Raw genomic sequence first — 115,343 nt, 5'->3', positions numbered from 1 at the left:
TCTGCAAATTTTGCATTTTCAGAAAGAAAGCCATAACCTGGATGAACAGCATCCGCTCCTGTAATTTCACAAGCAGCAATAATTTGCTGAATACTCAAATAGGAATCACGAGCGGGAGGAGGGCCAATACAAACACTTTCGTCAGCAAGACGAACATGCATTGCATCTGCATCAGCGGTAGAGTGAACAGCCACGGTTTTTATGCCAAGTTCTTTACATGCACGTAAAACGCGAAGAGCAATTTCTCCTCGATTAGCAATGAGGATTTTTCGAATCATGGTTGCCCCTCGCTTTATTCAACAATAATAAGTGGTTCACCAAATTCAACAGGTTGACCATCTTTGACAAGAACAGTGGTTACCGTACCTGAGCGCGGTGATGAAATTTGATTCATTGTTTTCATGGCTTCAATAATAAGTAATGTCTCCCCTTCAGAAACATTTTGCCCTACTTCTACAAAAGGTTGCGCGCCTGGTGAAGGTGCAAGATAAGCTGTTCCAACCATTGGAGAGGTTATTGTGTTTTTTGATCTATCTTCTTGGATAGATTGTATAGGAGATTCAGCTGTTGGAACTGGAGAAGATGTTACAGAAAAAGTAGGAGTAGAAACAGGAGCATAGATTGCTTGCTCAGAAGAAGTTAAGGTATTTTGGCGTGAGACACAAATACGAAGCTCCCCTTGTTCAACTTCAATGTTCGTTAAATTTGTATCATTCAAAATTTCAGCAAGATCACGAATAATTTTCGTATCAATTGCGTTTTTTGCCGAATCCATTTTTTTTGTTGCCATTTTATTTCTAACTCCTTGATCAATGAAGATCGTCATTATCTCATTTTATGACCGAATATCTCTAGATTAGGGATGACATCTTTTGAGGCTTTAAAGATTTTTATTTCCTTTAAATCATTATACTTTGCAATTTAAAACTCGTATCTGCTTTACGCAAAATTGCACTTATAAGCCTGTTATCAAAAAAGAGAAAGCATAAAATTACCTCATTTACAGTATTCTTCCTAAAACGGATCAGGTATTCACTGTGTATTATCTATCGCTTGTTTTAGAATATCCTGTTTGGCAGCGCCGATGAATATTTTATCACCAATGATGTAAGAAGGTGTTCCCGTAATATGAAGTGCAGAGGCAATTTGAATGTTTTCTTTAAAAGCGTTTTGCAGAGTGGGATCTTGTATTGCATTATGTAGTTTTTTTTCATCTGCTCCTAATGAAACAGCTACTTTAATAGCTTTAGCTTCATTTGCACGACCCTGATACATTAAAAGCGTTTTGTGAAACTGAGGATATTTCTCTGGAAATTGTTTTCGAAATGCGTAGGCAACAGTATGGGCTGCCATAGAATCAGAGCTTAAAATTGGTAAGTCCTTGATAATAACCTTTAAATCTGGATATTCTTTTATCAAGTCTTCTATATTTGAATAGGAAATTTTACAATATCCACAGTTGTAATCAAAAAAATTGACAAGCACTCTTTTACCATTTGGGTTTCCCAAAACAGCGTCATGAGGAGAATGAAAAATCTCTTTTTCTAATGAATGAATGACTGAAGTTTGTTTTTGGTTTTCGTATTCATTCTGTTTTTCCAGCTTATCTTGAAGAATAAGCTGCATTTCAATCATAATTTCTGGATGAGTAAGAAGATACTCTCTGACGATTTGTTGAATATGATGAGAATCAGTATGTGGTATCATTTTTTCTTTAAGCTTAGATAAAAAGCTAGAATCTTCTAAAAGTTGTGATTTAAGCTTTTCTAAGCTTAAATCATTTGCTGTTTTTGAGCGTGACGTTGCGTTTGATAAAGAAGGTAAAAAGATTAAAATACTCGACATAACTATGACTAAAATTTTTGAAAGAAGTGTTATTTTCGAGTTTTGAGAGTGATAATTCATTTGGATACCTTCACATTTTCTAGGGTGTCATTGAGTGAACTATATGAAAAGTGCTATCTATGTGCAATGAAGCATTTAGTTATAGTGTATCTTTAAGAATGAGAAAAAACATCAATTTTTCTCTAAAAAGATTTCATATGATGAACCTTGGCTTGGCAAGGATTATGTTTTGTAAAAGATAAAAAAATTCTCTTTAATTTGTCAAATGTTGTTTTGATGTATAAGGATATCAAAAGCTTTTTGTGCGTGTTTATTTTAAGAAAAAGTACGTTGATAATACAATGAAGAACACTTGTATTATTTTTTCCTGTTGCTTTATTGAATACTGAGAAACAAAATTAAATAATGAAAAGTGAAATTATGAAAACTACAACACATTATGAGCTGTTTATCATTGGAGGAGGGATAAACGGCTGTGGATTGGCAAGAGATGCAGCAGGACGCGGATTTAAAGTGGGATTGGCTGAAATGAACGATCTTGCATCTGGGACCTCAAGTGCGTCAACAAAGCTTATTCATGGTGGGCTTCGTTATCTTGAACACTATGAGTTCAAACTTGTTCGTGAAGCATTGAAAGAACGCGAGATCATTTTACGTATGGCTCCACATATTGTGCGTCCTTTGCGTTTTCTCCTTCCTTATCATAAAGAATTGCGCCCTGCTTGGATGTTGCGTTTTGGACTTTTTATTTATGATTATTTAGGGAATTGGAATCAGAAATTGTGGCGCAGTAAAACGATTAATTTTTCACAAAAATTTTGCTCTACACTGAAGAAAGAATATCAGAGAGGTTTTGAATATTCTGATGCAAGAGTAGATGATGCGCGTTTAGTTATTGGCAATGCTCGTGATGCAGAAAAGTGGGGAGCTGATATAAAAGTACGAACAGAAGTTCTCTCTTTAAAAAAAGAAGACAATAAATGGCATATATTTCTTCAAGACAAGTTAAGTAGCAAAGAATATAGTGTCACAGCTTCTTATATCGCGAATATGACAGGACCTTGGATTGATCATGTTTTGGCAAGCATATTAGATTGTAAAGAACATCCACCAGTACGGCTTGTTAGAGGTTCTCATATTTTGGTTCCCAAGCTTTATACTCATGATCGTGCTTATATTTTTCAAAATGGTGATGGGCGTATTATATTTGCTATTCCGTATCAAGAAGAGTTTACCTTACTTGGAACAACAGATTGTAATTATCAAGGAGATCCGGCTGACGTTCATATTACTGATACAGAAATTGATTATATTTGTGCAGCAGCCAGTGAATATTTCATACAACCAGTGTTGCCTGAAACGATTGTCTGGTCTTACTCTGGAGTTCGTCCACTCTATGATGATGGAGCTTCAAAAGCACAAAAAATTACGCGCGATTATGTTTTAAAAGAAATGGGAACAGGAACGACACCAAAGATACTTAATCTTTATGGTGGAAAGATTACAACTTATCGTAAGTTGGCTGAAGATGCGATGAAATTTGTTGAAAAAGAGCTTGGTAAAAAGGGAGCATCATGGACGGCTAAGGCAGTACTTCCAGGGGGTGATTTTCCCTATAACAAATTAGATACAATCGAAAATAGGATTGCTCTTTTAATGCCAGATTTAGATGCTTTTACACATCGCAGGCTTGCACGCTCCTACGGTACGGAAGCATTGGTGATCTTTGCACATGGTAAGGCAAATAAAGGAAAAAATTTTGGACATGGGCTTTATGAAGTAGAAGTAAAATGGTTGATGGAAAAAGAATGGGCTAAAGTATGTGAAGATGTGTTATGGCGTCGTTCAAAACTGGGGCTCCTATTTAATGAACAAGAGGTTGATACTCTTTCTTCCTATATGCAAAGCCAACAAGAGATTGAACAACGTTTATGATCATTTCATTTTACAAATTGTATCTGCAATATTGTAAAATATTTTCCTTCGAGAGATACTGATATTAGTTATAGATATTAAAAAGGCAATGGTTGTCTATACCCTGATTTTAGTTTTTTTTTGAAAGAATCACAAAATGGCAAAATTAGATAGAATATTTAAGATGAAATTTGTCTATCTTATAAAGTGAAATCTAAGAATATCACCAAAAAGAACTCATTGATAAAAAATAATTTATAATTAGATTCGTGTGAAATAAGGTTTTTTTCTTCTTTAGGAGAAGATAAAGCTACTTTCTGTATCGTTTATTTGCACAATGAGTTAAAAAAATCTAAAGAAAATTAAATCGATCATGAAAAATTGTATAATGTGTTAGTTTAGCATTTATTATCTTAAACGCTGTACTAAATCATGTAAGGGGAGAGGCTTGAAGAGCGTAAGAAGAACTTATAAATGAGATTTTTATATTATAGTAAAAATCTTCTTTTTTCATGTTTATATACCTGAACACTAATCTATGAGAAATGCGATATTGTGTTTTGGCATGATTGATTGTAGTAAACCTTGATATCAATTGGAAATAATGAGCTGTTATTATACTCATGATAGTATAAGAGAATAAAATTTTCCGTAAACTAAAAGTAAGTATTTTTTTATGTATAAAGAGAGAGCTATAGGGACATGAGAGTAATACCCTCATGATATTTTACAACCTTCCATCGCCTATAAAATTTGCAGTAGCACCAATGTTGGACTGGACAGACCGACATTGCAGGTTTTTTTATCGTCTTTTAACGAAAAAAGCTCTCCTTTATACGGAAATGATGGTAGCAGATGCTGTCATTCATGGTGTTCGTGAACAATTGTTGGCTTTTAGCGACAAAGAACGTCCAGTTGCATTACAATTAGGGGGGGCAGATCCGAAAAAGTTAGCAGAAGCTGCACGAATTGCTGAGGATTTTGGCTACAACGAAATAAATCTCAATGTTGGTTGCCCATCAAATCGTGTTCAAGCAGGGGTCTTTGGAGCTTGTTTGATGCTACATCCAGACATTGTGGCAAATGCAGTAGAAGCAATGAAACGAGAGGTTACTATACCTGTAACTGTCAAATGTCGGATTGGAGTGGACGAACAAGATGAAGAGTTAGCGTTAGATCTTTTGGCTAATCAGGTTTGGAATGCTGGATGTGATGCGCTCTGGATACATGCACGCAAGGCATGGCTACAAGGATTGAGTCCGAAAGAAAATCGCAATATTCCGCCCCTTAATTATGAAAGGGTTTACAAATTAAAAGGTCAATATCCTCATAAATTCATTGGGATAAATGGTGGAATTAAATCGATTGATGAGATCAAAGAACACTTAACTTTCTGTGATGCTGTCATGGTTGGTCGCCAAGTTTATCATGATCCAACTTTGTTAAAACATATTGATTTTGAACTCTATGGTGAGTCGCAGAATAGTCTAAGTGAGAGTGATCTTATTGAGGTTATGTGTGATTATGCGGCTCGACATATTGCATCGGGGGGACGGCTTTCTCATGTGACGCGTCACATGATTGGTTTATTTCATGGGCGGGGTGGTGCACGTCGATGGCGGCAAATACTATCAAATGATGCGACAAAACCAAACGCAGATATATGTACTTTAAAAGAAGCTTTTTATGCTCTCATTTAATAACAGTCAGACAATTAACATATATTAAAGTTGAGATCCTTTGCGTTTTGATTTCTTTGCGATAATTTTGATCCCTTCAATTTTATAAGTTTTTGAAAGTTTATAACTTTTATTATGAATAAGAATGTTAGAATTTATATATTAAACGGCATGCTGATTATGCCTATTAAATAAAAAATAGCTTAAGGGTATCACTGTAAAGTAGTCATAAGATATTAATAACATTTTGAATCTTGCACGTTTGTTATTGGGGTAGAAAATAGAATGTAGAAATTATTGCTTTCATAGTATTTAACATTTTTAAAGCACTGTTAAAAAAACAATAAATTATTCATATCCTGTATATATGACGTGATTTTCATAAACATTGTAGATTTTAAAAGGTATCCTTATGATCGCTAGTCCATTTGATGATTTTCGTGCTTTGCTTACAAATTTACCTGTTGCTGATGAGTTTTCTATAATTTTGGCAAAAAAATGGCAAAAAAACTTAACAAAAGAGCAAGGAACATTGGGAAAACTAGGAGATATTGCTGTTTGGTATGCGGGGTGGAGGGGTACAGAAAAACCTATCGTAACGCGACCTTTGGTTGCTATTTTTTCTGGAAACCATGGTATTGTAGAGGAGAATATTACACCATTTCCACAATCTATGACACAAAAAATGGTAGAAAATTTTGCCTCTGGTGGAGCTGCTATCAATCAAATTTGTATTGCTTATGATCTTGGATTAAAAATTTTTGATTTAGCATTGGAATATCCAACAATGAATATTACGAAGGATGCCGCAATGGATGAGCGGAGTGCGGCTGCTACAATGGCATTTGGAATGGAATCCATTGCGGGTGGGACAGATCTTTTATGTATTGGAGAAATGGGAATTGGAAACACAACAATAGCTTCAGCTTTATGCTTAGCATTGTTTGGAGGGGAAGTGGAAGAATGGACAGGAAATGGTATGGAATCAGAAGGTGATTTTTATCAGCGTAAAATTGCAGCGGTTAAGACAGCCATTTCTTTGCATAAGGATTATTTTAATGATCCTTTTGAGATAATGCGTCGCTTAGGAGGACGTGAGATTGCTGCTATGGTTGGTGCTATTTTAGCAGCAAGAATAGAAAAAATACCCGTTATTTTAGATGGTTTTGTGGCAACAGCAGCAGCAGCGGTTCTTTATAAAATGCATCCAAAAGCTCTTGATCATACCCTTGTTGGACATGTTTCTTCTGAGACAGCTCATCGTAAACTTTTAAAAAAAATTGGCAAAGAACCACTTCTAGATTTGGGGATGCGTCTTGGTGAAGGGACAGGAGCAGCTATAGCAGCTGGTATTGTCAAAGCTGCTGTTTTAACACATGCACAAATGGTGGTTTTTTAACAAGAAAGTTTGAATGCCTAAAAGATCATAAGACGGATATAAAAAATCTTAAGAGCTTTGTTCATGCGTCTTGTCGTGTAATTTAATATAATTAAGTGGAAGTTCTGTTGTATATTTAATCTGTTCCATTGCGAAAGAAGAAGAGACATCACGGATGTCAATTTTAGAAATTAATTTTTTATAAAAAAGATCATAAGCTTCAATGTTGGGCACAACAACACGCAATAAATAGTCAATATCTCCACTCATTCGATAAAATTCAATGACTTCACGGAATTCTTGCACAATTTTTGAAAAACGCTTAAACCATTCATGACTATGTGTATTTGTGCGAATAGACACAAAAACAGTGACGTGTGCGTTTACTTTTTCTGGAGAAAGAACAGCAACACGACGTTGAATGACGCCATCTTCTTCAAGTTTTTGAATTCTACGCCAGCAAGGAGTGGTAGAAAGCCCCACTTTTTTAGCAATATCAGCAACAGAAAGTGTCGCATTTTCTTGCAAAAGATGTAAAATTTTTCGGTCAAGACGATCCATATTTTTTCTCAATATTTTAATTTATAAAAATTTACGCACTAAACGACGCAGATATACAATAAGCTCATCGTTAAACCATGGTTTTTTCTGTAACCAAGAAGTATTTCGCCATGACGGATGAGGCAAAGGCATAACATTATAGCCTCGAGGTTGAGGAATGGAAAGAATATTTCTCCAATCACCAACAGTTGCAGAAACGGTTTTATGTTTTAATTCTGTAATGTGCCACTTTTGCGCATAACTGCCAATAGCAAGAACAAGCTTTATTTGAGGCATTGCCTGAAATATCTTTTCATGCCATATTTCTCGACATTCCCGTCTTGGTGGTAAATCAGCTTTATTTTTGTCATAACCTGGAAAACAAAATCCCATAGGAACAATAGCAAAAAGAGATTTATTATAAAATTCTTCTTTCGTGACACCCAGCCAATTACGCAATTTTTCACCAGAGCGATCATTAAAAGGGATAGAAGTTTCATGGACACGCAACCCTGGTGCTTGGCCTGCAATTGCAATCGAAGCAGTATCGGATAAATAAACGACAGGGTTTGGTTCATGAGGAAGAGGAGGAAAATAATGGGGTTGTTGGACGCAAACACGACAGGAATAGATCTCTTTTTCAAGTTTGATAATTGGGCTACATTGTTTCATTAGTAAATAAAATTAAAAAATATTTTTCTTATTCTGTGCGAGGATTTGCTTTGCGCCATTCTTTTGGTCGTTGAAAACTTGATACCCATATTCCTTTCTTTTTCTTCCTAGCTTCTTGCTCTTCTTTGGGGTATTCATAATAATTTACAGCCCAACCATTATGTACAAGTGTTGCGTTGATATTGCTAACTTGTTTTGTTTTACATGTTGCAAGAATACGGCGATATTTATCTGTTTTTTGCCAGTGACATGTAACAATTTGATTTTTTAATAATAGTTCTAAATATTTCTTTGCTTCAAGCCCACAAGGGTAGCGTGCTTCCTTTTTTCCACAAAATTGGTGGAGTTCAGGAGCATCAATTCCAGCTAGTCGAATCTTAATTGAAGAAATCATAATGGTATCGCCATCAATGATTAAAGCATTTCCTTTAACAGAGTTTTGAGAAGAAAAATTTTCTTTTTGAGGCAACCGTTGAGTCTGCTTAAAATAAGTTGACATAATGATAAGAATGCTAGCAGCGACAAAAATACTGAAACCGATAACTTTTAGATTAAAGATTCTTAGATCAAAATGAGAAAAAGATTTTTTCATGAAATAAAGAAACTGCTAACATTACTATAACTCTATTTTAGTATTGTTTATAATTCATCCGAGAAGCTTTATTCATATGACGAAACAATGTCTCGTTTTAATGACAAAATTTTCGTTAGATATCACAATAATCAAATACTCATGCAAAATATATGTAAGCAACTTAAATAATAAATCAACTTATCCAAATCCGTACAAAACATACAAAGTTTAAAGTAAACTTTTTAAACTTAAGGAAATAAAAAAAACACCCCTCAAAAAATAACTTTGAAGAGCAATACTCCCACATTTCTTTTGGAGTATAAAATCTATCAATTTAATAATAATTTTATTTATTTAATTTTTGTTTCTTTAAATTCAACGTGCTTTTTTACAACTGGATCATATTTACGCTTGCTCATTTTATCTGTCATTGTACGGCTGTTTTTCTTTGTTACATAGAAAAAACCAGTATCTGCAGTTGATAAAAGCTTGATCTTAATGGTTGCTGCTTTAGCCATAATGTAAATACCCTATTTATACTGAAAAAATATTATTTCTGTCAAAATTTATTTCCGACATCATCAGATTTTCCGGCAACACTACGGATGTTCTCAAAAAAGTCAAGAGCTGATTAATTTTCTCATAAGTTGGACAAACACCAAAATGACATATAAACCGAAAAAAACAGCCATGGCTATTGAAAAACCAAAGGGTTTAAAGATATCCATGGATTTTCCGATAAAGGTCGGTCCGATGAGCATACCAATTCCATAACAAAAAATAAAAGCAGAATTAGCAGCAGCAAGTTCTTGCCCCTTGAGACGGGCTCCTAAATGTGCAAGACTAATTGTATAAAGGCTCGCTGATACACCACCCAGAAAAAACAAATCAAGCATCAGAATCCATGGATATTGAAGAATCCATGGTACTATAAAAGTTCCTATAAAACCTAGAATAGCGCAACTCATCAGTGGGTAGCGTCGATCTTTGGCGTAGTCGCTTATAATGCTGATAGGAATTAAGAGGAAAATATTCCCAAGTGCAAGGGTTGCCATAAAATGTGCTGCTTCATTCTCATTATAACCAATGGATAAACTAAAGGGTATTATAAGAGTTAATACGCCCATTTGAATGGCCCCGTAAACAAGGACCGCCATCATTGCACTTGGAACGTGAAAAAGATAACGAAAAAATGGCATATATTGATTTTTTTGAAATTCTGGACTTAATTTCCAAGCGGTAAGAATTGGTATAGTAGCAAGCATAATAAGGCTATATCCAACAGCAAAAGGAATAAATCCTTGTGTTCCCACTTTTGCTAGCAGCGTTAGACCTATTATAAACCCTAATCCTAAGACAATAGCATAAATAGAAAGGATCAAACCGCGTTTTTTGGGGGGAGCATAACTGTTGATCCAAAACTCTGACAGGATAAACATAACTGTCATGCTGAAATGTAATATAAACTTTAAAATAAACCAAACCCATATGGGATCAAAAAAATAGAATCCTAAAAAACTTAAAGATCCTATCGCCATCATAAACAATATTGTTTGAGCGATTCCTAAGCATAAGGCGATTCGAGACGTAAAAATAGCTGCAATAATTGTGGCGATTCCACCAACTGTTCCACTATAGCCGATTGTACTGTTGGAAAGTCCTTTCTCTGCCATAAGAAGAGAAACAAGTTGTGTTCCCATTGCCAATGCTGTTCCAACAGTGCCAATGGTTGCAATAGCGGCAATAATTGCACGCAAAGAATTATTTTGAGAGTCAAAAGGTTTTTTTTTCATGAGAATGGCTTAAGGTACTCTTGTTTATTTAAACAATGAAAAGATGAGCTGAAATGAAAGGAAGCCAAAACTATCCTTTGCAGTTTCTCTCATTTTCTAAGTATAAAAAACTGCAAGATTTTTATATGGTTATTATAGACTTAATAATAAAATTTATCCTCTTGTATACTAGAGAAAGAATATTGTATATATATTATATAATATAAGTCATTTCTTAAATTGAATTTATTATTCATATTCTATTTAATTGAGGGCAAGAAGCTTAATTTTTTCTTTTCCCATAAAGAGTATACTTTTGTTTTTTTAATTTGTTTTTATGGTAGGATGTCGGTGAAAATTTTATTGGACGAGGTTTTGTTAACAGTTCAAAGCATAAAGCGCCAGCAAAAGGTTGTACCGTTATAAGTTTTACTTCTACAACATCACTGAGCTGATAGCCTTTATGGCTACGCTGTCCTACAAGAACATGTTGTGCTTCATCAAAATGATAATAATCATTTTTAAGTGTAGAAATATGGACAAAACCATCTGTATTGAGTTTATCAAGTGAGATAAAAAGACCTGCTTTTGTAACTCCGGAAATGCGGCCTGTAAAAATACGACCGATTTTATTCGTTAAATAGTGAGCAACAAGCCGATCTATCGTTTCTCTTTCAGCCATCATTGCACGGCGTTCGTATAAAGAAACTTGCGTAGCAATTTCTGCAAGATTTTTTTCTTGTGTATCTGTTAATTGATCATTTCCTAATTTGAGAGCTTTAATGAGTGCTCGATGAATAATGAGATCAGCATAACGACGGATTGGTGATGTAAAATGTGTATAGTTCTGCAAATTCAAACCAAAATGGCCACTATTTTTAGGGTTGTACTCTGCTTGTGATTGTGAACGCAAAATAACTTGATTGACTAGTTCTTGTTGTTGAGTATGAGCGACCTTTTCTAAAATTCTATTAAGGCGCGCTGAGGTAAGTTCGCTTCCGCGGGAGAGTGGTATCCCCAAACTTTGAAGAAAGCTCCGAAGTATTTCTTGCTTAGCAAGAGAAGGTTTTTCATGAATACGATAAATGAGCGGCTGGTGATGTTGTTTTAATGTTTCAGAAGCTGCAATATTGGCTTGTATCATAAACTCTTCAATTAAACGATGCGCTTCTAATTGTGTTTCACTCACAACATCTTTTATGCATCCATTTTGATCAAGAATAATCTTTTTTTCTGCAATTTCTAATTCTAGTGGTTGGCGACGATTTCGCGCAGCTTTAAGGCATGCATAGGCTTCCCATAAGGGGTGCAAAATGCTCTCAAAAAGAGGGGCTATTTTTTCATTTATATTACCTTCAATTGCCAATTGTACTTCTTGATAAGAAAGTTTGGCTCTTACACGAATCATAGTACGATGAAAACTATGTTTTCGTTTATTACCGTTTGCATCAAAAATCATACGAACGGCTAAAGCTGGTCTTTCTTTTCCTTCACGCAGAGAACATAAATCATGAGAAAGGCGTTCAGGTAACATTGGCACAACGGTATCGGGAAAATAAACAGAATTTCCACGTTTCAATGCTTCTTTATCTAAAGCGCTTCCTGTTTTGATATAATAAGAAACATCTGCAATGGCTACAATAATAATCCAACCATCATTATTTGCTGGATCCTTATCCTTGGTTGCATAAACTGCATCATCATGGTCTTTTGCATCTGGTGGATCAATTGTAATAAAGGGTAATTGTTGCCAATCTTCACGATTATCCATATTGGCAGCTTTGATATGTTTGGCTTGCTCAAGAACACTTTCAGGAAAAATATAAGGAATTCCTTTCGAAAGAAGCGCTATCATTGAGAGTGTTTTCTCACTCTTAATGTGCCCTAAAACATTCTTTATTTTTGCGCTCTTTAATCCGTAACCAGTATTTTTTTTTATTTCGACTTCAACGAGATCACCAATTTGAATCTTCATTTCTGGAGACATTTCAACAATGAGTTCATTGGTTTTGCGGTCTATAGGATCAAGGCGCCATTGATTATTTTCCAATTTTCGTACAATAGCAAATGCGCTTTTGGGAGATACGTCAATTTTACGAATAATTCGTCCCGTATAAGGATGACTTGAGCTTTCAGAATTTTTATTTCGAAAAACTTTTACAAGAATATGATCTCCAACACCAATATTACTTCCTTTTATGTGATGAAAAGAGTGTATTTCAATATTGGGCTTTGGAGAATCTTCCCATTCAAGAGGTTTTGCAATAAAACTTCCATCTTTATCACGTCCACTAATTTTCACTAAAGTAACAGGGGGTAATTTTCCTTTGTTTATTGCTCTTTTGTGGTGTTTAGATATGAGATTTTGATCCTTTAACTCACGTAACATATCTCTAAGCCAGATACGAGAATCGCCTTTTAAGTTAAAAGCTTTAGCGATTTCTCGTTTACTTGAGTGGTTAGGATTCTCAATTATAAAGGAAAGGATTGCTTCCTTATTGGGAAAAGTTTTCCCCTTGAATGAAGAGAGATATTTTATGTTTTTTTCACCTTTAGCCAAAATTTATGTCTCTTTTATTTTTGCTTTTGTTTTAGAAGAAGCTCTTTTTGAAGTTGTTTTTTTACTCGATGCTTTAGCCGATATAAGTTCTAGTGCCTCTGGAAGAGTTACACTAATGGGATCTTTATCTTTTGGCAATGTTGCATTAATTTTACCCCAATTGACATAAGGACCATAACGCCCGTTGCGCACGGTAATGGTTCCTCCTTCGGGATGCTCTCCTAATGTTGCCAATGCTTCAGGTGTTGTTCTGCTTTGCCTGGTTTTGTTTTCTTGTTGTTCTGCTAATACTGTAACAGCGCGATTGATACCAATATCAAAAACTTCATCTGCATGAAGAAGGCGCGCAGATTTTCCGTTATGGCTAAGATAGGGACCATATCGTCCAATCGTAGCCGTGATTGTTTTTCCAGTTTCAGGATGAATGCCAATTTCACGGGGAAGGGATAGTAAAGCCAAGGCTTTATCAAGGGTTACATTTTCTGCCTGCCATTCTTTTGGTAATCCTGCACGCTTAACTTCTTTGCTTTCACCAAGTTGAATATAGGGACCAAACCGGCCATTACGAAGAGAGATCTCTTTTCCTGTTTCAGGGGCAATACCAAGTATAACAGGTTCATCATTGCGTACAGCTTCATTCTCTTCTCCAGTATCTGTACCAAGTTGGCGTGTGTATTTACATTCGGGATAATTGGAACAGCCAACAAAAGCACCATAACGCCCAAGTTTTAATGATAATTGACCATTTTTACAAAGAGGACAGGAACGTACATCACTTCCATCTTCGCGTTCAGGAAAGGCGAGAGGTGCTAATGTTACATTTAAAGCATCAAGAACATTAGTTATACGGAGTTCTTGGATATTGATAATAGATGCATTAAATCCATCCCAAAAATCTCGCAATACGTCTTTCCAAGAAAGTTTGCCATCAGAGATAAGATCCAGCTTTTCTTCAAGATCTGCTGTGAAACCATATTCTACATAGCGATTAAAAAAATTTTCAAGAAAGGCTGTAACAATACGTCCCTTGGCATCGGGAATAAGCTTTCGTTTATCAATGACAATATATCCACGGTCACACAATGTCGCCAATGTGGATGCATAAGTTGAAGGACGACCAATTCCTAACTCCTCAAGCTTTTTAATTAATGAAGCTTCAGAATAACGAGCAGGGGGCTCTGTGGTATGTTGTACAGATTCAACTTTTTCTTTTGTAAGTGCTTCACCAGTGTTTATTTGTGGTAAACGTGTTGTTTCATTTTCTTCATTATTTTCTTCGTCTCGTTGATCCGTGTAGACGGAAATAAAGCCATCAAAGCGAATAACAGATCCTGTTGCCCGTAGATTTGCACAGTTTTCTCCTGTCTGTGCTTCAATTTCAACAGTTGTACGTTCAATTTCAGCAGAGCGCATTTGGCTGGCAATAGCACGCTTCCATATCAGCTCATAGAGCTTTGCTTGATCGCTATCGAGAAAATTACGGACTTGACTAGGATTGCGTTGAAAATCTGTTGGACGGATCGCTTCGTGTGCTTCCTGTGCATTTTTTGCCTTTGTTGAATAAAAACGTGGCTTTTCAGGAATATAGTCTTTTCCGAAAGTTTCATGAATAACTTTTCTTGCTGAATCAATAGCCTCAGGTGCTATCTGCACACCATCGGTACGCATATAAGTAATAAGCCCTGCCGTTTCACCATTAATTTCAATGCCTTCATAAAGTTTTTGGGCAATTTGCATAGTGCGAGAAGCTGAAAATCCTAATTTTGAAGAAGCTGCTTGTTGTAGTGTGGAGGTTGTAAATGGAGGAAAAGGATTTCTCTTTGTAGGTTTTGCTTCAACACTGAGTGTATGGTATTGGGCTTGCTCCAACATAAAGCGAATTTGGTCTGCTTGTTCTTGAGATTGAATATCAAGCTTGCCTATTTTTCTTTGATTAAACATTGTCAATCTTGCTTGGAAACTATCATTTCGGATGGTTTTTAACTGTGTTGTAATGGACCAATAATCTTCTTTGATAAAATGTTCTATTTCTGATTCACGATCACAAATAATACGCAAAGCAACCGATTGAACGCGTCCTGCTGAACGCGCACCAGGGAGTTTACGCCATAAAACAGGTGAAAGTGTAAAACCAACGAGATAATCAAGAGCGCGACGTGCAAGATAAGCATCTACAAGTGATGTATCAATATCACGTGGATTGTTCATAGCATCAAGCACAGACTTTTTGGTGATGGCATTGAAGACAACTCTTTTAATAGGTTTATCTTTTAAAACTTTTTTTTGACGGAGAACATCCAGAATATGCCATGAAATAGCTTCCCCTTCACGATCAGGGTCTGTTGCTAATATAAGGCTATCAGCTTCTTTAACGGCTTTTGCTATTTCATTTAAACGTTTAGCGGCAGCAGAATCTATATCCCATTTCATAGAAAAATCTTGATCCGGTAAAACAGAACCATCTTTTGCAGGCAAATCACGAACATGTCCAAATGATGCGACAACTTTGTATTGAGACCCAAGATATTTATTAATTGTTTTTGCTTTTGCTGGAGATTCAACGATAACGATATTCATAATTTTACCCAAATATTGAAATAAAAATTTTTTTATAAACGCCTTTTACGCGAATAGCTAATGCCAATTGCTTAAGAGCACATAAAAAAATATTAGCCATATAAAAAACATGAATATTGTACAACTTATGATTGTCATTATTAGAGTACACCCTATATAGAATTACACGATTTATTTTCCACTGTTATTACAAAAACATACGGCGAAATACTAAGATAACGTCTATTGAGAGGTAGGAGGGGAAATGCTCAAGGATAGAGGATTATGTTTATAAATCATTTAAAAGTTATCCAATATATTACAGACATGTCAAAGCAAATGAATCAGATGGCGCGTCAGGCGCACAGTCCGCTTTTAGCATTGCTTTTGGATATGGTTGCCAAAGAAGGGCAAAGCATTATTAATAGTGCTGAGGCTCTTGGGGAAGATCAAGATTCGACAATGACACACAACCACCAGAGTGTCGAATAAGCTTTCCAGCAAGCTCGAGTTCTACCAACAAGAGGTAGAGAGTTGGGAGTGAAACACCGGAGTGGATACTGAGTGTGTCTAAGTCGATTGGCGTTGTTGAAAGAGCGGAGAAAACTGCTGCACGTGCTGTATCATCATCATCTGCTAAAGAGAGGCTGCTGTTTTTTTCATCTGCTAAATTAAAATTCTCCTTTTCAAGTTGTAAAGAGGATGGTTCCTCAAAAAAATTGAGTTGCGAATTTGGAAGCGGTAAAATTAATGGCGTAAGTGTTTCTATAATGTCAGAAGGATGTGTGGTGAGTAGAGCACCGTCTTTGATAAGATTGTTTGTACCAACAGATCTTGGATCAAGTGGAGAACCGGGAATGGCAAAAATTAACCGTCCCATTTCAGCTGCTTGACGTGCGGTAATTAAGGACCCTGAGCGCAGGGCTGCTTCTACAACCAAGAGACCAAGTGATAGAGCTGCAATAATACGGTTTCTTCTTGGAAAATCGATAGCACGCGGCTTCCAAGAAATGGGCATTTCGCTGATGATGGCTCCACCGTTGGCAATAATATCTTCATGCAACTTTTTATTTTCAGGAGGATAGATATGATCAATTCCTCCAGCCATGACTGCAACAGTTCCTGTTTTTAAACTTGCTTGATGCGCAACGCTATCAATTCCACGAGCGAGCCCAGAAATTGTTACAAAGTCTGCTTCTCCGAGAAAACGTGCAAATTGAGCCGTAAGCTTTTTTCCAGCAGCTGAAGCATTTCGAGAACCTATAATTCCAATAGAAGTTTTTTGAAAAATTGAAACATTACCTTTGATAGCAATAAGCGGCGGAGGGGCTTCTGTAACCTTAAGAAAAGCTGGATAATCTGGTTCTCCCATACCGATAAACCGGACACCTAATTTTTTAGCTTTTTGTATTTCTTTTTCTGCATCTTCTAAGCTTGCTATTTTAATAGATGCAGAACCACCACCTTTTCTACTAAGCTCTGGCAGTGCTGCCAGAGCTTTTTCTGCTGTTTTATAATGATCAATGAGATTGCGAAAACTAACAGCTCCAATATTTTCACTACGCAATAACCGTAACCAGCTTAGACGTTGACGATCAGTAAGCAGGATTCCTTTATTTATCTCCGTGTTGCGTGCCAATCTTACTTTCTTCCCCAATTAATAATCTACCGATATTTGCAGAATGTTTTATAAACACAAATACGCTCATCACAATCAGCATACAATAGAAATAAGAAGCGGAAAAATAAAAAACAAATATCGGTGTGATCGTAACAGCAATAAGCGCAGATAATGAAGAATAACGCATGAGGAGAAAAATCGTTATCCATACAATAATAAAAATAATTGCTGCAGGCCAATAGATTCCTAAGCAGACTCCTAGATAGGTAGCAACACCTTTGCCACCTTTAAATTTAAGCCATACGGGGAAAAGATGTCCTAAGAAAACAAAAAAGCCTGCTAGAGAAACAAGGATACTATTGTCTAGCGGATCACTAAAAAACTTTATAACGAAAACAACGATAGTTCCTTTCAACATATCACAAAGAAGTGTTAGAGCAGCAAGCTTTTTATTTCCTGTTCGTAAAACATTTGTTGCTCCAATATTGCCGGAACCGATTGTTCTTATATCACCAATTTTGAACAATTTCGTTAAAAGAAGACCAAATGGAATCGAGCCAATGAGATAAGATATGAGGAAAATAAACCATGGAGTGGATTGAAAAAATATTTCTGCTTCATTCATTAAGAATCTCATTAAATTTGTTGATCAAGTTTAAAAACGTTTTTCCCTTTCACAAAGGTCTGGAGCACGCGTCCTTGAAAACGTGCATTCTCAAAAGGGGTATTTTTTGAACGTGAATAGAGCTTCTCTTTCGAAACAACCCATGGTTCTTCAAGATCAACCACAATAAGGTTTGCATGAGCCCCTTTTTTGAGTGTTCCTGCATTGAGTCCAAAGAGCTTTGCAGGCGCCGTTGACAAAAGTTCCGTTATCCGTAGAAGAGATAGGCTCTCATTATGATAAAGGCGTAAGGCTGCGCTCAATAAGGTCTCCATACCAATAGCGCCAACTGCCGCGTCATTAAATGGTAAATGTTTTGTGTCGATACTCTGAGGATCATGAGAAGAGACAATAACATCTATAATCCCATCCTTTATTGCTTCAATCATTGCTATACGGTCTTCTTCTGTACGCAATGGGGGCATTAAGCGAAAAGAGGTGCGATATTCACCAATGTCATTTTCATTGAAAGATAAATGATTAATAGATACACCCGCTGAAATTTTCTCACTGCGTTTTTTACCTAAACGAAGTGCATCAGCAGAGAGTGCTGTCGATATTTGAGCAGCATGATAGCGTGTTTGCGTTAATACTGCTAATCGCAGATCTCTTTCAAGAGGGATAACTTCTGCTTCGCGAGGGATGCCAGAAAGACCAAGCCAACTGGCAAGCAGTCCTTCATTCATCACACCTTGCCCTGTAAGATCTTTATCTTGCGTTTCATGTATCAATGGAACATCAAAATCACGTGCATAAGTCATTGCACGCCGCATAACAGATGAATTTTGAAGTGTTTTTTTTCCCTCACTAAAAGCAACGGCTCCTGCATCTTTGAGCAAACCAAATTCGGTTATTTCTTGTCCGTTGAAACCTTGTGTGATTGAAGCAACGGGATAAATATTGACCAATGACATTTCCTGTGCTGTATGCGTAATAAATTTAACGAGTGCTACATTATCAATAACTGGATGCGTGTTTGGCATCATAAGAAAGGAAGTAATACCACCTGCTGCGGCCGCGTAACTTGCTGATGTAATTGTTTCACAATGTTCATTCCCTAATTCTTCAACAAAAACGCGCGCATCAACAAGTCCAGGGAGAATTGCTTTGTTTTGTGCGTTAATAACTTCTGCTTCTTCAGGGAATCCCTGATTCAGAGCTTCTTTTCCAGCGGCTATAATTCGTCCATTTTTAACAATAACTGTACCAATTTCATCGATTGCGCGCGAAGGATCAATAATACGAGCATTCTGAAAAACAATTGGTTTTATCATTTTTTTTCTCCACTGATCTTTGCGCGTGAATCTAATAAAGCCTCCATGACAGCCATACGCACTGCAATTCCCATTTCTACTTGTGTCTGAATCATACTTTGTGGTCCATCTGCTATATCGGATGCAATCTCTACACCACGGTTTATTGGTCCAGGGTGCAGAATAATAGAATCATTTTTGGCATAGGCTAAATTTTCTTTATGTAAGCCAAAATAATGGAAATATTCACGCGTAGAAGGAATGAAAGAGCCTGTCATCCGTTCATGCTGTAAGCGCAACATCATGATAACGTCAGCATTTTTAAGACCTTCTTTCATCGTGTTAAAAACCTCAACACTCATATGAGCAATTTCTGCGGGTAAAAGTGTTGAGGGAGCAACAGCACGAACACGAGCACCCAAAGCATTGAGACACAGGATATTGGAACGGGCAACACGTGAGTGTAAGATATCTCCGCAAATCGCAACAGTTAATCCTTCAATACGACCTTTTGCCCTTTTAATGGTTAGAGCATCTAATAAAGCTTGGGTTGGATGTTCGTGGGCACCATCACCTGCATTAATAACACAACAATCAACTTTTTGCGCTAATAAAGCTGCCGCTCCTGCACTGTTATGGCGAAAAACAAGTATATCTGGCTTCATCGCATTGAGAGTTGTAGCAGTATCAAGTAATGTTTCTCCCTTTTTTACAGATGAGTTGCTGATCGCAAGACTCATCACGTGTGCACCTAGCCTTTTACCCGCTAATTCAAAAGAAGATTGTGTTCGCGTAGAGGCTTCAAAAAAGAGATTAATTTGAGTCCGTCCATGCAAAGTAGATTTTATTTTATCAATTTTGTTAGAAAGGATAACATTTGCTTCTGCACGATCAAGCAATGTATTAAGATCTTGTACACTCAGATCTTTAATAGCTAAAAGATGTTGATGAGGGAAAAGTGGAAAAAAATTATTTTGCATCATAGCATTCTTCTTTATCTCTCTCTAAACAGGTTAAACAAGCATTTGTTTGAATATGATAAATGTTTCTTAACTCTAAAAAGACAAATAGTCTATGATATGAATGATTTGAATGTAGGAATATACCTATGAGTGCTGTATCTGTGCAAAATACTCGTCGAAAAAATACATTTCTTAGCGATACGCTTATGTTTCGTATTGCTTCTACTTTGCCTAAGTTTTTGTTAGCAAGTTTTGAAGAAATAGGGGATTTTGCCGCGAGTCGAGAAGCATGGAAACTTTCTTACTTAGCGAATCATTATAAGCCTTTACTATGCTATAATGATGAATGGGGGCAACCAACAGAAAGATTAGAGATCCATTCTTCCTATCAAGCTCTTCAACAATATTCTAGACAAGCAGGTTTGGTTACCTCGCTTTGGGAAAATACGAGCTCAGAAAATGGAGTACGCTATCAAGCGCGTGCGATTCGTTTAGCTTTATCTGCTGGTTTAGAAACAGGACATTTGAATGAAGTTATCATAACGAGTGCAGCTATTGCTGTTTTAATTAGTGATATTGAGCTCTTCAAAAAATGGCAAAATGTACTTTTATCACGCCAATATGATTCCTCATCAAAGCCTATTCATCATAAAAAGGCTGCTTCTCTAACTTGTGCATTTGACGATATTGAAAAATACGCTTTCAATTTTCCAAGTGTTAAGAAAATTTCTTTCGATGAAAGTATGGAACGTGATCTATATCGTTTAAATGTTGTAAAAACCAACGTTATTAATCCTGCCGCTGACGGATATCTTGTTAGTGCAGATTTAGATGGTCATTTAAGTTGTTTTTTTATTCCACGCATACAAGAAAATGGCGCATTAAATGGATCTATATCGATTCGTCATTTAATTCAGCGTTCTGGAGAACTTTTAACACCAGAGGGGGTTGTCGATTTCCAAGGCAGTTATGGCTGGCTTTTGGGAAATGCTGGAGAAGGGCTTAAAGTTATTAAAGATATCGAGACGATGATGCGTTTCGATCAATCTGTCATATCGGCAGGTGTTTTACGAGCGGCTCTTCAATTTGGTATGGATTTTTTCCGGAAAAAAATGCCCAATCAGCCTTTACCTCCACTGACAGAACGTATTTTTGCAGATATTGCATTAGATATAGCTGCCTCACAAGCATTGGTTTTGCGTTTAGCGAGAGCATTTGACAATGCAGCAAATGACCGTTCTGAAGCAGCTTTTGCCCGCATTATGACACCTATTATTGCTTATCATGTAAGTCAATTGGTTGTGCCTATTATTGGTGAAATTATTGCACAACTTGGTATTGAAAGTTTTATAGAGAATAATCCATTATCACAAATGTTGCATAATGGGCCTGCGCGAATTGTGAGAAATAGTTCTGCTAATCAATTGGTAAAGGATGCCATTCTTATTGCTGAAAAAGCACCGGGATTGTTTCAGAAATTGTTAGAAAAAATTGCTCTTGATATTGGACCAGCGGGACCACGAGCAATTGAAATTATTAAGTCAGCAGGTGATATGGCATCAGCAAATGAAGGTGCAGGAAGATTTTTTGTTGAACAAGTAGCTTATGCAGCAGCAGCAGCAGCATTACGTTCTACAGACATAGAACATGTTGCGAATGCCTATATGGAAAGCCGCCTTGGAGGACAATGGAGATCTTCTTACGGGATGCTCATTGCACGATATAATGCAGGGCATTTGCTCAATGTCCTCTATCCTTCCATATGATGAAAGTTTTGAATTCTATTAAGAGCACCTTGCAATATAAAAGCGGCGGCTGCCGAATCAATACGGCTTGCTCGTTTAGCGCGCGATACATTCATTTCTAAAAGGGACCGTTCCGCAGCAATTGTTGATAAACGTTCGTCCCAAAAAACAAATGGAATTTTTGTATAAGCTTTCATATTGCTCACAAAAGCTCTGGTTGCTTGAACACGAGAGCCACTGCTTCCATTCATGTTAAGAGGTAAGCCAATGATAATAACGCCTACATTTTCACGGTCAAAAATTTTAATAAGTGTGTAAGCATCTTCTGTAAATTTTTTTCGCTGTAGTACAGGACGCGGATTTGAGACAATCAGCCCCCTATCAGAAATCGCAATTCCGATAGTTTTTGTCCCTAAATCTAAGCCTGCTATTGTTTGTCTAGGCAAAAGATGTGTTATAACTTCATCTATATTAATAACAGTCATAAAGGTATAATACGTTTTTTAATGTTTCAGATCTATAGTTATATTCTTTATTCATGTTATCTAATATTCTTGCACTTACAAGTGCAGCCTTGTATAGCCAGAATAAAGATCAATAAATAAACAAAAAAGCAGAAAGGCGTAAAGAGTATGTCTGTTGATCAAGAGACAGTCAAGCGGATAGCACATTTAGCAAGGATTGCCCTCCACGATGATGAGATAGAACCTGTGACAAAAAAAATCAATGCTATTTTAGGTTTTGTAGAGCAATTGAATGAAGTTGATGTCAGTGGAGTTGAGCCATTAACATCTGTGATGCCGATGACACTACGAATGCGTGAAGATAGTGTTACAGATGGCGATAAAGCAGCAGATATTGTAGCCAATGCCCCTGTTACAGAAGAAAATTTTTTTCTTGTCTCAAAAATTGTTGAGTAACTTTTTATATTTTTGAAATTTGAGAACCAATATGACTGATTTAACAACTCTCACAATTGCGCAAGCTCGTGATGCTCTAACAAAGAAAAATCTCAAAGCAACAGAATTAACGGAAGCTTATTTACAAGCAATAGAGTTGGCAAATCCAACTTTGAATGCTTATGTAACAATAACAGCAGAACAGGCAATGAAAATGGCTGCTGAATCAGACAGTCGCTTAGCGAAAGAACAGGGAGGGCTTTTGGAAGGAATTCCCTTGGGGATTAAAGATCTTTTTGCAACCTATGGTGTTCATACTCAAGCCTGTTCAAATATCCTTGATGGTTTTAAACCGCACTATGAATCAACTGTCACGGCTAATTTATGGCAAGATGGTGCTGTGATGTTAGGAAAACTTAATATGGATGAGTTTGCTATGGGCTCATCCAACGAAACATCATATTATGGTCCCGTTATTAGTCCATGGAGAAAAAAAGGCTCAAATGAAAAACTCGTACCCGGTGGTTCTTCGGGGGGATCCGCAGCCGCTGTTGCTGCACAAATTTGTGCTGGTGCAACTGCAACCGATACAGGTGGCTCAATACGTCAACCAGCAGCTTTTACTGGAACTGTAGGAATAAAGCCAACTTATGGACGTTGTTCGCGATGGGGCGTTGTCGCGTTTGCTTCATCTCTTGATCAAGCTGGACCTGTTGCTAGAGATGTTCGTGATTGTGCTATCTTACTCAGATCAATGGCCTCTTTTGATGAAAAAGATTCTACTTCCGTCAATTTACCAGTTCCTGATTATGAAAGTTATCTTGGTCAATCAATCAAAGGAATGAAAATCGGTATTCCAAAAGAATATCATGTGGATGGAATGTCTTCAGAAATTATTGAGCTTTGGCAAAAAGGAATAAATTGGTTAAAAGAAGCAGGTGCTGAGATTAAAGATATTTCTTTGCCCCATACAAAATATGCTCTACCTTCTTATTACATTATAGCTCCTGCAGAAGCCTCTTCTAATTTAGCGCGTTATGATGGTGTGCGTTTTGGTTTGCGCATGCCTGGAAAAGACATCATTGAGATGTATGAAAATACGCGTTCTGTTGGTTTTGGTGATGAAGTCAAACGGCGCATTCTGGTTGGGACTTATGTTCTTTCATCAGGTTATTATGATGCCTGTTATTTAAGAGCTCAAAAAGTAAGAACACTCGTAAAACGTGATTTTGATCAATGTTTTGCTTCAGGCATTGATGCTATTTTGACACCAGCAACACCAACACCTGCTTTTGGTATTGCTGATGAAAAAATAAAAAATGATGCTGTAGCAATGTATCTTAATGATATTTTTACGGTACCAGTTAATATGGCTGGTTTACCAGGAATTTCTGTTCCTGCTGGTCTGTCATCAAATGGTTTACCTCTAGGATTGCAATTGATTGGTAAACCTTTTTCTGAAGAAGTCATTTTTCAGATAGCGCACATTATTGAACAAGAAGCAGGAATATTCAGTGCAGAAAAATGGTGGATGTAATAGTCAAAATTCACAAAGGAGCATTTCTCATCCTTAATGAGAAATGCTTTTTTAAAAGGTGGAGGGATGAGCTCTATTTCCTTAATTCGTAGTCTTACCCACCAAGATAGGCTTCTTTAACACGCGAATCAGAGAGCATAGTTTTTCCTTCACCGTGAAATAAAATATGTCCTACCTCTAAAATATAAGCATAGTCAGCTATGGAAAGTGCAGCAAATGCATTTTGTTCAATAAGAAGAACAGTTTTTCCCATATCATTAATTTTTCGAATAATCGAAAAAATTTCTCGAACGAGAAGTGGTGCTAACCCCAACGAGGGTTCATCTAATATGACCATATCAGGATTGCTCATAAGTGCACGGCCCACAGCAACCATCTGTTGTTCACCACCTGACATTGTTCCTCCCAACTGTTTTGCTCTTTCACGTAGGCGCGGAAAAAGGTCAAATATCCATTCAATATCACGGGAAATTCCCTGCTTATCGTGACGAATATAAGCGCCTAGATGAAGATTCTCTAAAACAGTGAGATGGGGCATGATACGTCGTCCTTCAGGGCTTAGAGCAATCCCTAATCGCAAAATCTCTTCTGGTGATTTTTTAATAATAGATTTGCCATTATAGGTAATTTCTCCATAAACAGAGCGATTAAGCCCTGTAATAGAACGTACAATACTGCTTTTTCCTGCACCATTGGCTCCAATTAAAGTGACAATACTGCCCCGCTTTATGGACATAGAAAGATTTTGGACAGCTTTAATGGCGCCATAATGAACGTAAAGATTTTTTATTTTAAGAATATCCATAAACATCTCCGCCAAGATAAGCTTCAATAACTTTAGGGTTATTACGAATTTCATCTGGTGTACCACTGGCAATGCAACAGCCATATTCCATAACCAAAATATGTTGGCAAAGTCCCATAACCACTTTCATATCGTGCTCAATAAGAAGAATTGTAAGATCAAAGTCTTTTTGCACTTTTGCTATGAATTTTCTAAGATCTTCACTTTCTTGTGGATTCATGCCAGCAACAGGTTCATCAAGAAGAAGCAATTTGGGCTTTGTGGCTAACGCACGTGCAATTTCTAGACGTCGTTGCACACCATAAGGTAAAGCTGTTGCCGATTGATTGGCAAGGTGATCAAGTTGTAGCTGTTCAAGGAGCTCCAAGGAATTTTTATAAACTTCCTTCTTTTCTTTTATTGCTTTTGAAAAAAAGAGAGCTGAAGAAAACCAAGGATATTTTTGTCGAACATGCGCTCCTACCATAACATTCTGCAAAACCGTTAACCCTGAGAAAAGACGAATATTTTGAAATGTTCTGGCAATATGGCTTCTACAGATAATATAAGGAGACGCTCCAGAAATTTTTTTCTCATCAAAAAGAATGATGCCGCTTGTAGGAGCATAAAATCCAGAAATCATATTGAAAACTGTTGTTTTTCCAGCACCATTGGGACCAATTAATCCAGTAATACTTCCTCGTTTAATTGCCATATTAACATTATTTACAGCAACTAATCCGCCAAAACGCATTACAATATTATTGAGTGAAAGGATATTGTCGTTCATAGCTTTCCCTCAGTATTAGAAAGCTTTTTGCGTGTCAAAAAGCTATAAATTCCATTCCATGAAAATTCTCGTTGTCCCATTAACCCTTTTCTCCAAAACAAGATAATTACCAGCAATAAAAGGGAAAAAACAACCATACGAAGCCCTGGGGTTTCTGGAATATGTATAAAACCTAAGTCAAATGGACTTTCAATAATACGAAGCCATTCAAGCATGACTGTAATAATAATGCTGCCAATAATGCTCCCTGTAATTGAACCGAGACCACCAGCAACAACAATCATTAAAATATTAAAAGTCAGAAGAAAATTAAACATTTTTGGATCAATGGTTGAAATAAGAGCCGCCATTAATGCGCCACCTATACCTGCAAAAAACGCTCCAACAGTAAAGGAAAAACTACGGTAGAAAAAAGCATTAATTCCCATAGTTTTCGCAGCTATTTCATCATCACGAATAGCACGTAATACGTTACCAGTATTACTTTGCAGTAAGAGGACAATAAAGAGAACTGTAAATGCTAGCCAACCATAGTTCCACCATAATGTTGCATTTTGAGGTATTCCTTTGATTCCCAAAGAGCCATTTGTGAGCGATGTTGCGTTCGTAATGACAATGCGAATAATTTCCGCAAAACCTAATGTTGCAATTCCAAGATAATCGCCACCAAGACGCAATATTGGTAAAGCAATTAATAAACCTACAACAGCAGCACACAAACCACTTACAACAACAGCGATAAAAAAAGGTAACTGCAAATGATATAATGGTTCAGCAATAGGCTCAAGAATCCACATCATTTCTTTTTGTTCAGGGGAAAGAAGTAAAATTGCGCAAACATAAGCACCAATAGCCATAAATCCAGCATGTCCAAGAGAAAACATACCTGTGAAACCGTAAATCAAATTAAGCGAAATTGCCAATATCGCATTAATAGCAATCAGATTGATGATACGAAGCGTATAGTCATTAAAATGGCTATCAGCATAAAATAAAAAACCTATGAGAACTAAAACACTTATACACGATAAAACAGTTGTCGCTGACTTTGCCATTAGATTTTCTCCTGATTTCTTTTACCCATTAATCCTGTGGGCAATATCAATAGAATCAGAATCAATAAAATGAAAGCGAAGGCATCTCGATATCCAGATAGCGCAGGGAAAAATGCGATAATCATAATTTCAATAAACCCTAATAATAATCCTCCCAACATTGCACCTGGTATCGAACCAATACCTCCAATAACAGCAGCGATAAATGCTTTGAGACCAGGAAGAACACCCATATAAGGCTGAATTTGAGGATAACGTAAAGACCACATAATACCAGCTATGGCGGCAAGAGCTGAGCCTATTCCAAATGTAAACGCAATAACTTTATTGACAGACACACCCATCAAACGTGTTGTTTCAATATCATGGGAGATTGCGCGCATAGCAAGACCCGGTTTTGTTTTATGGATAATCCATAATAGTAATAAAATAAGAATTAATGACACAAAGGGAACGATCAGAGACATGGGAGCAATTCTGATGATACCATCTGCTCCTGATCCTAGATGCCATAAAAATGGTGTTACAAGAAAATCTGGCTGTTGTACACCTTTCGGAACACCACTAAAGAGTACAGTAGCAAGATTTTCAATAAAAAAAGAAACACCAATTGCACCGATAAGTGCCGAAATACGCGGAGCATGGCGTAGAGGTTTATAAGCAAATTGATCAACAGCAACACCCACAGCACTTGTAATAAAAATGGAAAAACAAAGAGCTAAAACCCAAATCGGTGTAAAATCTTGCGGGGAAATTTTAAAATAATAAACAAATCCTAGCGCAAGAATTAAAAAAGCAGCAATCCAATAAATTGGAGGACGCCTTTTAAAGCCTATAAAGACCGAATAATAAACAAGAGCAGCAAAAAACAAAAGAAGAAAAGCTACCCAAGCAGGCATAAAGCCAATTGTGGAAAAGAAAACAAAATATGCTCCCAGCATAAAGATATCACCGTGAGCAAAATTAATGAGTCTCAGTATACCGTAGACCATGGTGTAGCCAATAGCAATAAGCCCATAAAGAGATCCCAATGCCAGTGCATTAAAAAAGTACTGGATGAACATTTCAGTGCTCATCTCTCATCCTTCCACATTTGTTAATTTACATAGGATAATAAGAAATTTCTAAGTTTTTGGTTGAGAAAAAAATCCTCAACCAATTCTTGCATTTTAGTAAATAAAACTTTTTAATTAAAAAGCAGGTTTAACTTCTTCTAAATAAACACGTTTTCCATCCTGTATTTTAATGATACCAATAGGAATTTTAGGGTTATGATTTTCATCCATTGACATATCCCCAAAGGGGGTAGGAAAATCTTTTAATTTGCTAAGTGCGATAGTAATTTTTTCACGATCAGTGCTACCAGCATTTTCAATAGCCTTCATAAACATCATATAACTCGTGTATCCCAAAACAGAATTGATATTTGGCTCTTTGTCCGGGTAAGCTTTTTTCCATTCTTTTGTGAATTCTTGCGCAGCTACTGACATATTTGGCATATACTCACTATAGGGAAGTGTCGTATGTAAGAAACCTTCTGCAGCTTTTCCTGCAATCGTAATGGTTTCTGGATTATCCATAGCATCTCCACCCATAATTTGAAACTTCGCCCCTAATTCTCGTGCTTGTTTCATGATGATAGCACCTTCAGAAAAGTAAGATGGAATGAATAAGATATCAGGTTTCTGGGCGATAATTTGCGTGAGAACAGCTGAAAAGTCCTGATCTCCAGAATTATAATTTAAATTTGAGATAACTTCACCACCTAATTTTTTGAAAGCACGCGTAAAATAACTTGCAAGACCAATAGCATAATCGCTTGAAATATCTTTAAGGATAGCAGCCTTTTTTGCGTGTAAAGTTTGGCTTACATAAGTTGCGATTCCTACTCCTTGATAGGAATCAATAAAGCAAGCACGAAAGTAATATTTTTTACCCTGTGTAACAAGGGGACTTGTTGAGGACGTTGCAATGGTTGGAGTTTTTGCCTTTTCAGATATTTCACCACCTGCTAACGAGAGTGAAGAACCATAGCTACCAATGATTCCACTCACTTTTTCACTTGCTGTTAAACGCATAACAGCATTAGCCGCTTCTACTTTATCAGATTTGTTATCAATAATAACAAGTTCCACTTTACGTCCTAAAATTTCTGGAACTTTTTTATGGGCTAATTCTATACCTCTAATTTCAAGCTGACCTCCAAATGCATTTTGACCACTTAATGGAAGATAAACACCAATCTTAATAGGTTCACTCGCATAAACATTTGCTGTAAATGCCATAAATGCTGCGATTATCGTAAGGATTTTCTTCAATTGCATTGCGCATTTTCCTTAATTGAATTGTCGTTTTTTCACCTTATATTGAACTTCTTCATCATGCAAGTTACACATTAATCAAAATATCATTATGTAAAAAAACTTTTATATGACCTCTTTTGTAGGGCACCCCTTGTAAGGTATGTAAAGTGTACAATCAAATAGTTTTATAAATATTCATGTTGATATTCTCTGACATTAACATAGAAGATACGACAATGTGGGGAAATCTTATCTTGGGGCTTGCGTGTTGATACAAGAGCAATGTTTACTTAAACTTAGAGAATCAATATCGTACAATTTATAAGCTACAGGATCACGTTATTATGACGAGTAAGGATGCATTAAAGGGTTGTTCCCCATCTGAGGATAGTATAGGTGCTTGTGGGGAGATTATCGAAATCAGTGGTGTCATTAAGTGGTTTGATGGTAGTAAGGGGTATGGATTTATTGTACCTGATTTACCTCATTTTCCCGATATATTATTGCATGTTACGGTAATGCGAAGGGATGGTTTTCAAACAGCTTTAGAGGGAGCTAAAGTCATTTGTGCTGTGGAAAAAACTGAACGAGGGTTAAAGTGTGTTCAGGTGAAATCCATAGATTGTTCTTCAGCAATTCATCCATCAGAAGTTCCTGCCCGTACCCATGTTGTTGTTACTCCAGAAAGTGGACTAGAACGAGCAATTGTTAAATGGTTTAATCGTGACAAAGGATACGGTTTTCTTAGCCGTGGGCAAGGAACAGAAGATATTTTTATTCATATGGAAACATTGCGCCGTTTTGGTTTAGCAGAGCTTCGTTCTGGCCAAGTTGTTCTTGTACGTTTTGGTAAAGGAGAAAAAGGTTTAATGACAGCAGAGATTTATCCGGACATAGGCATTCCTTTAGCTACGCATTGAATTTCACGAGTGAAATCAGTATGTTTTCTATATTTTTAAAGATTGTTGTTCCGTAAATTGCTATAGAGGTAGATTTTTAAAGAAAATATGGCTCTCGTGAATCCATAAACCAAATGAAGAAAATTTCGCATATTACGTTGAAAGAAACTAGAAAATAACAAGGAAGCAATCCTCTTTTTTTGACTTTTAAACTCTGGTACCTTTTATTTAGAAACAAAATTTAAAATTTTTCTGTGGTGGAGACAAGAATGTTAAAGCCTTTTAAAAAGGGGCATATTGTTTTATTGGTGATGCTTTTTATGTTAGATATGCGTGTTGTTGTAGCAAAGGAGCCCATAGAGATTCCTGTGCATCCAATTCCTTTAGAAATACATACAAAGCAAGGTTCGGTTTTTTATAAGGTAGAGATTGCTTTTACGCCATCTCAAGCAGCAGCTGGTTTAATGTATCGAACTGATTTTCCACGCGATCGTGCAATGCTCTTTAAGCAGCTAAAAAGTTCTCGATCGGGAGATGAGCAGAAAATTTTTATGTGGATGGCAAATACGCCTTTACCTTTAGATATGATTTTCTTAAACTCTGAGGGAATTATTGTATCGATTATTGAAAATACTTCTCCACTTTCAACAAATACCATTTCATCAGAAGTTCCTGCAGCTTTTGCACTTGAAATTAACGCTGGTGAAGTTTCTAAAAAAAAGATACAAAAAGGACAACGTGTTATTCATCCTGTACTTTGTGGAAAGTGCAATAAAAAATGACCGCTGAAGATATTCGTTTTTTTGAATATAATGGTTTGCGATTTGCTTATCGAGAAGAAGGGCAGGGCGCGCCTATTTTGTTGATCCATGGTTTTGGATCTTCTGCACGGGTGAATTGGTATGCAACGGGTTGGTTTCGTATTCTCACTGAAGCAGGATATCGTGTTATTGCTCTTGATAATCGCGGTCACGGAGATTCAGTTAAAAGTTATGATCCTGTCTTTTATACACCTCAAGCTATGGCTGGCGACGCAGTAAAGTTACTGCAGCATTTAGAGTTATCTAAAGCCCATGTTATGGGATATTCTATGGGGGCTCGTATTAGTGCTTTCATGGCTCTTTTGCATCCAACATATGTACACAGTGTTATTTTTGGTGGTTTAGGTATTGGTATGGTGACGGGAGCAGGAAATTGGGAGCCTGTTGCTGAGGCCCTTTTAACAGAAGATATTTCCACTATTACCAATACGCGCGGTTTAATGTTCCGTAAATTTGCAGATCAAACGAAAAGCGATAGGCGTGCTCTTGCTGCTTGTATCATTACATCAAAACAGGAGTTAACGGTGTCTGAAGTTTACAAAATCAAACAACCAGCACTTGTTGCCGTTGGTTCATTAGATGAAATTGGCGGTGATGCAGAGCCATTGGCAGCCTTGTTGCCTTGTGGTAAAGCTTTATCAATTCCTGATCGAGATCATATGTTTGCTGTAGGCGATAAAGTTTATAAAAAAGGCGTTATCGATTTTCTTTCTCGTTATCCTATAAAATAAGAACTCTTCATAGCTTTTAGAATTTACAGAAATACCCAATATTTTTATTTCGTATAAATTGAAAAAAGCTTATTAAAAAATCTTTCTGTTGTGACATAAGTTTTTATAAAAAATGAAAAGAAAAATAAACTCTTATTAGCTTATTTTGTATATTTTCCAGAGACGTAATTCTTCTAAGATTAGATAATTATAATTTAAAGGTTATTAAAAAGAATTATTTTCGAATGATGTAATAAATATTTTTTGCTAAAAAATGTAGTTTTAAATAAAAAAATATTTTTATTTGTATTTTTTATAAAATAAACAAAATTATAAATTATTGATCAATTTATTTTTACGAATATGCGTTTTAAATACAGATGCTAAAATTGGAGATAAAGTAAAATTATTAAAAATATACAGTTTTTTTTGCCATTTTTTAATCTATACGGGTATATTTAATAATGATAGACTCCTTTTGTAAACGTTCTTTATGAATGCATAAAGAACGTTGTGAATATATGTAATATTAAGTAAATATTCAGATTATGCTTTTTTACTGACGTTACAGAATCATAAGAGTGTCTTATTTGCACGACACGCAATTATTTTAATCGTTTCAAAAAACAGGAGAGCATAGTGAATGCTGATGAAATAAAAAAACTTGATAATTATTTTAAAAATATATTCCAAAACTCAGCATTGCAAGTCAGAGCACGGCCTAAAAAGAGTGATTCTTGTGAGGTTTATATGGGAGATGAGTTTTTAGGCATTATCTATCGAGATGAAGATGAAGATGAGCTCTCCTATAATTTCTCAATGGCTATATTAGATATTGATTTAGAAAATTGATTCGTTATTCATAGTTGAATGAAGTCTTTTTTATCCCATAAGATTTATATAAGTTTTAACGCTTTAAAACTCGTATGGTTATTTCGTGCAATAATAAGATGGTCATGGATAATAATTCCTAATGCATTTGCTGCATCTTTTAATCTATATGTCATTGTTATATCTGCATTAGAGGGGGTGGAATCGCCAGAAGGGTGATTGTGGACTAAGATAAGTCCTGATGCGGATAACTCTAAAGCTCGAGAAATAACTTCACGAGGATAAACAGGGGTATGATCAATGGTTCCAGTTTGTTGTACCTCATCAGCAAGTAAGCCGTTTTTCTTATCAAGAAACAAAATACGAAATTGTTCACGTGTTTCGTGAGCCATAACAGCTTTACAATACGCTAACACTTTATCCCATGATGAAAAAATATCGCGCTTAAACAATTGCGCACGAGCAAGACGTCCAGCAACATCTGAAATAATTTTTAAATCAACTGCAGTGGCGGGACCACATCCTGGAATTTCTTGAAGTCGGTGAATATCCGCTCCCAACACATCAGCTAATGAACCAAAACGTGCTATCAAATTTTTAGCTATGGGTTTTGTGTTTGCACGGGGTATTGTGCGAAAAAGCAATAATTCAAGATATTCATAATCTTCAATTGCATTTCCTTTTGACTTTAAATAGCGCTTCCGAAGACGTTCACGATGGCCTTGATAATGTTTATGAAGCTGTGCGTTTTTCTGAGGCTCTTCACTTTTTCTTTCTGATACTGGGGTGAGTGGAGAACTCGATGTTAATGCAAAGTGATTACTTTGAGTATCTTCCTTTTGATTTAATTTTTTAGCCATAACATCTCTACATTGCGTTAGGTATGCGAATTTGGAATATAAAAAATATTTTTAGGAGATTGTGTAAATATTTCATACCCTTCATTTGTAACACCAATTGTATGTTCATATTGTGCTGTCAGAGAGCGGTCACGGGTAACAGCAGTCCAACCGTCAGATAAAATCTTAACTTGTGGTTTACCAAGGTTAATCATAGGCTCAATTGTAAACATCATACCTTGTTTTAATTCAACTCCTTCTCCAGGGGTTCCATAATGGAGGATATTGGGAGCATCATGAAAAAGCTGGCCGATACCATGTCCGCAAAAATCTCTCACAATTGAACAGCGTTCAGATTCAGCATACTGTTGAATGGCTGCCCCAATATCACCTGTCGTTGCTCCAGGCTTAACGACAGCGATTCCTTGCATAAGACTTTCATAGGTTATTTTTAGCAAGCGTTCTGCTGCACGCCTAATTTTTCCAACAGGATACATTCGGCTTGAATCCCCATGCCAACCATCAAGGATAAAGGTTACATCAACATTTACAATATCACCTTCTTGCAAAGGTCTTTTATTGGGAATGCCATGGCAGACAACGTGATTGATAGATGTACAGCATGAATGGCTGTATCCATGATAATTTAGATCAGCAGGAAGTGCTCCTCGCTTAGCTCCAAAAATAAATACAAAATCATCTATTTCTTGCGTAGTAACGCCCGGCTTAATAATATCTGTAAGCGCATCAAGGCATTCTGCAGCAATACGACCAACTTCACGCATTTTAGCAAAAGCATAATCATCGAAAATGCGGATTTTTCCATTAAATTTTAAAGGGATTTTATTATATTCGATATACTCAGTCATTGTTTCTTCTATTTTCTATTTTTACTCTCTGAATCGGAAAAATGCCTTCTACACTTACATGACACTTTACAGCATAACATTCTACTCCTGATTTTAATGCTAAATCAAACTTACGTCCATAGAGTGGATCAAGATCATGACAAATTGTAAAAGCTGAGCAATCTTCTCGTTGAATAATATAAAGCATAGCAGCTCGTTTTCCTTGTTGTACAACTCCTACGAGCTCATCAAGGTGACGTGCACCACGTTTTGTTTCGCTATCAGGAAATTCTGCTAATCCTTTCTGACGAATAAAATGAACATTTTTGACTTCTAGGTAACAATCAGGAAGAATGTCATCACGTAAAAGAAAGTCAATTCGTGATTGTGTCCCATAGCGTTGTTCTTTTAAAATTGTTTTATATCCACTTAATTCTGGTAGTAATCCGTTTTGAATTGCTTCTAACGCAAGTTTATTGGGTAAAGAAGTATTAATGCCAACCAAAGTATTATCGGCTTCAATAATTTCTAATTGATAGGCATATTTTCGTTTGATGTTGTTATGATAAGAAAGCCAAATATTGGTGTTGAAAGCTGTTAATTCAAGCATTGATCCTGTATTAGGTACAGACACGGTGAGGACATGCTGATCATCTTGTTGAACATCCGCAAGAAAACGTTTATAACGACGGATAAGCTTTGTAGGAAAAAGTTTGGGAATAAAGTGCATATCCCTTTTTTAGGATTTATGATTTCATAATTCAACTGAGATTATGATTTACAGGGGCTGTTCCCTATTAAAAAAAGATAAAATTGATGTAAAAAACGCTACGATATCTTATATAAATTGTTATAAATTCCATCGTTCACTTTAATGGCTTTTAAAATTTATTATTAGGTTTAGAAACTATTATCTTTGAATGAAAAGATAGATTATCTATAATTTATTATTAAACAGCATTAGAGTATTGTGAAAAAGGTTTCGTAAAAACAGTGGAGAGGGAGATAGTTTAAGTGAAACTAGGTAAAATTGATGGCAGGAACGAATAGGAATCGTGAAAATTTAACAAATGGTCCCATTATTATTTTAGTTGAACCGCAGCTTCCTGAAAACATTGGTATGGTCGCAAGGGCAATGGCAAATTTTGGGCTTTCTAAGCTTCGATTAGTCAAACCTCGAGAAATGTTTCCAAATGAAAAAGCTAGAGCTGCTGCAAGTAAAGCTGATCATGTCATTAACAATGCTGTAATTTTTAACACATTGCGTGATTCAATTGCAGATTTACACTATGTTTTTGCCACAACAGCACGTGAAAGATGTGGATTTAAAACTGTAAAAAGTGCTGTCGAAGCAGCAAGCGTATTACGTCAGCGTGAAAGTATCGGACATAAGACCGGGATTGTCTTTGGAAGAGAGAGATGGGGACTAGAAAATGATGAAATCAGCCTTGTTGATGAAATTATTACTTTTCCAGTTAATCCTGCTTTTGCGTCACTTAATATTGCGCAAGCGGTTCTTTTAATGTCTTACGAATGGATGAAAACTGGTTTAGAGAATGTCAGCGATACGGCATTTCGTGCAGCAGAGATGGAACCTGCAAATAAAACAATATTCCATGGTTTTTTATCTCAGTTAGAAGAGGCTTTGAATATCCGTGGGTATTTTAGACCACCAGAACGTAAAGAAGTAATGCTTGCAAATTTGCGCTCTGTTTTTACGCGCGCTAACTTTAGTGAACCTGAGGTTCGTTTATTGCGAGGCATTATATCTTCTTTGGATCATTTTTCGCCACAATATCCACGGGGGAGTAGAGCACCGGAAGAGCGTGATCGTAAAAAAATTAAAAATAAGTGTGAAAACTAATGGATGAACGACCTGTTCTTTTTTTTGATAGCGGTATTGGTGGTTTAACAGTGTTCAGGGAAGCGCGTGTTCTTATCCCTGACATGCAATTTATCTATGTTGCTGATGATGCAGGATTTCCTTATGGAAATTGGAAAGAAAATATTTTGAAAGAGCGTATTTTGAAGATTTTTACAAATCTTTTAACACGTTACAATCCAGCTTTATGTGTGATTGCTTGCAACACTGTTTCTACACTGATGATAGCAGATTTACGACAGAATTTTCCTCATATCCCTTTTGTAGGAACGGTTCCTGCAATTAAATCAGCTGCTGAACAAACAAAATCTGGTTTTATTTCCGTATTAGCGACTCCTGGAACAGTTAAACGTGCTTATACAAATGAATTAATTAACTCTTTTGCTAGACAGTGTCATGTTCAGCTTGTGGGAAGTAAAAAGCTGGCTGGACTTGCTGAAGATTATTTACGGGGAAAATCTATCGATTCAGAAGAGTTAAGAAAAGAAATCCTGCCATGTTTTGTGGAAAAAAATGGACAATATACGGATGTTATTGTTTTAGCCTGCACACATTATCCTTTTTTGATTAATTTCTTTCGTGAACATGCTTTATGGTCCGTTGAGTGGATTGATCCGGCGAAAGCGATCGCCAAACATATCAGATCTTTATTACCATTGTCGGGAAAGATACACCATCAATATATAAAGAAATATCAAGATTTTGCGTTGTTGACATCGAAAAATATCACTTCTTTAATGGAGAATTTGTTTAAAGGATTTGGCTTAAAACTCATGAAAGGAGTTGACTTTGGGTTACGAGACCAATAATGATGATCTAGCTATTTTTTCAAGAAAATAGCATTAATTGACGTGTCCCGTGGATAACTTTGCATATTGATATGTTAAGGTATTCTGTCAGTCTTTAGTATTTAAAGGCAGAGGAGGGCGCGTTTCCTTGGGGTCTTAAGATCTCGTGTTTTATTTTATAAGGAAATGCGATGAGTAAACGCGAAACAACAAAGTATAAAATTGACCGTCGTATGGGAGAAAATATTTGGGGGCGTCCAAAATCTCCTGTCAATCGTCGTGATTATGGTCCAGGTCAGCATGGACAGCGTCGTAAAGGAAAACTTTCTGACTATGGGGTTCAGTTGCGCGCTAAACAGAAATTGAAAGGGTTTTATGGAGATATTTCAGAAAAACAATTTCATAAAACCTATGAAGAGGCAGCTCGTCGACGGGGCGATACTGGCGAAAATCTTATCGGTCTGTTAGAATCACGTTTGGATGCTGTTGTTTATCGTGCAAAATTCGTACCTACGATTTTTGCTTCTCGCCAATTTATCAATCACGGTCATGTTAATGTCAATGGGCGGCGCACAAACATTCAATCTTATCGTTGTAAACCAGGTGATGTTATTGAGGTTCGGGAAAAATCGAAACAACTTGTTTTAGTGTTAGAATCAGTGCAATTGGCAGAACGTGATGTCCCTGATTATATTGAAGCAGATCATAAACAGATGAAAGCAACCTTTACACGTATTCCTGCTTTTGCAGATGTTCCTTATGCTGTGCAAATGGAACCTAATTTGGTTGTTGAATTTTATTCTCGATAATTTTTCTGTAAGAGAAATTATTTCTCTCTTCTATTATGATAACTTCAAAATATTGTGTTATTCTTACAATATTTGAAGTTAATAAGTTCTTTTTGTAAATGGTTCTATATTAAGTTTATTGCTATGTTTTTATAGTCATAAATTTGTATAGTTCCATTTCTTTTTTATGTATCTAATTTATAAATTCAAAAAACATAAATGTAAGCTTGCTTTAATATTTGTTTTTATCTTTGCAAAACGAGCCGTTTATTGTTCAGGATATGGTATTATGAATGATGTTTCAGTTGAATATCAGGCAATAGAAGAAAACAAAGGGAGAGATGATCCTTTAATAAGCGAAGCAGATAATTGTCATCCAATGTTTCGTGTTGCTCCTTCAAGCGTAGAATTTAATAAATTGCGCAAACGACTTTTACGTCATATGCGACAAGCTTTGGATGATTTTTCTATGCTCTCTACAGGGAAAAAATGGCTTGTTGCTTTATCGGGTGGAAAAGACTCTTATGGTTTATTAGCGCTTCTTTTAGACTTAAAGTGGCGAGGTCTTTTATCCGTTGAAATTCTTGCCTGTAATCTTGATCAAGGGCAACCAGGATTTCCTAAGCATATTCTTCCAGATTTTTTAAGTTCTTATAAAATTCCATATCGTATTGAATATCAGGATACTTATTCCATTGTTACAGATAAATTGGCAGAGTCGCAGACATATTGTTCACTTTGTTCTCGATTACGACGTGGTAATCTCTATCGTATTGCACGTGAAGAGGGATGTTCTGCATTAGTTTTAGGTCATCATCGTGATGATGTTTTAGAAACATTTTTTATGAATTTGTTTCATGGTGGTCGATTAGCTGCTATGCCTGGAAAACTTAAAAATGATGAAGGAGATCTTTTTGTGTTACGTCCTCTTGTTTATGCTGCTGAGGAAGATATGGAAAAATTTTCTCAAGAAATGCAATTTCCAATTATTCCTTGTAATCTTTGCGGTAGTCAAGATGGATTACAACGTAATGCAATGAAAGAAATGCTGAAAAATATAGAAAGACAAATGCCAGGACGTAAAGATACGATGATTCGCGCTTTAACAAATGTACGCCCAAGTCATTTGCTTGATAAGAAATTCTTTGATTTTAAAACGTGTTAATAAAAATTAGATATTAAAAAAATAAGTTCAAAGAATTTACGATAAGATACTTATTTATAATGATAATTTATTGTTTTTTAATTTAAATACCGTCAGATTGTTTTGTTTCAAATTCTCTTATATTGCATCTATAAAAAACATCTGCCTGCATATCACAAAGGAAATTCTTGTGTGCATAAAACACTCTTGAAAAAAGTTTCCTTTCACTAACCAATGACTGTCGTAATATGAAAAATGGGAAAATAGTACGGTTGTCGATTTGCTCTTTTGTTAATTAAAAATGGTGAACCTTGTGGATTTTATTCTTTTGCGCCGCTGTCACCGCCATTTAAAGCTCATTTAAGGCATTAAATTAAGAGAATATATAACTGCTTTGTATTTTGGGAGTGTATAGCAAACATTCAGAGCAAGGATTGCTCGTAAATTCTCATGAAGTGAGCTATATAAGTGATCAAGTTCGATTGTGAGTAGCTGATCTTTTTATAAACCGATGCTAATAGAAATCTTCATCATTGAGGACAGGGAAGGAGTTAAATTTTTAAACTGCTATACCATAAAGGTCATAGGCATCCGATTGTTCGATTTTAACGGTGACAAATTCACCAACACGCAGTGGGCGTCGTGATGATATATGGACAACACCATCTATTTCTGGAGCATCGTACTGACTACGTCCTTTGGCAACTTTTCCTTGACTTTCATCGATAAGCACTCGGAGTCTTTTTCCAATTTTTTTCTTTAAAAGATGTGTAGAAATTTGTTGTTGTCTTGCCATAAAACGATGCCAGCGGTTTTCTTTCACCTCTTCAGGAATATTTTCTAATCCCAAATCATTTGCGGCAACTCCTTTTACTTCTTCATATTTAAAGCACCCCGCGCGTTCAATTTTTGCTTCTTCTAGCCATTCTAGAAGTATATTAAAATCTTCATTCGTTTCACCAGGAAAACCAACGATAAATGTTGATCGCAAAGTAAGATCTGGACATATTTTCCGCCATTTTTCAATTCTACGATTTGTTTTTTCCATAAGTGCGGGACGCTTCATGTGATGCAAAACAGTCGGTGATGCATGCTGAAAAGGTATATCCAGATAAGGAAGAATTTTTTTTGCAGCCATAAGTTCGATAACTTCATCAACATGGGGATAAGGATAAACGTAATGCATACGTATCCAAATACCCATATCGCCTAGTTCACGACAAAGATCAAAGAATTTCGTTTTGATTGTACGATCTTTCCAAGAATTTTCGAGATATTTAAGATCAATACCATAAGCACTCGTATCTTGTGAAATAACCAAAAGTTCTTTTACACCCGCTTGCACGAGTTTTTCAGCTTCACGAAGAACATCGCTGATGGGACGTGAAGTGAGATCACCACGCAAAGTAGGGATGATACAAAAACTACACCGATTAGAGCATCCTTCAGAAATCTTTAAGTAGGCGTAATGGCGAGGTGTTAAACGAATACCTTGGGGAGGAACTAAATCAAGAAAAGGATCATGAACAGGAGGAATTGCTATATGAACAGCTTCTATAACGCTTTCATAAGCTTGCGGTTTTGTAATAGCCAATACATTAGGATATGTTTGGCGAATAGCATCAGGATCAGCACCAAGACACCCTGTTACAATAACTTTTCCATTTTTTTTAAGAGCTTCATCAATATTGGCTAATGATTCTCTCCTTGCCGAGTCAAGAAAACCACAGGTATTCACAATAACGACATCAGCTCCTTGATGTTGACGTGAAATATCATACCCTTCAGAGCGAAGGCGTGTAATAATTCGCTCAGAATCTACGAGTGCTTTTGGGCATCCGAGGGAGACAAAACTAATACGAGGTGCTACCATAATGATCCTACAATTACTATGAATGATTGAGTTACGCTTTTATTAACTTAAAAATAATGTTCTTTATTTTTATACCTATGCAATACAATCTGTTACAAAGTTATTTGATTTTTTTCTACAAAATTTTATATGTTTTTATGCATGCATACAATTTTGTCTTATTATATCGTAAAATTCCGTCATTGAGGATGATGATATAAGGCTGCTTCCTTCAAAGCATTTAAGTTCTTTTCAAAGTACGTGGTGAATATTTTAAAACTTACTTGTCAAGCCTTGCGTAAGAGAAGGACATGGAGGGGAAGGGGAAAGTGAAACCCGCTCGATAAGGATCTGGATTGTTTATAAACCTAATTGGGGGCATCCTTTGGCTGTGGAGAAGAAGTCAATTGCGTGTGGCACAATAAAAAAATGCTCAACAGTTTCTTACTGCGATATCTATCGCGTACTATAAGGTTTATTTTTTAATATTTTCGAATAAGACCGGTAAGTTTGCCTTGTATTTCTACACGCTCGGATTCGTATGTCCGTACTTCATAATGAGGATTTGCAGCTTCTAATGCAATAGAAGCTCCTTTGCGTCGATAACGTTTTAATGTGGCTTCTTTTTTATCAATAAACGCAACAATAATTTCACCTGTTATTGCTGTATTTTGACGTTTCACAATGATCGTATCTTTATCAAGGATACCAGCCTCCATCATAGAATCATCTTTAACTTCTAATGCGTAGTGCTCACCTGTATTAACCATATCGAGTGGAAGAGAAAGGCTGTTTATTTGTTGCAGTATAGCAGAGGCGGGTACGCTTGCAGAAATACGTCCCATAATAGGAATGGTGATATTTTTTTTTTCTTCTTCATCAAAGGGACTCAAACTTTTTGATATTTCTCTTTTCTTTCTTTCTATCATACTGGGAGAAATTTTACGTGCTAAAGAAAGGTTAAATGTTATTTTTTCAGGGAGTCGAATCACCTCCACAGCACGAGCACGATTGGGCAAGCGACGTATAAAACCTCGTTGTTCTAAGGCTATAATGAGCTTATGAATACCAGACTTTGAAGAAAGTTCTAATGCATTTTTCATTTCTTCAAAAGAAGGAGGAACACCAGTTTCTTTTATATGGTTATGAATAAACAAGAGTAGCTCATATTGTTTACATGTTAACATTCAATATTCCAATCAAAATAATAAAAATTAGTAAAGTAAAAATACATTTATATATAGCACTTTTACAATTTTTATCGCCAAATCAAAATTATTTTCTTTGTTTTTGATCTTATCAATTTAATAAATTAATATTTTTATTTATAGATATATTTAAATTGTTATTTATATACTGTATATATACATTAATATTAAATAATGTATAAATATACTTTATAGTTCTGACTGAATTATCCAATACTAAATTTTGTGACTAGTATTATCCTTTTCTTCTAAAAATATATCTACGTATTTTGTAAATTTTAATATAAAAAAGTTAACTAGAAGGCATTCTATATATTCAGAACACTTAAAATCATTTTGCATACTGCATATTATTTCTGCTTTTTTATTCTTAGTAAAATTATCTACAGCTCTAATAGTGAGCATAATTTATAGTCATTCGGGATATTTTCAATGAGACTAAATTTTGCTTCATATCTACTTTATTCTATAGGATAAATTGGCTTTCGTTATTATTCATTATACATGAACAAAAATCATACTCTCAAAGCTATTGTTGCTCATTGTTCCATTTTCAAGTCTAACGTGTCAACCGCTATATACTATTTTCATGACCCCTAATGTTGCGATAATTTTTGGTTATTAAAAGGAGGCATAAAAGGTATTTTCATTTCTTTTTTATAGTTTTATTCTCTCACTTATATCGGTCAAGAAAATGCTTTTTATTGTTTCAATATAAAAAAGATTTGAAATGAGAAAAACTTACATTATTTGAGACTTTTCACTCAAGTGAAAAATGATAAATTATTATAAATCAATATATTATCTTATAAAGCTGTATTCATATTTGAAAATTGAACACTAAGATATAAAAATAATATTATAATAAAAGGTATTTTTTCTTCTCTACCCATTATGCTCAACAACCCATGTGAGGGGAAGGGGGTATTTCTCATAATTTTAACGCTTTGAATCTATGCAATATTTTGCAGTGAAATTTTTCCTTTATTGAAACTTCAAAAAGAAGATTAAAGAGTACTTATACAATGATGAAGTAAAGGGGCGAAAACGGAAAATTATTGATAACTGAAGAAAATAATAATATTTTTTTTCAAAAGGTGTTGACCAAATGGAAAGTCAACCGTATGTTCCCTTCACTTTCTGCAAACTAGATAGTATGCAAACTAGATAGCTTGTGTGAGAGCGCGTAGCTCAGCTGGTAGAGCAACTGACTTTTAATCAGTAGGTCCAGGGTTCGAATCCCTGCGCGCTCACCAAATTTAAGTAATATCAATAGGCTATAAAAAATTTAAGAATCTTTTTTTGATTCTTTTTGAAGTTTTTATTGATTCTATTTTTATCAGCTGTTTTGGAATAGAGCGATGTTATGCTGTCTCCTTTCCAACAAAAAAGAGCTTTAAGCTTATGGATAGGGTTGTACCTGCGTTGGCAGCACATGTGGTTTCTAATTTTCTCAATCCATAGGTGTTTTTTTTAATATCCACTGCATTACATGATTCGCAAAACAGTTGCTAAAATCACCACTTATTCACACTTATATTATGAAATGAATTTTCTATAAGATGTTGATTTGTTTAACTTTTAATCTTTTTAATATCTACTAGACTACATTTATTTCGTATGAAAACCATAAAAAGATTAACAATACGTTAATTCCTTGGTAAAAGGGGCCAATTCAAGAGTGGTATATACGCGAGGGGAATCATTTAAAAACGTAAATTCTTCCGTTGCGTACAAAAGCGTGACGTGGTTTTTACAGTAGTACTTAACAGAAATAAGTGGACTGAATAGATGCCTTCAAATAGAAAAAAGAAAATTACTTTTATGATTAAACCAACACTTCAATTGTTTTCTATGATTGTCATTTCTCAGTCACTGGTATCTTGTTGCGCAAGCCAAACTATGAATTTTTCAATAAAAGATTCCTATCATAATAAACCAATTAACGTAAACACTTCTGTACTACCTCAACAAGTATCCAATAAGAAGAATCAATCAGAAGAAAAAAAGCGTGGACGAGTGATTGTTGGTAAACCTTATCAAATAAAAGGAAAGTGGTATTATCCTCAAAGTGATCCAACTTATAAACGTGTTGGCGAAGCATCTTGGTATGGTTCAGATTTTCATGGACGTTTAACTGCCAATGGTGAAATTTATGACATGAATCTTTTGACTGCTGCTCATCCTACAATGCCTTTACCTAGCTATGCTCGTGTTACTAATTTAAAAAATGGATCTTCAATCGTTGTTAGAGTGAATGATCGCGGACCTTTTATGAAAGACAGAATCATTGATTTATCAAGGCAAGCTGCGACAATACTGGGGTATGTAGATAGGGGGGTCGCAGATGTTAAAGTAGAATATATTGCTGAAGCACCTGTTGGCTATTATGATGCTGCATATTTAATGTCCTCTTATACTCCTGGAAATGCTGCCCCATATTCATTAGCGTCGGAAAATGTTGCGAAAAAAAGAGAAACTGTTTTGTTAAAAGAGCAGCGCAATACAGGGAACAAAAAAGAATTAGCTAAAGCAGCTGCTGTTGAACAAGAACAACGTAATAAAACTGTTGCAGTTAAATTGCCAGAAATTGGTCCTATCATGGTTGATAAGCCGATACCATTCGATCAAGTTGCTTCTATAAATAAGCTAAACAAAAAAACAAAGGTTAATTGGCTACAACTATTTTAAGAAAAAATGCATTGATTTTTTATCTATATAATTTTTTAGTAAAAAAGGTAAGAAATTACGGATTTAGTGTAGGATTTTTATCTTAAAGCGCGTTGTCCTTTTCAAAAAGCGTGGTTGGGTTCTATCATTATAAGTTTAGTACGGACTTTCCACTCCATTGCTGGCCTATTCGTCGTTTTATGATATTGCTTGCTTAATAAAGCGTGTACTTTTCTTGCTGTAATAGCTTTTGCTGGACGAAGGTAGATTATTGTATAAGTCTGTTTTTGTAATCTCTAAAACAACTTGTACAATCGATTTGAGAGGAATAAAAAGCTTAACAAGTAAAAAAATATTTTCTTTTGATTCGTCCTTGTATCTTTCTAAAGTATCTACGGTAATATCTTATGAAAAGATTATGCATTATCTCATGCTTTTGTTTATCATGTTCTTTAATGGAGTAAGTTCCCTCACGAAAAACAGAGCGTCTCAAACAAAATACACTTACATTGCCAATTCATGGACTTATTTAAAAGAGACATACTTTAACACGCTACAAGCCTATTTTACGACAGCGCCTGTGAATGGTATAACTGTTAACGCCTTTAGATATCAGCATCTTTACACTTATGAAGATATAAATCGACACCATCATACACTTTGCAAGTCCCCAATGTTTTGTGCGATAATTCTTAACACTTGAGAGGTTGATAAGAAGTATTTTTACTCTCTTTTTTAATAATTTTTATCCATATACGAACCCTACTTATGACCCGTAAGTAAGCGATTTTTAATGAATTAAATATGAGAAGAGGGGATGAGAGAATCTTACAGTATCTTTGAGTTAGCTTCAATTTTAAAATGATAATTTATCATAACAAATCAAAATACTATCAATAAAAATATGAAAAAATCTTTTGTCTCTCATACATTTAAAATGTTAAACTGAACCTATATAGAAGATAAAAAACGTGTCATATTATTTTTTCTAAAGCTAAATGAAAATAAAATCTTTTTATGAGTTGTAAATAATTCCTCAATTTTCAGAAATCAAAAAGTTTTTTCCTATATAAGATTCTTTATGTTGATCTTTGGGATGGGAGGAGCAGCTATGTATACAGCATTAAGGATCTTATTGATATTATGGGGAGTATTGGCATTTGATACGTGGGGGAGAGCACAAGATTTTCAAACTCCCGCATACCAATTGTTATTACTCGATGATGATACAGAGACAGTACTCTATGAAAAACAAAGTGCTATTCCTTTTTTTCCTGCTTCATTAGTAAAATTGATGACAGCAGAAGTTGTATTTCATCAATTAAAAAAAGGATTATTAAAAAGTACGCAGAAATTTAAGGTCAGTGAAAATGCTTGGCGCAAGGGTGGAGCACCTTCTGGTACAACCACTATGTTTGCAAAGATAAAAACAGAAATCAGTGTTTCTGATCTGTTGCGTGGTTTAATTATTGTCAATGGAAATGATGCTGCTATTATTCTTGCTGAAGGAATATCAGGACATGAAGATCATTTTGTAAAACTGATGAATCAGCGCGCAAAAATGATTGGATTATCTCAGAGTCATTTTGTTAATGCAACAGGGCTACCCGAAGAGGGACAATTTGTAACTGTGCGTGATATGATTATATTAGCACGTCATATTGTTCAGGAATATCCGGATTATTATGCACTTTATTGTGAGTCTCATTTTACATGGAATAATATTTTTCAACGTAACAAAAACCCTCTTATTTCTAAGGAAATTGGTGTAGAAGGATTTGGTTTTGGTTACAGTGAAAAAGAAGGTTTTTCAATGGTTGCCACTATTTCTAAAAATCATCGACGTCTTTTTTTAGCAATCAATGGTTTGCAAGATGGTAAAAAATATACAAAAGAAATAGAACGCATTCTTCAATGGGGAATGACGGCTTTTGATCTCAAAACGATTTTCAGAAAAGGAGAAATAGTTGGTCGTGCTGCTGTTTATGGTGGTAAGAAAAATTTTGTTCCACTCATTGTTAAAACACCAATAAGTTTTATGCTTTCGAATGAAAAAAAAGTAAATGTTAAAGCAAAAATTAAATATCATGGTCCATTGAAAGCTCCCATCGTTTCTGGGCAATCAGTTGGCGTTATTCAAATTTTAGAAGATAAAAAGGTTCTTCTGGAAAAACCAGTTTTTGCCGGAATGAATGTTTGGGAAGGAAGTTTCTTTGCAAAAGTAAAAAGTGCATTCTATGAAATAACAATTGGATGGTTACGGAAATATTTATAGTTACGCGCTAATAAGGTTAAGATCATACGTGTCAGGTTATTTTATTACATTCGAAGGAGGGGACGGGGTAGGGAAAACGGTGCAGATTTCTTTACTTGCTGAGTCTCTCTCTCACCAAGGTTATGATGTTGTCACAACACGAGAACCAGGAGGAACGCCAGGAGCAGAAGCAATCCGGCATATTTTGTTGTCGGGGCAGGCGCGACAGTATGGACCGTTGATTGAAGCTGTTTTGTTTACAGCTGCACGTGTCGACCATGTTACTGAGGTTATCGCACCTTCTTTGCAAAAAGGTAAAATCGTTTTATGTGACCGCTTTATTGATTCTACACGCGTTTATCAAGGACTCAATAATAGAGTCAGTTCTTCTTTTCTTTCTGTTTTAGAGTGTATTGCGCTCAATGGTATTTTGCCTCATTTAACATTTTTATTAGATATGCCAGCAATGTGTGGTATGAAGCGTGCAAATTTGCGAAGAAAAAAAACAGAAGAAATTGATTATTTTGAAAAAGATCAGTTGGAAATTCAAGAACAAAGGCGTCAGGCTTTTCTTCAATTGGCCAAACAAGAACCCCATAGATTTCGAGTCATTGATGCCACTGGCTCAGTAGAAGCTATTGCTCATCAAATAAAAAATATTTGTCATCAGGTATTGTTGGATCAGCTTTCATGAGTAATTTAAATACCTTACGCCAATATGATGATATTGATACAATTTTATCACCATCCCAGAACAATGTTATCTTTGGTCATGAGGATGTGCGTCATTTTTTGACACAAATGCTTAAAGAAGAGCGTTTGCATCATGCATTATTATTTGAAGGAGAATATGGGATTGGAAAGGCTACATTAGCCTTTCATCTTGCTTGGAACATTTTAAGTTTTCAACAGAGTGCTTTCTTGAAACCCGATCCTTATTCTACCCCATGGCGCCAAATTACACAAGGAAGTCACCCTGGTCTTTTGTATATTTCACGTCGATTTGATGTGAAAACGCAAAAGTTTAAAACAGGAATACTCGTTGATGATATCCGTGATATTATGCATTTTTTAAGCCGAACATCACAAGATAATGGATGGCGTATTGTTATTATTGATTCTGCAGATGATATGAATAGAAATGCAGCGAATGCAATTCTCAAAATACTTGAAGAACCACCTACAAAAACGTTATTTGTTATTATCGCACATTCTTCAGGAAAATTGCTTCCAACAATCCATTCACGGTGTCAAAAAATTTCTTTTCGTCCGTTGAATAACGATGAAATGAAAAAAGTTATTATACATATTTTCGCCGATCAGGATTTACCTGATGAAAAAACAATTGAAATGATTATTAAAAAATCTAAAGGAAGCCCTCGAAAAGCCGCTTTACTTATTTGCCATGGCGGTCTTGAAATTATTAAAACAATTGATGCTCTCCTAGAGAAACCTGTTTGTAACGCAACAATTGTACATACTCTTGCACAAACATTTTCATCTACTTCTTCTACATTCCAATTTCAACAATTTTGTGATGAAATTCTTAATAAAATTCAAAAAAAAGCTATCATGCTCGTTGAAAAGGGAGACTTATTTCTCTCAAAAAAATATGCGGAAAAATGGCAGGAGATTCATCAAGAAATAGAGGAAATACAACTGTTTAATCTCGATAAAAAGCAGTTTGTTATTAACTTACTTTTTAAAGTTCATAAGATCATTCATGAGAATTAGTTTTTCCGTGACAATGCGATGAACAAGCGTTATGTCATTATATCTTCTATTTATAGCGTTTTACAACGAGTATGACATGCGTGACACATATTACATAACAACTCCCATTTTTTATCCTAATGGTGCTCCACATATTGGACATGCTTATAGTGCCATTGCAAGCGATGTTTTAGCCCGCTTTCAACGGTTAAACGGAAAAAATGTATTTTTTCTTTCTGGTACAGATGAGCATGGTCTCAAGATGCAACAAACAGCAGCTGCATTAGGCATGACACCTCAGCAACTTGCAGATCGTAATAGTGCGGTGTTTCAAAAAATGCTTGCAGTATTAAATTGTTCTAACGATGATTTTATCCGTACGACAGAAGAACGCCATTATCAAGCTTGTCAAGAAATTTGGAAAAAGATGGAAGCAAATGGCGATATTTATCTCGGTCGTTATACGGGGTGGTATTCGGTTCGCCAAGAAGCCTATTATGAAGAAAAAGATACGGAAATTGGAGCAGACAACATCCGTCGTGAGAAAGAATTAGGCTCTCCAGTTGAATGGAATGAAGAAGAAAGTTATTTTTTTAGACTTTCTCATTATGAAAAGGCTCTTCTTGAATATTATGAAAAACATCCTGATTTTATTGCTCCATTTGAGCGGCGTAATGAAATTATAAGTTTTATCAAATCAGGTTTAAAAGATATCTCTATTTCACGCGCAAGTTTTAACTGGGGAATTGCTGTTCCTGAGAATCCAAAGCACGTGATGTATGTCTGGGTTGATGCGCTTACAAATTATCTATCAGCAATAGGTTTTTTCAATGAAAATTCAAAAAAACGTGATTTTTGGCCTGCAAATACGCATATTATTGGTAAGGATATTATTCGTTTTCATGCAGTCTATTGGCCGGCATTTTTAATGTCTGCTGGAATTGAATTGCCTAAAAATATTTTTGCACATGGTTTTTTACTTAATCGTGGTGCAAAAATGTCAAAATCTATTGGAAATGTCGTTGATCCTTTTGAAATGGTTGATCATTATGGTCTTGATCAGGTCCGTTATTTCCTTCTCCGTGAAGTGCCATTCGGACAAGATGGTAGTTATAGTCATGAAAGCCTTGTGAACCGTATTAATGCTGATCTTGCTAACGATCTTGGTAATTTAGCACAGCGCTGTTTGTCTATGATTGCCAAAAATTGTAATGCACAAGTCCCGAAACCAGCTTCATTTTTAGCTCAAGATAAACAGCTTTTAGAACAATCTCTTCAAGTACTTGAAACTGTACACCAAACTATGTGTTCTTATAGTATGCATTTAGCACTTTCAGCTATTTTTTCAATTGTAGCAGATGCCAATCGTTATTTTGCCAACGAACAACCTTGGAGTTTACGTAAAAATGATCGAGAGCGATTTTCTACAGTTCTTTATATAACTGTAGAAATCTTGCGGAGAATAGGAATTATGCTTTTGCCTTTCATCCCCCAATCAGCTGCGAAACTTCTTGATAGCCTTGCGGTTGCTGAAGATGATCGGTTATTGTATCATATAAGTCATTCAAAAATTCAAGAAGGGCTTAATCTTCCACCACCAGAACCAATTTTTCCTCGTTATATCTTGAAGAAAGAAGACACTCATCATGTTGATTGATACACATTGTCATCTTGATTTTGAAGACTTTTCACAAGATTTGGATAATGTTATCCAACGGGCTTTAGATGCTGACGTTAAACGTATGATAACAATTTCAACCCATGTTCATAAGTTAGATAAACTGTTAGCCATTGCGCAAAGCTATGATCAAGTCTTTTGTTCCGTTGGAACACACCCCAATCACGCGCATGAAGAACAAAATATTACAGCGGAAAAGCTTATACAGCTCTCGAATCACCCTAAAATTGTTGCGTTTGGGGAAGGGGGCCTTGATTATCATTATGATTACTCTACACCAGAAGAGCAAAAGAAAGTTTTTCAAGAACATATCATTGCTTCTCGAGAAACACAGATTCCTCTTGTTATACATTCACGCAATGCCGATATCGATATGGAGAAAATATTACGTGAACAGATAAAAGAAGGAGCTTTTCCCTTTATCCTTCATTGTTATTCGTCTGGAATGCAACTTGCTCGTGCTGGAATTGAACTTGGTGGTTATATTTCTTTTTCGGGTATTCTTACTTTTAAAAACGCACTTGAAATCCGTGAAATAGCAAAAATTGTGTCCCATGAGCATTTGTTAGTGGAAACAGATGCTCCATTCTTAGCACCTAATCCCCATCGGGGCAAAACAAATGAACCATCTTTTGTATGTTATACAGCAGCTGTTTTGGCTGAAACAATTGGCTTAAGCATTGAAGAAATAGCTCAAATAACAACGCGTAATGCTTTTCGTTTATTTAGCAAAATGAAATAAGGCAAAAGATATGTGTGATCAATACCGATTTACAATATTAGGTTGTGGTCCTTCTCCAGGAGTGCCAAGACCTAATGGTGATTGGGGAACATGTGATCCGAATAACCCTAAAAATAAACGCTACAGAAGTTCTTTATTAGTTGAACGTATTAAACCTTCTGGAGACAAAACAACGATCGTTATTGATACAGGTCCAGATTTTCGCTCACAAATGATCGATGCGCGTGTAAGCCATCTTGATGCTGCTCTTTACACGCATTCTCATGCAGACCATATCCACGGTATTGATGATTTACGCAGCTATGCACTTGCACAAAAACGTTTAATAGATATCTATGCCGACAGATTTACACTAGAGCATCTCAAAAGTGCTTTTGGATATTGTTTTCAAACTCTAAAAGATTCATCTTATTCTCCCATTTTAAAAGAACATCTTATCAATGAAGATAGCCAATTTATTATTCAGGGGCAGGGCGGAGAAATAAGTGTCAATACACATTTACAACACCACGGAAACATTCATTCCTTAGGTTTTCGGATTGGGAATGTTGCCTATTGTACGGATGTTAGTAAATTTCCTGAAAAAACTTTATCCAAATTAATGGATTTAGATGTTCTCATCATTGAAGCTCTTCAATTTAAATCCCATCCGAGTCATTTTTCTGTTGATCAAGCATTACAGTGGATAGAATATTTAAAGCCAAAACAAGCAATACTCACACATATGGACAGATCGCTGGATTACAATAAGGTAATAAATTACGTTCCATCCTATGTAAAACCTGCATATCAAGGTCTTACTTTTGAAACAGATGCGTAAGCTTATTATGCGCAATATTTTAAGTTAAATAAAACACTTTTAAATTTATCCTTTATTTTATTTCATTTTTGACATATTTAGTGTTTTTATGTCAAAAATGAGGCTTTTATGTATAAGAATTTTAAGCGGGGTGTATGTATTGTGGTTTTAGCGGTTTCCTTGACAGCATGTGGGGGGCGTTTAGAAAAAAAATATTGCAACGACAACATTACATGACGGATCAATGAATTGTGCCGATATTCAACGGGAGTTTTTTGCTAATAAACGTCAGATTAATGATACAATTACAGAGCGTTCTAAAGCAAGAAATAAAAACGTGGCTTTAGCAGCGGTAAGTGTTGTATTTGTACCTGCTTTGTTTTTAATGAAATTTCGGCTTTAAATAATCGTAATGCTGTTTTAAGTGATCTTGCACGTATGAAGCGTTGTAAAATAGTACAGTAATTTTTCTTAATTTTTGGTCTTTAAGGTATATACCTTAAAGACCAAATTTTATTTTATATGATGATGTTTTAAAGTAGGGTTTTCTTTATCATATTATCGCATAATATATATTATGGAACTTTATGGGGAAGTATAGCTAGTATCAGCGTTTTGAGGAACGAAGCTTTAAAATGAGCTACTTAAGTTAACTAAGATCGAAAATCGAGCCTGTTATTCTGGCTCGAAAATTTTAATCACAATGTTTTTTTATTTTTTACTCTTTTAAAAAAAATAATCACAATTTGTAGTACTATAAAAGCTAAAAACAATATTCCATGAAATAATGGTACAAATGGCTGATAAATAAAATCGGAATAATATATTGTTATTGCTTCAATCAACGCTGCAATACACCACACAATGATACCCCATAGTGAATACATCCAAAGTCCAACTAAGGCAATAGGATAGAGAATAGCCAATATAGCTGATGTAAATTGCCACTGCCAAGGCATAAGATCAAAACGCCATAGAATACCTGGAAAAACACCAACAAGGCGTATCCAATAACAAATACCTAGAACTAAGCAAATAAGTGCCAAAAACCGTAAGTAACAGTTATAGATTAAATTGATTTTTGAAATCTGTTTGTGAGAATTATTTTTCACAATAATAACTCTTGTTCAACAGGTTGGAAGTAAGAATCTACCATTTCATCTGTCACATTTGAAAGTTTATCTGGTTGCCATTGAGGTCTTTTATCCTTATCGATTAACATAGCACGTATACCTTCATAAAAATCATGTGAATGAAGCATATGATACGCTATGCGGTTTTCAATTTTCATACAATCTTCCAACGTTTGAGATGAATTTTGTTTCATTTGTTTCCAGATAACTTTTAAACTTGTCGGAGAACGTGACTGCAAAATATCATAACATTCTTTAGCAAATAAAACATCTTCATTGCTTTTTTTATGTAGCAACTCAAGACATTCTTCTAAGGTATGGGCACTAAAACAAGTGTTAATAATACAACGTATTTCATGACTTGTTTCATAGTCTTTTGTAATTGCTCGCTCGTTTAAAGCTAAAGTAGGATCTCCTTGCTCAATAACAGCTTTTCTAATCATATCGAATTCAGTTTCAGCAACGGCGTGTGTTGCTAATCCTAAATTTAAGCAATCTCCCCACTTTATACATGCGCCCGTTAATGCAAGATAGATACCAAAATGATTGGGAAGAGATGGTAAGAAAAAACTTGCACCTACATCTGGAAAAAATCCAATCGCACCTTCTGGCATAGCAAAAACTGTATTTTCTGTAACAATTCGATGCGAGCCATAGAGAGAAATACCTACCCCACCTCCCATCCAAATACCGTTTAAGAAAGAAATGTAGGGCTTTGAAAAATGTTTGATATAAGCATTTAAACTATATTCATTCCTAAAGTATTGACAAGAAGCAGTACTTTTCCCCATATGATAGATTTCTACAACATCTCCACCAGCACAAAAAGCACGCCCCTCCCCTTCAATTAAGACACAAAAAACATTATCATCTATTTCCCATGTTCTGAGAGCTTTTTTTAAAGCTGAAATCATTCGTTGATTAAGAGCGTTTAATGCTGAAGGACGTGTGAGCTTTATAATACCAGCACGCCCTTCTTTCGTAAAAGAAATATCATCATCTGCTCCAAAATTAATTTGCATCTCACACCCTTCTTAAAACAATTATTTCATTGTTTTTTTTATACTTTTTTCCCCAAGTTTAGGAAATGTTTGCATGATTGCGCCAATACAATATATATAAATTCCTGTTACCGAAATTCCTATTTTAACCCAATAGGGAGCCTCTAGTTGATAAAAGAAGGCAGAAACACCAAAAAAACACCATAAGAGAAAAATGGGAAAATTAATTCTACGTAAACGAAGGACTCTTACTGGATGAATAAAATAAATTGGCAAAAAAGATATAATCGCCGATAAAACAATAATGATAAAAGTAATCCACTCTCCTGGTCTGACGACAAAAAGCGTAAAAATCATCATATTCCAAACAACAGGAAATCCTTTAAAAAAGTTTTCTTTGGTTTTCATACTAGTATCTGCATAATAAATAGCAGATGAAATAACAATAATTGCACTCAATGAAAATGATAACCCTACCCCCATGAAACCACTTTGATAGAGTGCAAAGGCAGGAATTAGGACATAAGTCACGTAATCAATAATATTATCTAACAGCTCTCCAGACCATGTTGGAAGAACGTATTTAACATCAAGTTTGCGTGCAATTGGTCCATCTATACCATCAACGAGAAGAGCAAGCCCAAGCCAACAGAACATAGCTGTCCATTCTTTTTGAGAGGCTGATATAAGAGAAAGAAACGCTAAAAATGATCCCGAAGCTGTTAGTAAATGAACGGAAAAGGCCTTTGCTTGTGGCATTGTTACTTTTTTATGGCGTAATAATTTAGCATTTGTTTTGATTTTCTTTGTTAATTTACGTTTCAAGGTTTTCTTATCCTCGTTTTTAAAGTCTTCAACCATCTATCAATACGCCATTTTTTAACGATGATATAACTCAGCATTTAAAAAAATCATAAAAAGGTTACTTTTTTATATCGCATTATTTATTACATACTATAATAATAGAAGAGCTTCATATAATAAAAAGAGAGAGATCATTTGGAAATGTTAAAATATTTTCTCAATGAATAAAGGTTCAAATCGTTGTGATATTTGAAAAGGAAGAGCATAAAGATATTGCTGTTATTGGTGCAGGTCCTGTCGGAATGTTAGCCGCGCTGAGTCTTGCACAGAAGGGGCTTTCTGTTTTTCTTGTTGGGCCCCCTGCTCATACAGATGAGTTACGGACAACGGCTCTTATGATGCCTGCAATACGCATGCTTCAAAAACTCAATATTTGGGATAATCTTCAAAAACATGCAGCTGCTTTATCGTCCATGAGAATTATAGATATAACTTCTAGAATTGTGCATGCTCCTACGGTGCATTTTTCTTCTACTGAAATTGGCGAAAAAGCTTTTGGCTATAATATACCTAATGTAAAATTGAACAGTGCTTTAGTCGACGCTGTAACACATACGCCCAATATTACAAGATTTGTTTCTGCAGCCAAATCTGTTCATCACACAAAAAAACATGTATGCATTACTCTTGCTGATCATGGAATTATTCAAGCACCACTTGTTGTTGCAGCTGATGGACGTCACTCTCTTACACGTGCCGCAGCAGGGATAAGTGTCAAACAGTGGAATTATCCACAAAAAGCACTTGTTCTCAACTTTTCTCATGAGTTTTCTCATCAAAATACATCAACTGAATTTCATACAGAACACGGTCCATTTACACAGGTTCCACTACCAGGACGAAGATCTAGTCTTGTATGGGTTGTTCATCCTTCCCGCGCTGAGGAATTATTAAATATAGAACCAAAAACAATTGCAAAAATGATCGAAAACCAAATGCAATCAATGCTTGGAAAGCTAAGCTTAGAAACATCAATTCAAGCATGGCCGCTTTTCGGACTTCTTTCTCATCATTTTGCTGCTAATCGAACAATTTTAGTGGGTGAAGCCGCTCATGTTTTTCCCCCTATTGGGGCACAGGGATTGAATTTAGGATTCCGTGATGTCCAAACTTTAATTGATATTTTACCCAATAAAATATCCAATTCTAACTCTGAAATGATTGTTGCACATTATAACAAATGCCGCAAACCAGATATATTAATCCGAAGTGGAGCTGTTCATACACTGAACTCTGCTCTACTTTCTCATATGTTGCCTGTTCATATCATACGAAGCATTGGGCTTGGTTTGTTGCATAGTTTCCCACCATTACGTAATTTATTTATGCGCGAAGGAATGTATCCCGGTTATGGATTCAAGGAAATTATGCAAATATTTCCAACAAAATCATCAAAACAGCTCTACTAAGCAATAATGAATAATAACGTAAGATAAAAAATAATAAATTGTATTTTGAATCATATCTATTACTGATGTAAAAAAATATTTTTGTTCTTTCTAAGAAGTAACAAATTATATTAAAATAATTAATTATATTTATTGATTTATTTATAATAATAACGTATTTAATTAATATAACTGTAAATTATTTTTTATTAAAAATTATTATATTATTTAGTATGTTGATATGAAATAAGAGAAAACTGAATTATAGACTACAAATTAAATTATAAAGATATCTTGCTAAATCATAGCTGTTAAATTTAGCACTATAAAGAAAATGAAAAATAATACCGTTTTGAAAAAGTTATTTTATAAAATTAATTTTAATAAGAAAATAAATAAAAAAAACGGTTTTATTTAATCAATATATTTTCAAAAATTTTTATTGTTAAGTATAATATTAAAAATAAAATCATCTTTGGAACCTGTTAGTAACACAGAGGTTAATGAAGTGTTGTTTCAACAAATGGTAACAAGATGACACTAAATAATTTTTTGAAATTAAGTACTTTTTTTATAATGATTGCATGTGTCTCGTTGATAGTCACGACTTCAATAAGTGAAGTTTTTCACCTTCCTTATTGTCAAACCTTTACCTATAGCTCTACTCAAAAGGTCACTAAAATAGGTCAGAACTCATTTACTGCTTCACAAGTTAAAAATTGTCTTATGCAAAATGGTTTTGAGAATATTAAACGATTGCGCTTAGATGACAATGGTATCTGGCGTGCTTTAGTAAAATTTAAAAAGTCCCATTTTTTCGTATCCGTTGACTATTCAGGAACAGTTAGCATTCAAAATGAAAGAAAAGAATATGATTGATTTAAAAACTTACAGCAACGTTTCTTTTCACAGCTGTAAGAAAAAAAAATTAAAAAAGTACTGCCATTCTATTAAAGAATTTTCTTTCATTGGCGGTTTAAATGGTAGCATATCAGGAGCTATCGCGGCAACTCTTGCAGCTTATGGTTATATTGCTCTTCCAGGATTTGGTCCAGTTATCGCAATGGGTATAGGAGTAGCACTTTCTTCCGGAATAATAATAGGAGCACTGATAGGATCAGGAATGGGAGGGAGTGTCGGTATATGCTGTATTTTATTGGGAAATTTATATGAATCATAATAATTTTTTCTCTTATAAATTTCATAATGAATAGAAATTTCTCGTCATTTTTTCTATGAAAAACAATTAAATCATCAACAAATTATATGTTCTTTTTTTGATGAAACGATCATCATATTGTAAATGAAATAATAGCTAACTTACTAAAATTCCTTATTTAATTTCTTATTATACCTCAAAAAGTAGATTTTTTAAAAGCATCTCTTGAAGAAATGTAAGTGAGATATAATTATCCATCCATAAAAGCTGTATTTTTTATAGATCAAAAAATAAAAGTTATGTTCAGAAATATATATAAACACACTTTAATTTATTTGCTCTTTATAAAAACTAATATTTCTATGTAAATTATTTTTCTTAAAGTTCAATTTAAGACACTTATATAACATATAATTAGTATAGATTATTATTTATAGATAATAATCTATTTAAAGATAAGTATAAAGGTACTTCATGAAAAAAATATTATTATCATTATTGTTTTTTATGGCATTTTTAATTCATAAAAATTCTGCATTAGCACTATCAAAACAAGTAAATATTTATAAATTAGAATATAACAATTCCAAAAAGGCTATTGGTAGCATTAAAATTGAAGAAACCACATACGGTTTGATTTTCATCCCTAATTTATCTACTTTATCAGAAGGAATGCATGGTTTTCATGTACATGTAAATCCTTCATGTGATACAAAAGATGGCATAATTGGTGGAAGCGCAGGTGGACATTATGATCCGGAACATACCGGAAAACATTTAGGACCTTATAATGTCAATGGTCATCTTGGTGATTTACCAGCACTTTATGTTGATAAGCAGGGATATGCCATAATGAGCGTTCTTGCTCCACGATTAAAAAAAATCTCTGAAATTAAAGGGCGCTCTTTAGTCATTCATTTAGGGGCTGATAATCAATCAGATAAACCATTACCGCTTGGCGGAGGTGGTGCACGTTTAGCGTGCGGTATTATTGAAAAATAAAGAGTGTATTGTGGCAGACTGCGACAGTACACACTCCCTTTACCATAAGGTGTGAGAGAAATTTATTTTTTAAATCTATTTCAAGAAATTGAGTAAACTGTGTGAATATTTTATAAAATTAATGTTTTTTTGAATGTTTACTTCGGATAACAAAAAGCTTAGTAATCATCAAAACGAACAGCAATGGAAATTAAAGAAATAGTAGTGTAAATTCTCCGTAAGAAGACTTCAATATGAGGAAGTAATATTTTCCATGCTTGATGTAAACAAAGCAAAAAAGTCGAATTTCACCCTCTATAATAGCAAATTTATAATAAATTATAATCATTAAGTCTAGTATCTAATGGAATCACGCTCAATGCACAAAATAGAACAGGACTAAAACAGAATTTTTACTCTTCCCCTACTCAACCCTACTCATGAGGTACGTGAGAAAAATTTTAATTGATACAATATCAATATAATAAGTCAAACAAAATAGTTAGAGTAATTTTTCATCACTCTGAAAAAAGGCTTTTAAACAATAGAGTCTTTTTAAAAATACCCCTCATAGATACATATGATCCCAATCTAGAGGACGCATCTCACCAGTTTGATAAAATTGACGAATGAGCTTAATATAATCAAGAAAATCTTCGTTTTCCTCCACTAATCTATTAGCAGTATCCCAATCAATATCACTACGTTCTTTGGCAGGAATTAAGATCTCACTCTCGGAAGAGTTTTCCTTATTAAGTCTTATAAATCCAATTCCATGCAAACTTGAAAGCATCCGAAGCTCTTTTAATGTATCAACTCCTTCAATTTCACTAGCAACTAAATAACTCAAATTAGCCCATGAAGAATTACTAACTGTTTGAAAAAATGCTTTTCGTAAATTTGAACGATTGATGAGAATTTTTACTTCAAAAGACCAAAGCTTTGTCTTTTTATCAAAATATTGCAAAATACAGGCTTTGATTTCACGATTCCATTCCTTGCTTAAATCTTGCATCCCTACGAGATCTGGATAAAGCCATTTATTTCCGCCTGCACCATGTTTATTACGAGAACATTTCTCATTAATGCGCTTGCCTATAAACTGCAAGCTCTGACCATAAAAATTTAGATAATAATGGATAAAGATCATGCTCTTTAACAGAGCCATCTTCTGTTCTACTCTTTGCATTGTCCTCTATTGCATCAATTTCAGCACTATCTGTTTGTTCAGTAAAATAATATTGTCTCGGTCGTCCTTCAGTGGTTTTAATTCTGAATAACGCTTTTGTAACTGAGGGCGTTTTGCCCCTATTTCAGCAACAATTTGCTGAATAAGAGCCGCATCACTATTAAGGGGAGTGATTATTGCCGTTGAATTCTTTTGTTTTTGACGGCATTTTTCTGGGTAATTTTCAAATATCCATTGAGCAATTTCTCGAGCTGTAAACTTTTTTGTCGGGTTTTTCTTTAAAAAATTAAAAACAGTGTTTGTTAAATTTAAAGTCATATGAAAAACTCCCCCTTTTATCCTCTGGGTATTTCATTATATTCAGGCGTTTTAAATGAAAGAACAATAAACTGTTTAAGTTTTTTAAAAAAAGAACATTTATCAAATTACTCAATAAAATTAAAATATTTTTTTTAATTTATGACTATAAACTCAAAGATTTTTTTACATAATGAAAATAAGATTGTACTTTTATAAAAAAGTGTAAATGTGCTACAAATCCCCATACAAAAGCATAATCTTGTATAACTTTTCTATACATTTTTCTTTTTATTTTAACGTCGTTAGAAAAAAGTTAAGAGCTCTCAAGTATAGATTCTGAAATGGTAAACTCTGCACACAAACCTTCAAAACTACTATTTGCTTTAATAGCATCATGGGGAATAAGAACATAATACCATTTTTTATCGCCATAAGTCGCCGCATAGCGCGTTGCATGACAACACCATTGAACTGCAGCTTCTCTCTTTTTTAAAACAATAGGATTTTGCATTTCAGAGGCTTTTTTAGGCTCACAAAGATATTTGGCATCCTTCGTTTCTACAACAAAGTCTGGTTCATAGATTGATCTTTTATCATATTCTATTCTGAAAAAACCTCGAGCGGGTTTCATCCATTTCAAGACTTGTGCATCATCCTCTAATATTTGAGCAAATCGTAATTCCCCTTCTACTGAATCAAACTTTTGTAAAGGATAACAGCATTTTCTAAAGCCGCTGAATACAAGTTTTTTAATATCGCTTTTAATGGCAGGAATATTACGAAAATCAAGAGGAGACGTCCCTTGCGGCAACACATAATGGATAGGTTGTAAAATTGTAAAACCTCGTGTAACTTTAACCGCATAATCTTTTTGCGTTTCCCATTGATGTTCTCTTAATTGCGCAACAATAAAACTAGTAAGCTTGTGCTGATAGTGAATTAATACGTTCTCAACAGCTGTATCATTGGGTAAATAAGATCGGAAATGTTCTACTATCTGACTAGCTAATTTTCGTAATAAGAGCGTATGGTTATCATAATCGACAAAGTCATTATCAATCAAACCACGAATGATGTAGTTTTCAAGATAAGGCTCTTTGACATATTCATTCTTAGATGTGAGAAAAATGCTTTTATGGGTACGCAATTCTCGAATTAAAAGTTCTTTACTAACAGGTTGAAAATTTAAGTTTTCTAAATTTTCCAAATCAAAATCATAAAAACCATAAGTAACATCACGCGAAGGAATGAGTATAATATTTGGAATATCTATTATTAGTTCTATTAATTGTTTTGTCAGAATTGTCACCACTTTTGATACAAGAGACTTTTGTGATGAAGGCTTAATATTCATAACTTTATTAGCAATTTTTTCTTGTATCTGTGCAGAACAAAGCATTTGAGAACTTGGCAATTTATCATTCTCTTTGATAAGATCCCACGCGATCGCTGCAATATCTTGCTCTTCAGGCGTTAATGTAGGGGAATCTGTATGACGTAATATGATACCTTGTAAATCAGAAGATGCTCCATTTATATCGGAATTACGTATTACCATCGTTTGCATCAATAAAGCTTCTACTTGACTTGGAACTGTCACTATATCGGTCTTTTCAAAGGGGATATTCCCTCCTGTTCCAATCTCAATATGCTTTTTTATAATTGAGTTTGGATCGTTTGCACGATCAATAATATCTTGAAAACGATCATGCGCAATAATTGTTAAACGATCAATAGCTTCCACGCCTGTTCTATACCCATAAGGCAAACGCAATCCACGCCCAATTGTTTGCTCTGTTAAAATTTCTGAAGCCGATGCACGCAACGGTACAATAGTATAGAGATTCGTAACATCCCACCCCTCCTTTAATTTATTAACGTGAATAACAATTTCTGTTGGGTCATGAGAATCTTCAATTGCAATCAGCTTTTGAATATTTTGATCTTCTTCTATATTCGACTGTTTTGTATGAATCTCTATAACTTTTCCCTTATAAGATCCTGTAAAAAAATCATCTGTTTCCAATAAATCACGCAATTTCTGTGCATGATTTGTATCTTGAGCGACAACTAAAATAAAAGGCTTAACAAACTTTTTGTTATAATCTTTGGCATAGGCAATTAAATCTGCTTTCACGTTTTCATGGGCATGAATTGCATCTTGTAATTTGATATGTTCTAATTGTTCAGATGTATAATTTTGAGGTTGAAAATCTTTACGTGTAGCAATAGCAGGCTCTTTTACAAAACCATCTCTCATAGCCTCTGCAAGTGAACAACTATAGACAACATTTTTAAAATCTACGGGTTTTGCACCTATTGTTTTTGGTGTCGCTGTAAGCTCTATTCCTCAAACAGGTTTTAACTCATTAATTGCTGCCGCACCAGCAGAAGCTCGATAACGATGTGCTTCATCCATTAACAAAACTAAATCAGGAAGATTTGCGAGATAATCAAAATAACTTTCACCAATCGTTTCTTGTAAGCGTTTAATTCGCGGAATACTAGATTTTAGTGCGCCTTTTTTATTATCCGTTGTATTAATTTTAGAAATATTAAAAATATTGATAAAGGCCGTATCTCTATTCTCAAACAAACGCTTTTGTCCTTGAATATGGTGTTCATCAACGCGAATACCTTTACCACTTTCATAATCTTCACCTGTAATAATAACGGGTCTATTGGCAATAAATTCACTCATTCCACTGAAAACATACTTCGGACTTTGGGGACTAAAATCCTGTTTTAACTTTTCATAAATAGTCAAATTTGGCGCTAAAACAAAAAAATGGCGACTACGACCTGTTAAATAAAGATAGCTGATAAAAGCCCCCATAAGTCGCGTTTTCCCAACACCCGTTGCTAAGGCAAAACAAAAAGAGGGAAAATTTCGTTCAAAATCTTGTACAGAAGGATAAAGATTTTTTATCACTTCTAACTCTGCAACCAAATCAGCATTTTTAGAAAGCTCTATATTTTCTAAGATTTTTACCAAAATATTTAAAGATTCACGTTGAGGATCACGTAACGATAAGCGAGCAGAAATCCTTTTTTCAACAGTGTTCATGAAAAACTCCGCTTTTTATATACTATTCAAATAAATCTAATTCTGCTTGCGTAATATCTTTATTTTTGTTGTTTTCTTTTACCACAATCACTGGTTCAAGATTGGCTACATTTAAACTGTAATCGTCCCTTCCCCATTCGCATTTTTCTAATATTGCACGGGGGATTTTAGTGAGTGTCAGATTTTCAAAGGATGCTGATTTTGTATCAAAGGCTGTACCACAAATCAGCAACGTGCGATGAGAGCCTACCTCTTCACTCATTATACAGAGTTGTTCATGGGTCATGGCACTCGTTGTGACATAAATATAATCTGTTTCGGTTGAATACCCTTGCATCCAATAATGATTTTCATCCGGTGCATAGGTAAATCCCATATGTTTGCACATGGCTTCTGATAGCATGGCAGCATTATATTCGCGACTAATAATCCATTGTCCCCATGGATCTTTTTGCAACAGGGAAGGTGCAAGGCGATAATAACGGAATCCACCGCCACCTTGCCAATTGACACTTTTGGAAATTCCCCCTTGATCAGTTCCATCAATGACTTGTTTTAAACGAGGGATAATGTGGGTGTGACAATGCTCACCAAGTTCAATCATAATCCACTTCCTTCCCATTTTATGGGCAACAGCACCGGTTGTGCCAGAACCAGCAAAAGAATCCAGTACAAGATCACCGGGATTAGTGGCAAGTTGAATAATGCGTTCCATTAAACGTTCCGGTTTAGGAGTTGTAAAGACACTATCAGAATTGAAGACTTTGGCTTCTTTTTTTGCATCTTGATTATGGCCAACTTCCTGATAAGGCCAAATGGTCATTGAAACCATACCATTTTTTACCTCTGATAAAAAACGTTTCATAGAAGGAACATTACTTCCTGTTGGACCAAACCAAACACGATTATCTTCTAATAGCTTAGCAAATTTTTGTTTACTAACGCGCCAACTCGTTCCAGCAGGAGGCATCACACTGCGCCCAGAAGGCGTAATAATTTCATAAACATCTTTTAAATTCATAGTCTTAACTGAAAGATTATCTGATTTCCAAGGACCGCGAGGATCATTATCAGGATTTTTATAGCGCGCATCCATATCGCTTGAACGAGGAAGCAATTGAGGGCGCCAAATCGTTTTATCTTTAGCATAAACCATTATAAAATCATGATTATCAGAAAGCCATTTTGTATCATTTTGTGGAGCATATTTCTTTTGCCAAATAATATTGTTGATGAAATTTTGGCGACCAAAAATTTCATCCATCATCACTTTAAGATAGGCTTGTTCATCATCATCAATTGATATCCAGATACTTCCATCATCCGCCAGTAAATGATGTAACAATTCTAGCCTGTCTCTCATAAGGCTGAGCCATATGGAATGCTCTAAACCATCTTCATAATGTTCAAAGGCATTGCCTGTATTATAAGGCGGATCGATATAGATACATTTTACCTTCCCCATATATTCTTGTTCAAGCGCTTTGAGTGCGAGTAAATTATCACCAAAAATGAGTTTATTATCAAAAATATCTTGGGTAGATACTTGGTGCGGAGCGTGATAAGATTTTTCAAGATCTTCTAATAAGATACGAGGTTCTAGTTTTGGGCGTTTTTCTTTTCCAATCCAAGTGAGTTCTAGTTTTTGTTTATTATAACTCATGCGATCGTCCTTAAATTCAAATGCTTGTGAAAAGTAAACAGCTTATTCATGAATGGCTAAATTAGAGTCTCTTAACAATACTTTTAGTACCATCCGACAGCAATTTGAGCTTCTTCTGACATACAATCAGGTGTCCATGGTGGATCAAAAGTCATAGTGACTTCAACATACGAAACCCCTTCAACTGCACTGACTGCATTTTCTACCCACCCTAGCATTTCACCCGCAACAGGACATCCCGGTGCTGTAAGAGTCATTTCAATTTTTACTGAACGATCATCTTCAATATCAATACGATAAATCAGTCCTAGCTCATAAATATCAGCAGGAATCTCTGGGTCATAAACTGTTTTGAGAGCAGAAATAATATCATTTGTCATACGATCAATTTCGTCTGCTGGAATTGCTGATATGTAAGATTTTTTATTTTCGCTTACAGTTTCAACGGATTCTGTAGAATGACGCTCTTCAATTGATTCAGCCATTAAAAAATGTCCTTGTTTCTTGCAATGCTTCTACTAATTGATCTATATCCTCTTGAGTGTTATACATGGCTAACGATGCGCGGCAAATAGATGTTAGACCAAAGCGCTGTAATAAAGGCTGTGCACAATGAGTTCCCGCACGTATCGCAACCCCTTTTCTATCAATAAACATAGCGATATCATGGGCGTGAATCCCTTCAATTGTAAATGATATAATAGCTCCTTTATTGGGAGAATGACCATAAATACGCAATGACTCAACCATTTTAAGTTTTTCCTGTGCATAAGCTAAAAGGGACCTCTCATGGGCATGAATTGTGCTACGACCTTTCTCTTGTATATAATCAATAGCCGCAGTTAATCCAATAGCTTCAACGATAGGAGGAGTGCCTGCTTCAAAACGGTAAGGAGGAGCATTATAAAAAACCTTATCGGTTGTTACCTCCTCGATCATTTCCCCTCCCCCTTGAAAAGGACGCATTTCTTCTAATCTATCTTCTTTACCATACAAAACACCAATACCAGTGGGACCATAAAGCTTATGACCTGTAAAGACATACCAATCACAATCGAGATCTTGTACATCAACGGTTAAATGTACTGCTCCTTGAGAACCATCAACAAGAACAGGAATAGAATTTTGATGTGCTAGCTTAATAATCTCTTTAACAGGAGGCACAGTTCCTAATATATTGGACATATGCGTTATAGCAACAAGCCGCGTTTTTTCGCTTAAAGCCTTTTGGAAATCTTCAATGTGCAGAACACCATTTTCATCGACAGGAACAAAAATAAGTTTAACACCTTTTTGTTCACGGAGAAAATGCCAAGGAATAATATTTGAATGATGTTCCATGATCGTTAGAACAATCTCATCACCTTCTTTGAGTTTTGGCATCGCCCAACCATAAGCAACAGTATTAATAGCTTCTGTTGCATTTTTCGTAAAAACAATTTCTTCAGCTTTTTGAGCATTTAGAAAAACACGAACGGTTTCACGAGAATTTTCATAGGATTGTGTTGCTATATTGGCTAAAAAATACATTCCCCTATGCACATTAGCATAACTATAGTGATAATAATTATTCATTGCATTGAGTACTGACATTGGTTTTTGGGCAGAAGCACTACTATCAAGATATGCTAATCGCTTTCCATAAACTTGATGGTGCAAAATAGGAAAATCACGCCGAATTTCTTCGACATTATAAGTAAATGTTTGTACGTTATTTTCCATTTTTTCTACTTTAAACATTTTTTTCAAGCCATTTACTAATGATATTCTCTAAAACGATTTGAATATTATCTTGCTTGATGTCATCAATGAGCTCAGAGATAAATCCTTTAATCAAAAGCGCACGAGCCGTTTTAAAAGGGATACCACGTGTCATAAGATAAAAAAGATAATCATGATTAATATTAGCAACTGTTGCACCATGACCACATGCAACATCATCAGCAAAAATCTCCAGTTCAGGCTTTGCATTAAATTCTGCATCATCTGAAAGAATAAGGCTATTACAAGCCATGCGTGCATCTGTTTTTTGCGCTTTTTGAGAAACACGTATTATTCCTTGGAAAACACCAACAGCCTTATCTGTAACCACATTGCGTATAATTTCGGTTGATGTTGATTTTTCTTCCACGTGACGAACAGTCATTGTAAGATCACTATGTGTTTGTCCTGATAATAAATTTATGACGCGTAATTGAAAATCAGATTCTTCTCCCTGTAATTCAATATTGATTTCTTGGCGATTTAATTGGCTCCCTATATTAATGACATAAAGTGATAACTTCGCTCTTTGATCAAGAACAGCACAAAATCGACCAAATTGTGTAGAATTAAAATCACGATTGCGAATGAGAATCCACGTAACATCACTATCAGCAGCAACATTTAATGAAAATATTGAACTGACAAAGGTATCTTTATCATTGCCAACCTGATGTTCAATAAACATAACTTGACTATTTTTATCAACTTTTATATCCGAAAAAATATGAGATTGTCCCCCCATTTGTATATTTTGTAATTCAATGGGGATATTTAACTTTGTATTTTCAGGGATGTGAAAAAGCCAACCATCTGTAACAAAAGCTGTATTTAACTGTCCAATAAAATCTTCATCAGAAATGTTTTGATTTATCTGTACAGAATTATCTTCTAATGCGTCTGAAAGGCGTTTTACTGCAATGTTGTCTACCTTTGACTCTATCGATGTTTTTCCATTGTTTATGGAGAAAACAGCACTTTCTGAAAGCAATGCATCAACCAATTGATTGTCTTGAACTTTTGAAAAATTGCTAATAGACTTCAGTAAGGTACGCAGATTGGTATAATGCCAACTTTCTATTTTACGGGAAGGAAGCCGTGTCGTTTGAAACTGCTCAATAGTTTTCTTGCGGATTTCCTGTACAGCTTTATCACCAGGTAAGTGGTTTACATACTGATTAAAATTACTGAGTATATTTTCTTCAACCGTTAACAAGTTTTGCTGTGCATTCATATTTAATAACCTCAAACCGCTTCTCTAATAAGATCAGCATACCCATTTTGCTCTAAATAAAGCGCTAAGGATTTATCACCGCTTTTGATAATTTGTCCTTTATAAAGAACATGTACCGTATCAGGAATAATATAATTAAGCAGCCGTTGATAATGGGTAATCACCAAAAATGAACGTTTTGAATCCCGAAGCTTATTAACACCATCTGCAACAATTTTTAGTGCATCAATATCTAAACCAGAATCCGTTTCATCTAAAATGCAAAGTGTAGGTTCAAGAAGTGCCATTTGTAAAATTTCAGCGCGTTTTTTTTCTCCACCTGAAAAACCTACATTTAATGGACGCTTTAGCATATCCATATCTATTTCAAGTTTGGCTGAAACTTCTTTAACACATTTTATAAATTCAGGAATTTTAAGTTCTTCGTCACCTCGCGCTTTGCGTTGAGAATTCATCGCAACTTTTAAAAATTCCATTGTTGCTACCCCTGGTATTTCCATTGGGTATTGAAATGCAAGAAAAACACCATATGCAGCACGTTCTGCTGGATCCATTTCTAAAAGTGATTGTCCATTATAGAGAATATCTCCTTCTGTTATTTCATAATCATCACGACCAGCAAGCAAATAAGATAAAGTTGATTTTCCGGCTCCATTTTGTCCCATGATAGCAGCAACTTCTCCATCTTGAACTGTCAAGTTTAAACCACGAATAATTTCTGTATCGGTTTCAGCAATACGGGCGTGCAAATTTTTGATCTCTAACATAATTTAATCCTGTTTTGGCTGTTTTTCAGATATCAATGCGTATTATTTTACCTTAGCATCCATCTACTTTTGTAATTACCATAGAGGTCATTTTTAGCATTATGTGCTACCGTTACAGCCTTTTTACATAAAGTCTTCTATTTATCTAATTAAATAAAATTATCCAACACTACCTTCAAGGCTAATACTAATAAGCTTTTGTGCTTCGACAGCAAATTCCATGGGAAGTTTTTGAATGACCTCTTTTACAAAACCATTTACAATTAATGCGATAGCTTCTTCTTCGGGAATTCCTCTTTGCATAACATAAAAAAGTTGGTCATCAGAAATTTTTGATGTTGTGGCTTCATGTTCAAACTGAGCTGTTGCATTTTTTGCTTCAATATAAGGAACTGTATGCGCACCACAATCATTTCCGATTAACAAACTATCACATTGCGTAAAGTTACGCGCATTTTGTGCTTTTCGATGAGCTGTGACTTGTCCCCGATAAGTGTTATTTGAAAAACCTGCAGAAATACCTTTGGAAATAATGCGACTGGATGTATTCTTTCCCAAATGAATCATTTTTGTACCAGAATCAATTTGTTGATAACCGTTTGCAACAGCAATAGAATAAAATTCTCCACGCGCATTATCACCACGGAGTAAGCAGGATGGATATTTCCAAGTAATCGCAGAACCAGTCTCAACTTGTGTCCATGAAATTTTAGAGCTATCACCTCGACAATCTCCACGCTTCGTCACAAAATTATAAATACCACCCTTTCCATCTTTATCGCCAGGATACCAGTTTTGTACTGTAGAATATTTAATCTCTGCATTTTCAAGGGCAATAAGCTCAACAACAGCAGCATGAAGTTGGTTTTCATCACGTTGGGGTGCTGTACACCCTTCAAGATAAGAAACATAGGAATCTTCAGCGGCGATAATCAATGTTCGTTCAAATTGGCCAGTGTTGCGTTCATTAATCCTAAAATAAGTTGAAAGCTCCATAGGACAACGAACCCCTTTGGGAATATAAACAAATGAACCATCTGTAAAGACAGCTGCATTTAAGGCCGCATAATAATTATCACTTATAGGTACAACTGTTCCTAAATATTCTTTAATAAGCTCAGAATGTTCAATAATCGCCTCTGAAATAGAACAAAAAATCACACCAGCACGTGCCAGCTCTTTTTTGAATGTTGTTACAACAGAAACAGAATCAAAGACTGCATCAACAGCCACCTGCCCCGATACAGACATACTGTCATCAAAAGTGGAGGGATCAGACTGTTTTCTTACTCCTGCCAAAATCTCTTGTTCTTTAAGGGGAATGCCAAGTTTTTCGTACGTTGCTAATAACTCAGGATCCACTTCATCCAAAGATTTTGGTCCTGTATGATTTTTTGGAGCAGCATAATAATAAAGCTCCTGAAAATCAATTTTAGGATATTCAAGACGCGCCCAATGAGGCTCTTGCATTGTCAGCCAACGGCGGTAAGCTTTTAAGCGCCATGTTAGCATCCATTCAGGCTCATTTTTTTTAGCGGAAATAAATTTGATAATATCCTCATTTAAGCCTTTTGGAGCTTTATCGGTTTCAATATTGGTTTCAAAACCATATTTATATTGGTCAACATCTATTTCACGTACTTGGCGTATCGTTTCTTGTACTGCCGGCATAAATTTTCTCCATTTTTTGGCGTCAAAAACCGGTAACTAAAGTCTTGTTTTTTACAAGATTAAAGTAAGCAAGTTATCTCCTAGGCTATAGGTAAAGTGCAAAAATTTCAATCAAACTTATTTTATTTTTAAAATAATTCTAATTTTTATAACTTTCTGATGATAAATCTTCCCCTTTTTTCCTGCTTATAATTTGAGAAAAAAACGACAGAAAATCATCAATATCTTCAGAAGTTGTGCCACGCCCTAGCGAAATGCGAATGGCACCATTTGGAACATGATACCCCATTGCCTCCAACACTTTGCTTTGTTTTACTTTTCCCGAAGAACAGGCAGAGCCGGATGATAAAGAAAACCCTTCTAAATCAAAAGCAATTTGCATCGTTTCAGCTTTTAGATTTTTCACGGTAAAGTAAGTTGTATTTGGCAAACGTTGAACTCTTTTGCCAAAAATCTCAACATTTTTACTTATTTTTTGTAGTCCATCTTCTAATTTATTGCGTAAATATATTAACTGTTTTATTTCCTCCTGTGTGAAGCAATCAGCCATTGCTGCCCCAAAAGCAGCAATAAGGGGCAATGCTTCTGTTCCTCCACGGAGACCTTTTTCTTGTCCTCCTCCAATAATAAGAGGGTGTGGCATGAGAAGATTACCACATGAAACAAAAGCACCAATTCCTTTAGGACCGCCAATTTTATGGGCAGACAGTATAAAAAAGTCTCCTCCTAACTGATGAATATCCACAAAATTTTTATCTACATATTGTGTCAAATCAACTATAAGAGTGCCTCCTAAATCCCGAACAATAGCGGCGATTTCTGTTAACGGTTGAATAACACCCGTTTCACTATTTGCAGCTTGAATAGCAACAAGAGGTAAACCTTTTGTTTTATCGTGAACCGTTAAGAGTGATGTTAATTTATCTTGTTGTATGAGCCCATCTTGATCAACATCAATGACGCTTATCAATTCTTTAGAAAAACGTCCTCCCTCTGCAACAGAGGGATGTTCAGTCGCTCCAAGGTAAAGATGAGAAAATTTAACTTTTGCTTTCCCCATATTGTAAAAAGGTGTTAACAAAGTCATTGCGGCTTCACTCGCACCAGAGGTAAATACCACGTGATCTGGATCTGTTTTAAGATTTTCAGCGATTTGCCGACGGGACTTTTGCAACAAAGTTTTAGCAGCACGCCCTTCCTTATGAACCGATGATGGATTACCAAATATCTCTAAAGATTCCAGTAACGCTATCCGTGCCACTTTTTTGAGCGGTGTTGTTGCGTTATGATCAAAATATCGGCGTTTTATAACCATTTTACATCGCAATCATTAATCTTATGAATTGATTGAAAAAATAGCGCATTTTTCTTGAAAAGTGCACTAAAAAAAGAATATCTAATAATTATTTAAGAGATTCTATGGTAAAAGTCGACCAGGGTCAAAGAGAGCCTTTTATTGCATTAAGGAGCATTTTATGCCAGAAATTATTTTTAACGGTCCCGCGGGTCGGCTCGAAGGGCGTTATCAACCTTCACAACAAAAAAATGCACCCATTGCGATCATTTTGCATCCTCATCCCCAATTTGGTGGAACTATGAATCATAAAATTGTCTATGACCTCTTTTATATGTTCCAACAACGTGGCTTTACAACTTTACGTTTTAACTTTCGTGGTATTGGTCGTAGTCAGGGTGAATTTGATTATGGAATAGGAGAACTTTCAGATGCTGCTGCTGCTCTCGATTGGGTGCAAACACAACATCCAGACTCTAAAAATTGTTGGGTAGCAGGATACTCATTTGGAGCATGGATTGGTATGCAGCTTTTAATGCGCCGACCGGAAATTGAGGGATTTATCTCAGTTGCCCCTCAGCCTAATGTTTATGACTTTTCATTTCTTGCACCTTGTCCCTCTTCTGGACTTATCATTCATGGCGGTATCGATAAAGTTGCCCCTCCAAAAGATGTTCAAATACTTGTCGATAAATTAAAAACACAAAAAGGTATCATCATTACACAAGAAATATTGGAAGAGGCTAATCACTTTTTCAGTGGATGTCATGAAAAACTTATTGAACGATGTGCCCACTATTTGGATAACCATATCTCCAATGAACTTCTCGCTCCTCCTCCTGAAATACTTTCACTAACTTAGGAAAATACGATAGATTTATAAAAAATTAGCAAAAGCCGTTTCTGATCATAACAAAGTAATTTTTTCAGTTTGCATTTAAAATTTTTCTAAATTTTATTTCAGGATAGAAATGAGAATAACAGCATACCTGTTTTCTATCACTGAAAAGTCTCTTTTTAGCGTAAAAAGGAAATAATACCTGTATTATTATCTTTATATTACCAATATGTCTCTTTCTCTTGTGAGGTGTGTGTCAGTTATGATAGATAACGCATTAATAATTCATTATATAATCGCCTATTATATAAAATAATGCACTCTTATAATTAGGAAATTAAATCTGTGTTTGCCTTTAAATCTGATTTTTTACACATTATGAGCGAACGTGGTTTTATCCACCAAATTTCAGATGAAAAAGGCTTAGATGATCTTTTTTCAAAAGAAACTGTAAGCGCTTATACTGGATTTGACCCAACAGCATCGAGTTTACATGCTGGAAGTCTTCTTCAGATTATGATGCTTTATTGGTTACAAAAAACGGGTCATCGCCCCATTGCTTTAATGGGCGGAGGGACCGGATTGATTGGTGATCCTTCCTTCAAAGACGAAGCGCGACGCCTTCTGACACAAGATGATATTGCTGCAAATATTGATGGTATTAAAAAGGTATTTGCTAACTATTTGACATTCGGTGACCGAGAAACCGATGCTTGTATTGTGAATAATGCTGAATGGTTATGCAATTTAAACTACTTAGAATTTTTGCGTGATGTAGGAAAGCATTTTTCTGTCAACCGTATGTTGTCATTTGATTCTGTCAGACTCAGACTTGAGCGTGAGCACTCTTTGTCATTCTTAGAGTTTAATTATATGATTCTGCAAGCTTATGACTTTGTTGAACTTTATAAACGTTATGGGGTGCGTATGCAAATGGGGGGCTCTGATCAGTGGGGCAACATTATTAACGGAATCGAATTAGGACATCGTTTAGGAACACCGCAATTATATGCGTTAACATCACCATTGCTGACAACCTCTTCCGGTGCCAAAATGGGTAAATCATTGAATGGGGCTGTATGGCTGAATGCGGATAAGCTTTCACCTTATCAATTTTGGCAATACTGGCGCAATACAGAAGATGCTGATGTAACACGATTTCTAAAGCTCTATACTCCATTACCGATGGATGAGATTCTTAAACTTTCTCTATTACAAGGAACTGAAATTAACGAAGCAAAAAAAATTCTTGCAACAGAAATTACAGCAATGTTGCATGGACGTGTTCTTGCTGATGCAGCAGCAGAAACGGCTCGCAAGACGTTTGAAGAAAAAACTCTGGGAGAAAATCTTCCAACTGTTGAAATTAATGCCTCAGAATTAAAAAAAGGTGTTGGATTGCTCACTCTTTTAGTACAAGCAGGACTCGCTAGATCTAATAGTGAAGCACGCCGACACATTCAAGGTGGAGGTGTCCGTGTAAATGATCAAATTATTGAGGATGAAACACATCTTATTATTGAAGGGGATGTCAGTGCAGAAGGAACCATTAAACTTTCTTTTGGTAAGAAAAAACATGTTGTGATGAAACCAGTATAATCTTTTGCTGTTTTGTTTATGTTGTTCACGTCGAGCTTGTTCTTTCAATTCAATCGTTGTGATAGGGCGAGTTTTGTTAGGAAAATAAAGGTCTCTTCAAAACAATAATATTTCTAGAGAGTTGAATAGTTCTTTTCTTCTGTGTACTCTGATATCTTATACCTGTTACACAAAAAAGAAAGATGAAAACAATGACAAGACCAATGAAAGGTGCTCTTGCTCCTGATTTTACTTTGCTGCGCGATGGAGGAGAGACAGTGTGTCTTTCTGACTTTAAAGGAAAGCCTGTTGTTTTATATTTTTATCCAAAAGATGACACCAGTGGTTGCACAAGTGAAGCACTTGATTTCACAAAATTAAAGATGAAATTTGATGAAATCGGTGTTGCTGTTATTGGAATCTCTCCAGATAATGTAAAAAAACATGATAAATTTAAAATAAAACATGAACTTGATGTCATCTTGGTTTCTGATGAAGAAAAAACGACCCTCGAAGCTTATGGTGTTTGGGTTGAGAAAAGCATGTATGGACGCAAATATATGGGAGTTGAACGGAGCACTTTTTTAATTGATGTAAATGGAATAATAGTAGAAGAATGGCGCAAAGTAAGCGTATCTGGGCATGCTGAAAATGTTTTAGCTACTGCAACACTTTTATATCATAATGGTAACTTGTAAATTGAGTGTTTGATTTACCTTCAAAAGCAAAAGTTATTCCCCCTAATTGATTTTAGTTTTTCAATGGATTCAGTTTTTACAATATATTGATTTATAAGGATAATGAATTGTTTTACATTTATATTAGTCCCCTGAATATCGCAAAATTTTCTTATTTCAGCTTCTTCCTATCACTTGCAATATCATAAGCAGAATTAGCGTGTGAGAAAAAATTGAAGAAAGAAACAAGAAAATCCTCCTTTAAACCTTTAAAGTATCAAAGGCTATATAACATCACAGCATCAATAAAACGAACAGCTTAAGAAAAAATCTATATGGCTTGAAGGAAGGATATATAATTAACGAATATCCTCAATTTTTTTGTCTTGTCCATAAATGCGCCGTGCGAGTGCTGCCTCTATAAATGCATCTAAATTACCATTAAGTACGGATTGTGGATCCGTATTTTCAATTCCTGTACGCAAATCTTTGACAAGCTGATAGGGTTGAAGAACATAAGATCTAATTTGATGTCCCCATCCGATTTCTGTTTTAGAAGATTCAGCAGCATTGGTTTCTTCTTCTCTTTTTTTAAGCTCTTCTTCATAAAGCCGTGCACGCAACATCGACCAAGCCGTAGCGCGATTTTTATGTTGAGAACGTTCTGTTTGACATTGAACAACAATACCCGTTTTTATATGTGTGATGCGAACAGCAGAATCTGTCGTGTTAACATGTTGTCCTCCTGCTCCAGATGCACGATATGTATCAATACGCACATCTGCCTCTGAAACATCAACTTCAATATTGTCATCAATAACTGGATAAACCCAAATGCTCGCAAAAGAAGTATGGCGCTTTGCATTCGAATCAAATGGAGAAATCCGCACTAAGCGATGAACGCCTGATTCTGTTTTTAACATTCCATAAGCATTATGCCCTTTTACAAGAATAGTCGCTGACTTTATTCCTGCTTCTTCTCCATCATGAATTTCTAAAATTTCAACCTTCATTTCATGCTGTTCAGCCCATCGCATATACATACGTAAGAGCATAGAAGCCCAATCTTGGCTTTCTGTTCCCCCTGCTCCAGCATGAACTTCTAAATAGGTATCATTCGGATCTGCCTCTCCTGAAAGAAGTACGTCAATTTGCCTTTTATCTATCTCATTTTTAAGATTACGTATTGATCTTTCTGCATCAGCGATAATTTCAATATCACTTTCTTCTTCGCCCATCGCAATAAGCTCAATGCATTCTTCAAGTGTTTTTGTAAATGATAAAAGACCATTGATTGAATCATCGAGACGTTGACGCTCACGCATCATATCCTGTGCTCGTTGTGCATCATCCCATAATGATGGATCTTCCGCTTTTTGATTAAGATATTCAAGACGCTTTAGTGATTGATCCCAGTCAAAGATGCCCCCTTAGCAATTGTATTGCTTTCTGGATTTCATCAACTAATGTTTCTATTTCTGCTCGCATAATTTAACACCGTATTTTAAAAAACTCTTTTTGGTTGTGTCTCTTAGCATTTTATACAAATTTAATAGCTGCTATCAGAAAATGGTACAATTCTATCACTCTATTTACAGAACTGACATTGTAAAAAAGAGATAAAAACCATGACTCATGGTGAAAGGAGATTTTGTTGATTAATACAGCCCACCTGTCCCACTTTCAAGGGCTTTATTGACTTGTGGAGAAGTCGTTACTGCAGGAACACCTTCTTGAAAAGAATTTGTACTCCCAATAACTTGATATATATCAGCAGGACCAGTCCCTGGTTTAAATGCTTCTATAATGACATCTTGATCTCCTCTTTCCGCAAGCATTCCTGTTTTCCGATTAATTGGCATTAAAATCATACCCTTTGGCATCTTAAAGGGAACATCTGGCTTTCCTTTAAGAGCATCTGCCATAAACTCACCAAAAATAGGTGCAGCTAATGAACTTCCTGTTCCATTATATCCTAACGGAGCTGGTTGATCATAACCGACAAAAATACCAACGACAATGTCAGGAGTAAATCCCATAAACCAGACATCCTTAGAGTCATTGGTTGTTCCTGTCTTAGCGGCAATATGTCGATTAAGATAACGTAAACGTGCTGCAGTACCACGCTGAACAACCCCTTCCATCATGGAGGTAATCTGATAAGCTGTCATAGGGTCAAGAACTTGATCTCGCTCATCAATCAATGTGGGTTCACGTTGATTATTCCATGAATTCGTATTACAATTTTCACAAATACGATCATCATGACGATAAATTGTCTTTCCATAACGATCTTGAATTCTGTCTATCAGAGAAGGCTTAATAGAGCGTCCCCCATTGGCAATAACTGAATAAGCTGTAACCATTCGTAATACTGTTGTTTCACCAGCCCCTAAAGCCATGGGAAGATAAGGCTGCAATTTATCTACGATCCCAAAGCGTTCTGCATATTCAGCGACAAGAGGCATTCCCATATCATTGGCAAGCCGTATTGTCATAAGATTACGAGAACGCTCAATACCATAACGCAACGTTGAAGGTCCTGCAAAGGTACCTCCATAATTTTTGGGTTGCCAAACTTCACCATTATATTGACGAACTTCAATGGGACCATCTAAAACAACGGATGCTGGTGTATATCCGTTATCAAGAGCTGCTGCATAAACAAAAGGCTTAAAAGCAGATCCCGGTTGGCGATAAGCTTGGGTTGCACGATTGAATTCAGATGCGGCAAAAGAAAATCCTCCCACCATAGCAAGAACGCGCCCTGTATGAGGTTCCATAGCAACAATTGCACCTTCAACCTTTGGAATTTGTTGTAAACGATAAGTGTTATTTGTATTGGATAGTTTTTCAACAAAAATGACATCCCCAACTTGCAGAACATGAGATAAGCTCTGAACAGTTTTTCGATAACCATTTTCTTTTACAACATGGAGTGCCCATTTTGAATCAGCTTCAGATAAAACAGCAATTTCCCGTTTTTTTGATAATATACCTGAAGCTTCGCGCTGTGGCTGTAAACCAATCTCTACTTTGTTGGGATTAGTAGAAAGAACAACAGCTAAACGCCATTCAGGAACATCACTTAGCCCTGTGATATCTGCAAGTTCTGTCCCCCAATCCCCTTTCTCATCAATATGCGCATAAGCTCCACGCCATCCTTGCGCATGATCAAATCTAATTAATCCATCGTGTAAAGCACGTCGCGCAATAAGTTGTAAATGCGGATCAAGCGTTGTACGAATGGAAAGCCCACCTTCATAAAGTGTTTTAGCCCCATAGCGATGTATTAAACGACGCCGCACTTCTTCAGTAAAATAATCAGCCGCAAAAACATAGCTATCACTCCCACGGATTGTCGCTCCTAAAGGTTTAGCTTTCGCTTTTTCACCTTGTTCACGCGTTACATATCCATTTGCAATCATCCGGTCTATAACCCAATTACGCCGATCAATAGCACGTTGTGTATTCTTAAATGGATCATAATTTGCTGGTCCTTTTGGAAGAGCAGCCAAATAAGCACATTGTTCTAGCGTCAGATCATTGACGGATTTATTGAAATAGGTCAAAGAAGCAGCTGCTATACCATAAGTGCCACGCCCCAGATAAATTTCATTGAGATAAAGTTCGAGAATATGATCTTTTGAATAAGTTTTCTCAATACGCATTGCTAAAATAGCTTCCTTAAATTTACGTTCTAACGTTGTTTCTGAACTTAAAAGGAAGTTTTTAGCGACTTGTTGCGTTATAGTTGATGCACCCTCTGGACGTCTTCCAGAAGCAATATTACGAATATTATTGATCAAAGCTCGAGAAAGTCCTTCAGGATCTAAACCAAAATGATGATAAAAGTTTTTGTCTTCAGCCGAAATAAAAGCATTTATAACAAGCTTTGGTATTGATTGAATCGGTAAATAGAGGCGATGTTTTGTTGCAAACTCTGCCATAAGACGGCCATCAGAAGCATGGACGCGGGTCATTACCGGCGGCTCATAAAGTGAAAGAACTTCATAATCAGGGAGTGCATTTGCTTGACCACTGGTCATAACACCCCACGTTATTGCACCACAAAGTCCAATAGCAATAAAAAAACGAAGAAGATATCTTAAAAAAATCATCATAAAAACGGCTATCGCTTTCTTAAGAATTAATTAAAGAAAAAATACGTTACTTCAAACACACCAAGTGGATATCACCACAAGATTGAGATCAAGAGAAATCGTTTTCTATCTTTTATTTATACTAGGGTACACTAGAAGCCCATATAGATACTCTATTTTCTCACAAATTTAAAGAGGCTGTATCATTTTCTGCCTATAATCAGCAAATTGACGAATAGAATGAGCAATAGAGGCTGCCATTTGTTTTCTCCAATGAGGATCATTTAATAACTTTTCATCCTCTTTATTGGATAAATAACCTATCTCTATCAAGACTGAGGGTATATCTGAAGCTCTTAAAACTTGAAAATTAGCATAACGATGTGGGTTATTAATCAAGTTAATATGATTCTTTGATAAACTTGAAATAACACTATTTGCAAAATTAACCGAAAATGTATGTGTCTCACGTCGTGTAAGATCCATCAAAATATCTGTAACTTCGAGCGTTTCATCTGCAGGCAAACCATCAAGCAAATCAACTTTATTTTCATTTTCAGCTAAAGATTTTGCAATGGCATCAGAGGCTTTGTCTGATATGGTATACACTGTGGCACCGCGAAGAGAATGTAGATCAATCGTATCCGCGTGAATAGATATAAAAAGATCAGCATCAAACTCTTGCGCTTTTTTAACTCTTTCACTTAGTCTTAAAAAAATATTGGAATCTCGTGTTAAAGCAACGGTAATATGAGAATCCTTTTGTAATTCGTCTCGCAATGCACGCGCAAAGTCTAAAGTCACATCTTTTTCTAAAATTCCAGTAACCCCCCGCGCACCACCATCAATACCACCATGACCAGGATCAAGAACAACACGGAAATTATATGCTGGCATTAACTGTGTTTTTGTATCAAAATTGATCCTTTGCTGTTTTTTTAATATCTCATCAAATTTTTCTTGTGTACTTTTACGAATATCAATCAGCAACTGCCATAAACCATTATTTAAATTTTTTACGACATTTTTTTCAACTACAAAAGCCGTTTTACTTGTCAAAACAATGCGTGAAGTCTGTATGTCAGAGAAAGCATAACGCACATCTGAAAGCATAACGGATAATGTATTCCTTTTCTTTAAAGGCGTATTTTGCATCGAAAAGTCAATTGTAGGTAAATTGATAACCAAACGTGCTGGCCTGTCCAAAATCTGTAAACGAACATTTGGTTTTGAATTAAAAACCGCAATAATACGCGTATGAACACTATCACCAATGGTTCGAAAATTAATAAGTCTCAGAGGATCTGCGGCTTGAAGACTGGTTTGGAGTAGCAAAAAAGATAATAAAAAGTATGTGACGAACACAATAACATCCCCATAAGCTGTTTTCAGCTTTTTGGTAAAAAAAACTCTTATCATAAGCAAAATACTCTACATTACCTTTGTAATAATTTATCTTGGTTACATAAAACGATACACCAATTTATTATCTATTTTTCAATAAAAGCTAAATAAACACCTCAAAACGAAATTAAGGTCATAAAGATATTATAATTATACATGATTTACATTGTTACTTGCCAAACGCATGATATCAACATAAAAGAATATTTATGCTTCCTAGCTGATAATAGTCATCTAAATTATCTGTAACTCATATTAAGTTGTCTTTAGAAGTTTTTTGTCTATTATGCGTTGAGACTTTTTTATGGATGAAAAATTTCTATGTTGTAACATTAGGATTGCATTACTTAAGATTCGTTGGTTCGGATATCCGAACTGTTTTAAAGATTATTTTACCGGAGACTTTTAAGAAATATGAGTCATAAAAAACAGATGGAAATAATGATGAGAAATGGTGTAAATGCAGTCATGCCTTTGCACGTGGTGTTCCGTCCTGTTTTTCTGGTACCTCCCTTTTATGGCAGACAGCCTTTTATATTTACGAATAGTTATAGCATTCGTTTGAATAAAATTGTGCATGTCGCCTTCAGGATATTAACTTATGTCAAACAAAATGCTTATAGATGCCTCCCATCCGGAGGAAACACGTGTTGTTGTTGTTCACGGCAACAAAATTGAAGAACTTGATTTTGAATCAGAACATAGAAAACAGCTCAAGGGGAATATTTATCTCGCACGTATTACGCGTGTAGAACCGTCTCTCCAAGCGGCTTTTGTTGAATATGGTGGAAACCGGCATGGTTTTTTAACATTTTCTGAAATTCATCCTGATTATTATCAAATTCCTATTGCTGATCGCCTTGCTCTTCTTGAAGAAGAAGAAAAAGAAGCTGTAGGAGAAAATTCTGTAGATACCTTTACGGAAGAAGCAACTAAAAATAAAAAACGCTCCAGAAGAACAAAAAAAAGTGAAAAAAACAATGTTATAGCAGCCGATATTGAAAATGATATCACATCTGAAGCGATAATAATTGATAATACAGAAGAATCATTAAATGCCAATATCTCTTATGATGAGATTGAAATGGTCGGTGCTGAGGACATCCGTGAAGAGCTCCCGATTTATCAAAGAAAACAAGGGCGCCAGTATAAAATTCAAGAAGTCATTAAACGACGTCAAATTTTGTTGGTACAAGTTATCAAAGAAGAGCGTGGTAATAAAGGTGCTGCCCTTACAACATATCTATCTCTAGCTGGTCGTTACTCTGTTCTAATGCCCAACACAGCACGTGGTGGTGGTATTTCACGAAAAATTACGAACGTACAAGACCGTAAGCGTCTTAAAGAAATCGTAAAAGAATTAGCCGTTCCAAAAGGTATGGGCGTTATCTTACGAACCGCTGGTGCCAATAGAACAAAAGCTGAAATTAAACGTGATTATGAATATCTTATGCGGTTATGGGATACTATTCGCACTTTGACACTCGAGTCAACGGCGCCATGCCTTGTCCATGAAGAAAGCAATCTCATCAAGCGTTCTATACGAGATCTTTACAATAAGAACATTAGTGAAATTCTTGTCTCTGGAGACCAAGGATATCGTGAAGCGAAAGACTTTATGCGTATGCTCATGCCAAGTCATGCAAAAGTTGTGCAACCTTACCGTGATCCTACGCCCATTTTCGCAAGAAATAATATTGAAATTCAACTTGATAAAATGTTGCAACCACAGGTTTCTTTAAAATCTGGTGGTTATCTTGTTATTAATCAAACAGAAGCACTTGTTGCTATTGACGTAAATTCTGGCCGCTCTACGAAAGAATTCTCTGTCGAAAAGACAGCCTTACAAACTAACCTTGAAGCTGCTGAAGAAGTAGCGCGTCAATTACGCTTGCGTGACCTTGCTGGTTTAATTGTGATTGATTTTATTGATATGCTTGAAGAACGCAATGTGAAGCTGGTCGAAAAAAAATTAAAAGATTGTTTAAAAAATGATCGTGCTCGTATTCAAGTAGGTCATATTTCACACTTCGGCCTTTTAGAAATGAGTCGTCAACGTATTCGCATATCGGTTTTAGAAAGTACGACACAGCCCTGCCCACATTGCGCAGGAACAGGAAATATACGTTCTGAATCATCAATTGCGTTACATGTCATGCGCTCAATTGAAGAATATCTTCTTCATAATTCGCAACATAATATTATCGTGCGCACCCCCGTAGCAACAGCGCTTTATGTATTAAATCATAAACGCAATATTCTTGTTAATTTAGAAGCTCGCTTTAAACTTAATATTAGTATTGAAGCAGATGATAGTATTGGAACACAACATCTTGTTATTTCTAAAGGCTCAATAGCAGAGAGAATTTTTCAATCTTCATTGGAAGATGACAATAAGCAAGAAATTGAAGATTCTGTTTTCATAAAAAGTGAATCTATTGAAAATCCTTCTCCCATTGAAACAAACCAAAAGCGTCGGCGCAAAAATCGTCACGGTGAAATTACTGATCATTCTCTCTCCAACGTTCATAAAAAAGAAGATACCTTGAATGATGATTCTTATCGTCGAGGACGTCGTCGAGGACGTCGTGGTGGTCGACGCAATCAAGATAATAGTTTTCATCAGATTCGCGTTCCTTATGCAGAACCAGTGGGAGATTTTGCTAAGCAAGCTTTAGCAGAAATTAAAGCAGCGCATCGCAAACGTCGTGTTTCACCTGCTAAATCTTTTGAACTTGAAGAAACAAAGAATAATACACAAGCTCTAGATATACAACAACAGAGTGAATCTGAAAAAAATGATACAAGTATTAAACCTAAAAAACGTAAAACACGTTCTTCAAAAGTAGTAGAAAATCAACTTTTTTTAGAGAATGATCAAAATATTGCAGAACAAAAATCTCTTGAAGAAAAACCTACAACCAGTTCGGTGCATAAAACTAAAACAAAAAAAGCAGACAAAGCTGTTCATGAGGTAGAAGATAAAGCTCTTGAAAAGAGTAAAAAATCAACACGTGGAACACGTAAAAAATCATCTTCTAAAGAGACAACGCAAATACAAAAAATATTAGAGCAAGAAACTGTAATCGAGATGGAGAAAGTTATCGAAACCTCTTCTTCCCAAATTGAAGAAACAATTAATCAACCCGTTGTTATTTCATCAACGCCTAATGATTCTTCCAAAACTGAACGTATTGGTTGGTGGAAACGCAGAATTCTTTCGAAAAATTAAGGATTAAAAAAACCGCCACAGAAAATTGTGGCGGTTCAAATAAACAATTATAGAAGACGTTTTGACCAACTTCTATGGTGTGGGTTTATTACTTTTGTTTTGCTTTTTCTTGCTCATCCCGCATACGCTCTTCAATTTCTTTTTGCTTTGATTGAATGGCTTGCTGCAGCTTTATTTGTTCTTGTTGAAAATCTTTTTCCTCCATACCAGGACCGGTATAGGCTGCTGTAAACCCATTAAGAGAAAACTCAATAGGATTAGCTGAACCACGGAAATTAACTGTGGTTACAACCATTTTTGTACCACTTTTCATAGCTGCTATAAGCTTATCATCTAAGACATCATTAGCAATACAACTTGGTCCATTACAAATAATATAAGGAATTTTTTTAGAGAACTCGTCACCAATTTTAATGTGAACACCTTCTGGCAAAAAACGACCTGTAGGTACTTGAATACCTATACGTTTCTCATTTTGCTTCCCTTTTATTTCAACAAGATTAAAAGCCGTTAAAGGTTGTCCCGTATTCGATAATACAGTATTCATTGTATTACAAATATCAACATCATGCTGCTTACTGCAAACTTTGTACCAACCTTGTGATAAAGTTTGCGCATTTGCAGAAATACCAGCTATAAGAAAAAGGGCAGCAGCTCCAACTAATACTGAAACAGCAGAATAAACATTTTTATGCGACATGATTAAGTTAATCCTTTCAACGCGCTCTTAAGTAACTTCAAAAAAATATTAAATATAATTCCAACTTAATTTATTAAATTATAATGAAATAACAATTAATTTTACTATTTTTACTTCAATATAAAAAAAAAGTTAAATTTAGAGAAAAAATACGACGAGCCATTCTAATTTTTATACACTCATATCATTTCCCCTCTTCATCACATTGGTATTTGATGCAATCTATCCATAAAACACCTCTGTGCATTTAAACTAAGATTACACAAACGAATCAATATTGCAATGTTAATTAAAATAAACTCTGATACTACTCTAAAAAACTTACTAATTAAAATTTTTACATTTATTACTCTTCATGTTAAGCTTATAGAACATTAGCAACAGGTGTTGCAATGCATTAAGCTCCAAAATATCAGATAAGTTTTACAGTTTTCCTTATGTGCCTCGTGTGATACACAAAAACAAAATCATCTACGGTATTATTGAAACATTTGATGAATTAAAACCATTGATTGTCTAAAATTTCTGCCCTTGTTTACAAAACAATGGTGATACGCTTTTGTAATAAAAATTTTATATTCTATAGCGTTTAACTAAACAGTTTAGTTTAAAAATACGCTACTAAAGAAGTGCTTTTTTCTTAATTAAACAACACATTTTCTTAGAGAGAAAATCTATAACTGCTGAAAATATTTTATTTATAATAAACTTTCTTAAAATATAATAACATATTAATTTATAATAATAATTTATCTTTTTTCTATTTCTATATTGTATGAAAGATCCTAATAGCGCAAACCTCTCTTATATTGAATCAATAAAATTTATCCACTTGTACATCACAAGCAGAGTTAGTTTTATAGATAAAACTACTGAACAAAGGGATTCCCCCTATGAATCATCTCACGTGCCTAAAGCCATAATAAATTTATGCTCATATATTATACATCTATTATTGCACTTCTGTACAAATATCATCTCTCAGCTTTATAACATGAATAAAAAATATAGCTTTTATCAATTTATTTTAAGTTATTTCTCAAATAAAATAATTTACTAAAATGATAAATTCTTTTCATCTTTTACAACATCAAAGATATAAATCGTTAATGATTTAAGTTTTAAGAAAAAATGAATTCAAAATATCATTTTGTTTTCCTATATAACACAACTTAGAGCTATAAAACATCTCTCTTATCGTATTAATAAAACAAGATTTAAGATATGAAATGTATCGTCATTAAAATAATTAAACAGATAAAAATAAAAAACTACAAGCACAAAAAATCATGCATAAAAAGAAAACATAAAAAAGATATATGAGTTTATTATTTAATATATATATTAAAGCTTATATGATAAGAATAATAGATAATATCTTATGTGTATAAATTACTTTATTATAAATAATGATAAAAACAAAAAATTAAAATATATTTTACTAACATATTTAAACTATTATTTAGTATATTATCTTAATTTCTCTGTATTTGTATAATTAATTTTTTAATTGAATAATTCTTCAACATGAGAACGCATACGATCTATAATATTCTTTTTCTTGTTTGGAAGCATTATATTATGTACTTCTTTAATGGTATTACAAAGCTTAGGTGCACTTTTTACAAACCAATTATCTTCTGTAAGACTATTTTTTATATCGTCAAATATTTGTTTTTCATAACTATAAGAGCCATCTGTTAGTAATTCTTTAATATCCCTGACTAAACTAGGACTTATTGAATTATTTGCGCCTTTAGCCCAACTAAAATCTTTATCTTTCCAATCAAAATCTTTGCGCAAAATAGCACCTATATCACTTTGCAATATATCCGCTAACGTATTGCAAGCAATAATAAATATGAGATAATTTTTCATTATCTCATCATCACCTCCACTTTTCTCATTCATTCCCCATTCATTAAACGTTTGAGTTTTTTTTAAATAATCTTTTGCTTTAATCAACTTTTCTTCATACTCCCCTACTTCATACTCTCTCGCTATATGTATTCTAGAGATAATTTTTTGTTTTTTTTCAGCTAGATCCTGTAATTTCGAACCAAGATTATAATATTCATCCTTCAGAGTTTTCAGTTTTTTATATAACTTATTCCGTTCCTGTAAACGCTCATAGTATTCTGCTTTAGAAATATTTTTTTCCCAAATATCCAAATGAGATATACTTTCTTCAATAAATTGTATGCTCTCTTTAATATTCTTTCTTTTGTTTTTTAAATGTTGGTATTGTTCATCAGAAGATAACTCAGCATAAGCGTTTTTTACGCCATATATTAAAGTGAGTAACAAAAAAACGATAGTTAGACACTTTTGTAATGAAGAAAGCATGCTATCTTTACCTAAATTCTTTCTAAAAAATTTACAGGAGCTTATTAGCTTATTATATTGAAAGTGCTATTTAATGCGGTTAAACCGTCTAATCTATTTCCTTCATTATATCAATACGTATATAATAAAAACCAAATAAATATATAATGGCTCTTTATTATAAACTTAAATTTTATTCTTATACAAAATCAATAACTTTTTGTTTTTATAGAATAATTTTATAAAAATAAGTAATAGTTCTGAAATAATAAAGATATTTTTTAAACAGAATGTTGTTCTGCCATTTCGACAAGCTGTGTCATAATATTCGCTGCTCCAACAAGCCTTTCATCCGCTGTGGACCAATTACGAATAAGAGCGATACTTTGATCTGGACGAATTTTTGCCATCGAACCTTGTTTTCCAACCCACTGAACAAGAGCAACACTATTTGCGAAATAGTTATTACGAAACTGTATAACAATCCCCTTTGGTCCTGTATCTAATTTCTCTACATGCGCTTTTCGACATAATGTTTTGATATAAAAGACTTTAAGAAGGTGTTGAACCTCAAGGGGTAAAGGACCAAAGCGATCAATTAACTCCGCTGCAAATTCATCAATTTGTTCTAAATCATCAAGTTCTGTTAAACGACGATAAAGTCCCATACGTAATGATAAGTCAGGCACGAAACTTTCTGGTATCATCACTGTTGTACCAAGTGAAATTTGAGGAGACCATTGATTATCTTCATTTAGCTCTCCATCTTTTAATTCAGCAACAGCTTCTTCAAGCATTTTTTGATAGAGTTCAAATCCAACTTCTTTGATATGCCCCGATTGCTGTTCACCTAAAAAATTGCCTGAACCGCGGATATCCATGTCATGGCTTGCCAATTGAAACCCGGCCCCTAAGGTATCAAGAGATTGTAAAACTTTAAGACGGCGATCGGCAGCAGCTGTTAAGACTTTACCAGCAGGAAATGTAAAGAGAGCATAAGCACGTTGTTTTGAACGCCCTACCCTACCACGTAACTGATAAAGGGCAGAAAGGCCAAACATCTCAGCACGATGCACAATTAGGGTATTGGCTGTTGGAATATCAAGCCCCGATTCAATAATGGTTGTTGAGAGCAGCACATCATATTGTCCATCATAAAATGCATTCATGATATCATCAAGTTGTCCAGCCGGCATTTGTCCATGAGCCACAACGAATTTCAGTTCTGGCACATGTGTTTTGAGATATTCTTCTACAAAAGCCAGATCAGAAATACGAGGACAAACATAGAAACTTTGTCCACCACGATAATATTCTCGAAGCAGGGTCTCTCGTATAACAAGTGCATCAAAGGGTGAAATAAAAGTACGAACCGCCATTCTATCAATGGGGGGTGTTGTTATCAATGAAAGTTCACGTACACCCGATAAAGCTAACCCTAAAGTGCGTGGTATGGGAGTTGCTGAAAGTGTGAGAACATGAATATCACTTTTAAGCTCTTTTAAACGCTCTTTATGTTTGACACCAAAATGTTGTTCCTCATCAATGATAAGAAGGCCTAATCGTAAAAAATTAACTGCACCACTTAATAATGCATGGGTTCCAATGACAATATCGATTGTACCATCTGAAACACCTTTTTTTACTCGTGCAAGTTCTTTCGCTTTTACAAGCCTTGAAGCATGTCCAATTTTAACCGGTAATCCTTGAAAACGCGAAATAAATGTTTTGTAATGTTGACGTGAAAGCAAAGTTGTTGGTACAACAACCGCAACCTGATATCCATTTAATGCTGCAACAAAAGCACTTCGAATGGCTACTTCAGTTTTTCCAAAACCAACATCACCGCATATCAAGCGATCCATCGGCTTGCCTGAGGCTAGATCATCCAAAACAGCATCAATTGCATTCATTTGATCTTCCGTTTCTTCATAGGGAAAGCAAGCAACGAACTCATCAAAAGATCCAATTGGTGGAAGTAAAGCAGGCGCAGCACGAGTCATACGCTCTGCAGCTATACGGATTAATTGCCCTGCCATTTCCAATAAATGTTTTTTAAGCCGAGCTTTACGTGCTTGCCAAGCAACACCTCCTAATTTATCTAACGTTACCTCTGTTCCTTCTGAGCCATAACGTGAGAGAAGCTCAATATTTTCAACAGGTAAAAAGAGGAGATCACCTCCAGCATATTTAATTTCAAGGCAATCTCGTAAAATTCCAGTGGTTGTGATGGTTTTAAGACCAACAAATTGGCCAATACCGTGGTCGATATGCACAACAATATCACCAGAATTTAAAGCAGAAACTTCAGAAATAAAATTTGTATTATTCTTACGCCGCTTTGGCGATCTTATAAAACGATCGCCAAGGATATCTTGCTCTGCTATAATAGCCAAATCTTCAGCCACAAAACCATGTTCTATCATGATAACAGCTGCTAATATGCGATCTCGAGGTGTTGCTTTGACAGTTTGCAAAGATTTTGCAACATCTATTTTTTTCAATCCATGCTCGTCGAGAACTTGTACTAAACGATTCAGAGATCCTTCACTCCAACACGCTAAAAGTACTTTTTTGCCCGCAGCGCGTAAAGATGCGATGTGATCAATAACACTTGAAAAAACGTTTTTTTCCTGCGCATTACGCTCTTTTACAAAATCATATCCCTGTTTAACATGTGCGTGAATAACAGTTTGTTCCAAACTTTGTGGAATATTAAAAGGCGAAAAATCAATACGCTGTGAAGATTGTTGCACACATTCTAAAACACGCTCTGGCGTTAAATAGAGAAGACTAGGGTCTATTGGATGATAAGAAGTAGAATTTTCTTTATCATTTTCGCGCTCTTTGCGCGCATTATAATAGTCTTCAATAAGATGATAGCGCTCAATGAAGACTTCTTCTATGAGATGTTCAAAAACTATCGCTAAGTTGCCACAATGGTCAAACAAGCTATCAAGGTTTTCATAAAAAAATGGAAGCCAATGTTCCATACCAACAAAACGCCGACCTTGAGAAATTGCTTCATAAAGCATGTTATTTTTTTGTGATACACCAAATGTACGGGTATAATTGCTTTTAAAACGGCTGATGCGTTCTGGTGTAAGAACAACCTCACTCATTGCCTGTAATAAAAGTTCAGTTTTTTGGCCTGTTGTCCTTTGACTTTCTGGATCAAATACGCGGATACTTTCTAGGGTATCTCCAAAAAAATCAAGACGTAAAGGTTCAACATCCATCGGAGAAAAGATATCAAGTATTCCTCCTCTTACAGCAAACTCACCAACATCACGGACAACCGTAACACGTTCAAAACCATTGGTTTCTAGAAATTGAATAAGATTTCCCATGTTATTACGCTGGCCAACACGTGCGTGAATAAGCTGAGCTTCTATCATTTCACGAGGAGGCAACTTTTGCATAATTGCATTTGCTGTAGTTAATATAATTGCAGGATGTGGATCTTTCCGTAAATTTGCTATGTGTGCCAATGTTGATAGTCGACGTGCCATAACAGCAATTCCTGGTGATACGCGATCATAAGGCAAACAATCCCATGCAGGAAATTGAAGTACGGGTAAATTGGGTTCAATAAAATTTAAAACTTGTTGTAAATACGCAATTTTTGTTCCGTCACGGACAACATAGATGAGCGGTTTACCTTGTGCAATTTCTGAACTTAATTTAGCAAGCGCAAAGGCTTCAAATCCATCAGTAACGCCATCTAAAATCATACGAACAGAATTATTTTTGGGAATAACAATTTTTTTAAATATAGGCATCGGGATTAATAACTTAAGCAAGTACGATAATTGGCAATATCACGGAAAAGTGGACTATCAACTTCAGAGGGGGGCAAAATTTCTCCAGTAATCCATGTGAGTAAATCACGATCATCAAAAGACATAATATACTCAAGCTCAGAGAGCGTTCTATCATTCATCTCAGTGATATGAGCATCGACATAATGTCCAAAAATGAGATCCATTTCACGAATACCGCGATGCCATGCACGAAAAATCAATCGACGACGACGAGCATCTAATTGATTTTTGTCAACGACAAAAACTGTCATAAAAAATCTCCTTGAATAAAGTAATATAAACTATTCAATTAGTCGTAAAAATTTGTACCTTGCTTTAAGGAAGTTCTATAATCTTTTGTTCTTTAAGTGTAATTCGACGATGCATTTGCTTAGCCAAAGCGTAATTATGTGTTGCAATAAGAGCAGAAAGACCAGACTGACGAACAAGGATAGATAAAGCTTGAAAGACATAAGCTGAAGTTACTGGATCAAGATTTCCTGTAGGTTCATCAGCCAAAAGAACCGAAGGGCCATTTGCTACTGCACGTGCAATAGCAACACGTTGTTGTTCTCCTCCCGATAACTCTGAGGGACGATGGTTCGCACGATGAGAAATACGCAGATACGTTAATAATTTGCGCGCACGATCTTCTGCTATGGATTTTTTTAATCCTGCTATCATTTGCGGTATCATGACATTTTCTAACGCCGTAAACTCTGGAAGTAAATGATGAAATTGATAAACAAAACCAATATCATTTCGTCTTATAGCTGTTCGCTCACTATCAGAGCGCTTTGCACAAGAAACACCCCGTAACATCACATCACCAGCTGTTGGTTTTTCTAATAATCCAGCAATATGAAGAAGTGTTGATTTTCCAGCACCAGATGGTGCAACAAGTGCGACAAGCTCTCCACGATTAAGAATAAAATTGGCTTTATCTAAAACAATGAGAGGCTTATGACTCTCGAAAAAGTGTCTTTCAATCTCTACAAGCTCTAAAATAGCTGTCATTATTCATACCTCAAAGCTTGTACGGGATCTAGCTTAGCAGCACGCCATGCCGGAATGAGAGCAGCAAGAAACGACAAGAATAAAGCCATCATAGCAACCAAGACGGTCTGTTTCCACTCAATTTGTGCAGGCAATTTTGTTAAAAAATAAAGTTGAGGATTAAAAACGTCGACATTAAATAACCAAGATATAAAATCTTGGATATGATTAATATTCGCAGTCGCGATAACACCTAAAACTAAACCCAATATAGTTCCAATAAAACCAATCATCATTCCTGTAATGATAAATATACGCAAAATCGCACTCTGTTGAGCCCCCATCGTGCGTAAAATTGCAATATCATGACTTTTATCTTTTACAAGCATAATCAGCCCTGAAATAATATTTAAAGCAGCAACAAGAACGATCAGAGAAAGAATGAAAAACATAACATTTCGTTCAATCTGTAAGGCTGAAAAAAAAGCCTGATTGCGTGTACGCCAATCAATTAAATAGACCTGTTGATCAACTGCTTTTTCTACAACAGGTTTTATTTGATCAACAGCATCAGGATCATTTAGAAATAATTCTAAAGACTGAACCTTATCTCCCAAATTAAAAAACATTTGTGCTTCATGGAGAGGCATAAAGATAAATATTGAATCATATTCAGACATACCAACTTCAAAAATAGCAACGACTTTATAAGCTTTCACACGTGGGGTAACGCCAAAAGGAGTCTCATCACCATCTGGAGTAATAATACGAATATCTCTTCCAACTGTCAGTCCTAATTTTTCTGCTAAGCCACTTCCAATTGCAACACCTTCTTCTTGATCAAACCGAGAAATCGATCCTAATTTAATGTTTTGAGAGACTGTTTTAAGCTTTTCTAGATCTTGTTTGCGCATACCACGAACTAACGCGCCAGAGCCACCTTGAACTTCACCTTGAACAAGCGCTTGACCTTCAATAACAGGTAAAGCAAACTTCACACCATTTGTAGTTTCTAAAGAAGAAATAAGAGTCTTATAATCAGAAAAACCAGAATCAACTGTTTGAATAATAAGATGCCCATTCATACCAAGAATACGATTGAGAAGTTCTGTACGAAAGCCATTCATCACCGCCATAACAACAACCAGAGCAAATACGCCCAACATAATCCCAATAAGAGAAATAATTGAAATAACAGATGCAACGACATGTTTTTTATTGGGAATCATATAACGAAAAGCGATCATCCACTCATAAGATGAAAAGCATTTGTTTTTCAGCCTCTTCATAATATTTCCTATTAAATTATAGAAAGTTGGCTGAGCACATCTTCAACCTTTAGAGATTTTTTTATTCCTGTTTTTCGATCTTTAATTTCAACTTCATTTTGTGCAATGCTGTTAGGACCAACAATGATTTGCGTTGGCAAACCAATCAAATCCATTGTTGCAAATTTTGATCCAGGACGTTCATTTCTATCATCTAATAACGGATCAAAACCAACCTTCTTTAATCCCTGATAGAGAAACTCACATGCCTGTGTGCATTTTTCATCATCGGGCTTCATATTGATAATCCCAAAATCAAACGGTGCCATCGACTTTGGCCAAATAATACCATTTTCATCATGAGAAGCCTCAATAGCGGCCGCAACAAGACGCGAAGGCCCAATACCATAAGATCCCATAGAGACCACATGCTCTTTTCCATCTTGTCCCATAACTTTTGCTCCCATTGGAGCGGAATATTTAGTACCAAAGTGGAAAATATGCCCTACTTCAATACCACGCGCTGAAAGACGATTATGATCAGAAACTTTAGCCCACTCCTCTTCATTATGCATTTCTTCCGTTGCTGCATAAAAAGATGTCCATTGCTTAACAATATCATCTAAAACAGCTTTATCACTAAAATCAATTGAACTATCAGGAACGGTAAGTTCAAGAAATTGTTTATCACAGAAGATAGCACTCTCTCCTGTTTCAGCCAAAATGATAAATTCATGACTGAGTTTCCCCCCTATTGGACCTGTATCTGCACGCATAGGAATTGCTTTTAAGCCAAGGCGAGAAAAAGTGCGTAAATAAGCAACAAACATACGATTATAAGATGTTTCAGAGCCTTCATAATCAAGATCAAAAGAATAAGCATCTTTCATTAAAAATTCTCGTGCTCGCATCACACCAAAACGTGGACGAATTTCATCACGAAATTTCCATTGAATATGATATAAATTAAGCGGAAGATCTTTATAAGAACGAACATAAGAGCGAAAAATATCTGTTACCATCTCTTCATTGGTTGGACCATAAAGTAAATCACGCTTTTGACGATCTTTAATGCGGAGCATTTCCAAACCATAATCATCATAACGACCGCTTTCACGCCAAAGATCAGCAGACTGAATTGTAGGCATCAATATTTCTATTGCACCCGCACGTTCTTGCTCTTCACGAATAATTTTACAAACTTTATCAAGCACTTTTTTTCCCAAAGGAAGCCAAGAATAAATCCCTGATGTTTGTTGTCGAATCATTCCAGCGCGCAACATGAAGCGATGAGAAACAATTTCTGCTTCTTTAGGATTCTCTTTTAAAAGTGGAAGGAAATATTGAGAAAGACGCATTGAAATAATTAACTCCTAATCAGACCTATCATATCGGAACAATTTATCACACCCTCTATTCATCTATAGCCGCATTCTGAATACTTGCAAATATAACGATCTTATCATTTAAAAATTTATTGTGCTTTATTCTCTATTTTTCTTATTTAGCAATAAAATAAAAATGCTCTTCTCTTTTTAAATAACGTAATAGGAAAGTTTTTTTATTTTGACCGATGTAAAAAAACTGTACAGATAGGTTTTTTTTGCCAAATTTCATGAACAGCCGCTCTCACTGCACGTCGTGTTGCCTCTCGAATAAGTTCATTATTTTTCTGTTTCATGCGTGGGATATTATAAACTGTATTTTCTACGATATCTAAAAGAATATCTTTTAAACTTTCCCCCTTTCCATTACTTTCAGGTAAACCGAATGTTGTTAGACCTATATCCCCTAATAATTCATGCTTACTATTTATATGGAGAGAAATAGTAACATGACCAGCATAACTTAGTTTGCGGCGTTCACGAATTCCTAATTCATCTTCATCTCCAATTAGGCAACCATCCTTATAGATGCGGCCAACAGGAACTTGATCAACAACCTTCACAGACTCTGGTGCAAGACGTAACATATGGCCATTTCTGATATCCATAACAGTTTTAATACCCGCTTGACGTGCTAAAGTTGCCTGAGCCTTAAGATGCATTGCTTCCCCATGTACAGGGACAAGTATTTGTGGCTTTATCCAATCATACATCTGTAAAAGTTCTGAACGACGGGGATGACCTGAAACATGAACAAGTGCATCTTCATTCGTAATAATTTTAATACCCAAATCAATGAAACAATTTTGTACCTCAATAATCGCTTTTTCGTTTCCTGGAATACTTCGTGATGAATAAATAACGGTATCACCAGCGGAAAGTGCAATACTTTTCATTCCATCACGTGACAGTTTAGCTAAAGCAGCACATGGCTCACCTTGGCTCCCTGTGACAATTAAAACAAGATCTTTTCGCGAGATGTAGCCATAATCATCTTCCGTTACAAATGGTGCTAAACCATTCATATAACCAAGCTCTTGTGCAACCATAATACTTCGCTTAAGGGAACGCCCAATGACAAGCACTTTACGTCCAGCAGCTTCAGCTGCAAGAGCAATAGAACGTATCCGACCAATATTAGAAGAAAAAGTTGCTATCGCAACGCGCCCTTCAGCTTTGGAAATAATCTCTGAAAGACTGGCTTGAACTTGCTGTTCTGAAGGAGAAATACCATCCCGACATGCATTTGTGGAATCACAAAGTAATGCTAAAACACCTTTTTTGCCTAAAGCACGAAATCTTTTTTCATCGGTTACAGCCCCGAGTGAAGGAGTATGATCAATTTTCCAATCACCAGTATGAATCACAGTCCCCAAAGAAGTTGTAATTGCTAAAGATACAGATTCTGGTATTGAATGGTTAACGGCTATAGCCTCTATAACAAAGGAACCTACCTGAAAACAATCACCAGCTTGAAAAATATTGAGTAAAATTTTTTGAGATTCAAAATCTAATTGTTTTTTAGTTTCCAATAATCCTGCCGTAAAAGGCGTACAGTAAATCGGCACTTGTAACTTTGGACATAAATCAAGAACGGCCCCATAATGATCTTCATGTGCATGTGTTAAAACAAGACCCCGTATATTATGTTTTTCACTTTCTAGAAAACGAATATCAGGCAAAACAAGATCGACACCTGGTAATTCAGAACCAGCAAAACTAATCCCCATATCAACCAGCAGCCATTCACGAAGATTTTGGGGACCAAATCCGTAAGCAGCTAAATTCATCCCTATTTCACCTACACCTCCCAGAGGTAAAAAAACAAATTCACATCTATTGGCTGCAACCATAAACATCTCCCAAATCATTAAGGTATCTGATGATAAAATAATTTTTTAATAACGACCTGCATTAATAGAAGCAGCCGAACCAAAATGAACATCTCCAGCTGTTATAATGGCTGTCTGACCATTTTTTTGCTTTATGATGCAGTTAAAATCACTATCAAGACCATCAAAAACACCCTCAATGACTTTTTCATCATTCACCACTTTGACATGTTTCCCAAGATGAGCGGAATATAAAAGCCATTTTTTTCGGATTATTTCACATCCTTTTGGTTGTTTCCAAAGAAGGTAATTTTTAGAAAAACACTCCGTCAAAACCGTAAATAATTGTTCTGCATCAATACGCAAACCGATATTCTTTAAGCTTGAAGTGGAATAGGGTGCATCTTCATAATTATATTTCACATTTATTCCAATACCAATAACCAAGGCATATTGTTGTGATGACAATTTAAAAATCTCAAGCAAAACTCCAGAGCTTTTTTCTCCTCTGAGCAAAATATCGTTTGGCCATTTTAAGCTCACAATATTGTTTGTCTGCTTTTCCTCTTTTATCAATTGTTTTATTGCCTCTGCCACACTTACTCCAGCAACAAAACCAAGTTGAGCTGCAGTTTGATGAACAATATCATCAATTAATAAAAGACTAGAATAAAGGTTCCCTTTTGGACTAGACCAAGTCCTCCCTCTTCTTGCTCTTCCCTGTGATTGTTCTTGTGCAACAATCCAAAGATTACCTTGATGACCAGTTAGCGCTTTTCGTTGCGCAATGAGATTTGTTGAATCAACACTATCGTACGCTTCAATAGTGTATCCCTGTTTTTGTGCAAAATCTGATAAAGTATAAACCATATTCATTAAAACAATACTGTTGCTGCTTTTTCTGCTAGCTCAGCGAACCAAACTCCAAAAAGCGCGTAAAATAAAATAAAGAATACAGAAAGACCAAGACAAAATTGAAGCTCTTTCGATAAAGCAACAAAATGCGCTTTTGCATCATCAAACCACATAATTTTAATGACTCGCAAATAGTAAAAAGCCCCAACAACAGACGCTATCATCCCAACGACAGCAAGTGGCGTAAGTCCAGCGTGGACAGCAGCAGAAAATGTATACCACTTTCCAAAAAAACCAGCCATAGGAGGTATGCTTGCTAAAGAAAAAAGCTGTATTGTCATCACAACAGCCATAAACGGATTCGTCTTTGCTAACCCTGAAAGATCATAAATATTTTCAACATTTCCATTCTGAGAGCGCATTCCAAGAATAAAGGCAAATGAACCAATCGTCATTCCAAGATAAATAGTCATATAAAGGATAACGCTTTTTATCCCAAGCATATCTCCAGCAGATAAACCAACAAGTGCATAACCCATATGACTGATCGACGAATAAGCCATTAAGCGCTTAATATTATTCTGACCGATTGCAGCAAAAGCACCCAGTATCATTGATGCAATCGCCATGAACACCAAAATTTGTTGCCATGCAGGCATCACGTTATCAACACGCCCTAGGGGAATAAAGGTCACCACAATAATACGGATGATTAAAGCCATTGCAGCAACTTTAGGGGCACCAGCAAAAAATGCTGTAATCGGTGTGGGCGCTCCTTCATAAACATCAGGTGTCCACATATGAAACGGAACAGCAGAAATTTTGAAAGCCAAACCAGCTAAAATAAAGACAATTCCAAAAATAACCCCCAATTGTACATTTTTATCTTTTAAAGCAAGAGCAATTTCGTGAAAACCAATTTGACCGGTAAAACCATAAAGCAAAGAAATACCATAAAGAAGCAACCCTGAAGATAATGCTCCTAAAACAAAGTATTTTATACCGGCTTCAGAAGATTTTACATTATTACGATTAATCGCTGCTAAAACATATAAAGCTAAAGATTGCAGCTCTAACCCCATATAAAGCGACAGCATATTACCCGCTGAAATCATAAACATCATTCCAAGGGTTGCTAAAAGAACAAGTACTGGAAACTCAAATATATTAAACTTTTGTGCATTGGCAAAACCAACAGACATGATAAGAGAAAAGAGTGCACCAATAAGCATTAAAATTTTCATATAACGACTAAAGGAATCGATAACGAGCGCATTGGTTTGAAATGAACCATTTTTCGGAAAAATTATAAGAATAATAATGGTTGCCACAAGAAGTGCTATGGCTAAACCTGTCACTGTTAAAGAAGCACGTGTATTGGAATAAACACCAATCATAAGCAGCACGACAGCTCCTAATGTAATTAAAAGCTCTGGAAGAATTAAGACTAATTGCGCTATTATTTCAGTTTGCATGTGCATTCTTCCCTTATCTAGTGCAGTTTATTGATGAGGGTTTCTACAGAAAACGCCGTTGCCTTAAGAATAGGCGTTGGATAGATACCAAAGAATATTGTAAGAATAACCATTGGATAAAGGAGGAATTTTTCTCTTAAAGAAAGATCTATTAATACTTTTAAATTCTCTTTATCCAAGGAACCAAAAACCACACGCCGATAAAGATAAAGGGCATAGGCTGCCGATAAGATAACACCTGTTGTTGCTAAAACAACAACCAATTTATTTACTTGAAAAACACCTATTAAGGTTAAAAATTCACCCAAAAATCCTGAGCTTCCAGGCAAACCAACATTTGCCATGGTGAAAATTAAGAAAACAACAGCATATTTAGGCATATTATTCACTAAACCACCAAACGCTGAAATTTCACGTGTATGCAAGCGATCATAGATAACCCCAACACAAAGAAACAATGCTGCTGAAACAATTCCATGGGATAGCATCTGATAAATAGCCCCTTGTATCCCCTGTTCATTCGCAGCAAAAATACCCATCGTTACATATCCCATATGCGCTATTGAGGAATATGCAATAAGTTTTTTGATGTCACTTTGAACAAGTGCAACCAGTGATGTATAAATAATAGCGATAAGCGATAATGTGAAAACAAAAGGCGCAAAATCTGCTGAAGCGATAGGAAACATAGGCAAAGAAAAACGAAGAAAACCATACCCACCTAATTTAAGTAAGACACCAGCTAAAATAACAGAACCCGCTGTCGGTGCTTCTACGTGAGCATCAGGGAGCCATGTATGAACTGGCCACATTGGCATTTTAACTGCGAAAGAAGCAAAAAATGCAAGCCATAACCATATTTGCATATGAGCAGGAAACTGATAATTGAGTAAAGTTGGTATATCAAGTGTCCCAGCCTCCCAATACATAACCATAAGAGCAACAAGCATAAGCACTGAACCAAGTAGAGTATATAAGAAAAACTTTATACTTGCATAAACACGACGTGCTCCTCCCCATACACCTATAATGATAAACATTGGAATGAGGCTGCCTTCAAAAAAAACATAGAATAGCATTGCATCAAGAGCACAAAAAACACCAATAATCGCAACTTCTAGAAGAAGAAACGCAATCATATATGCTTTTAATCTCTCTTTAACATTCTCCCAACTTGCTAAAATACAGAAAGGCAAAAGAAAAGCCGAGAGAACAACAAAAAGAATAGAAATACCATCGACCCCCATATGATAGCTAATACCACCCCCTAACCAACTGGATTTTTCAACCATTTGAAAATTTTGGTTGCTAGAATCAAATCCTATCCAAATAATTAAAGAAATAATAAAAACAAATAGAGTCGTAAAAAATGCGACATTACGTATATTATGGCGTGCTACTTCACTATCATCTTTGATAAACAAAATCAGAAGAACACCAACAAGCGGCAAAAATGTAACCGTAGAAAGAATAGGCCAATCGGTCATTAGTTTACGCCCCCGATCATCATCCATGTAATGAGCAATGCAACGCCGATAAGCATTGCAAATGCATAGTGGTAAAGATAGCCTGTTTGCATTCGAACAACTCTATTTGTAATATCAACAACACGCGCTGCAATACCATTGGGACCTAGACCATCAATAATCTTACCGTCTCCCACTTTCCAAAAAAAAGAACCAATTCTAAAGGTAGGACGAACAAATAAAAAGTTATATAATTGATCGAAATACCACTTTTGGTAAAGAAAGTGATACACTCCTGGCATAATACGCGCCATTTTCTTGGGAAGAGAAGGAGCCGCAATATAAAATAAATAAGCCAACATAAACCCAAGAATCATTGCTATAAAAGGCGACCATTTTACCCAATTAAAAACATGGTGGGCATCATGAAGAATGTGATTATGGCTGCTTGTAAACAATGCTCCCTTCCAAAAAGCATTATACAAGTCACCAAAAAAGTAAGGTTGGAAAACGACACCAGAAAATATTGCTCCAATAGATAAAAGAAAGAGTGGAATCAACATAACTGGAGGCGATTCATGAACATGATGCATCACATCAACTGTTGCCCGTGGTTTACCATGGAATGTCATAAAGATAAGTCGCCATGAATAGAAACTTGTTAAAAAAGCAGCAAAAACAAGAAGATAAAAAGCATATCCTGAAGCAATATTATGAGATGCAAAAGCAGACTCTATAATCGCATCTTTTGAGAAAAAACCTGCAGTTCCGAAAAGTGTTCCTGGAATTCCAACTCCGGTCAAGGCAATGGTCCCGACCATCATCATCCAATAGGTGACCTTTATATGTTTGCGTAACCCACCCATTTTTCGCATATCTTGTTCATCAGATACAGCATGAATCACAGAACCTGCACCAAGAAACAATAAGGCTTTAAAAAAAGCATGCGTAAAAAGATGAAAGACAGCAGCGCCATAAGCTCCAACACCTAATGCCACAAACATGTAACCAAGTTGAGAGCATGTAGAATAAGCAATAACACGCTTAATATCATTCTGCACCAACCCCACAGTTGCTGCAAAAAACGCTGTTGTTGCACCAACAATAATAATCACGGTCAAAGCAGTCGAAGAAAGTTCAAAAATTGGCGACATACGCGCAACCATAAAAACACCAGCCGTTACCATTGTAGCGGCATGAATAAGCGCTGATACAGGAGTTGGCCCTTCCATTGCATCAGGCAGCCAAGTATGTAAAAGAAATTGTGCGGATTTTCCCATCGCACCAATAAATAATAAAAAACATGTAATGGTAATTGCCGTCTGCCCATCAAATTGCCAATCTAAAAATGTCATATTTTGTATAAAGCTCTTGTCGGCAGCTTTTACAAAAATAGAGGCAAAATCAACCGATTGGAACAAAACAAAAATACTAAAGATTCCTAAGAGAAAACCAAAGTCTCCAACACGGTTAACTACAAAAGCTTTCATTGCGGCCTTATTAGCAGAATCGCGCTGAAACCAAAAACCAATGAGTAAATAAGAAGCAAGTCCGACACCTTCCCATCCAAAAAACATCTGAATCAAATTATTGGATGTGACCAACATAAGCATCATAAATGTAAACAAAGAAAGATAAGAAAAAAAACGAGACCTTGAAGGGTCATGGTGCATATAACCAATTGAATAAATATGCACTAATGCCGAAACACTATTCACAACAATAAGCATGACAGCTGTTAATGCATCAACATGTAAAGCCCAATTAAAGCTTAAGTCACCAACAGTCATCCAATGTAATACCAATACATCAATCGCTGGAATATGACCAAGTGCAGTACTGAAAAATACTATCCACGATAATATGGCAACAACAACCATAAAGCTACATGTTATCAATTCACTCGCACGATCTCCTATCGTTTTTCCACCTAGTGCAGCAATTAAAAAACCCAAAAGCGGAAGAAAGACAATCGTATAATACATCACTGGTTAGCCTTTCATTACATTAACATCTTCAACCGCAATGGAACCACGATTACGGAAAAAAACGACCAGAATTGCTAAACCAATGGCAGCTTCAGCAGCTGCTACGGTTAAGACAAATAAAGCGAATACCTGACCAACGAGATCATGAAGAAATGCTGAAAATGCAACAAAATTGAGATTAACTGAAAGCAATATAAGCTCAATGGACATCAAGATAATAATCACATTTTTTCTGTTGAGAAAAATTCCAGCAATACCAATTGTAAACATTAAAGCAGAAACAGTGAGATAATATGTAATATCAATATACATCTGCATAGCCCCCCTTACATACCTTTGCCTGATTCAACTTGTTTGATTTCAATGGCACTTTCTACCGTTCTAGAAACTTGCTCCGCAATAGATTGCCGCTTTACTCCTAATTTATGACGAAGTGTTAAAACAATAGCTCCAATCATTGCAACCAATAAAATCATTCCAGCAATTTGAAAATAGAAAACATAATCCGTATAGAGAATATCACCTAATGCTTGTGTATTTGTTCGCTGCGCTAAATCTGGCATTGGTTGGGTAACATGCGTTCTCAAGACTGGAGAAAAATAGCTACTCATAAAAACAACAATCAATTCTACAGCGATAATAACACCAATAAGAGCTCCAATAGGAGCATACCGAAGAGTTCCACTCTTTAACTCAGCAAAATCAACGTCAAGCATCATAACGACAAATAAAAATAAAACAGCGACAGCTCCAACATACACAACAAGCAGAATAAGCCCTAAAAACTCTGCTCCTGCAAGTAAAAACAAAGCTGCTGCATTAAAAAATGCGAGGATTAAAAACAAAACAGAATGCACTGGATTGCGTGCTGTAATAACAATAACTGCACTTGTTAGCATAATAAAAGCAAACAAATAGAAAAATGCCGCCGCTAGATCTGTTAGCATAGGCTTCTCCTTAATTATTCAAACAATTGGTATAAACTTCATACCAGATTACAATTTATCGGAAAAATATCCGACACCTCATTTAACGATACACTTAACGATAAGGCGCATCCATCAATATATTTCGAGCAATTTCTCGCTCCCATCGATCTCCATTCAATAAAAGTTTTTCTTTATCATAATAAAGTTCTTCACGTGTTTCCGTCGCAAACTCAAAATTTGGACCTTCGACAATAGCCTCAACCGGACAGGCTTCTTGACAAAAACCACAGTAAATACATTTAACCATGTCTATATCATAACGGATAGTTCTACGTGTACCATCATTGCGCCGTGGCCCAGCTTCAATTGTAATCGCTTGAGCAGGACAAATCGCTTCACATAATTTACAAGCAATACACCGTTCTTCACCATTTGGATAGCGACGCAATGCATGCTCACCGCGAAAACGCTGAGATACAAAACCTTTTTCATAAGGATAATTAATCGTGGGTTTTGGTGAAAAAAATTGACGCATAGCTAAGAAAAAAGCACTCACAAATTCCAATAGAAGAAGTGACTTTGCCGCCTGAATAAAACCTGACATCGTAACATCTCCTCTTAAACGAAATCCGTAAACTTTAAAAAAGCAGCAGTTATCACAACCATTGCTAGTGAGAGAGGAAGAAAAACCTTCCAACCAAGCCGCATAAGCTGATCATAGCGATAACGTGGAACAAATGCTTTGACCATAGCAAACCAAAAAAATACAAAACAGACTTTTAAAACAAACCAAATGATACCAGGAACCCAATTAAGCCACCAAACATCTAAAGGAGGCAGCCAACCGCCTAAAAATAGAATAGTTGTTAATGCGCACATTAAAACAATCGCAACATATTCACCAAGAAAAAAGAGCATGTAAGGCGTTGAAGAATATTCAACCATATGACCAGCAACAAGTTCAGATTCTGCTTCCACCAAATCGAATGGAGGACGGTTTGTCTCTGCGAGCGCAGAAATAAAAAATATAATAAACATTGGAAAAAGGACCAACCAATTCCAATCGAGAAAGCTGTTAAAAGGAAGACCAAGAGTTGTACCAATTCCAGAACTTTGTTTATGAACAATTGTTGTGAGATCCAACGAACCACTTATTAAAATGACAGTCACAAGCACAAAACCAATGGAAACTTCATAAGAAACCATTTGTGCCGCCGAACGAAGAGCTCCTAAGAAAGGATATTTTGAATTTGATGCCCATCCCCCCATAATAACACCATAAACTTCAAGAGATGAAATGGCTAAAATATAAAGCAAGCCAACATTAATCTTTGCAACCTCCCAACCCTCATTGACAGGAATAACAGCCCAAGTTGATAAAGCAAGTGTCGCTGAAACAAAAGGAGCTAAAAGAAAAACACCCTTATTTGCACCTGCAGGGATAATAGGCTCCTTAACAACAAATTTAATTAAATCTGCAAAAGACTGTAACAAACCCCATGGTCCAACAACGTTTGGTCCACGACGCAATTGTACCGCTGCCCAAATTTTTCTATCTGCATAAAGAAGATAAGCAACTAAGACCAAAAGAACGACCAAAAGAAGAAGTGTTTTTCCGATTATAATGAGTAATGGCAACAGCCAAGTCATAAAGAAATCATACATCATTATTCCTTTTCCTTTGCCCTTACTTTACTGTTTGTGTAGCATGGTTTTTTGCAAGAGATGAACATTCAGCCATAACAGCAGAAGCACGTGCTATCGGATTTGTTAAATAAAAATCTTTAACCATAGAAGTAAATGCTTGACTCTCGAGAGAAACCATTTTTGAACCAAGCGCCTTAAGACCACTTATATCAGAAGGCACTATATCATCAACAGCACAAAGGTGTGGATAATCGTTAAACAAGCATTGCCTTAATTGAGAGAGAGAATCAAAAGGGAGCTTTTGTCCTAAAATATCCGATAAAGCACGCAAAATAGCCCAATCTTCTTTTGCTTCACCTGGAGCAAAACCAGCCCGATTTGTCATTTGAACACGTCCTTCTGTATTCACATAAAGCCCTGATTTTTCAGTGTAAGCAGATGCAGGCAAAATAACGTCAGCAGCATGTGCACCATTATCACCATGGCTCCCAATATAAACTGTAAAAGCTTTTGTATTGGCTAATTCTAGTTCATCAGCACCAAGCAAAAATAGAACTTCACAGGTTTTAAGTATATTTGCAACCCCAAGCTTAGAAGTAAAGCCTATGTCCAACCCTCCAACAATTGATGCTGCATTATGAAGAACCCCAAACCCATTCCATGTCTCACTAAGAGCACCAATATTATCAGCTAATTTAGCAAGACTTTTTAAAACAGATAAACCTTCATTTCCTGAAACCGCTCCCTCTCCGATAAGAATAAGGGGCCTCTTCGCTTCTTTTAAGACATTAAAAAAAACATCCTCTCCACGAATAAGTGTCGTTAATGTATCACTCCCAGATCCAAGGTAAGAATAAGGATAACGTAAATCGACTTTCTCTCCAATTAATGCAATAGGAAAATTGCCCATCCGTTGGCGCTTTAAAATACGCGCATTTAAAACAGCTGCTTCATGACGTGGATTAGATCCCACAATAAGCAGTGCATCAGCCTGTTCAATACCTACAATTGTAGGATTAAAAATATAACTCGAGCGCCCAAACTCTGGCGATAAAGCCCCCCCTCTTTGACGACAATCAAAAAGCGTTGAGCCCAAAGAGCTCAATAATGCTTTAAGGGCATACATTTCTTCAACAGAAGCAAGATCCCCCGCAATGGCTCCAATTTTTTCTGGAAAAATTTTAGAGATTACCATTTTGATTTTTGCAAAAGCTTCTGTCCAACTGACAGGTTGAAGCTTTCCATCTTTGCGTACATATGGCTTATCAAGCCGCTGAGTCCGTAATCCATCCCAAATAAAACGCGTTTTATCAGAGATCCATTCCTCATTTACATCTTCATTTGTACGCGGCATAATCCGCATAACTTCACGGCCGCGGCTATCAATACGGATAGCACTACCAAGCGCATCCATCACATCAATCGATTCCGTTTTTACCAATTCCCATGGACGGGCATGAAACGCATAAGGTTTTGAAGTTAAAGCTCCCACTGGACAAAGATCAATAACATTTCCCTGTAATTCAGATGTCATAGCTTTTTCAAGATACGTCGTAATTTCAGCATCTTCACCACGACCGATCAAACCAAGCTCAGAAATACCTGCAACTTCCGTTGTAAAACGAACACACCGTGTACAATGAATACATCGTGTCATAACAGTTTTGACAAGAGGTCCAATATATTTATCTTCTACAGCACGTTTATTTTCTGTATAACGAGAACAATCTCGTCCATAAAGCATTGCTTGATCTTGAAGATCACACTCTCCCCCTTGATCACACACTGGACAATCCAAAGGATGATTAATGAGAAGAAATTCCATAACACCTTCACGTGCTTTTTTTACCATCTCCGTATTGGTAAAAATCTCAGGTACCTCACCGTTAGTCCCTAATCGTAAATCACGAACCCCCATAGCACAAGAAGCCTGAGGTTTTGGAGGACCACCTTTAACCTCAACTAAACACATACGACAATTTCCAGCAATTGACAAAGATTCATGAAAACAAAAACGTGGAATTTCTACCCCAGCCGCCTCAGCAGCCTGAAGCAACGTGTAGTAATCAGGAACTTCAATCTCTTTGCCATCAACTTTGATATTTATCATCACCCATCCAACCTGCAGATAACCCACTTAAAATTTGCATTCGGTTGCTCTTAAAACAAAATCCTTTATTAAACCGCTTCTAAAGCAATATTTTTGCTTTGGACTACATTTCGCGTGTATTCATCAATTCTACGCTCGATTTCCGGACGAAAATTACGTATCAACCCCTGTACAGGCCATGCGGCAGCATCACCAAGCGCACAAATAGTGTGTCCTTCAACCTGTTTAGACACTTCAAACAAAAGATCAATCTCGCGTTTTTGCGCTCTTCCCTCAACCATACGCCCTAAAAGACGCATCATCCATCCCGTCCCCTCACGACACGGTGTACACTGACCACAACTCTCGTGCTTGAAAAAAGCAGCTATACGCCAAATTGCCTTGATAATATCGGTTGATTTATCCATAACAATCATTCCCCCTGTGCCAAAAGAAGACCCGACATCTCGCATCCCATCAAAATCCATGATCGCATCGATCATATCCTCACCACGAATGACTGGACAAGAAGCCCCCCCTGGAATAACTGCTAAAAGATTATTCCATCCACCACGAACACCACTCGTATGTTTTTCAATTAATTCACGGAATGAAACACCAAGAGCGTCTTCAAATGTACAAGGTGCATTAACATGCCCTGAAACCATAAATAATTTCGTTCCAACATTATTTGCTCGTCCGATTGATGAAAACCACGAAGCCCCCCGCCGCAAAATCGTTGGAACAACGGCAATAGACTCTACATTATTTACTGTTGTTGGACAGCCATAAATCCCCATATTGGCAGGAAATGGCGGTTTAAGCCGAGGTTGTCCCTTTTTCCCCTCAAGACTTTCAAGAAGAGCCGTTTCTTCACCACAAATATAAGCACCAGCTCCATGATGAATAACAATATCACAAGCATGCCCATATTTCGTTTTTTTACCAAGTAAACCCGCATCATAGCATTCATCAACGGCAGCTTGAAGCGCTTCACGTTCACGAATATATTCACCACGAATATAAATAAAAGCAACATTGGCTCCCATAGCAAAAGTAGCGATTGCACATCCTTCAATCAAAGTATGGGGGTCATGACGTAAAATATCACGGTCTTTACAAGTTCCAGGTTCAGATTCATCGGCATTGACAACCAAATAATGAGGACGCCCATCACTCTGCTTTGGCATAAAGGACCACTTCATTCCAGTAGGAAAACCAGCACCACCACGACCGCGTAAACCCGATGCCTTCACTTCATCAATGATCCAATCACGACCTTTGTCAATCATTTCTTTCAGACCATTCCAATGCCCACGCAACATCGCAGCCTTTAATGATTTGTCTTTTAAACCATAAATATTGGTGAAGATACGATCTTTATCAGCTAGCATACCCCACCTTTTTTTCTATTACCCATAGCATTTTCCGCTTTTCCTCAAATGCAATTTTTAAATATCTTTTCAAGACTTCTTACTTTTCGTTAAATGTTGCCATCATGGGTAGAATAATAAAATATTTTCTCAAGAAAAATACTTAATTATGTTCCCCATTCTTTCCTTATCCTTTTTTGGTGAAGACTTGAGAGATCTTTTTTTCTTTCTCATCATCAATAAGAGAAGTTAAACCACTAATCGGTTCCGACGATTTACGACTATTTTGCGGACCAACCGCTATCTCAGAACCCTTCCCTGCTTCAAATGCATCAATAATTTCTTCAAGGCGTTCAGCTGTAAGATCTTCATAAGTATCTTTAAAAATCATAACCATCGGAGCATTCACACAAGCACCAAGACACTCTACCTCTTCCCATGATAAGGTTCCATCCTGATTGGTCGCAAAAGGTTCATGATGAATTTTTTTCTGACAAACTTTAATCAATTCATCAGAACCACGTAACATACAAGGCGTTGTACCACAAACTTGAATATGCGCTTTTGTTCCAACAGGCTTAAGCTGAAACTGAGTATAAAAAGTCGCAACTTCTAAGACACGGATATAAGCCATGGAAAGAATCTGAGCAATATGTTCAATTGCAGCACGTGTCACCCAACCATCTTGCTCTTGAGCACGCATTAATAATGGAATTACAGCAGACTGCTGACGCCCTGCAGGATATTTTTTTATGGTATTTTTTACCCATATCTGATTTTCTTTTGTAAAAGAAAACTCCGCAGGCTGATAAACATCATCTGCAAGACGGCGTACGGACATTAGCGATCAACCTCCCCAAAAACAATATCAATCGAACCCAAAATAGCTGTAGCATCTGCTAACATATGACCTCTGGTTAAAAAATCCATAGCTTGGAGATGAGCAAACCCAGGAGCACGCAACTTGACACGATAAGGCTTATTGGTTCCATCAGAAACAAGATAAACACCAAACTCACCCTTCGGAGCTTCCACAGCAACATATACTTCTCCAGGAGGTGTATGAAAACCTTCCGTATAGAGTTTAAAGTGATGAATCAGTGCTTCCATCGAGCTTTTCATTTCACTCCGCGTCGGTGGTACAATTTTGCGATCCAAGCTCGAAACCGGTCCATTTTTTTCAGTACTCAGTAAACGCTCCACACATTGGCGCATAATTTTCGCTGATTGACGCATTTCTTCCATACGAATAAGATAGCGATCATAACAATCGCTATTTTTACCTATAGGAATATCGAATTCCATTTCATCGTAACATTCATAAGGCTGACTTTTACGCAAATCCCATGGAACACCAGCTCCACGAATCATAACCCCAGAAAAACCGCGTGCCCAAGCTTCATCAATACTTACAACGCCAATATCCACATTACGCTGCTTAAAAATCCGATTTGGGGTCACAAGCGCATCAAGTTTTCCGAGAGAAACAAGAAATGGATCAATAAAATCACCAATATCCTCAACTAAAGATTCTGGTAAATCTTGATGCACGCCACCAGGACGAAAATAATTTGCATGAAGACGAGCACCACAGGCACGCTCATAAAAAATCATCAATCTTTCACGTTGCTCAAATCCCCAAAGCGGTGGTGTTAAAGCACCAACATCCATTGCCTGTGTCGTTACATTAAGCAAATGATTAAGAATACGCCCAATTTCAGAAAACAAAACACGTATTAATTGCCCTCTTTTAGGAACTTTTATATCTAATAACTTTTCAATAGCAAGAACAAAAGCATGTTCCTGATTCATAGGAGCAACATAATCCAAACGATCTAAATAAGGACCAGCTTGGAGATAAGTCTTTGTTTCCATTAATTTTTCAGTACCGCGATGCAACAACCCAATATGTGGATCTACACGCTCAACAACTTCACCGTCCAGCTCCAGAACCATGCGCAAAACACCATGCGCGGCAGGGTGCTGCGGACCAAAATTGATATTAAAGTTTCGAACATTGACCTCAGCCACAATCAACCCCTTGCTTTTTAAAAAACTTCATATCAAATATCAAAAAATCTATCACGCTAAAAAATATTTAATTATTTAAGAAATACAGTACTCTAATATAATGCCTTATCAAAACCAATATTATTTTTTTTCATCTGCTTTCCCATCACATGGCAAAGTATACTGTCCTCCTCCTTCCCAAGGAGAAAGAAAATCAAAATTACGCATCTCTTGGCGAAAAACAACAGGCTCATAAATCACCCTCTTTGCTTCATTATCATAACGGCATTCAACAAATCCTGTCACAGGAAAGTCTTTGCGTAAAGGATATCCTTCAAACCCATAATCTGTTAAAATCCGCCTCAAATCCGGATGTCCTGAAAATAAAATCCCATACATATCATACGTTTCACGTTCATACCACTCTGCGCCAGGATAAACCGTGCAAGCTGAAGCAACAGGAGTATTTTCATCTGTACGAACTTTTACACGTAAGCGTAAATTCTCACGAGGAGATAACAATTGGTAAGAAACATCAAAGCGCTTATCGCGAGAAGGATAATCCACACCACTAATGTCTGTAAGATTAATAAATTGACAGCAAGAATCATCACGAACAAACATTAAAACATCGATAATTGCATCAAGACGTGCCACAATGGTCAATTCACCAAAAGCAAGAACAGTCTCTTCAAGCTTATTTTTTAATTTGTTTTCCAAATAAGCAGCAAGCTCAACCAATGTTTCATCCACCATGACAAGAAAACTCTCTATCGCTCTATGGATCCGGTACGACGGATTTTTTTCTGTAGCAACAATATGCCGTATAATAATGCCTCTGCTGTAGGTGGACACCCTGGGACATATATATCGACAGGCACGATACGATCACATCCCCGCACTACTGAATAGGAATAATGATAATATCCCCCACCGTTTGCACATGATCCCATAGAAATCACATAACGTGGCTCTGGCATCTGATCGTACACTTTTCTTAAAGCAGGAGCCATCTTATTTGTTAGAGTACCTGCCACCACCATCACATCTGACTGGCGGGGTGAAGCTCGTGGTGCATATCCAAAACGCTCATTATCATAATGAGGCATTGAACATTGCATCATTTCGATAGCACAACAAGCCAAACCAAAACTCATCCACATTAAAGAACCGGTACGTGCCCAAGTAATCAAAGCATCTGCCGAGGTAACTAAAAAACCCTTATCTGACAATTCAGCATTGATATCACGAAAAAACTCATCGTCAGATCCTATCAGCCCACCAGTATTTGGATCAATGATTCCTTTTGGTTTTGGAGCCTCAATCGTTGAATTATTAGATCTTAATTCCATTCAAGGGCTCCTTTTTTCCATTCATATATAAATCCAATAGTCAAAATCGCTAAAAACACAATCATCGACCAAAAGCCAAACATACCTATTGATTCGAATGAAACAGCCCAAGGAAAAAGAAATGCAACTTCAAGATCAAAAATAATAAATAAAATTGATACCAAATAGAAACGAATATCAAACTTCATGCGTGCATCACTAAATGAATTAAACCCACATTCATAAGCCGATAATTTTTCAGGATCGGGGGAACGATATGCTACAATATAAGGTGTAATCAACAAAACTCCAGCAATAACCGCTGACACAATAATGAAAATTAAGACTGGCAAATAAGAGCTCAATAAATAAGCCATAACCCTCTTCCATCGTAACGAAATGCCTGAGTTTAACACAATGATTCAATATTGCGTGACCAAACAGACAAATTTAACAATCGCTCTATTAACTCTATTCATACTGCTTCAAAGGCATACAGAGCGATACTTTTCTTATCGGCATAGGTAACGCAGAGCAAAGAAAGACGCAAGCCCTATTCTTATAAACCATATAAAAAGAAAGAAAATATTTATTCCCCAATCAAACACTCCACCACATTACTCATAGCATATGGATATTTTAAAAAGGAAATTTTATAAGGAATCACGAAATGGCGCGAGTGACGGGGCTCGAACCCGCGACCTCCGGCGTGACAGGCCAGCACTCTAACCAACTGAGCTACACCCGCGCATTTTTTTTCGAACCAATTTAATTGGGTACAAGCGGTCGTGTAAGGGGTTCATGCGTTTATGTCAAGAAGGATTATGCATTTTTAAAAAAAATTATCAAATCCTATCTTTATTCTTGCGTTTAGAAAAATTTTTCCTTAAAGAGTTTCCATTCAATTGCTGATCATTGCATTGGGCGATTAGCTCAGCTGGTAGAGCGCCTCGTTTACACCGAGGATGTCGGGAGTTCGAGTCTCTCATCGCCCACCATATAGCTTTATATTCCTATTCAGTTATTGATTCTTCATATATTTTTTAAAGATTAAGGGATGCCTAAATAAAGTTAGGGGAATATGGTTTTTACTCTTTCCTTTACAAAGCGCATTCTTTTTGCCAGCTTTCTCTAACAATTTTTTAATAGTTCTAAATCTTCTTGTGAAATAATGTTTATCAGTCTAGCAAACATACCAACAGCTTCACATCTAAATGTATCAGAAGACTTTATAGTGAAACTTTTACAACAAGAATCCGATTCTCTTTTCAAAATTTCTGCTACCTCTTGATCTAAATCATAGAGTTCAATGATCTTTTCTTCCATGCCAATAGGTAGAGATTTTTTGCTAATCTCTACAGAAGATAAAAATGATACAGATATGTCTAATTTCTTAGCCATATCTAAGAGACGTTCGGAGTGATCAATACGAAGTTTGCGTAAAGTTTTACAAAAAGGTGTTAGCATTTAAATAAAACTCGTAAGAGTATAAGCTTTACGGCATAAACTGAGAAAATTATCCACCAATAATATGTTTCACGCAATCAGCAATGTGATTTACTTTCTTTGCATTAGCAGCAACTCCATTAAATTTTTTTATAATCCAATCATCTCCTGTTCCAAGGTGTGTAATCCATGTTTTTTGAACAATAGGCTCAACAGCCCTCACAGTTTCTTCAGTAGATGTAGTTAATTCCAGAAATCTTTCACAAACAATTCGAGGCGCTTCAAAATCATTTGCTTCATTACGTACGGTAAACAAATTATCCAAATTATCGTCGTTAATAAGATAAGGGGAATGCGTCGAATAAATTACTTTATTGCCCTTTATGCTCGATAAAGTTTGTAAAGAGCTTAATATTTTTCTCTGTGGGTGAATATGTAAATTATTTGCTGGCTCATCCAATAAAAAAATTATTCCATTTTTGCTTCTATGCCTGCGAACTTCTGTAAGGACTTTAAAACAAAAAAAACAACTAAACCCTTTACTTCTCTCATGTAAATAAAAAAAGAGGTTATTTGCTTTAATTTGTAAACAATAATCTACAAAACCACTATTAGATTTTTCTATTATACAATCATCAAAAAGGCTCTTCCCTTCAGTAATATCCACCCAACCTTCCTTCACTACTGACTTCAAATAACCATTGATCAATCCTATACGCTGCTTAACAGCATCGTTGTCATCACAATCAACAATATCTTCCTGAAAACCAATACCAAGATTTTTTTCTTATTTTGTACTCGATTGGATGAGCCATAAACATACCGACATGCTTGGCTCGCATCTCCAAGGCAAGTATGGGGATTGTAAGTATTTGTGAACATGTTCCATGTTTCTTTCCACCAGTTACTGCCAGCAGGTATTGTCTCATAAGTATAGCCATTGCCGCTAATAATTCTGCTTACAAAGTCATATCTATTCCCATCAAAACCAATAGTGGTTTGTTTGCCATCACTCACATAACCTAACAGACCGGATGCAACTAAAACATTAGCCGCTGGTCCATGGAAATTGATCGTTGTATTGCCAGCTACATCATTTACACCTTCTTGTTTGAAAGAATTCATCATAATTAAAGCCTGTCAAACTGCCACAACTATGGGCATCAAAATGCAATCCTGTGTTACCATAGCGAGACATTAGATCTTTTGCTTCTTGTGTTGAATTGGTCAATCCCAAAAAAGTCTGCCTTCCAGAAGCTTCTGATAGCCCGCGACCAGAAGTTCTGAGATAGCAGAATTGGCTTCTGGGAACACAACAAAATAAAGCGGTGCATTTTTATCCTTCGCATATTGAACCGCATAAACAGCAGCTTCCTCTGGTGGAGTAAAGATGCCATTAAAGGAGACATGAACCTTGCCATCAGAACCTTTTTGTAAATTCTGTTGTTTTTCATCCGTTAAATAATGATATTGCAGCTGTGGGTTTCCATGACTGTCTCTTATAGGATTTCCATTTTCATCGGTTGCATAGATCACATTGCCATTTTCATCGTGATCCACGGTAGCTAGATGACAAGAAATTGATTTATAATGATAATTTACTGTTTTGTATGTTGATTGAGAGTCTCGAATAACGTAAGATTCTCTCATTTCAAACCTGCTTATCTTGAATCAATCAAAATCATTCCCTTGCACGTCAAAAGCGGGATGAATGTGTGGATCAAATTTGTATAAGAAAGGATTAAAAAATGGCTCTTATGAACCGTCGGATTGTCCGAAACATTAAAGCCGATCTCATTATTATTAGTGAGGGTTAGTATAAGATAAATATAATAATCCTTGCCTGCTTCAAGAGGTTTTGTAATAAGAAAACTCACACCCTTTGTAAGACGGTGCAAGGTGTACCTATTCCCATGCTCTCCACCATGATAACAGCGAAAAAATGCGCCGCTGTTGATTATAATACCTCTTCTTTTTTGCAAATCCGCTTCCCGAATTCTTTGTGGTTGAACAAAACGCACATTCTCTAAAAAATAAGTAGAAAAAGAATTTACACTACCTTCAAGAAAAGAAAGACTGTCACTGTTCCTCTGTGCCTTCTCTTGAACTTCTGTCAATGCACTTTTTGCTTCTTCCGCTAAAGCTTTTGCCTCAGAGGCGGCTGTATTCGCAGAATTTGTCGTTGCTGTAACCATGTCTAATGAACTCTTGACCTCTCCAAGCCCTTGCTTCGTCGTATCAGCTTCTTCTTTTGCTTGCTCCGCAACACTCTTCGCTTCTTCTGCTGTCGACTTCGCAGTCTCGGCTACTTCCTTGGCTTCTTCTGATAAACTTTTTGCACTCAAAGCGGTTTGGCTTGCATGATCACTCGTGGATTTTGCTTCATTGGCTATTGTTTCTAAGCCTTCTTCTTTAGATTTTGCATCGCTAGCCTCTCTTAGTGCTTGATCTACTTTCTCTGTTACACTCTCTGCTGCACTTTTCGCCGCTTCCGCCAAACCCTTCGCTTCTGAAGCTGTTTGCGAGGCTTGTTCCACTCCTGTTTGCGCCGATTCGGCAACTCTCTTAACAGAGGAAATGGAGGCTTTAACTTCATCACACGCATCCTTTGTCTGTTCTGAAAGAGCCTTTGCCTCTTCTGATGTGCTTACCGCTGTCTCTGATTGTGACAATGCATTGAATTATAATGATAATTCACTGTTTTGTATGTTGAATGAGAGTCTCGAATAACGTAGGATTCTCTCATTTCAAAGCTGTTTATCTTGAATCAATCAAAACCACTCATTTGCACATAACAAGTGGGATGAGTGTGTGGATCAAATTTGTATAAGAAAGGATTAATGACAATAGAAGAATCTCAACTGGAGAAAAGACCAGATGAAAAAATACGAGCTCACTGATGAAATAAAAGAATTTCATGATACAAGAACCGATAAAAGTAAAAAACTTTATCGCATACGTGCATTAAGAGATTTTAGAAATATTAAAAAAGGTTACTTAGGCGGCTATATACAAAAAGAAGACAACCTATCGCATGAAGGCGATTGTTGGGTTTGGCATAAAGCTATAGTTTATGGTGACGCTAAGATTTTCGGCAATGCACAAGTATTTGAACGCGCAAAAATTACAGGCAGGGCGCGTGTTTATGAAAATGCAAAAGTTTGCGGTGGAGCATATGTTGAATATGATGCGCAAATTTACGGCAATGCACAAATTTATGGTGAGGCTCGAGTTTTGGGCCATGTTTATGGCAATGCCCGTGTCTATGGAGATGCTTATATAAGTGATAAAGCACACATTTCCGGAAATATAAAAATTCTAGATGGAGTATATATTTTCGATAATGTAAATATTTCTGGTAATCTTGAAATTCGTGGACGCAATTCAATCATCTACGAAAGTGACTATTCAGCAAGCGATATAAGCTACATAAGCCGTTTCTAACACCGAAAAACCAATTTTTAAACACCAGCGTGATTCACGCCACGGGTGAATTGCGCGCAATGTAGGAAATCAAGATGAAAAATTCTACTTTTTTAAACGAAATGGCAG

General features: G+C 35.9%; 96 protein-coding genes, 3 tRNA genes and 5 pseudogenes (1 of these 104 running past the window's edge). 34 read left to right on the top strand and 70 right to left on the bottom strand.

Annotated features, from left to right (window positions below):
- The 3 genes from accC to ACFIJW_RS09080 form a co-directional block, all read right to left on the bottom strand.
- On the bottom strand, window positions 1-278 hold the 5' end (the start) of the coding sequence (accC, locus tag ACFIJW_RS09090) for an acetyl-CoA carboxylase biotin carboxylase subunit (RefSeq protein ID WP_375634157.1). Its footprint begins 1,081 nt before the window's first position; only the first 278 of its 1,359 coding nucleotides appear in the window; the start codon lies at window positions 276-278; its stop codon lies off the left edge, out of view.
- A 14-nt stretch (window positions 279-292) separates the two neighbouring features.
- Window positions 293-790, bottom strand: coding sequence for an acetyl-CoA carboxylase biotin carboxyl carrier protein (gene accB / locus ACFIJW_RS09085; protein ID WP_375634155.1), 498 nt, complete (start codon window positions 788-790; stop codon window positions 293-295).
- Window positions 791-1,032: 242 nt separating this feature from the next.
- Window positions 1,033-1,905: a DsbA family protein gene (locus tag ACFIJW_RS09080; RefSeq protein WP_375634153.1), complete on the bottom strand. Its 873-nt coding sequence runs from the start codon at window positions 1,903-1,905 to the stop codon at window positions 1,033-1,035.
- A 345-nt stretch (window positions 1,906-2,250) separates the two neighbouring features.
- Between ACFIJW_RS09080 and glpD the strand changes: the two genes are divergently transcribed.
- The 3 genes from glpD (at window position 2,251) to cobT (ending at window position 6,837) form a co-directional block, all read left to right on the top strand.
- Window positions 2,251-3,780, top strand: a complete 1,530-nt coding sequence (gene glpD, locus ACFIJW_RS09075; RefSeq protein ID WP_375634151.1) for a glycerol-3-phosphate dehydrogenase — start codon at window positions 2,251-2,253, stop codon at window positions 3,778-3,780.
- Between the two features lie 698 nt (window positions 3,781-4,478).
- Entirely contained in the window at window positions 4,479-5,459 is a 981-nt protein-coding gene (dusA, locus tag ACFIJW_RS09070) for a tRNA dihydrouridine(20/20a) synthase DusA (protein ID WP_375634149.1), read from the top strand.
- Between the two features lie 391 nt (window positions 5,460-5,850).
- Window positions 5,851-6,837, top strand: a complete 987-nt coding sequence (cobT, locus tag ACFIJW_RS09065) for a nicotinate-nucleotide--dimethylbenzimidazole phosphoribosyltransferase (RefSeq protein ID WP_375634147.1) — start codon at window positions 5,851-5,853, stop codon at window positions 6,835-6,837.
- A gap of 48 nt (window positions 6,838-6,885) precedes the next feature.
- Here cobT and ACFIJW_RS09060 read toward each other — a convergent pair whose 3' ends face one another.
- The 7 genes from ACFIJW_RS09060 to topA form a co-directional block, all read right to left on the bottom strand.
- Complete coding sequence (locus tag ACFIJW_RS09060) at window positions 6,886-7,377, bottom strand: Lrp/AsnC family transcriptional regulator (protein ID WP_375608344.1); 492 nt, start codon at window positions 7,375-7,377, stop codon at window positions 6,886-6,888.
- Between the two features lie 21 nt (window positions 7,378-7,398).
- Window positions 7,399-8,028, bottom strand: coding sequence for a uracil-DNA glycosylase family protein (locus ACFIJW_RS09055; RefSeq protein ID WP_375634145.1), 630 nt, complete (start codon window positions 8,026-8,028; stop codon window positions 7,399-7,401).
- Between the two features lie 28 nt (window positions 8,029-8,056).
- Window positions 8,057-8,620, bottom strand: a complete 564-nt coding sequence (locus ACFIJW_RS09050; RefSeq protein WP_375634143.1) for a thermonuclease family protein — start codon at window positions 8,618-8,620, stop codon at window positions 8,057-8,059.
- A gap of 332 nt (window positions 8,621-8,952) precedes the next feature.
- Window positions 8,953-9,120 carry a 50S ribosomal protein L33 gene (rpmG, locus tag ACFIJW_RS09045; RefSeq protein ID WP_004864083.1) on the bottom strand — a complete coding sequence of 56 codons (168 nt, stop codon included), beginning with the start codon at window positions 9,118-9,120 and terminating at the stop codon, window positions 8,953-8,955.
- A 102-nt stretch (window positions 9,121-9,222) separates the two neighbouring features.
- The gene (locus ACFIJW_RS09040) at window positions 9,223-10,395 is read right to left on the bottom strand and encodes an MFS transporter (RefSeq protein ID WP_375634141.1); all 1,173 of its coding nucleotides are present in this window, start codon (window positions 10,393-10,395) and stop codon (window positions 9,223-9,225) included.
- Between the two features lie 262 nt (window positions 10,396-10,657).
- Window positions 10,658-12,934, bottom strand: coding sequence for a ribonuclease R (gene rnr, locus ACFIJW_RS09035; protein ID WP_375634139.1), 2,277 nt, complete (start codon window positions 12,932-12,934; stop codon window positions 10,658-10,660).
- A 3-nt stretch (window positions 12,935-12,937) separates the two neighbouring features.
- Entirely contained in the window at window positions 12,938-15,511 is a 2,574-nt protein-coding gene (topA, locus tag ACFIJW_RS09030; protein WP_375634137.1) for a type I DNA topoisomerase, read from the bottom strand.
- A 264-nt stretch (window positions 15,512-15,775) separates the two neighbouring features.
- On the opposite strand from topA, the gene ACFIJW_RS09025 reads away from it, so the two are divergent.
- Window positions 15,776-15,982 (top strand): hypothetical protein, encoded by a 207-nt coding sequence (locus ACFIJW_RS09025; RefSeq protein ID WP_005773510.1) that lies wholly within the window; start codon window positions 15,776-15,778, stop codon window positions 15,980-15,982.
- On the opposite strand, the gene dprA is transcribed toward ACFIJW_RS09025, so the two are convergent.
- From dprA to ACFIJW_RS09005, 4 genes are read right to left on the bottom strand one after another with little or no spacing between them, the layout of a single operon-like run.
- Window positions 15,912-17,147, bottom strand: a complete 1,236-nt coding sequence (gene dprA / locus ACFIJW_RS09020; protein ID WP_375634136.1) for a DNA-processing protein DprA — start codon at window positions 17,145-17,147, stop codon at window positions 15,912-15,914. The genes ACFIJW_RS09025 and dprA overlap by 71 nt on opposite strands.
- The gene (gene plsY / locus ACFIJW_RS09015; RefSeq protein WP_375634134.1) at window positions 17,104-17,736 is read right to left on the bottom strand and encodes a glycerol-3-phosphate 1-O-acyltransferase PlsY; all 633 of its coding nucleotides are present in this window, start codon (window positions 17,734-17,736) and stop codon (window positions 17,104-17,106) included. Before plsY ends, dprA begins: the two co-directional genes overlap by 44 nt.
- A gap of 11 nt (window positions 17,737-17,747) precedes the next feature.
- On the bottom strand, window positions 17,748-19,049 hold the full coding sequence (locus tag ACFIJW_RS09010; protein WP_375634132.1) for a dihydroorotase: 1,302 nt from the start codon (window positions 19,047-19,049) through the stop codon (window positions 17,748-17,750).
- The gene (locus tag ACFIJW_RS09005) at window positions 19,046-20,011 is read right to left on the bottom strand and encodes an aspartate carbamoyltransferase catalytic subunit (protein ID WP_375634130.1); all 966 of its coding nucleotides are present in this window, start codon (window positions 20,009-20,011) and stop codon (window positions 19,046-19,048) included. Before ACFIJW_RS09005 ends, ACFIJW_RS09010 begins: the two co-directional genes overlap by 4 nt.
- A gap of 125 nt (window positions 20,012-20,136) precedes the next feature.
- Here ACFIJW_RS09005 and ACFIJW_RS09000 point away from each other — a divergent pair, with 125 nt between their 5' ends.
- On the top strand, window positions 20,137-21,756 hold the full coding sequence (locus tag ACFIJW_RS09000; protein ID WP_375634128.1) for an acyl-CoA dehydrogenase family protein: 1,620 nt from the start codon (window positions 20,137-20,139) through the stop codon (window positions 21,754-21,756).
- Here the strand turns inward: ACFIJW_RS09000 and ruvX are convergent.
- Entirely contained in the window at window positions 21,741-22,220 is a 480-nt protein-coding gene (gene ruvX, locus ACFIJW_RS08995; RefSeq protein ID WP_375618120.1) for a Holliday junction resolvase RuvX, read from the bottom strand. The two genes, ACFIJW_RS09000 and ruvX, sit on opposite strands and share 16 nt — an antisense overlap.
- 147 nt (window positions 22,221-22,367) lie before the next feature.
- On the opposite strand from ruvX, the gene gatC reads away from it, so the two are divergent.
- The gene (gatC, locus tag ACFIJW_RS08990) at window positions 22,368-22,655 is read left to right on the top strand and encodes an Asp-tRNA(Asn)/Glu-tRNA(Gln) amidotransferase subunit GatC (RefSeq protein WP_375634126.1); all 288 of its coding nucleotides are present in this window, start codon (window positions 22,368-22,370) and stop codon (window positions 22,653-22,655) included.
- 31 nt (window positions 22,656-22,686) lie between these two features.
- The gene (gatA, locus tag ACFIJW_RS08985) at window positions 22,687-24,171 is read left to right on the top strand and encodes an Asp-tRNA(Asn)/Glu-tRNA(Gln) amidotransferase subunit GatA (protein ID WP_375634124.1); all 1,485 of its coding nucleotides are present in this window, start codon (window positions 22,687-22,689) and stop codon (window positions 24,169-24,171) included.
- Between the two features lie 94 nt (window positions 24,172-24,265).
- On the opposite strand, the gene ACFIJW_RS08980 is transcribed toward gatA, so the two are convergent.
- The 5 genes from ACFIJW_RS08980 to ACFIJW_RS08960 all read right to left on the bottom strand — a co-directional run bounded on the left by ACFIJW_RS08980 (window position 24,266) and on the right by ACFIJW_RS08960 (window position 29,124).
- Window positions 24,266-24,976, bottom strand: coding sequence for an ABC transporter ATP-binding protein (locus ACFIJW_RS08980; RefSeq protein WP_273791026.1), 711 nt, complete (start codon window positions 24,974-24,976; stop codon window positions 24,266-24,268).
- Window positions 24,963-25,745 carry an ABC transporter ATP-binding protein gene (locus tag ACFIJW_RS08975; RefSeq protein WP_375611930.1) on the bottom strand — a complete coding sequence of 261 codons (783 nt, stop codon included), beginning with the start codon at window positions 25,743-25,745 and terminating at the stop codon, window positions 24,963-24,965. Before ACFIJW_RS08975 ends, ACFIJW_RS08980 begins: the two co-directional genes overlap by 14 nt.
- Entirely contained in the window at window positions 25,742-26,800 is a 1,059-nt protein-coding gene (locus ACFIJW_RS08970; protein WP_375613416.1) for a branched-chain amino acid ABC transporter permease, read from the bottom strand. The genes ACFIJW_RS08975 and ACFIJW_RS08970 overlap by 4 nt, the downstream gene beginning before the upstream one ends.
- Window positions 26,800-27,876, bottom strand: coding sequence for a branched-chain amino acid ABC transporter permease (locus tag ACFIJW_RS08965; RefSeq protein ID WP_375634122.1), 1,077 nt, complete (start codon window positions 27,874-27,876; stop codon window positions 26,800-26,802). The genes ACFIJW_RS08970 and ACFIJW_RS08965 overlap by 1 nt, the downstream gene beginning before the upstream one ends.
- A gap of 114 nt (window positions 27,877-27,990) precedes the next feature.
- The gene (locus ACFIJW_RS08960; RefSeq protein WP_375634120.1) at window positions 27,991-29,124 is read right to left on the bottom strand and encodes an ABC transporter substrate-binding protein; all 1,134 of its coding nucleotides are present in this window, start codon (window positions 29,122-29,124) and stop codon (window positions 27,991-27,993) included.
- Between the two features lie 323 nt (window positions 29,125-29,447).
- Here ACFIJW_RS08960 and ACFIJW_RS08955 point away from each other — a divergent pair, with 323 nt between their 5' ends.
- The 4 genes from ACFIJW_RS08955 to ACFIJW_RS08940 all read left to right on the top strand — a co-directional run bounded on the left by ACFIJW_RS08955 (window position 29,448) and on the right by ACFIJW_RS08940 (window position 32,385).
- Window positions 29,448-30,023 carry a cold-shock protein gene (locus tag ACFIJW_RS08955; RefSeq protein ID WP_375634118.1) on the top strand — a complete coding sequence of 192 codons (576 nt, stop codon included), beginning with the start codon at window positions 29,448-29,450 and terminating at the stop codon, window positions 30,021-30,023.
- A gap of 248 nt (window positions 30,024-30,271) precedes the next feature.
- Window positions 30,272-30,784: a DUF192 domain-containing protein gene (locus ACFIJW_RS08950; RefSeq protein ID WP_375634116.1), complete on the top strand. Its 513-nt coding sequence runs from the start codon at window positions 30,272-30,274 to the stop codon at window positions 30,782-30,784.
- Window positions 30,781-31,554: an alpha/beta fold hydrolase gene (locus ACFIJW_RS08945; protein WP_375634114.1), complete on the top strand. Its 774-nt coding sequence runs from the start codon at window positions 30,781-30,783 to the stop codon at window positions 31,552-31,554. The genes ACFIJW_RS08950 and ACFIJW_RS08945 overlap by 4 nt, the downstream gene beginning before the upstream one ends.
- A 618-nt stretch (window positions 31,555-32,172) precedes the next feature.
- A complete protein-coding gene (locus ACFIJW_RS08940) occupies window positions 32,173-32,385 on the top strand; it encodes a DUF3126 family protein (RefSeq protein WP_375621268.1) in 213 nt (70 codons plus the stop codon).
- Between the two features lie 44 nt (window positions 32,386-32,429).
- Here ACFIJW_RS08940 and radC read toward each other — a convergent pair whose 3' ends face one another.
- From radC to sfsA, 3 genes are read right to left on the bottom strand one after another with little or no spacing between them, the layout of a single operon-like run.
- Window positions 32,430-33,224, bottom strand: coding sequence for a DNA repair protein RadC (gene radC / locus ACFIJW_RS08935; RefSeq protein ID WP_375613419.1), 795 nt, complete (start codon window positions 33,222-33,224; stop codon window positions 32,430-32,432).
- Between the two features lie 17 nt (window positions 33,225-33,241).
- Entirely contained in the window at window positions 33,242-34,072 is an 831-nt protein-coding gene (gene map, locus ACFIJW_RS08930; RefSeq protein ID WP_375634112.1) for a type I methionyl aminopeptidase, read from the bottom strand.
- On the bottom strand, window positions 34,065-34,781 hold the full coding sequence (sfsA, locus tag ACFIJW_RS08925; RefSeq protein ID WP_375634110.1) for a DNA/RNA nuclease SfsA: 717 nt from the start codon (window positions 34,779-34,781) through the stop codon (window positions 34,065-34,067). Before sfsA ends, map begins: the two co-directional genes overlap by 8 nt.
- A gap of 303 nt (window positions 34,782-35,084) precedes the next feature.
- Between sfsA and ACFIJW_RS08920 the strand changes: the two are divergent.
- From ACFIJW_RS08920 to ttcA, 4 genes and pseudogenes are all read left to right on the top strand, one after another.
- Window positions 35,085-35,922 (top strand): annotated as a pseudogene (locus ACFIJW_RS08920) (RNA methyltransferase).
- Window positions 35,915-36,742 carry a glutamate racemase gene (gene murI, locus ACFIJW_RS08915; RefSeq protein ID WP_375634108.1) on the top strand — a complete coding sequence of 276 codons (828 nt, stop codon included), beginning with the start codon at window positions 35,915-35,917 and terminating at the stop codon, window positions 36,740-36,742. The pseudogene ACFIJW_RS08920 and the gene murI overlap by 8 nt, the downstream one beginning before the upstream one ends.
- A gap of 170 nt (window positions 36,743-36,912) precedes the next feature.
- Window positions 36,913-37,530, top strand: a complete 618-nt coding sequence (rpsD, locus tag ACFIJW_RS08910; protein ID WP_273722651.1) for a 30S ribosomal protein S4 — start codon at window positions 36,913-36,915, stop codon at window positions 37,528-37,530.
- A 268-nt stretch (window positions 37,531-37,798) separates the two neighbouring features.
- A complete protein-coding gene (gene ttcA, locus ACFIJW_RS08905; RefSeq protein ID WP_375634106.1) occupies window positions 37,799-38,674 on the top strand; it encodes a tRNA 2-thiocytidine(32) synthetase TtcA in 876 nt (291 codons plus the stop codon).
- A gap of 538 nt (window positions 38,675-39,212) precedes the next feature.
- Here ttcA and rimO read toward each other — a convergent pair.
- A complete protein-coding gene (rimO, locus tag ACFIJW_RS08900; RefSeq protein WP_375634104.1) occupies window positions 39,213-40,526 on the bottom strand; it encodes a 30S ribosomal protein S12 methylthiotransferase RimO in 1,314 nt (437 codons plus the stop codon).
- A gap of 461 nt (window positions 40,527-40,987) precedes the next feature.
- Window positions 40,988-41,692: a transcriptional repressor LexA gene (gene lexA / locus ACFIJW_RS08895; RefSeq protein WP_375634102.1), complete on the bottom strand. Its 705-nt coding sequence runs from the start codon at window positions 41,690-41,692 to the stop codon at window positions 40,988-40,990.
- Between the two features lie 1,201 nt (window positions 41,693-42,893).
- On the opposite strand from lexA, the gene ACFIJW_RS08890 reads away from it, so the two are divergent.
- From ACFIJW_RS08890 to ACFIJW_RS08850, 9 genes and pseudogenes are all read left to right on the top strand, one after another.
- A tRNA-Lys gene (locus ACFIJW_RS08890) sits at window positions 42,894-42,969 on the top strand.
- 535 nt (window positions 42,970-43,504) lie between these two features.
- Window positions 43,505-44,404, top strand: a complete 900-nt coding sequence (locus tag ACFIJW_RS08885) for a septal ring lytic transglycosylase RlpA family protein (RefSeq protein WP_375634100.1) — start codon at window positions 43,505-43,507, stop codon at window positions 44,402-44,404.
- Window positions 44,405-45,494: 1,090 nt separating this feature from the next.
- Window positions 45,495-46,658, top strand: a complete 1,164-nt coding sequence (locus ACFIJW_RS08880; RefSeq protein ID WP_375634161.1) for a D-alanyl-D-alanine carboxypeptidase family protein — start codon at window positions 45,495-45,497, stop codon at window positions 46,656-46,658.
- 28 nt (window positions 46,659-46,686) lie between these two features.
- A complete protein-coding gene (tmk, locus tag ACFIJW_RS08875) occupies window positions 46,687-47,331 on the top strand; it encodes a dTMP kinase (RefSeq protein WP_375634099.1) in 645 nt (214 codons plus the stop codon).
- A complete protein-coding gene (locus ACFIJW_RS08870; RefSeq protein WP_375634097.1) occupies window positions 47,328-48,371 on the top strand; it encodes a DNA polymerase III subunit delta' in 1,044 nt (347 codons plus the stop codon). The genes tmk and ACFIJW_RS08870 overlap by 4 nt, the downstream gene beginning before the upstream one ends.
- 76 nt (window positions 48,372-48,447) lie before the next feature.
- Window positions 48,448-50,007 carry a methionine--tRNA ligase gene (gene metG / locus ACFIJW_RS08865; RefSeq protein WP_375634096.1) on the top strand — a complete coding sequence of 520 codons (1,560 nt, stop codon included), beginning with the start codon at window positions 48,448-48,450 and terminating at the stop codon, window positions 50,005-50,007.
- Entirely contained in the window at window positions 49,997-50,770 is a 774-nt protein-coding gene (locus ACFIJW_RS08860; protein WP_375634094.1) for a TatD family hydrolase, read from the top strand. The genes metG and ACFIJW_RS08860 overlap by 11 nt, the downstream gene beginning before the upstream one ends.
- A 10-nt stretch (window positions 50,771-50,780) precedes the next feature.
- The gene (locus ACFIJW_RS08855) at window positions 50,781-51,590 is read left to right on the top strand and encodes an MBL fold metallo-hydrolase (RefSeq protein WP_375634092.1); all 810 of its coding nucleotides are present in this window, start codon (window positions 50,781-50,783) and stop codon (window positions 51,588-51,590) included.
- Window positions 51,591-51,698: 108 nt separating this feature from the next.
- Window positions 51,699-52,034 (top strand): annotated as a pseudogene (locus ACFIJW_RS08850) (hypothetical protein).
- A gap of 233 nt (window positions 52,035-52,267) precedes the next feature.
- Here ACFIJW_RS08850 and ACFIJW_RS08845 read toward each other — a convergent pair.
- The 3 genes from ACFIJW_RS08845 to pcsA are packed head-to-tail and all read right to left on the bottom strand — an operon-like array spanning window position 52,268 to window position 54,564.
- The gene (locus tag ACFIJW_RS08845; protein WP_375634091.1) at window positions 52,268-52,681 is read right to left on the bottom strand and encodes a DUF6163 family protein; all 414 of its coding nucleotides are present in this window, start codon (window positions 52,679-52,681) and stop codon (window positions 52,268-52,270) included.
- Window positions 52,678-53,724 (bottom strand): enoyl-CoA hydratase/isomerase family protein, encoded by a 1,047-nt coding sequence (locus ACFIJW_RS08840; RefSeq protein WP_375634089.1) that lies wholly within the window; start codon window positions 53,722-53,724, stop codon window positions 52,678-52,680. The genes ACFIJW_RS08845 and ACFIJW_RS08840 overlap by 4 nt, the downstream gene beginning before the upstream one ends.
- Window positions 53,725-53,745: 21 nt before the next feature.
- On the bottom strand, window positions 53,746-54,564 hold the full coding sequence (gene pcsA, locus ACFIJW_RS08835) for a phosphatidylcholine synthase (RefSeq protein WP_375634087.1): 819 nt from the start codon (window positions 54,562-54,564) through the stop codon (window positions 53,746-53,748).
- Window positions 54,565-54,749: 185 nt separating this feature from the next.
- On the opposite strand from pcsA, the gene ACFIJW_RS08830 reads away from it, so the two are divergent.
- The 4 genes from ACFIJW_RS08830 (at window position 54,750) to sodC (ending at window position 58,116) form a co-directional block, all read left to right on the top strand.
- A complete protein-coding gene (locus ACFIJW_RS08830; RefSeq protein ID WP_375634086.1) occupies window positions 54,750-55,976 on the top strand; it encodes a UbiH/UbiF family hydroxylase in 1,227 nt (408 codons plus the stop codon).
- Window positions 55,977-56,489: 513 nt separating this feature from the next.
- Window positions 56,490-56,834: a hypothetical protein gene (locus ACFIJW_RS08825; RefSeq protein WP_375611907.1), complete on the top strand. Its 345-nt coding sequence runs from the start codon at window positions 56,490-56,492 to the stop codon at window positions 56,832-56,834.
- Window positions 56,812-57,135, top strand: coding sequence for a hypothetical protein (locus ACFIJW_RS08820; RefSeq protein WP_375628109.1), 324 nt, complete (start codon window positions 56,812-56,814; stop codon window positions 57,133-57,135). Before ACFIJW_RS08825 ends, ACFIJW_RS08820 begins: the two co-directional genes overlap by 23 nt.
- Window positions 57,136-57,588: 453 nt before the next feature.
- On the top strand, window positions 57,589-58,116 hold the full coding sequence (gene sodC / locus ACFIJW_RS08815; RefSeq protein WP_375632234.1) for a superoxide dismutase [Cu-Zn] SodC: 528 nt from the start codon (window positions 57,589-57,591) through the stop codon (window positions 58,114-58,116).
- Between the two features lie 547 nt (window positions 58,117-58,663).
- On the opposite strand, the gene ACFIJW_RS08810 is transcribed toward sodC, so the two are convergent.
- The 10 genes and pseudogenes from ACFIJW_RS08810 to ACFIJW_RS08765 form a co-directional block, all read right to left on the bottom strand.
- Window positions 58,664-59,284, bottom strand: coding sequence for a hypothetical protein (locus ACFIJW_RS08810; RefSeq protein WP_375634085.1), 621 nt, complete (start codon window positions 59,282-59,284; stop codon window positions 58,664-58,666).
- A 6-nt stretch (window positions 59,285-59,290) separates the two neighbouring features.
- Window positions 59,291-59,602 (bottom strand): hypothetical protein, encoded by a 312-nt coding sequence (locus tag ACFIJW_RS08805; RefSeq protein WP_375634084.1) that lies wholly within the window; start codon window positions 59,600-59,602, stop codon window positions 59,291-59,293.
- A gap of 295 nt (window positions 59,603-59,897) precedes the next feature.
- Window positions 59,898-62,651 (bottom strand): annotated as a pseudogene (locus ACFIJW_RS08800) (DEAD/DEAH box helicase).
- 22 nt (window positions 62,652-62,673) lie between these two features.
- Entirely contained in the window at window positions 62,674-64,314 is a 1,641-nt protein-coding gene (locus tag ACFIJW_RS08795) for a site-specific DNA-methyltransferase (RefSeq protein ID WP_375634082.1), read from the bottom strand.
- An 83-nt stretch (window positions 64,315-64,397) separates the two neighbouring features.
- A complete protein-coding gene (locus ACFIJW_RS08790; protein ID WP_375634081.1) occupies window positions 64,398-64,799 on the bottom strand; it encodes an SUF system Fe-S cluster assembly protein in 402 nt (133 codons plus the stop codon).
- Window positions 64,792-66,036, bottom strand: a complete 1,245-nt coding sequence (locus ACFIJW_RS08785) for a cysteine desulfurase (protein WP_375618154.1) — start codon at window positions 66,034-66,036, stop codon at window positions 64,792-64,794. The genes ACFIJW_RS08790 and ACFIJW_RS08785 overlap by 8 nt, the downstream gene beginning before the upstream one ends.
- 10 nt (window positions 66,037-66,046) lie before the next feature.
- Window positions 66,047-67,309 carry a Fe-S cluster assembly protein SufD gene (sufD, locus tag ACFIJW_RS08780; protein WP_375634079.1) on the bottom strand — a complete coding sequence of 421 codons (1,263 nt, stop codon included), beginning with the start codon at window positions 67,307-67,309 and terminating at the stop codon, window positions 66,047-66,049.
- Between the two features lie 11 nt (window positions 67,310-67,320).
- Complete coding sequence (gene sufC / locus ACFIJW_RS08775; RefSeq protein ID WP_375618156.1) at window positions 67,321-68,076, bottom strand: Fe-S cluster assembly ATPase SufC; 756 nt, start codon at window positions 68,074-68,076, stop codon at window positions 67,321-67,323.
- Window positions 68,077-68,235: 159 nt separating this feature from the next.
- The gene (gene sufB, locus ACFIJW_RS08770; protein WP_375634078.1) at window positions 68,236-69,747 is read right to left on the bottom strand and encodes a Fe-S cluster assembly protein SufB; all 1,512 of its coding nucleotides are present in this window, start codon (window positions 69,745-69,747) and stop codon (window positions 68,236-68,238) included.
- Between the two features lie 139 nt (window positions 69,748-69,886).
- A complete protein-coding gene (locus ACFIJW_RS08765) occupies window positions 69,887-71,062 on the bottom strand; it encodes a cysteine desulfurase family protein (RefSeq protein ID WP_375634076.1) in 1,176 nt (391 codons plus the stop codon).
- A 160-nt stretch (window positions 71,063-71,222) separates the two neighbouring features.
- Here ACFIJW_RS08765 and ACFIJW_RS08760 point away from each other — a divergent pair, with 160 nt between their 5' ends.
- From ACFIJW_RS08760 to ACFIJW_RS08750, 3 genes are all read left to right on the top strand, one after another.
- Window positions 71,223-71,903: an alpha/beta hydrolase gene (locus ACFIJW_RS08760; protein WP_375613441.1), complete on the top strand. Its 681-nt coding sequence runs from the start codon at window positions 71,223-71,225 to the stop codon at window positions 71,901-71,903.
- 321 nt (window positions 71,904-72,224) lie between these two features.
- Window positions 72,225-73,478: a tyrosine--tRNA ligase gene (gene tyrS, locus ACFIJW_RS08755; protein ID WP_375634074.1), complete on the top strand. Its 1,254-nt coding sequence runs from the start codon at window positions 72,225-72,227 to the stop codon at window positions 73,476-73,478.
- 191 nt (window positions 73,479-73,669) lie between these two features.
- Complete coding sequence (locus tag ACFIJW_RS08750; RefSeq protein ID WP_375634072.1) at window positions 73,670-74,155, top strand: peroxiredoxin; 486 nt, start codon at window positions 73,670-73,672, stop codon at window positions 74,153-74,155.
- Window positions 74,156-74,493: 338 nt separating this feature from the next.
- On the opposite strand, the gene prfB is transcribed toward ACFIJW_RS08750, so the two are convergent.
- The 3 genes from prfB to ACFIJW_RS08735 form a co-directional block, all read right to left on the bottom strand.
- Window positions 74,494-75,622, bottom strand: a protein-coding gene (gene prfB / locus ACFIJW_RS08745) for a peptide chain release factor 2 (protein ID WP_375634070.1) whose coding sequence is annotated in 2 segments (ribosomal slippage) — window positions 74,494-75,552 and window positions 75,554-75,622 — 1,128 coding nt in all. Because the reading frame shifts where the segments join, the coding sequence is not laid out codon by codon here.
- A gap of 170 nt (window positions 75,623-75,792) precedes the next feature.
- The gene (locus tag ACFIJW_RS08740; protein WP_375634069.1) at window positions 75,793-78,258 is read right to left on the bottom strand and encodes a penicillin-binding protein 1A; all 2,466 of its coding nucleotides are present in this window, start codon (window positions 78,256-78,258) and stop codon (window positions 75,793-75,795) included.
- A 168-nt stretch (window positions 78,259-78,426) separates the two neighbouring features.
- Window positions 78,427-79,656 (bottom strand): N-acetylmuramoyl-L-alanine amidase, encoded by a 1,230-nt coding sequence (locus ACFIJW_RS08735; RefSeq protein WP_375634067.1) that lies wholly within the window; start codon window positions 79,654-79,656, stop codon window positions 78,427-78,429.
- A gap of 586 nt (window positions 79,657-80,242) precedes the next feature.
- Between ACFIJW_RS08735 and ACFIJW_RS08730 the strand changes: the two genes are divergently transcribed.
- Window positions 80,243-82,873: a ribonuclease E/G gene (locus tag ACFIJW_RS08730; protein ID WP_375634066.1), complete on the top strand. Its 2,631-nt coding sequence runs from the start codon at window positions 80,243-80,245 to the stop codon at window positions 82,871-82,873.
- An 88-nt stretch (window positions 82,874-82,961) separates the two neighbouring features.
- Here the strand turns inward: ACFIJW_RS08730 and ACFIJW_RS08725 are convergent, their stop codons facing one another.
- The 24 genes and pseudogenes from ACFIJW_RS08725 to ACFIJW_RS08610 all read right to left on the bottom strand — a co-directional run bounded on the left by ACFIJW_RS08725 (window position 82,962) and on the right by ACFIJW_RS08610 (window position 111,093).
- Entirely contained in the window at window positions 82,962-83,573 is a 612-nt protein-coding gene (locus ACFIJW_RS08725; protein WP_375634064.1) for an invasion associated locus B family protein, read from the bottom strand.
- A 1,506-nt stretch (window positions 83,574-85,079) separates the two neighbouring features.
- Window positions 85,080-85,919 (bottom strand): hypothetical protein, encoded by an 840-nt coding sequence (locus tag ACFIJW_RS08720; protein ID WP_375634063.1) that lies wholly within the window; start codon window positions 85,917-85,919, stop codon window positions 85,080-85,082.
- 260 nt (window positions 85,920-86,179) lie between these two features.
- Window positions 86,180-89,680, bottom strand: coding sequence for a transcription-repair coupling factor (gene mfd / locus ACFIJW_RS08715; protein ID WP_375634062.1), 3,501 nt, complete (start codon window positions 89,678-89,680; stop codon window positions 86,180-86,182).
- A 5-nt stretch (window positions 89,681-89,685) separates the two neighbouring features.
- Window positions 89,686-89,973 carry a succinate dehydrogenase assembly factor 2 gene (locus tag ACFIJW_RS08710; RefSeq protein ID WP_375634061.1) on the bottom strand — a complete coding sequence of 96 codons (288 nt, stop codon included), beginning with the start codon at window positions 89,971-89,973 and terminating at the stop codon, window positions 89,686-89,688.
- A gap of 64 nt (window positions 89,974-90,037) precedes the next feature.
- Window positions 90,038-90,718, bottom strand: a complete 681-nt coding sequence (locus ACFIJW_RS08705) for an ABC transporter ATP-binding protein (RefSeq protein ID WP_375621231.1) — start codon at window positions 90,716-90,718, stop codon at window positions 90,038-90,040.
- The gene (locus ACFIJW_RS08700) at window positions 90,718-91,986 is read right to left on the bottom strand and encodes a lipoprotein-releasing ABC transporter permease subunit (RefSeq protein ID WP_375634060.1); all 1,269 of its coding nucleotides are present in this window, start codon (window positions 91,984-91,986) and stop codon (window positions 90,718-90,720) included. The genes ACFIJW_RS08705 and ACFIJW_RS08700 overlap by 1 nt, the downstream gene beginning before the upstream one ends.
- An 11-nt stretch (window positions 91,987-91,997) precedes the next feature.
- Window positions 91,998-93,323, bottom strand: a complete 1,326-nt coding sequence (gene proS / locus ACFIJW_RS08695; protein WP_375634058.1) for a proline--tRNA ligase — start codon at window positions 93,321-93,323, stop codon at window positions 91,998-92,000.
- A gap of 203 nt (window positions 93,324-93,526) precedes the next feature.
- Window positions 93,527-95,203 carry a ribonuclease J gene (locus ACFIJW_RS08690; RefSeq protein ID WP_375634056.1) on the bottom strand — a complete coding sequence of 559 codons (1,677 nt, stop codon included), beginning with the start codon at window positions 95,201-95,203 and terminating at the stop codon, window positions 93,527-93,529.
- Between the two features lie 45 nt (window positions 95,204-95,248).
- On the bottom strand, window positions 95,249-96,058 hold the full coding sequence (locus tag ACFIJW_RS08685; protein WP_375634054.1) for a biotin--[acetyl-CoA-carboxylase] ligase: 810 nt from the start codon (window positions 96,056-96,058) through the stop codon (window positions 95,249-95,251).
- The gene (gene nuoN, locus ACFIJW_RS08680) at window positions 96,058-97,512 is read right to left on the bottom strand and encodes an NADH-quinone oxidoreductase subunit NuoN (protein ID WP_375634053.1); all 1,455 of its coding nucleotides are present in this window, start codon (window positions 97,510-97,512) and stop codon (window positions 96,058-96,060) included. Before nuoN ends, ACFIJW_RS08685 begins: the two co-directional genes overlap by 1 nt.
- Before the next feature lie 17 nt (window positions 97,513-97,529).
- Window positions 97,530-98,999: an NADH-quinone oxidoreductase subunit M gene (locus ACFIJW_RS08675; RefSeq protein ID WP_273791287.1), complete on the bottom strand. Its 1,470-nt coding sequence runs from the start codon at window positions 98,997-98,999 to the stop codon at window positions 97,530-97,532.
- Window positions 98,999-100,963 (bottom strand): NADH-quinone oxidoreductase subunit L, encoded by a 1,965-nt coding sequence (gene nuoL, locus ACFIJW_RS08670; RefSeq protein WP_375634051.1) that lies wholly within the window; start codon window positions 100,961-100,963, stop codon window positions 98,999-99,001. The genes ACFIJW_RS08675 and nuoL overlap by 1 nt, the downstream gene beginning before the upstream one ends.
- A gap of 6 nt (window positions 100,964-100,969) precedes the next feature.
- Window positions 100,970-101,278, bottom strand: coding sequence for an NADH-quinone oxidoreductase subunit NuoK (nuoK, locus tag ACFIJW_RS08665; protein WP_375634049.1), 309 nt, complete (start codon window positions 101,276-101,278; stop codon window positions 100,970-100,972).
- Between the two features lie 14 nt (window positions 101,279-101,292).
- Window positions 101,293-101,913: an NADH-quinone oxidoreductase subunit J gene (locus ACFIJW_RS08660; protein ID WP_375611880.1), complete on the bottom strand. Its 621-nt coding sequence runs from the start codon at window positions 101,911-101,913 to the stop codon at window positions 101,293-101,295.
- 94 nt (window positions 101,914-102,007) lie between these two features.
- Complete coding sequence (gene nuoI / locus ACFIJW_RS08655) at window positions 102,008-102,499, bottom strand: NADH-quinone oxidoreductase subunit NuoI (RefSeq protein ID WP_375634047.1); 492 nt, start codon at window positions 102,497-102,499, stop codon at window positions 102,008-102,010.
- A 14-nt stretch (window positions 102,500-102,513) separates the two neighbouring features.
- Window positions 102,514-103,560: an NADH-quinone oxidoreductase subunit NuoH gene (gene nuoH / locus ACFIJW_RS08650; RefSeq protein WP_375618184.1), complete on the bottom strand. Its 1,047-nt coding sequence runs from the start codon at window positions 103,558-103,560 to the stop codon at window positions 102,514-102,516.
- A 22-nt stretch (window positions 103,561-103,582) separates the two neighbouring features.
- Window positions 103,583-105,652 (bottom strand): NADH-quinone oxidoreductase subunit NuoG, encoded by a 2,070-nt coding sequence (gene nuoG, locus ACFIJW_RS08645; protein ID WP_375634045.1) that lies wholly within the window; start codon window positions 105,650-105,652, stop codon window positions 103,583-103,585.
- Between the two features lie 68 nt (window positions 105,653-105,720).
- On the bottom strand, window positions 105,721-107,025 hold the full coding sequence (nuoF, locus tag ACFIJW_RS08640) for an NADH-quinone oxidoreductase subunit NuoF (RefSeq protein ID WP_375634044.1): 1,305 nt from the start codon (window positions 107,023-107,025) through the stop codon (window positions 105,721-105,723).
- Window positions 107,026-107,154: 129 nt separating this feature from the next.
- Window positions 107,155-107,845 (bottom strand): annotated as a pseudogene (nuoE, locus tag ACFIJW_RS08635) (NADH-quinone oxidoreductase subunit NuoE).
- The gene (locus ACFIJW_RS08630) at window positions 107,845-109,035 is read right to left on the bottom strand and encodes an NADH-quinone oxidoreductase subunit D (protein ID WP_375613457.1); all 1,191 of its coding nucleotides are present in this window, start codon (window positions 109,033-109,035) and stop codon (window positions 107,845-107,847) included. Before ACFIJW_RS08630 ends, nuoE begins: the two are co-directional and overlap by 1 nt.
- A gap of 120 nt (window positions 109,036-109,155) precedes the next feature.
- A complete protein-coding gene (locus ACFIJW_RS08625; RefSeq protein ID WP_375634042.1) occupies window positions 109,156-109,770 on the bottom strand; it encodes an NADH-quinone oxidoreductase subunit C in 615 nt (204 codons plus the stop codon).
- 14 nt (window positions 109,771-109,784) lie between these two features.
- Window positions 109,785-110,366 (bottom strand): NuoB/complex I 20 kDa subunit family protein, encoded by a 582-nt coding sequence (locus tag ACFIJW_RS08620; RefSeq protein ID WP_375634040.1) that lies wholly within the window; start codon window positions 110,364-110,366, stop codon window positions 109,785-109,787.
- Window positions 110,357-110,722, bottom strand: a complete 366-nt coding sequence (locus ACFIJW_RS08615) for an NADH-quinone oxidoreductase subunit A (RefSeq protein ID WP_005773599.1) — start codon at window positions 110,720-110,722, stop codon at window positions 110,357-110,359. The genes ACFIJW_RS08620 and ACFIJW_RS08615 overlap by 10 nt, the downstream gene beginning before the upstream one ends.
- A 294-nt stretch (window positions 110,723-111,016) precedes the next feature.
- A tRNA-Asp gene (locus tag ACFIJW_RS08610) sits at window positions 111,017-111,093 on the bottom strand.
- 174 nt (window positions 111,094-111,267) lie between these two features.
- On the opposite strand from ACFIJW_RS08610, the gene ACFIJW_RS08605 reads away from it, so the two are divergent.
- Window positions 111,268-111,343, top strand: a tRNA-Val gene (locus ACFIJW_RS08605).
- A 23-nt stretch (window positions 111,344-111,366) separates the two neighbouring features.
- Here the strand turns inward: ACFIJW_RS08605 and ACFIJW_RS08600 are convergent.
- The 5 genes and pseudogenes from ACFIJW_RS08600 to ACFIJW_RS08580 all read right to left on the bottom strand — a co-directional run bounded on the left by ACFIJW_RS08600 (window position 111,367) and on the right by ACFIJW_RS08580 (window position 114,463).
- A pseudogene (locus tag ACFIJW_RS08600) lies at window positions 111,367-111,812 on the bottom strand (XRE family transcriptional regulator).
- A 49-nt stretch (window positions 111,813-111,861) separates the two neighbouring features.
- Window positions 111,862-112,458 (bottom strand): AAA family ATPase, encoded by a 597-nt coding sequence (locus ACFIJW_RS08595; protein ID WP_375634038.1) that lies wholly within the window; start codon window positions 112,456-112,458, stop codon window positions 111,862-111,864.
- Window positions 112,459-112,502: 44 nt separating this feature from the next.
- Window positions 112,503-112,919 carry a hypothetical protein gene (locus tag ACFIJW_RS08590; RefSeq protein WP_375634036.1) on the bottom strand — a complete coding sequence of 139 codons (417 nt, stop codon included), beginning with the start codon at window positions 112,917-112,919 and terminating at the stop codon, window positions 112,503-112,505.
- Between the two features lie 99 nt (window positions 112,920-113,018).
- A complete protein-coding gene (locus ACFIJW_RS08585) occupies window positions 113,019-113,441 on the bottom strand; it encodes a hypothetical protein (RefSeq protein ID WP_375634034.1) in 423 nt (140 codons plus the stop codon).
- Window positions 113,442-113,452: 11 nt separating this feature from the next.
- A complete protein-coding gene (locus tag ACFIJW_RS08580; RefSeq protein WP_375634033.1) occupies window positions 113,453-114,463 on the bottom strand; it encodes an alanine-zipper protein in 1,011 nt (336 codons plus the stop codon).
- A gap of 205 nt (window positions 114,464-114,668) precedes the next feature.
- Between ACFIJW_RS08580 and ACFIJW_RS08575 the strand changes: the two genes are divergently transcribed.
- Complete coding sequence (locus tag ACFIJW_RS08575) at window positions 114,669-115,235, top strand: hypothetical protein (protein ID WP_375634031.1); 567 nt, start codon at window positions 114,669-114,671, stop codon at window positions 115,233-115,235.
- Window positions 115,236-115,343: the final 108 nt, after the last annotated feature.

It is taken from the genome of Bartonella sp. MM97QHHN, from assembly GCF_042194285.1.
GTDB lineage: Bacteria > Pseudomonadota > Alphaproteobacteria > Rhizobiales > Rhizobiaceae > Bartonella.
Note: the sequence above shows the minus strand (reverse complement) of the source record. Positions and strands in the feature narration are given on the sequence as shown.

What these genes read in the sequence shown, in the direction of transcription:
- accB (WP_375634155.1), bottom strand. Translation starts at nt 790, where the DNA reads ATGGCAACAAAAAAAATGGATTCGGCAAAAAACGCAATTGATACGAAA.
- ACFIJW_RS09080 (WP_375634153.1), bottom strand. Translation starts at nt 1,905, where the DNA reads ATGAATTATCACTCTCAAAACTCGAAAATAACACTTCTTTCAAAAATT.
- glpD (WP_375634151.1), top strand. Translation starts at nt 2,251, where the DNA reads ATGAAAAGTGAAATTATGAAAACTACAACACATTATGAGCTGTTTATC.
- dusA (WP_375634149.1), top strand. Translation starts at nt 4,479, where the DNA reads ATGATATTTTACAACCTTCCATCGCCTATAAAATTTGCAGTAGCACCA.
- cobT (WP_375634147.1), top strand. Translation starts at nt 5,851, where the DNA reads ATGATCGCTAGTCCATTTGATGATTTTCGTGCTTTGCTTACAAATTTA.
- ACFIJW_RS09060 (WP_375608344.1), bottom strand. Translation starts at nt 7,377, where the DNA reads ATGGATCGTCTTGACCGAAAAATTTTACATCTTTTGCAAGAAAATGCG.
- ACFIJW_RS09055 (WP_375634145.1), bottom strand. Translation starts at nt 8,028, where the DNA reads ATGAAACAATGTAGCCCAATTATCAAACTTGAAAAAGAGATCTATTCC.
- ACFIJW_RS09050 (WP_375634143.1), bottom strand. Translation starts at nt 8,620, where the DNA reads ATGAAAAAATCTTTTTCTCATTTTGATCTAAGAATCTTTAATCTAAAA.
- rpmG (WP_004864083.1), bottom strand. Translation starts at nt 9,120, where the DNA reads ATGGCTAAAGCAGCAACCATTAAGATCAAGCTTTTATCAACTGCAGAT.
- ACFIJW_RS09040 (WP_375634141.1), bottom strand. Translation starts at nt 10,395, where the DNA reads ATGAAAAAAAAACCTTTTGACTCTCAAAATAATTCTTTGCGTGCAATT.
- topA (WP_375634137.1), bottom strand. Translation starts at nt 15,511, where the DNA reads ATGAATATCGTTATCGTTGAATCTCCAGCAAAAGCAAAAACAATTAAT.
- ACFIJW_RS09025 (WP_005773510.1), top strand. Translation starts at nt 15,776, where the DNA reads ATGTTTATAAATCATTTAAAAGTTATCCAATATATTACAGACATGTCA.
- plsY (WP_375634134.1), bottom strand. Translation starts at nt 17,736, where the DNA reads ATGAATGAAGCAGAAATATTTTTTCAATCCACTCCATGGTTTATTTTC.
- ACFIJW_RS09010 (WP_375634132.1), bottom strand. Translation starts at nt 19,049, where the DNA reads ATGATAAAACCAATTGTTTTTCAGAATGCTCGTATTATTGATCCTTCG.
- ACFIJW_RS09005 (WP_375634130.1), bottom strand. Translation starts at nt 20,011, where the DNA reads ATGATGCAAAATAATTTTTTTCCACTTTTCCCTCATCAACATCTTTTA.
- ACFIJW_RS09000 (WP_375634128.1), top strand. Translation starts at nt 20,137, where the DNA reads ATGAGTGCTGTATCTGTGCAAAATACTCGTCGAAAAAATACATTTCTT.
- ruvX (WP_375618120.1), bottom strand. Translation starts at nt 22,220, where the DNA reads ATGACTGTTATTAATATAGATGAAGTTATAACACATCTTTTGCCTAGA.
- gatC (WP_375634126.1), top strand. Translation starts at nt 22,368, where the DNA reads ATGTCTGTTGATCAAGAGACAGTCAAGCGGATAGCACATTTAGCAAGG.
- gatA (WP_375634124.1), top strand. Translation starts at nt 22,687, where the DNA reads ATGACTGATTTAACAACTCTCACAATTGCGCAAGCTCGTGATGCTCTA.
- ACFIJW_RS08980 (WP_273791026.1), bottom strand. Translation starts at nt 24,976, where the DNA reads ATGGATATTCTTAAAATAAAAAATCTTTACGTTCATTATGGCGCCATT.
- ACFIJW_RS08975 (WP_375611930.1), bottom strand. Translation starts at nt 25,745, where the DNA reads ATGAACGACAATATCCTTTCACTCAATAATATTGTAATGCGTTTTGGC.
- ACFIJW_RS08970 (WP_375613416.1), bottom strand. Translation starts at nt 26,800, where the DNA reads ATGGCAAAGTCAGCGACAACTGTTTTATCGTGTATAAGTGTTTTAGTT.
- ACFIJW_RS08965 (WP_375634122.1), bottom strand. Translation starts at nt 27,876, where the DNA reads ATGAGCACTGAAATGTTCATCCAGTACTTTTTTAATGCACTGGCATTG.
- ACFIJW_RS08960 (WP_375634120.1), bottom strand. Translation starts at nt 29,124, where the DNA reads ATGCAATTGAAGAAAATCCTTACGATAATCGCAGCATTTATGGCATTT.
- ACFIJW_RS08955 (WP_375634118.1), top strand. Translation starts at nt 29,448, where the DNA reads ATGACGAGTAAGGATGCATTAAAGGGTTGTTCCCCATCTGAGGATAGT.
- ACFIJW_RS08950 (WP_375634116.1), top strand. Translation starts at nt 30,272, where the DNA reads ATGTTAAAGCCTTTTAAAAAGGGGCATATTGTTTTATTGGTGATGCTT.
- ACFIJW_RS08945 (WP_375634114.1), top strand. Translation starts at nt 30,781, where the DNA reads ATGACCGCTGAAGATATTCGTTTTTTTGAATATAATGGTTTGCGATTT.
- radC (WP_375613419.1), bottom strand. Translation starts at nt 33,224, where the DNA reads ATGGCTAAAAAATTAAATCAAAAGGAAGATACTCAAAGTAATCACTTT.
- map (WP_375634112.1), bottom strand. Translation starts at nt 34,072, where the DNA reads ATGACTGAGTATATCGAATATAATAAAATCCCTTTAAAATTTAATGGA.
- sfsA (WP_375634110.1), bottom strand. Translation starts at nt 34,781, where the DNA reads ATGCACTTTATTCCCAAACTTTTTCCTACAAAGCTTATCCGTCGTTAT.
- murI (WP_375634108.1), top strand. Translation starts at nt 35,915, where the DNA reads ATGGATGAACGACCTGTTCTTTTTTTTGATAGCGGTATTGGTGGTTTA.
- rpsD (WP_273722651.1), top strand. Translation starts at nt 36,913, where the DNA reads ATGAGTAAACGCGAAACAACAAAGTATAAAATTGACCGTCGTATGGGA.
- ttcA (WP_375634106.1), top strand. Translation starts at nt 37,799, where the DNA reads ATGAATGATGTTTCAGTTGAATATCAGGCAATAGAAGAAAACAAAGGG.
- rimO (WP_375634104.1), bottom strand. Translation starts at nt 40,526, where the DNA reads ATGGTAGCACCTCGTATTAGTTTTGTCTCCCTCGGATGCCCAAAAGCA.
- lexA (WP_375634102.1), bottom strand. Translation starts at nt 41,692, where the DNA reads ATGTTAACATGTAAACAATATGAGCTACTCTTGTTTATTCATAACCAT.
- ACFIJW_RS08885 (WP_375634100.1), top strand. Translation starts at nt 43,505, where the DNA reads ATGCCTTCAAATAGAAAAAAGAAAATTACTTTTATGATTAAACCAACA.
- ACFIJW_RS08880 (WP_375634161.1), top strand. Translation starts at nt 45,495, where the DNA reads ATGTATACAGCATTAAGGATCTTATTGATATTATGGGGAGTATTGGCA.
- ACFIJW_RS08870 (WP_375634097.1), top strand. Translation starts at nt 47,328, where the DNA reads ATGAGTAATTTAAATACCTTACGCCAATATGATGATATTGATACAATT.
- metG (WP_375634096.1), top strand. Translation starts at nt 48,448, where the DNA reads ATGCGTGACACATATTACATAACAACTCCCATTTTTTATCCTAATGGT.
- ACFIJW_RS08860 (WP_375634094.1), top strand. Translation starts at nt 49,997, where the DNA reads ATGTTGATTGATACACATTGTCATCTTGATTTTGAAGACTTTTCACAA.
- ACFIJW_RS08855 (WP_375634092.1), top strand. Translation starts at nt 50,781, where the DNA reads ATGTGTGATCAATACCGATTTACAATATTAGGTTGTGGTCCTTCTCCA.
- ACFIJW_RS08840 (WP_375634089.1), bottom strand. Translation starts at nt 53,724, where the DNA reads ATGCAAATTAATTTTGGAGCAGATGATGATATTTCTTTTACGAAAGAA.
- pcsA (WP_375634087.1), bottom strand. Translation starts at nt 54,564, where the DNA reads ATGGTTGAAGACTTTAAAAACGAGGATAAGAAAACCTTGAAACGTAAA.
- ACFIJW_RS08825 (WP_375611907.1), top strand. Translation starts at nt 56,490, where the DNA reads ATGACACTAAATAATTTTTTGAAATTAAGTACTTTTTTTATAATGATT.
- ACFIJW_RS08820 (WP_375628109.1), top strand. Translation starts at nt 56,812, where the DNA reads ATGAAAGAAAAGAATATGATTGATTTAAAAACTTACAGCAACGTTTCT.
- sodC (WP_375632234.1), top strand. Translation starts at nt 57,589, where the DNA reads ATGAAAAAAATATTATTATCATTATTGTTTTTTATGGCATTTTTAATT.
- ACFIJW_RS08810 (WP_375634085.1), bottom strand. Translation starts at nt 59,284, where the DNA reads ATGCAAAGAGTAGAACAGAAGATGGCTCTGTTAAAGAGCATGATCTTT.
- ACFIJW_RS08805 (WP_375634084.1), bottom strand. Translation starts at nt 59,602, where the DNA reads ATGACTTTAAATTTAACAAACACTGTTTTTAATTTTTTAAAGAAAAAC.
- ACFIJW_RS08795 (WP_375634082.1), bottom strand. Translation starts at nt 64,314, where the DNA reads ATGAGTTATAATAAACAAAAACTAGAACTCACTTGGATTGGAAAAGAA.
- ACFIJW_RS08790 (WP_375634081.1), bottom strand. Translation starts at nt 64,799, where the DNA reads ATGGCTGAATCAATTGAAGAGCGTCATTCTACAGAATCCGTTGAAACT.
- ACFIJW_RS08785 (WP_375618154.1), bottom strand. Translation starts at nt 66,036, where the DNA reads ATGGAAAATAACGTACAAACATTTACTTATAATGTCGAAGAAATTCGG.
- sufD (WP_375634079.1), bottom strand. Translation starts at nt 67,309, where the DNA reads ATGAATGCACAGCAAAACTTGTTAACGGTTGAAGAAAATATACTCAGT.
- sufC (WP_375618156.1), bottom strand. Translation starts at nt 68,076, where the DNA reads ATGTTAGAGATCAAAAATTTGCACGCCCGTATTGCTGAAACCGATACA.
- sufB (WP_375634078.1), bottom strand. Translation starts at nt 69,747, where the DNA reads ATGCCGGCAGTACAAGAAACGATACGCCAAGTACGTGAAATAGATGTT.
- ACFIJW_RS08765 (WP_375634076.1), bottom strand. Translation starts at nt 71,062, where the DNA reads ATGGTTATAAAACGCCGATATTTTGATCATAACGCAACAACACCGCTC.
- ACFIJW_RS08760 (WP_375613441.1), top strand. Translation starts at nt 71,223, where the DNA reads ATGCCAGAAATTATTTTTAACGGTCCCGCGGGTCGGCTCGAAGGGCGT.
- ACFIJW_RS08750 (WP_375634072.1), top strand. Translation starts at nt 73,670, where the DNA reads ATGACAAGACCAATGAAAGGTGCTCTTGCTCCTGATTTTACTTTGCTG.
- ACFIJW_RS08740 (WP_375634069.1), bottom strand. Translation starts at nt 78,258, where the DNA reads ATGATGATTTTTTTAAGATATCTTCTTCGTTTTTTTATTGCTATTGGA.
- ACFIJW_RS08735 (WP_375634067.1), bottom strand. Translation starts at nt 79,656, where the DNA reads ATGATAAGAGTTTTTTTTACCAAAAAGCTGAAAACAGCTTATGGGGAT.
- ACFIJW_RS08730 (WP_375634066.1), top strand. Translation starts at nt 80,243, where the DNA reads ATGTCAAACAAAATGCTTATAGATGCCTCCCATCCGGAGGAAACACGT.
- ACFIJW_RS08725 (WP_375634064.1), bottom strand. Translation starts at nt 83,573, where the DNA reads ATGTCGCATAAAAATGTTTATTCTGCTGTTTCAGTATTAGTTGGAGCT.
- ACFIJW_RS08720 (WP_375634063.1), bottom strand. Translation starts at nt 85,919, where the DNA reads ATGCTTTCTTCATTACAAAAGTGTCTAACTATCGTTTTTTTGTTACTC.
- mfd (WP_375634062.1), bottom strand. Translation starts at nt 89,680, where the DNA reads ATGCCTATATTTAAAAAAATTGTTATTCCCAAAAATAATTCTGTTCGT.
- ACFIJW_RS08710 (WP_375634061.1), bottom strand. Translation starts at nt 89,973, where the DNA reads ATGACAGTTTTTGTCGTTGACAAAAATCAATTAGATGCTCGTCGTCGT.
- ACFIJW_RS08705 (WP_375621231.1), bottom strand. Translation starts at nt 90,718, where the DNA reads ATGACAGCTATTTTAGAGCTTGTAGAGATTGAAAGACACTTTTTCGAG.
- ACFIJW_RS08700 (WP_375634060.1), bottom strand. Translation starts at nt 91,986, where the DNA reads ATGAAGAGGCTGAAAAACAAATGCTTTTCATCTTATGAGTGGATGATC.
- proS (WP_375634058.1), bottom strand. Translation starts at nt 93,323, where the DNA reads ATGCGTCTTTCTCAATATTTCCTTCCACTTTTAAAAGAGAATCCTAAA.
- ACFIJW_RS08690 (WP_375634056.1), bottom strand. Translation starts at nt 95,203, where the DNA reads ATGGTTGCAGCCAATAGATGTGAATTTGTTTTTTTACCTCTGGGAGGT.
- ACFIJW_RS08685 (WP_375634054.1), bottom strand. Translation starts at nt 96,058, where the DNA reads ATGAATATGGTTTATACTTTATCAGATTTTGCACAAAAACAGGGATAC.
- nuoN (WP_375634053.1), bottom strand. Translation starts at nt 97,512, where the DNA reads ATGCAAACTGAAATAATAGCGCAATTAGTCTTAATTCTTCCAGAGCTT.
- ACFIJW_RS08675 (WP_273791287.1), bottom strand. Translation starts at nt 98,999, where the DNA reads ATGACCGATTGGCCTATTCTTTCTACGGTTACATTTTTGCCGCTTGTT.
- nuoL (WP_375634051.1), bottom strand. Translation starts at nt 100,963, where the DNA reads ATGTATTATACGATTGTCTTTCTTCCGCTTTTGGGTTTTTTAATTGCT.
- nuoK (WP_375634049.1), bottom strand. Translation starts at nt 101,278, where the DNA reads ATGTATATTGATATTACATATTATCTCACTGTTTCTGCTTTAATGTTT.
- ACFIJW_RS08660 (WP_375611880.1), bottom strand. Translation starts at nt 101,913, where the DNA reads ATGCTAACAGATCTAGCGGCGGCATTTTTCTATTTGTTTGCTTTTATT.
- nuoI (WP_375634047.1), bottom strand. Translation starts at nt 102,499, where the DNA reads ATGTCAGGTTTTATTCAGGCGGCAAAGTCACTTCTTCTATTGGAATTT.
- nuoH (WP_375618184.1), bottom strand. Translation starts at nt 103,560, where the DNA reads ATGTATGATTTCTTTATGACTTGGCTGTTGCCATTACTCATTATAATC.
- nuoG (WP_375634045.1), bottom strand. Translation starts at nt 105,652, where the DNA reads ATGATAAATATCAAAGTTGATGGCAAAGAGATTGAAGTTCCTGATTAC.
- nuoF (WP_375634044.1), bottom strand. Translation starts at nt 107,025, where the DNA reads ATGCTAGCTGATAAAGATCGTATCTTCACCAATATTTATGGTTTAAAA.
- ACFIJW_RS08625 (WP_375634042.1), bottom strand. Translation starts at nt 109,770, where the DNA reads ATGGTGGATGAAACATTGGTTGAGCTTGCTGCTTATTTGGAAAACAAA.
- ACFIJW_RS08620 (WP_375634040.1), bottom strand. Translation starts at nt 110,366, where the DNA reads ATGGAATTAAGATCTAATAATTCAACGATTGAGGCTCCAAAACCAAAA.
- ACFIJW_RS08615 (WP_005773599.1), bottom strand. Translation starts at nt 110,722, where the DNA reads ATGGCTTATTTATTGAGCTCTTATTTGCCAGTCTTAATTTTCATTATT.
- ACFIJW_RS08590 (WP_375634036.1), bottom strand. Translation starts at nt 112,919, where the DNA reads ATGATGAATTCTTTCAAACAAGAAGGTGTAAATGATGTAGCTGGCAAT.
- ACFIJW_RS08585 (WP_375634034.1), bottom strand. Translation starts at nt 113,441, where the DNA reads ATGAGAGAATCTTACGTTATTCGAGACTCTCAATCAACATACAAAACA.
- ACFIJW_RS08575 (WP_375634031.1), top strand. Translation starts at nt 114,669, where the DNA reads ATGAAAAAATACGAGCTCACTGATGAAATAAAAGAATTTCATGATACA.